Below are 113,894 nucleotides of genomic sequence, written 5' to 3' on the forward strand. Positions count from 1 at the left end.
GACGATCTGGAGCGCGCGGCGCGCGACATCGCGCGCGAGCTCGGCGAGGTCTGGGGCGCGATCGACATCCAGCAGCAGTCGCCGCCGGGCATGCCGCAGGTCAACGTGACCCTGCGCCCGACCGACCTGCAATCCTGGGGCCTGGATGCGGTGGAGGTGCTGGAATTGATCCGCACCGCCTATCAGGGCGACGTCGTCGGACAGGCCTATGAAGGCAACGTGGTCTTCAACGTCATCGTCAAGCTCGACCCCGATGCGAGCGCCCGCCCGACCGAGATCGGCAACATGCCGATCCGCGCGCCGAGCGGCGCCTACATTCTCCTGAAGCAGGTCGCGGACATCTACGGCACCGCGGGGCGCTACGTCGTGCTTCATCGCAATGGGCAGCGCGTTCAGACCGTGACCGCCAATGTCGCCGAGCGCGATCTCGAATCCTTCGTGGCCGCGGCCAAACGGAAGATCGCCAAGGAGGTCAAACTGCCGCCGGGCGCGCATGTCGAGTTCACCGGCGCGGCCGAGGCGCAGGCCAAGTCGCGGCGCGACCTGCTGGTGAATTCGCTGCTGGCGGCGATCGGCATCGTGCTGCTGCTGTCCTTCGTCACCGGGCACTGGCGCAACCTGGTGCTGGTGCTGATCAACCTGCCGTTCGCCTTCGTCGGCGGCGTCATCGCCGTCGCATTGACCGGCGGCGTGCTGTCGCTGGGCTCGATGGTCGGCTTCGTGACGCTGTTCGGGATTGCGCTGCGCAACTCGATCCTGATGATCTCGCATTACGAGCATCTGGTCGTCGTCGAAGGCCGCGCCTGGAATCTGGAGACCGCGATCGCCGGCGCCGCCGACCGCCTGGTGCCGATCCTGATGACCTCGCTGGTGACCGGCCTCGGCCTGCTGCCGCTCGCGCTCGGCGCCGGCGAGCCGGGCCGCGAGATCGAGGGACCGATGGCCGTGGTCATCCTCGGCGGACTCCTGACCTCGATGGCGCTCAACCTGCTGGTGCTGCCGACGCTGGCGCTGCGCTTCGGCCGGTTTGCGCGCGGCGTGCACGCCCGCGGAGATGTCGCGGCGAGCTGATCTTGGGCGTTAGACGTCCGCGACGTTCGCCGCACGTGGCTGCTCGACGCTTCACCGTGCGGGCCGGATCAAGGAGATTAACTTCCGACCCGTGTTGACGAGCTTGTCCACTGGCTGACTGCAGATCTTAGCGACCGAGTTACGTGCGTCCGCATTCAGCCCATTACGGACGTGGAGGGCTGCTGGTATTCACGATCGAACCGGGCTGGATCACTCTGTCCGGGTTACCTCCGGTCGCGACCGTCAGCGCGGACATCGAAGGTCGGCAGCCATGGGCCAGAAGCTGACATCCGGGTTGCAATCCCGTTCTGGGTCGCAATACCTTCTGTTATCGGTTAGGCGGCTAGGGTGCGGGCCGGCAATAGCTAGGCAAGGGAATTCCGTGGGTACGTTCTATACAGACGAACAAATCCTCGAAGCTATCACGGCCTTAGAGAGTTACTCTCCCGGTGTCTGGGAGATAATGAAGAAAATGGCCGCAATCGCGGAGCCTGACCTCGAAATTTACGAGAAAGAGCAAACGGCCATCGTACGTGCCCTTACCGTTGTCTTGCCCAAAATGCCATTTGTTGGTCAAGCCGAGAAGCCGCACGAAGCCGAGAACCTTTTACTCATAGACGTGCGCAAGGCCATTCGGGAGGCAGTCGACACCAACAAGGTTGCTCCATAAATCACAAGCGTCCGGCGTCCGCTTCGGGTCAAAGACTGAAATTCTCATGCCGAGTAGATCTCTTCTGCACAACCTCGAATAACCGACGTGGCAAAGCCCTGACGGCCTTTCTCTGCCGGGCCATGGGCTGTCCTCCGAAATGGGGTGGCGCTATGGCCGGTGTACCCCAGATAACAGGCGACTTGCCGCAGCGCCGTAAGTCGGCAGCCATGGGCCAGTGGCGGACCATTGCTCAAGGATCGTAAGATCGCCCACCGGCTCGGACACAATGCTTTTCTAACGAGATGCCAGGACCCGAGGGGACACGGAGAGGACTGGAAAGCGCGGCAGGAATTTCGATCTCGCAACGGTCCGCCCCGTTGCGATAAACAAGTACTCCCCGCGAAATACGCAAAGTAATGTTCCAGCCGGACGACGACGCGTCTGACCATCGATCCAGAGCCGCAATGCTGTCAGGCATCGCAATCCCCTGCAGCGCCTTTATCTCCTCAACAAGCCTAGCGGCTTGCCACGTCGTACGCCGGATCGAACCTGCAAAAATTCCGAAAAGGAAGTCGCTTGTATTAGGCATTGTTAGATTGTGGATCACCTGTTGAAGCTGGATTGTGCGGTTTCGGACCCTACGACGAACGTTCGGAGGCCACGGCGAAAAAAGCAGATGGCCTGGAAGCTCGTAGCGCATGTTACCGGAGTGTGTGCGCCGCCAAGGCGATGGGCAATCCTGCCCGGCGTCAGACGATCGAACGAATAGCACTCCCTTCGTTTTGCGGATGATGGGCCAGAAATTTTTCGCAGACGACCGACGAATTGCATCGTGCAACTGGGCTATCGCAAGAGTAACTGGCGCAGCCTGAGCCAACGCCTCGATGGCAGAAACCATAAGATGACCGTTCTGGAGAGCGTACTCCTCGGCCAGCCGGCGGTTCAAGCTGCGGAGATGCTGTCGATACGTCCACATCTGCGCATCATATGGTTCCTCCGTCTGATGAGACATAGATCACCCAACTGCTAAGTCACGCTTTCCGCCTACCTTCTGTGCTGCCAACCAGTATTGTCATTTTGTTAAAAAGAGCTAGACGGCCGGAGGCCGCAGGACCTTGTCGGCAGGTCCGCTTTGGGTCACTTGCTGCCGTCCCGAACGAGCTAGCGTCACGGCCGGTGTACCTCGGATAGTTGCCGACTTGATGCAGCGCCGCAAGTCGGCAGCCTCTGGGGCTATTCAGGGTACGGTCCGGCGGCCCTGTCACGTCCGCAATTCGCCCTTCTCGGACCTTCCGGACGCCGCCAAAGACGTCGGCCTGCTGGGCTTGAGCGGATATGCTTCTCGAGACTCGTGCGGGCCCGGAGCCAGGCGCGCGCGACCGACAAGGAGACCTCTGATGCGATGCGCCCAAAATCTGATTTTACTCACCGCCTCAAGCACATCACCCTTGTCCAGTCCTCCCACGGAAAATATTCTACTTTCGTTTTTCAGAAAAACATGATTGACTCTGCGCATCCCGTCCCGCCATGAGGGGCGCTTCGCGATCGTCACGAGACGTGGGTGCGGGATGCGGTGGGTGCATTGGATCGCAGCGCGAGCAATCGTGCGGACGAACGAGCCCAATGCGCCGGCGAAATCGTAGGGTCCTGGCCTCCCGGTGCTGAGGCCAAGCGGACGGTGACGATGATCCGTTCGTGACGGGGGCAAGACAGCCGGTCCCCGGGGAGAGGACGTATAAGCCGCCCAACCATCGCGCGGGGAATGCCGGGATGTCTCGGCTGAACCTGTGGTACCTGCCGCCTGCATTTTTTTCGCAGGCGGGCCATGGGGGCGGCCAGCTCCCGGCATTCCCTGCGCCCTCTTCGTCGATGAGGGCGAAACGACCCGCACAACTCGGACGCACGGAGCGCCGCGAGGCCGAATGACTGCGTTCTAAGAAGCACTCATCGCAGATGCCGGCGCCCGCAGCGTCGAGGCGGTGGAGAGACGATGAACGTCCCGCATGACAGCGCACACAAACGCCACGACTGTCGACCATTGGCCCGGTGGACGTCGGCGCCGAGTTGCCTCAGGCGTTCAGCCGGTCGATGTGCACCTTGCCGGCCTTCATCACCAGCGGAATGTGATCGCCCTGGCCGAGCAGGCACGAGACGTCGCGCAGCGGATTGCCCTCGACCACGAGCAGGTCGGCAAAGGCGCCCGGCAAGATCCGGCCGAGCTTGCCTTCCATGCCGAGCACCTCGGCGCCGATCACGGTCGCGCTGGCAATGACCTCGCGCGGACCAAGGATCTCGGCGCGGATCCGGAATTCATCGCTCTGCAGGCGCTGGGACGGTCCCAGGAGATCGCTGCCGAAGCCCATCTTGACGCCGGCGTCGCGGTAGATGCCGAGCGAGCGCAGGCCGGCATCGCGCACATCGGCGATCTTGGCGACGCTCTCCGGCGGCAGGCCGTATTGCGCGCCTTCGTTGGCGAGCGCCTCATAGGTGACGAGCGTCGGAATGACGTAGACGCCCTTCTCGGCCATCAGCCGCGCGGTCGGCAGATCGACGAGATTGCCGTGCTCGATGGTCCTCACACCGCAATGGATGGCGCGGGCGATGGCTTCCGCCGTGTAGGCGTGCGCCAGGACGTAGGTCTGCCGCGCCCGCGCCTCGGCGACGATGGCGCGGATCTCGTCCTCGGAATAGCCGAACGCGCCGACCGGATCGGTCGGCGAGGCGACGCCGCCCGAGGCCATGATCTTGATCTGGTCGGCGCCCATCTGCAGCTCCTCGCGCACCGCCTTGCGCACGGCATCGACGCCATCGGCCACCCGGGCCAGCGCACCGACGCGCACGCAGCACGGACAGGGTGCGTTGTCGGAGAGGAAATCGGTGCGCGCCCGCATGTCGCCATGGCCGCCGGTCTGGCTGAGCGCCCGGCCGGAGACGAACAGCCGCGGGCCCTCGGTGAGTCCGGTGTCGACGGCCTGCTTCAGCGGATAGCCGGCGCCGCCGGCGTCACGCACCGTGGTAAAGCCCCGCCGCAGCATGCCCTTCAACAGCAGCGCCGAGCGCAGGGTCACCAGCACATTCGGCATCTGCACTTGCTGTGCGAGATTGAGCTCGACCGCGATCGCATGGACGTGCAGGTCGATCAGCCCCGGCATCAGCGTCTTGCCTTGGAGATCGATGGTCTGGTCGACGCTGGTCTGCAGCGGCTTGTCAGACACCTCCTTGATCAGGTTGTCCTCGACCAGCACGTGATGGCCTTCGCGCAGCTCCGGCTGCAGCGGGTCGAGCAGAGCGGCATTCTTGAACAGGATGGTCGGCATCAAGGTGTCCTCGATCGGAGCGAAGCGTGCGTCAGCGGGCGGAGCGGGCCGGCGATGACGGTGTTCTCCCCTATCCTGTCCTGGGGCCTCGAGCCAGCCCGGGATGGAATACCTGTCGTCTCAGCCGATCGACATCAGGCTGGCATTGCCGCCGGCGGCCGCGGTGTTGGTGGAGAGACTGACCTCGGTAACGAGCCGGTCGAGATCGTAGCAGCCGTCGCTGGCGCGCGGCGTAACGAGCGGGATGATCGGCCCGGGGCGCGTGGCGAGGTCGCGGCCGAGCGCGATCAATTCATCCGCCTCGCCGTCGGCAAGCACGGCCTGCAGATCGCCGAGAGCCCGCCAGCTCTCGACGATCCGCAGGCGGCCGCGCAGCCGGCTGGTGAGCGGTCCCAACACGGCACAAGCAGGGTTGGCGCGTTCGACGAACGCGTCGTTTCCGGTCATCAGAATGACGCCGATCTGGACCAGCAACGCCTGCTCGCTTCTCGCCAGTGCAGCGACGACGCCGCGCGCGGTGATGCGATAGATGTTCTGTTCGCCGACGGGTCCTGGCAACTCGATCTCGAGGCCGGCCAGCACCTGGGGCCCATGCGCCTCGCACGCCAGCGCCGCCTCGGCGTGTCCGCTGGCGCGCAACCCGTCGAGGTAAGAGCGCAAGACCGCGTCAGACTGCGACGCCATGAGCCGCTGGCGCGGCGGCATCGCGAACAGCCGGCGCAGATACAGCGGACCGCCGGCCTTCGGCCCGGTCCCCGACAGGCCGGAGCCGCCGAATGGCTGCACGCCGACCACCGCACCGATCACGTTGCGGTTGACGTAAATGTTGCCCGCCGCGCTGTGGCTCGACGCACGCGCGATCGTCTCCGTGATCCGCGAATGGATGCCGAAGGTCAGGCCATAGCCGGTGAGGTTGATCGCGTCGACGAGGTCAGCGAGCTGCTCGCGGCGGTAGCGCAGCACGTGGAGGACCGGGCCGAACACCTCGCGCTCGACATCGAAGATGCTGCCGATTTCGATGATGGTCGGCGCGACGAACGTGCCATGCGCCGCCTGCGGCGGCAGCGGCAGCCGCTCCACGGCATGGCCGCGCGCCTGCATCGTGGCGACATGCGCATCGAGCGTCTCGCGGGCCTCGCCGCTGATCACCGGGCCGACATCGACCGACAACGACGCGGGATTGCCGAGTTCAAGCTCGCGCAGCGCGCCACGCAGCATCGACAGGATGCGATCGGCGACGTCGTCCTGCAGGCACAGGATGCGCAGCGCCGAACAGCGCTGGCCTGCGGAGTCGAAGGCGGAAGCGATGACATCGCCGACAACCTGCTCGACGAGCGCCGAAGAATCCACGATCAGCGCGTTTTGGCCGCCGGTCTCGGCGATCAGCGGCACGGGCTGTCCATGCACCGTGAGGCGTTCGGCGAGCTGCTTCTGGATCAGCCGCGCGACGGCGGTCGATCCCGTGAACATCACGGCCTGGATGCGGCGGTCCACGACCAGCGCCGCGCCGACGCTGCCGTCACCGGGCAGCAGTTGCAGGACGTCGGCCGGCACGCCGGCCTCGTGGATGATACGAACGGCTTCGGCGGCAATGAGCGGCGTTTCCTCGGCAGGCTTCGCCAGCACCGGATTGCCCGCCGCGAGCGCGGCTGCGATCTGGCCGGTGAAGATCGCGAGCGGAAAATTCCAGGGGCTGATGCAGACCATCGGCCCGAGCGGGTCGGGAATGCCGCCCTCTGTGAGACCCTCGATCTCACTTGCATAGTAGCGCAGGAAATCGACGGCTTCGCGCACCTCGCCGACGGCGTTGGCAAAGGTCTTGCCCGCTTCGCGGACGATCAACCCGATCAGGACGAGGCTGCGCGCCTCCAGCGCGTCCGCCGCGGCGCGCAGGCATGTTGCGCGCACGCCTGCGCTGGTCGCGGCCCAGACCGTCCCGGCATTCACGGCCCGCGACAGCGCGACCTCGATCTCTGTCGCCGTCGCATCCCTGACCGCGCCGACGACGTCACGACGATCGGCCGGATTGCGAATGAGGCGCGCGCATGCGCACTCCGTCGCGCCCGACGGCGCGGCCTTCCAATCGAGGCTCGCGCTCGTGACCAGGCCGTCGCCGAGACGCGCCAGCGCGCTCTCGTCGGAGAGATCGAAGCCGGCCGAGTTCACGCGGCCCGGGCCGAACAGGTCGGGCGGACGCCTGATCTTGTCGTGGGGGGCGCCCGGACGTTCCGAATTGCGAACGACAGCGACCGGATCTGCGATCAGATCGTCGACGGACACGGCGGGATCGGCGATGCGGTTGACGAAGGAGGTGTTGGCGCCGTTCTCGAGCAGCCGGCGCACCAGATAGGCCAGCAGCGTCTCATGCGAGCCGACGGGGGCGTAGATGCGGCACGGGCGGCCGAGCCGTGCCGGCCCGACGACCTCCTCATAGAGCGGCTCGCCCATGCCGTGCAGGCACTGGAATTCGTACTGGCCGCGCTCGTAGTTGGGGCCGGCCATCTCGACGATCGATGCCAGGGTTCGCGCATTATGCGTCGCAAACTGTGGGAACACGGCGTCCGGCGCGCGCAACAGCTTGCGGGCGCAGGCGAGGTACGACACGTCGGTATGGCTCTTGCGGGTGAAGACCGGGAAGTCCTCCAGGCCATCGACCTGGGCGCGCTTGATCTCGCTGTCCCAATAGGCGCCCTTGACGAGACGCACCATCAGCCGGCGCTGCGAGCGCCGCGCGAGGTCGATGAGCCAATCGACGACGAAGGCGCAGCGCTTCTGATAGGCCTGAATGACGAAGCCGATGCCATTCCAGCCGGCGAGGTCCGGATCGCGGCAGAGCGCCTCGAGCAGATCGAGGGACAGGTCGAGACGGTCGGCTTCCTCGGCGTCGATGTTGAGGCCGATGTCGTATCGCCGCGCGAGCAGCACCAGCCGCTTCAGCCGCGGCAGCAACTCGTCCATGACGCGGCCGCGCTTGATGCTGACATAGCGCGGATGCAGCGCCGAGAGCTTGATCGAGATGCCCGGCCCTTCGTAGATGCCGGCACCGGCCGCATGCCGCCCGATCGCATGGATCGCCGTCTCGTAGGCCGCGAAGTAGCGCGCGGCGTCGTCCGCCGTCGTCGCCGCCTCCCCGAGCATGTCGTAGGAGTAGCGGAAGCCCAGCGCTTCCCACGGCCGGCTGTTGGACAACGCCGCGTCGATGGTCTGCCCGGCAACGAACTGCTCGCCCGTCAGGCGCATGGCGAGCGTCACGCCCTTGCGGATGATCGGCTCGCCGCCGCGAGCGATGAGCCGCGTGACAGCCGAGGCCAGGCTATCCTCGCTTGCCGCGGCCGTCAGCCTGCCGGTGACGATCAGGCCCCAGGTTGCCGCGTTCACCAGCAACGACGGGCTGTGCCCGATATGGGCGCGCCAATCGCCGGTCGCGATCTTGTCCCGGATCAGCGCATCGCGCGTCGCCGTGTCCGGGATCCGCAGCAACGCCTCGGCCAGGCACATCAGCGCGACGCCCTCCTGGCTCGACAGCGAATATTCGTGGATCAGTCCCTCGACGCCGCCGGATTGCGCCTTGCCGCGCAGGCGCAGGACGAGATCCCGCGCCAGCTCGGCCGCTCGCGCCGACGATTCCTCCGGAAGCGCGGCGAGATCGAGCAGCGGCGCGATGCACTCCGGCTCGGCGCGACGATAGGCCGAGGTGATTGCGGCGCGCATCCCGCTCTGGTGCTGGACCCGGGTAACGAACGCGGCGAACGGTCGTGGCGGCGACTGCGACATGACCCGTCTCCTCTGAAGCGATCCCCGTCACTCGCCATGCCTACGCGGCGTTGGCGCACGTCGCGAGCGACGGATAGCGCTACCGCCCGATCAACTGATCGGCGTAGTAGCCGATGGTCTTGCGGTAGATCACCGCCCTGTTCCACTCGCGCATCGCCTCGAAATTGGCCGAGCCCTCGTCATAGGGCGCGCCCATCTTGAAGCCGTTGCTGTGCAGCAGGTTCGCGGTCGAGGCCAGCACGTCGGCGGTGGAGTGGCGCAGATCGACGCGGCCGTCGCCATCGAAATCGACGCCGTATTTGATGTAGGACGACGGCAGGAACTGGGTCTGCCCGATCTCGCCGGCGAACGCGCCGACGAGGTCGCGCAGAGTGAGATCGCCGCGCTGGACGATCTTCAGCGCCGCCAGCAACTCGCCCTGGAACAATTCGGTGCGGCGGCAGTCATGCGCCAAGGTCGCAAGCGTGCGGATCACCGGCAGCTTGCCCATGTCGCCCTTGCCGAAATCGGTCTCGAGTCCCCAGATCGCGACCAGGATCTGGCGCGGCACGCCATATTGCTGCTCGATGCGCGACAGCAGCGCGGCGTGCCGCTGCAGCATGGCGCGCCCGCCATTGATGCGGCCGGCGCCGACGCGGGTCGAGACGTACTGCTCGAAGCTCTTGTTGAAGGTGTAGCGCTGGCGGCGGTCGAAGGCGAGCACGGCCGGATCGAGCGTCACGCCCGACAGCGCCTGGCTGATCGTGCCGCCCGAGACGCCGGCGCTCTGCGCCTCCGCCGAGACGCCCGCGATGAAGGTATTGAAGTCGCCGCCGCAGCGCGCCGCCTGCGCGGTGCTTGCCGCTGAGAGGGCCGAGAACGAGGCCGCGAGCAGCACGGCAAGACGACGCAAGAGCATGCGGGATCCTTCGTCAGTTCAGAGCTTCGTGATTCCAAGTGCAGCGCGATCATGGCACGGGCGAAATGCTCGCGTCAAAACTGCGGCGGCGTGCCGCAAAGCGCCGATCACGGAGCCGGTACGCTCCCTCTCCCGCCTGCGGGGGAGGGTTGGGGCGGGGCAGCCGCAACGGCGGTGCACGCGGAGAGAATTCCCCCACCCGCATTGCATCTTCCGATGCGATGCGACCTCCCCCACAAGCGGGGGAGGCGCACACCGCGCACGCGGCACGATGCGTGATCACCCCTGCCTGCAGCTTCCATCACCCCCGCTTGATCCTCGTCAACACCGCGCCATCATGACTCCCTAGGCTCCACGGCCGAAATGGAGACGACGCCATGATCGGGATTACGCTGTCTGCCGACCAGATCCGCTCGGCGCCACCGGAGGTGCGGCGCTGGATCGAGCATCAGGTGCTGTCGGGCCTCGGGCTCGGCCCGGAGGCGCCGCCGACGCCTGCCCTCCCCGCCCAGAGCACGCATCTCGTCGCCTGCAGCGTCGAGGATGCGGCGAAGGTCCTGGCGCAGATCCAGAGCGCGCTGCCGGCGGTGAACGTGTTCTTCGAGTTCGGCCGGCCGGGCATTGCGATGGGCCAGCCGCCGATCATGATGTTCCGCCTGATCGACATCCTGCATCACACGCGGCTGCAGAACATCGGCCAGGTGATGGCGTCGCTGGAGATGATCAACAAGGCGCTGATCGAGGTGAGGCACGATCCCTCGGTGCGCTTCTGCGGCTTCGACAATGAGGGCCACTGCCTGATCGCCCCGGAGACGCAACGTGCCATCGCCAGCGTCTGGCAGAGCGTGATCGCCAGGCAGCATGGCGAGGCGGCGTGAGGGCTGCGGTGGGCCGAGGTTTACGCGACAGAGGCGGCCGTCGTTTTGAGTCCGTGGTGTTGAGCATGGCGCTTTCGCCTTGTTCCGTCATTCCGGGGCGCTCGCGTAGCAGCAAATCAGCAAAGCTGATTGGCCGCGGAGAGAGCGAGCCCGGAATCTGGAGCTGAGGAACGCATCTGCATACCAAGCTCGAGATTCCGGGTTCGCTCGCTGGCGCGAGCGTCCCGGATTGACGGCGTGAGGTGAGATCACGGCTCGTATCCCGTCGAGGTCAGCAGGCAACCACGGCAAGCAGCCCCCTCTCCGCACCTCACGTTCGATCCAGCCTGTCCCGAAACGACGCGCCCTCGCCGCCACACAGCCATGTCCGTCCCGGGCGGCTCGGGCCTTGAGCCTGCCGCCGTCGATGCTACGATATCATTGTCGTTCACGATCCCTCGGGAGATCGCCGATGCAGCACAATCAACGCCAGCGCCGATTGCTCCAGATCCCTCTGTTCCGCCTGCTCGCGATCAACCTCGCGCTCGGCCTCGGCATGGCCGTGGTGCTGGTCGGCGGATTGCTGCTGCTCGATCCCTGGGGCCTGCGTCACCTGATCTTCGCCGACCACTCGCCCGGCGTCGCCATCGGCCTCTTGCTCGGCTCGTTCTTCGTCACCTTCGGCTCAACCGCGATGGGCACCGCGATCATGGCGCTCGGCCGCAGTGATGATGAGGACGGTCCGAGCGGCGGCACGCGGGTGCATGCCCAGGTCAAGGTGCGGCGGCGTTAGAGTCGAACTGTTGCTGCACAGACGGTGCGCTCCCTCGCCTCGCTTGCGGGGAGAGGTGAAAAGCTGAGCTCGGCGCGAGATCCTCTCAATCGTCGCCTCACCAATGCCCCCTGCGCTTGTTCCAGGCGAACAGCACATCCGCAAACCGGTCGTAGCCGAAGCGCGTCAGCGGGCGCACCAGGCGGTTGCCGAACAGCGTGGCGAGCCAGCCCTCGCCGGGCGTCAGCGCCCACAGCAAGAGCGCAACGTCGGCACCGGTGATCAGCTGCCCCTCCTCGTCGGTGGCGTGCAGGCGGCGGCGGACGTCGTCGACGTCGACACCGAACTCAGCCAGCGCCTGCGGCTCCTCGTTGATGTCCTTGAACACGACCCGCCCCGACTTCACCAGCGCCAGGAGCTTGTTGCGCTGCCAGTCTATGCCGGCGTCGCAGACCGGGCAGCGCGTGTTGTACCAGATGGTGAGTTGGGGCATCGACATGGGCTGCATTCGCGGCGGGGTGAGACGTCCACGATGAACGCACTTTCATCCGGCAAAATCGAGGAGTTTCGGGACCCTGCCGGCCGGTCCGTGATCGCTCTGGCTGCCCCGCCGATTCCGCGAAAACCATATGACAAAAAAGTCAAATTCGGGCAGCGGATAAGCATTTTCTTGCATTGACCGGACAGGCCCCGCCGCCGTAAAGCGCCATCCATGGCGAAAAAACCCGGCTCCAATCCCAAAGGCGAATTCGCCTTCTTCAACGTGACCTACGAGGACGGCTCGCAGCGCTCCAACCGCCGCGTCCCGGCCGACCTGCTCGGCGGCCTCGACGGCGACGAGCCCGCGCGCGGCTTCATCATGGAGCAGGACCGCGACATCGCCGAAAAATCCGGCCGCCCGCCGCTTCAGATCAAGTCGCTGGAGCGCGTCGGGGCGAAGAAGAAGTAGATCAGCCGCGCTGCCGTAGGGTGGGCAAAGCACGCAGCGCGTGCCCACCATCAGGTGCCTGCCGCGACACTCGGTGGGCACGGCGCGCCACACTGTCCCCGGCCTAACCACCGTACCAGCGCCTTTGCCCACCCTACGGCAGTGCGCTATGCCGCTTGCTTCTGGCGCTCCGGCAACAGAGCGCTTTCGCCAGCGTCCATCTCCCTCGGCCGGTTGATCAGGCTGACCAGCGTGTAGCTGATGATCAGCAGCAGAAACCACGAGCCGAGCTTGGCCGGCGACACCATGGTCCAGCCATGCGCCTGCTGCGGATAGAGCCAGACCCGCGTGAAGGTGCCGATGTTCTCCGACAGCCAGATGAACAGCGACACCAGGAAAAGCCCGAGCAGCAGCGGCATCGCGCGGTGCACGCGCCAGACCTTGAAGTGAACCGTCGCGGGCGCGAACAAAAGCGTAGCCCAACCGAACAGCACAAATCTCAGATCGAGCCCATAGTGGTCAATGAAGAAGTTCAAGTAGATGGCCGCGCTCAGGCCGATCAGCCCGCGCCGCGACGGATGGCCGGTGAAGCGAAAATCAAAGAGACGCCAGACGCGGCAGAGATAGCTGCCGATGCAGGAATACATGAAGCCGGAGAACAGCGGCACACCGCCGAGCCGGATGAGGCTTGGCTCGGGATAGATCCAGGAGCCGGTCGCGGTCTTGAACAACTCCATCACTGTCCCGACGAGGTGATAGATCAGGATGATCTTCGCCTCCTCCCAGGTCTCGAGCCTTGTGGCGAGCAATGCGGCCTGAACACCGAGCATGCAGAGAAAGAGGAAATCATAGCGCGCGAGCGGCGCGGTCGCCGGATAGAACTGCCACGTCAGCAGCATCAGCGCCACCGCGATGCCGCCGAACAAGCAGGCCCAGCCCTGCTTCACGCCGAAGCGGAGGAATTCGTAGAGGAAGGTGGTCGAGGGCGTTTCAGCTGCGCGCGCGGCGAGACGTGCTTCAGCGGCGATGAAGGGACGCAGCGGCACCCAGATGGCGGCGGCGCTGGCGCGCGCTGCGGCCGATGAAAACTCGTCGTCATGCATGGGAATCGGCTTCCGGTGAGACGCCAATTCCTAGCAGTCGATCGCCCAACGCCGTGTGCGCAAAGTTCGGCCAATTGCGGCAAGGATCCGGACATTTGCGGACAACACGTCGTGTCGGCCCAACCGTGACACCTCGACGCCGCCCTTCGTCATTGCGAGCGAAGCGAAGCAATCCAGAGTCGTGCGCGCAGCCCTGGATTGCTTCGCTTCGCTCGCAATGACCGACAACTAAAGTATGCAACACGAACTACGCGGGCACCGCGTCCAGCGACAATTGGATGCGCATGCTCATTCCCCTTGAGACTGCAAAAAGAGCATCAGCTCTTCGTAGCCGCCCTCTACACTCTCGTCGCCGCGGAAGCGGCTGAATTCGAGATGGCCATCTTCGAACACATCGATCTCGAGCCGCTCGCCTACCAACGTCACCGACAGGCGGATCGTATCGGGGCGCGTTCGTTCAATGAAGAAGTGAAGGCCGAGTTTGTCGAGCAGGCGCATGGTCGCGAACATCGGAAGCTCTTCTTTCGTGCGCTGGAACCATGAGCAGAACAAACAAAAAGACGGGCCTTTCGGCCCGCCGTTGATGTCTCGATGGATTGCCGGGTCAAGCCCGGCAATGACGACAAAGATCGAACGTCAATTAGTTATCCAAGAAGCTCCGCAGTTTCCGCGACCGGCTCGGATGCTTCAACTTCCGCAGCGCCTTCGCTTCGATCTGACGGATACGTTCGCGCGTCACCGAGAACTGCTGACCGACTTCTTCCAGCGTGTGGTCGGTGTTCATGCCGATGCCGAAGCGCATGCGGAGGACGCGTTCCTCGCGCGGGGTGAGCGAGGCCAGCACGCGGGTGGTGGTTTCGCGCAGGTTGGACTGGATGGCGGCGTCGATCGGCAGGATCGCGTTCTTGTCCTCGATGAAGTCGCCGAGATGAGAGTCCTCCTCGTCACCCACGGGGGTTTCGAGCGAGAGCGGCTCCTTGGCGATCTTCAGGACCTTGCGCACCTTCTCGAGCGGCATGCCGAGCTTCTCGGCGAGCTCCTCCGGGGTCGGCTCGCGGCCGATCTCGTTCAGCATCTGGCGCGAGGTGCGGACGATCTTGTTGATCGTCTCGATCATGTGCACGGGGATGCGGATGGTGCGGGCCTGGTCGGCGATCGAGCGCGTGATCGCCTGCCGGATCCACCAGGTGGCGTAGGTCGAGAACTTGTAGCCGCGGCGATACTCGAACTTGTCGACCGCCTTCATCAGGCCGATGTTGCCTTCCTGGATCAGGTCGAGGAACTGCAGGCCGCGGTTGGTGTACTTCTTGGCGATCGAGATCACCAGACGGAGGTTGGCTTCCACCATCTCCTTCTTGGCCTGACGGGCCTCGCGCTCGCCCTTCTGCACCGAGTGCACGATCTTGCGGAACTCGCCGATCTCGAGACCGGTGAGCGCGGCCATCGCCTGCACCTCCTGGCGCAGATCCTTGATGCGGTCCTTCTCGTAGTGGACGAAGTTCTTCCAGCCCTTGGCGGAGAGCTTGGAGACGCGGTTGAGCCAGCGCGGATCGAGCTCCGAGCCCTGGTAGTTGCGCAGGAAGTCCTCGCGCGCCACGCCGTGGGAGTCGGCCAAGCGCATCAGCCGGCTCTCGAACGAGACCAGCTTCTTGTTGATGTCGTAGAGCTGCTCGACCAGCGAGTCGATGCGGGCCTGGTTTAGGCGCAGCGACTTCACCTCGACGATGATCTCGTCCTTGAGCTTCTTGTACTTGCGCTCCTGCGACGGCGACAGCGACTCGCTCTGCAGCTGGTTGGCGATGTCCTGCTCCTGCAGGCGGCGCAGCTTCTTGTACTCGGATGCGATCTTGTCGAACGTCTCGACGACCTTCGGCTTCAGCTCGGCCTCGATGGCGGCGAGCGACATCTGGTTCTCGAACTCGTCGTCGTCCATGTCGGCTTCGGCCGCCGCCTCGCCGGGATCCTTCTCCTCGGCGGGCGCGCCGTTCGGCGCGGCACGGAACGGGGTCGGCTGCTGCGGGGCGGCCGGCGGCGCGACCGCGGCCTGGACGTCGCCGCCCTCGGCCGAAGCGCCCTCGCCATTCACGGGCGCGGCGATCTGCGGATTCATGCCGCCCTTGGCTTCAGGGCCGGCATAGGTGGCTTCGAGATCGATGATGTCGCGAAGGAAGATCTTGCCTTCGTTGAGTTCGTCGCGCCAGATGATGATGGCCTGGAACGTCAGCGGGCTTTCGCAGAGGCCCGCGATCATCGCCTCGCGGCCGGCCTCGATGCGCTTGGCGATGGCGATTTCGCCCTCGCGCGACAGCAGCTCGACGGTGCCCATCTCGCGCAGATACATGCGCACAGGATCGTCGGTGCGCTCGCCGGGCTCCGACTTCTTGACCTCGGTGACGGCCTTCTGGGTGATCTCGACGAGCTCGTTGTCGGTCTCGTCCTCGCCGTCGTCCTTCTCGTCGGAGTCGTCGGCCTCCTCGGCCTCGGTCACGTTGATGCCCATGTCGGAGAGCATCGACATGATGTCTTCGATCTGTTCCGGCGAGGTGGTGTCGGAAGGCAGGACCTCGTTGAGCTGATCAAAGGTCACGAAGCCGCGCTTCTTGGCCTGCTTGATCATCTTCTTGACGGCGGCGTCCGACAGGTCGAGCAACGGCGAAGGCGCATCGGCGGCGTCCTTCTCGGGAGCGTCGGCCGCCTTGTCGTCCTTTTCCTTGTCCTTCACCTGCAGCGTCTTTGCCTTCGTGGCCATTCATTGCTCCCGAAACGCGCCCGCTCCGCCCATGGCATCTTCGCCCTTGGCATCGCGGCGCCCGCCTGCTCTACTCAAACTGTTCTCGACGCGGAAAGGGCGGCGCACTTTTAACGTCGCCACCCCCTGAAGTCTGTCGCTGGTGTCGTCCCGTTTTCGGACCGGCGCGCGTTTCTTGCAAAAGCGATACCGGTTTTGCAATCGAATCCGGCGCCCGACATGCAGGCGCGGTGTCCGACAGCGAAACCAACCCATCTGCTGCAGAAAATGCCCCGGACCTCTTAAACTTCGATTAACCCTGTTTTTGCAGCCAAACCATGGATTTGGCGAGTCTTTTCGCGCGGACCTGATACCGCGCGGGCGGACCGGGCCGAAATGTGCTCAACTGGCGACTGGGCGCCGGGCGTCCAGTCTACACGTTGCGGTTGGTCCGTCCGGACAGTTCCCCGAAGCCTTCGATCAGCGCTTCGGTACCGTCCATCTCGGCCATCCTGGCCTTCACGTCCCTCAACCATCCCATGTTCGGCTCGCTCGGCTCCTCGCCCAGCGCCAGCTCGGCATCCTTCAATTCCCTAAGTAAGGAGTGCCATTGCCGATGCAAGGCAACGAGCTGATGCCAGGTCGCAAGAACGTCATCGCGCGCCGCCCCCGACTTGGTCGCCCACACCGCCGCGGTCGTGATCGCCCGCTCAACCCGTTGAAGAAGCTCAGAAAAGCCAGACTTCTCCAGATCGGCCCGCATCTTCTCGGCCTGCTCGTCCGGGTCCGGCGAATGGTGGTGGTCGTGGGCGAAGGCGGCGATGACGGCAGCGCGGAGCTTGTGCGCCTCGGGATGGGCCAGCTCCAGCGCGGCGACCTCCTCCAGGTGATCGTGCAGGAGCCAAGGGTGGTTGATCAGGCACTGCAGGATCAGGGCCTCCCGGCGCGAGATCGCCGAGCGCTGGCCGCGCATGATCGGGCTCATGGCGAGCTGCGGGCTGGCCGCCTGGTAGGGGCCGCGGGCCATCGCCGGGCCTGTGGATGGCGGTCCGCCGCGGCGGCCGCCCCCTGTGGATAACCGCCCCGATTGTCCGGAACCGGGACTGCGGGGGCTAAACCGCCGTCCTGATTCGGCACCGTAGCCGCGGCCAAAGCCCCGGCCGCCGTCTGGGGCGAACGCCCGGTACAGCCGATCGCTGAGGTCCTGCTTGTAGTAGCGCCGTACCACCTCGTCGGCGATGCCGCCGGTGAGCTGGCCGATCCGCGCCTCCAGCGCGGCGCGGCGCTCCGGCGTGTTGAAGCTGCCGCCCTCGACCTCGCGCGACCAGATCACCTCGGCCAGCGGCTTTGCGACTTTGAGCACCTCCTCGACCGCGCCGCGGCCGCCGGAGCGGACGAGGTCGTCGGGATCCTGTCCTTCCGGCAGCAGCGCGAAGCGGAGGCTCTTGCCGGGCTTGAGATGCGGCAAAGCAAGGTCCGCGGCCCGATAGGCCGCCTTCTGGCCGGCGCGGTCGCCGTCGAAGCACAGGATCGGCTCGTCGACCATCTTCCAGATCAACGAAAGCTGGCTCTCGGTGAGCGCGGTGCCGAGCGGCGCCACGGCGCCGGCAAAGCCGGCCGCCACCAGCGCGATGACGTCGACATAGCCCTCGACCACGATCATCGGCGCGCCATTATGCGCGGCCTGGCGGGCGCTGGGGAGATTGTAGAGGTTGTCGCCCTTGTGGAAGAGCGGCGTCTCCGGCGAGTTGAGATATTTCGCCGGCACGTCCTTCTGCAGCGCGCGGCCGCCGAAGGCGATGACGCGGCCGCGGAGGTCGGTGATCGGGAACACCACGCGGTCGCGGAAGCGGTCGTAGGGCACCGGAATGTCGTCGCCACCGACCAGCAATCCCGCCTCGACCATGTCGGCCACCGGCACGCCCTGGGCGCCGAGATATTCCTTCAAGCCGAACCGATCCGGCGGCGCGTAGCCAAGCCGGAATTGGAGCTGCGTCTGCGGCAGGATCGCGCGATCGGCAAGATAGCCGCGGGCGCGCGCGCCATGACGGGACGCCAGCGTGTCAGAAAAGAACTTCGTCGCCAGCTCCATCACGTCATACAGCGTCTTGCGCTGGCGCTCCTGGCGCGCCGCGTCGGGCGTCACCGCCGGCAGCGCCAGGCCGGCGATTCCCGCCAGCCGCTCGACGGCTTCGGGGAAGCTGCAGCCCTCGGTCTCCATCACGAAGTCGAAGATGTTGCCGTGCTTGCCGGAGGAGAAGTCGTGATAAAAACCCTTCTGGTCGTTGACGTAGAAGGACGGCGTCTTCTCCTGCTGGAACGGCGACAGCCCCTTCCACTCGCGCCCCGCCTTCTTGAGCTTGACGCGCTTGCCGACGACGTCCGAGACCGGAAGCCGGGCGCGCAGCTCATCGAGAAATTCCGGCGTGAAGCGGGCCATGAGCGGGGCGGAGGTCCTGTGGTGATGGCCTAGGCATATAGGCAGCCGTGTACGAAATGTGAACTTCCTCCGGCTTGTCCGGGCTATTCACAGGCCAGCTCGATCCTCCGGTCATTCCGGGGCGCCCGCAGGGCGAGCCCGGAATGACCGCGTGGAGAGACCGGGTCACGGCGCCAGGAAGCGCCCCGAAGGGATGCGGCCGGCCTCGTCCACCGGCCAGTTGTAGACATAGGTCCAGGCTTGGCTGACGCTGCCGTCGGCCAGCGTCACGGCGAGGCACCGGCGCAGATATTCGGTCGGCGCGGTGAAGCCTTCGCCGCAGGCCTCGTACATGTCGAACTCGCGCAGCATCGGCTCGGGCTGGCGCAGCCGGAACAGCTCGCCATGGACGAGATCGGCGGCATTGTCCGACAGCACCAGGCCGGGATAGTGCTGGATGCGGTAGAGCCGGGCGCGGCAGCTGGCCTCGGCGACGAAATCGGCATTGGCCGACAGCAGCCGCGCCATCGGATGGTCGAAGCCGCGCATCAGGGTGCCGTAGACGAAGAGAAGATCAGTCATGGCCCGTCTATAGCGGCGATCGCCGATGATGCGAAGCGCCCGGCCGCGCCCTGCTCCGCTCAGGCAGCCATGATCTCGTCGCTGACGACGTGAAATTTGGTCAGCGTCATCAGGCCAAACGAGGTCGACAGCGCGACGTCGGCGGCGTCCCGTCCGGTCGCCATCAGGATGCGGCCGATGCGCGGAACGTTGTGGCGGGCATCGAACGTGTACCACCGGCCCGAGAGATAGACCTCGAACCAGCCCGAGAAATCCATCGGGACGGGGTCCGGCGGCACGCCGATGTCGCCGAGATAACCGGTGCAATAGCGCGCCGGAATGCCCATGCAGCGGCAGAAGGTCAGCGCGAGGTGGGCGAAGTCGCGGCAGACGCCGGCGCGCTGCTGATAGACGTCGTGCGCCGACTTCATGGCGTGGGCGTGCTCATAGCCGAAGGTGACGTGGCTGTGCACGAAGTCGCAGATCGCCTGCACGCGCGCCCATCCCGCCGGCGCACGGCCGAACAACGACCACGCGACCTCGGCCAGCTTGTCGGTCTCGCAATAGCGGCTCGGCATCAGATACAGCAGAAGCTCATCGGGCAATTGTTCGATCGGCAGTTGCTGCGCGCCGGGATCGATTGCGTCCGGCCGCCCACTGTCGCGGACGATGGCGCTGCCATGGAAGGTGACCCCGCCGGCCGGCGCCACCAGGCGTCCACAGAGATTGCCGAAGCTGTCGTTGTAGAACTTGATCGGCACCTTCGGCTCTGTCGTGATCGTCTCGGTGCCGACGATGTCCGGAAAGCGCGACGGATGGATCGACAGCATGATCACCATCGGCGTCGCCGCCGGGGCCGCATAGGCGATCTCGAATCCAACCTTGATCAGCATGAAGCCTCCCTGCCTCGTTCGGGCGGCACGATGCGCCAGCCTCATCCAGCCCGGACCGTAGGCCCATTGCGAACTTCTGTCTTGTGAATGATCGCCAGAATCAGCAACGTTTGGGCGACCATCATGATGTCCGCCGGCCAAATCCTCATCTGTCTGCCCAATCCGAGATCGGTCTGCCGCTTCATGAAGCAACGAGAGGCAGCATGACCGTGTCCGGCACGAGCAACACTCATCTACTCCTTCAGCCAGACGAAGTTCCGCCTGTGCTCGAGCGCAACGCCGGTGGCGCGTCGGCCTTGTTCTTCACGTGCGATCACTACGGCCGCCTGCTGCCGCGCGCACTCGGCGATCTCGGCCTGCCCGAAAGCGAGCTCGAGCGGCACATCGCCTGGGACATCGGCATTGCCGAGGTCGCGGAGCAAGTATCGCGGGCACTCGATGCGCATCTGGTGGCGCAGCGCTATTCGCGTCTGGTGATCGACTGCAACAGGTCACCGAAGGCGCCGAACTCGATTCCGATGATCAGCGAGCGCACCACGATCCCCGGCAATGAGGGCCTGACGCATGAGGACGCCGAGCTGCGGCGGCGCGTCGTCTTCGATCCCTATCACGACCGGATCACTGACGCGCTCGATGCGCGCAAGGCCGCCGGCCGGCCGACCATCCTCGTCTCGCTGCACAGCTTCACGCCAGTCTATGCCGGCATCGCGCGGCCCTGGCACATCGGCACGCTGTACCAGCACGACCGCGTGCTGCCGCCGCTGCTGTTGAAGGCGCTGCGGGCCGAGCCCGATCTCGTGGTGGGCGACAACCAGCCCTATGCGGTCGGCGACGGCACCGACTACACCATCCCCGTGCATGGCGAGGCGCGCGGGCTGATCAATTCCGGCATCGAGATTCGTCAGAACGAAATCGCCGAGCCCGAGGGCCAGCAGCGCTGTGCCGAGCGGCTGATCCGCATTCTCGGCGAGATAGAGGTCGAGCTGCGCAGCAAGGGTCTCGCGTAGCTCGCTACTCCGTGATGTCAGAGGCGTCGTGATGCGCGAGCAGGCCGGCAAGCCGCCACAGCGCTGTCCGCAGATCGTCATGGCTCGGCAGGCCGAGCGCGAGCCGCACCGCGTTCGGTGAATGGCCGTGTGCCACCGCAAACGCGCTCGCAGGCGTGATCGCGATGCCGGCGCGCGCGGCCGCGGCGGTCAAGGCTTCGGCGCGCCAGCCCTCCGGCAGATGCAGCCAGACATGGTAGGAGCGCGGATCGGCCTCGATGTGATGGCCGGCGAGGCACTCGGCGACGATCGCCTGCCGCACCAGCGCATCGGCGCGCTTGCGCCTGGTGATCTCGGCCGCCGTGCCGTCGGCGAGCAGCCCCATGCCGGCGGCCAGCGCCAGCGACGTCACCGACCAGGCCCCGGTGCGCACCGTGGCGGCGAATTTTTCGCGCATGCTTCCCGGCACGTAGAGAAAACCGACCGCAATCCCCGGCGCGAGCCGCTTGGCAAGGCTGTCGACCACGACGACGCGCTCCTCGGCCTGCGTCGCCAGCGAGACCTGATCGCTGAGGAAGCCGTAGACCAGATCCTCGATGATCATCAGCTCGTGCTTGCGCACCAGACGCACGATCTCCTCGCGCCTCGCCTCGCTCATCGTCAGGCCGAGCGGATTCTGCATCACCGGCTGGATGTAGATCGCGTTGAGCGCACTGCTGCGATGCGCCTTGGTCAGCGCGTCCGGGCGGACGCCCTCGCCGTCCATCGCGAGCGGCACCAGGGTCACGCCGAGCCGCGCCGCGATGCCCTTGATCATCGGATAGGTCACGGCCTCGACGCCGAGCCGGCCACCGACCGGCACCAGCGCCGAGATCGCCGCAGCCAGCGACTGCCGACCGCTGCCGGCGAAGACAAAGTTCTCCGCGCGCGGGCGCCAGCGCTCGCTCGCGAAGAAGGCCGCGGCGGTGCGCCCGGCCTCGGCCAGCCGGCGCTGCGTGATCGGCGCCAGCACCGGCGCGAGCTTCTCCGGCCGCTGCCAGACCGCCATCGATTTCGCGATCATGGCCGCCTGGTCGGGCAGTGTCGGAAAATTGAACTCGAGATCGATGCGGCCGTCGAACGGCTCCAGCCGCAGCGAGGGCGGCACCGGCACCGCCTCTCCTGCGACGAAAGTGCCGCGCCCGACCTCGCCCACGACCAGGCCCCTGCGCAACAATTCGGCATAGACACGGGCTGCCGTGGAGGCGGCAATTCCTCGCTCGTAGGCAAACTGGCGCTGCGGCGGCAGCCGGTCGCCGGCCTTCAGCCTGCCGTTGGCGATGTCCTCGGCGATGTCGTCCACCAGGACCGTATACGAAGCATTCATGCTATATTGCACCGAGAGCAATGTTTCGATTGCACCGAGATATGTACTGCGCGATTGCTCTTCGAACAACGCAATTGAAGAGCAATAGGTGACTCATGGCATATTCCCTGGCGCAGCGTTGGGCAACTCCGCAAGTTGCCCACGGAAAGAGCAATTTGCTCGGGGTGCCGCAACTCTGGCTGCAGCGCCTGTTCTGGCGGTCCGAGCTGGCGATGCTCGATCGCGAACAGATGCGTGATTGCGGCCTTGATCCGGCGATCGTCCAGGAAGAGGCCAACAAGCCGTTCTGGCGCGACTGACAACGAGACCTGGGAGGACACAGCCATGCCGATGCTTCCGTTCCATCAAGTCGACGTGTTCTCCAAGGTCGCCTTCAAGGGCAACCCGCTTGCCGTGATCGCCGAGGCCGACGGCCTCGACGATGCGGCGATGCGGGCGATCGCCAACTGGACCAATCTGTCCGAGACGACCTTCCTGTCACGCGCTCAGAATCCGGGCGCCGATTATCGCGTGCGCATCTTCAGCCCGCAGCGCGAGCTGCCTTTTGCGGGCCATCCGACGCTCGGCTCGTGCCACGTATGGCTCGCGCTCGGCGGCCGGCCGAAGGGCGAGCATGTGGTGCAGGAATGCGGCGCGGGTCTCGTGCGCATCAAGCGTGACGGAGACCGGCTCGCCTTCGCAGCCCCGCCGCTCAGGCGCTCCGGCGCCGTCGATGCCGAGCTGACGAGCAGGATCACAGCAGCGCTCGGCATCCAATCGAGCACGGTGCGCGCCGTGCAGTGGGTCGACAACGGCCCGGGCTGGATCGGCGTGCTGATCGACTCGCGCCGCGCGCTGCTCGACATCCGCTTCAATCCGGCGGCGCTGCCGCAACAGCCGATCGGCGTGGTTGCGCCATGGGATCGGGCGCAGGATGGTCCGGAGGCCGACTACGAGGTCCGCGGCTTCATGTGGGGTGGCGGCGAGGACCCGGTGACGGGCAGCCTCAATGCAAGTCTGGCGCAATGGCTGATCGGAGCCGGAATTGCTCCGAAGCAATATGTCGCCTCCCAGGGCACGGTTCTCGGCCGCGCCGGCCGCGTCCATGTTGCGCAGGACGGCGAGACGATCTGGATCGGCGGTGACGTCGCGCCGGTGGTGAAGGGAACGATCAGCCTGTAGCGCGACCGCCGCAGAACCTCGAGTCGGTCGCAGACCGGTCCGGTGTCAGTGCGGCCTCATTGCTCTCCCGGCGATGCGAAGCATCGTCCGGAGACGCGCCACGCGCGGCGCTCCTCACCAGGAGGTTTTAGACTGCGCGGCGAATTTGCCTTCGTCCTGAGGAGCTCGCCGAGGGCCGGCGTCTCGAAGGATGATGGAAGGAAGGCTGGGGCTGCGGAGGCGAGCTCGTCAGCGCGCCCGCGTCAGCGCCAGCCACACGCCGCCGCCGATCATGAAGCCGCCGGAGATGCGCGACACCAGCCGCGTCCGCCTGGCCGAGAACAGTTTTCGCGCACGGCCCGCGAGCAGCGCATAGATCGCGTCGGTGAGACCCGCAATCAACATGAAGGTGACGCCGAGCAAACCGACCTGCGGCACGTGATCCCGGCTCATGTCCATGAACTGCGGCAGGAACGCGCCGAAGAACACCATCACCTTCGGGTTCGAGAGCAGCACCAGCAGCCCCTGCAGGAAAAAGCCGCCGCGCGGCGGCGGTGGCGGCGCCTCGCCCGCAGAGATCCCCTCGATCGGCGAGCGGATGAGCTGAATGCCGAGCCACACCAGATAGGCCGCACCGATCAGCCGCACCCATTCGAACCAATAGCCCATCGTGGCCATCAGCGACGTCAGGCCGACGGCGACGATGCCGATCGCGATCGCCAGCCCGGTCTGCACGCCGGCGATATTGATGAGCGCGGCGCGGGTCCCGTGGCGCAGACCGTTGGCGATCAGCAGCGTCACGACGGGACCCGGCAGCAGCGCGAGCCCGATACAGGCGGCGACGAAGGCGAGATAGACTTGCAGGGACATGAGGCGCCTCGATGCGAGTGAGGCGCTCACTAATGCACGACATGTCTGCAGAGGGAAGCCCGCTTTTCCTCGCGCGATCCACACCGCAGCGCTCTTGACACGCAACCATTTGGTTGCCTATTCTTTCTCACATGGATGATGTCTTCAAGGCGCTTGCGGACGGCTCACGACGCGCCCTGCTCGACAGGCTCCACGCGCGGAACGGGCAAACCCTGACCGAACTCTGCGACGGCCTCGCGATGACGCGACAGGCCGTGACCAAGCACCTTGCCATTCTGGAAGCGGCCAATCTGGTCGCGACGATCCGGCATGGCCGCGAGAAGCTGCACTATCTCAATCCGGTGCCGATCCATCACATCGGGGAGCGCTGGATCAAGAAATTCGAGCGCGGCAAGCTCGCCGCGCTCAGCGAGTTGAAGCGGCAATTGGAGGAGCGCGATGAGTAAGCCCGAATTCGTCTACGTCACGTATATCGCGACGACGCCCGAGAAATTGTGGGAAGCGCTGACATCAAACGAATTCGCGAAGCGCTACTGGTTCGGCACCGAACTGCATTCCGACTGGCGCGTCGGCTCGCCGTTCGCGCTGGTGACCGACGGGATGACGACGGATGTCGGCCAGATTCTGGAGTTCGATCCGCCACGCCGGCTCTCCTACACTTTCCAGCACGTCCTGAAAGACGAGTTTCGCAACGAGCAGCCGACCAAGGTCGTGTTCGCGATCGAACAGCACGGCAACTCCGTCAAGCTGACCCTGACACATGAAGGCTTCGAAGGGGCGGGGAGATTGCTCGATGCGGTTTCCAACGGCTGGCCCGCGATCCTGTCCGGCCTAAAAAGTCTGCTGGAGACCGGAACGGCGCTGGCGATCCCGATGTCAGCGCTCGGCAAAGGAGGCTGAGCGATGGATCTTGCAAAGTTCAGGCCCGCCACCGTCTACACGATCTACATCGCCGCCAGCCCTGAGAAAGTGTGGCAGGCGCTGACCTCCGCCGAGTTCAGCCGGCAATATTTCTTCGGCTTCGCCGTTGAAGCCGAACTGAGGGCGGGCGGCGCCTTCATCGTGCGCGCGCCGGACGGCTCCGAACACATCAGCGGCCAGGTGATCGTCTGCGAGCCGCCGCACCGGCTGATCGTCACGTGGGACGTCAACTGGCCCGGCCTCGTCGAGGCACTGGGCCGCACGCTCGTGACCTATGAGATCGAACCGGCCGGCGACGCCATCCGTCTCACGATGACTGAAGCTCACGAGCGGCCGCTCTCCGACGACATCCTGTCCGGCGGACGCCAGGGCTGGCCGGCCATCCTGTCGAGCCTCAAGAGCGTGCTCGAGACCGGCAAGCCGCTCGCGGTGAAGATGACACCGCCGACGCGCATGCTGGCGGCCCTGAAGGCGATGGGGATTGCAGTGCCTTAAACGACAAGGCCTGCTACGACACCGCGGCGATCTGTGGGATGCTGGCGAGGACGGCGCCGACCTGGACCGCATTGCCCAGCATGCCACCCCAATGCAGCCAGCGCAGCCGACGCACGGCCGTCGCATCGCCGGAATCCCTGTCGCGGATGCGCGCGTCCATCTGCCGCAGAAACCAGCGGCGCGAGACCAGCGCGAACGCCGCGATCAGGCCAATGCCCAGCCCCAGAACGGGGCGGCCGTCGGCCAGCACGGCGAGCGCGCCGATGCCGCCAGCGATCGAAAGCGCCACGAAGTAGGAGTCGAACATGCCGCGCAGGAGCCGGGTGACCGGCACGATGTCGAGCCGCACCAGCAGGAACGCCGGCGCGGCCAGCAGCAGATAGAACATCGGCAGCAATAGGACGATCGCGGCAAACAAGGCGACGTTATCCGGCATCATCCTTCTCCGACATTGGGACCGGCCGACCATTGGCGAGCCGCGGTTCGAACCAAACCCGTGCGATCGTCGCGGCAGTCCTGGCCTTACGCCGGAGCTACGATCCGGCGGTACAGATGCCAGCTCGCATGGCCCAGCACCGGCACAGTGACCAGCAGCCCCAGGAAGTACGGCAATGCCGAGATGATCAGTAGCACGGTGATGACGGCGGCCCAGCCGATCATCGGGCCGGGACTGGTCACGACCGCGCGCACGCTGGTGATCATCGCCGTCACGAAATCGACGTCGCGCTCCAGCAGCAGCGGAAACGATACGACCGTGAGCGAGAACAGTACCAGCGACAGGGCGGCGCCGTCGAGATTGCCGATCGCCAGAAAGAGCAGACCCTCGTTGGTCGTCAGCACCACGGTCATGAACTCCTTGATGCTGGAGAACGAGGCATTGAGCCCAAGCAGCAGCGCGATCAGGAGGCGCACCTGGTACATCCAGATAATGAAGAAAAATAGCGTCACGAACGCCATCCAGGCAATCTCGCCGCGTGACGTGATCGTGCGCCAGATCGCGCCATAGGTGATCGGCTGGCCGAGCTCGCGGCGGCGACTGACCTCGTAGAGACCGATCGCGACGAACGGGCCGATCAGCGCAAAGCCCGCGGCCAGCGGATAGGCCAGGTAGACCATGCCGAACGCGGTGACGCACAGCACGATGCTGATGCCGCCGAGCACGTAGATCAGCCCGAAAGCAAGGCCGAACATGGGCTGAGCCTGAAAATCACGGAGGCCTTGCGTCAAGGCTTCGGCGATATCGGCCGTCGTGATGCGGCGCACCACGGGATCGGATCGTCCCGAGACGGATGCGGTCATCGGCGTACCCTCCTGACTGTTCTTGTTGGCGATGATGCTAACAGCGGTAGGGCGAGGATTTCAATTTCAACTTGTAGGCAGCGGACAGGGTCTAAGCCGTGGCGTCCCGTGAGGCGAGATGCGAAGCCGCGCGGCGCCGCAGGTCCTCTCCCCCGTCCTTACCGGGCGAGAGCTGGGGTCAGGCGCGGCCACATCCGATGCATGTTGTTGAACCCGTGCTCGTCACCAAGCGGGGGAAGCCTCGCAAGCCGCGCCATCGGGCTCGCACGGCAGCAAGCTCGCCCTACCCCCGCGCCCGCAACTCGCGCCTCAGCACCTTGCCGGTCGCCGTCATCGGCAGGGTGTCGGTGAATTCAACGTGGCGCGGGTATTCATGCGCAGCGAGCTTGACCTTGACGAAGTCCTGGATGTCTCGCGACAGAGTGTCATTTGCAACGAAGCCGGGCCGCAGCACGATCCACGCCTTGATGGCCTCGGTGCGCACCGGGTCGGGAATGCCGACGACGGCCGCCAGCGCGACTGCCGGGTGCTTGAGCAGCGTGTCCTCGATCTCGGCCGGGCCGATGCGATAGCCGGCCGAGGTGATGACATCGTCCTCGCGGCTCGCATACCAGAAATAGCCGTCGTCATCCTGGGTGCCGAGATCGCCGGTCAGCAGCACGTCACGAGCGAACTTCTTCTGCGTCGCCTCCGGATTGCGCCAATATTCGATCATGGTACAGGGATTGGGCTGGCGCACGCCGATGATGCCCCTCTCTCCGCGCGGCAGCTCCTCGCCCTTGTCGTTGACGATCAGTACCTCGAAGCCCGGCGTCGCCTTGCCCATCGAGCCCGGCCGGATCGGAAACAGCCTCGCATTGTTGCCGACGACGAGATTGCATTCGGTCTGGCCGTAGATCTCGTGCGCGTCGATGCCGAAGGTCGCGCGCACCCAGTCGAGCAGCTCGGCGCCGAGCGACTCGCCGCCGGTGAGGATGCTGCGCAGCTTGACGCCCTCGTGCTTGACATTGGCTTGGCGCATCAACTTCAGCGCGGTCGGGGGCAGGAACACGTTGCGGACGGCGTAGTCCGCCATCAGTTGCATTGCGGCCTGCGGCTCGAATTTCCTGGCGCGATAACCGATCACCGGGATCGCGTGATACCATGCGGGAAACAGCGCGTCGAACAGGCCGCCGATCCACGCCCAATCCGCCGGCGTCCACATGACGTCGCCGGGCTTCGGCAGGAAGCCGTGCACCATCTCGACATTGGGCAGGTGGCCGAGCAGTACGCGATGGGCGTGCAGCGCGCCCTTGGGATTTCCGGTCGTACCCGAGGTGTAGATGATGATGGCAGGGTCGTCGCTCGACGTGGCGACGGTCGGGAATTGATCCGAGGCGCGCTCCAGCGTCGGCCAGAAGGCTCGGGCGCCGAGGCCGTCGCCGTCAGTGACATAGATCGTCTTGAGTTCCGGCAGGTGGTCGCGAATGCGCGCAAGCTTCGCAAGGCCCGTGGCGTCGGTGACGACGACCTTGGCGCCGGAATTCTGCAGCCGGAATTGCAGCGCGTCCTCGCCGAACAGCGTGAACAGCGGCACCGAGACGAGACCGGCGCGGAACGCCGCCAGATGGACGATCGGCAGCTCCAGCGACTGCGACAGGAACACCGCGACGCGGTCGCCCTGCGCGAGACCATCGGCCTTCAATACGTTGGCGAAGCGACAGGAGTAATCGCGCAGCTCATCGAATGAGACGCGCCGGGCGGCGCCGTCCTCCTCGACGACGACCAGCGCGAGGCGGGCGGAGCCGTCGGCGTGGCGATCGCAGGTCGCGACCGCGATGTTGAACTGCGCCGGGATGTCCCAGCGGAAGTCGCGAGTGAGCTGGTCGTAGTCGGACGTTTCCTTGAGCATTGTTCTCTCCGTCATGGCCGGGCGAAGACCCGCCTGCGGGGCCGAAGCCCCTTCGGCGCGGCGACGGCCCGACCATCCACGTCTTTACTCTTGATGATAGTCTTAAAGACGTGGATGCCCGGGACAAGCCCGGGCATGACGATTTGGGGATGGCTCGGCGCTTCGCGCGGCCTAGCCCGACAGCGCCGCCTTCACCAGTGCGCTCGCCTTGGCAAAATCCATCTGTCCCGTGTACTTCGCCTTCAGCACGCCGATCACCTTGCCCATGTCCTTCATGCCGGCGGCGCCGGTCTCAGCAACGGCGGAGGAGATGGCCGACTTCACCTCATCGTCGCTCATCTGCTTCGGCAGATAGGCCGAGATGACCGCGATCTCCTCGCGCTCGCCGGCGGCGAGCTCGGCGCGGCCGCCCTTTTCATACAGCTCGACCGACTCCTGACGCTGCTTGATCATCTTCTGCAGCACCGCGAGCACGTCGGCGTCGGTCAAGGGCGGCTTGCCTTCGCCGCGCGCCGCGATGTCGGCATTCTTCAAGGTCGAGTTCACCATGCGAAGGGTGGACAGCTTGCGCTCGTCCTTGGCCTTCATCGCCTCCTTGACCGCATTGTTGATGTCGTCACGCAGCATGATCTCGCCCTCTCAAAATCCATTGGCGCTGGTCTAGGCGGTTCGCCCACCCGAAACAACACGGTTCCGCATCCGTTCCGGTCGGATGCCTCGAAACTCCAGTCAAATTGACCGATATCGCGTGTGAATCGGCCGCTTCCCGCTTTGACGCCGCGCGCCAGGGGCACTATGTAGAGGCCTCATGACACACATCGATACTGACGCCGCCTGGCCGGACCATAAACCGACCGCGCTCCTCGTGCTCGCCGACGGCACGGTGCTGGAAGGCTACGGCCTCGGCGCCGAAGGCCACGCCGCGGGCGAGGTCTGCTTCAACACCGCAATGACCGGCTACGAGGAGATCCTCACCGATCCGTCCTATGCCGGCCAGCTCATCACCTTCACTTTCCCGCATATCGGCAATGTCGGCACCAACGACGAGGATATCGAGACGGTGAACATGGCGGCGACGCCGGGCGCGCGCGGGGTGATCCTGCGCACCGCGATCACCGACCCCTCAAATTATCGCGCGACGCGCCATCTCGACCAGTGGCTGCGCGCGCGCGGGATCATCGGGCTGTCCGGCATCGACACAAGGGCGCTGACCGCGCTGATCCGCTCCAAGGGCATGCCGAACGCCGTGATCGCGCATGCCAGGGACGGCAATTTCGACCTCGACGCCCTGAAGAAGGAAGCGCGCGAGTGGCCGGGCCTGGAGGGCATGGACCTGGTGCCGATGGTGACCTCCGCCCAGCGCTTCACCTGGGACGAGACCCCCTGGGTGTGGAACGTGGGTTTCGGCCAACAGACCAATCCGGAATTCAACGTCGTCGCGATCGACTACGGCATCAAGCGCAACATCCTGCGCCTGCTCGCCGGCGTCGGCTGCAAGGTGACCGTGGTGCCGGCGACGACGCCCGCCGAGGACATCCTCGCGATGAAGCCGGACGGCGTGTTCCTGTCGAACGGACCGGGTGATCCCGCGGCGACCGGCAAATATGCCGTGCCGGTCATTCAGCAAGTGATTTCGTCGGGCACGCCGACCTTCGGCATCTGCCTCGGCCATCAGATGCTCGGGCTTGCGGTCGGCGCCAAGACCAAGAAGATGCATCAGGGCCATCACGGCGCCAATCATCCGGTCAAGGACGAGACCACCGGCAAGGTCGAGATCACCTCGATGAACCATGGCTTCGCGGTCGACCAGGACACGCTGCCATCGGGCGCGACGCAGACCCACATCTCGCTGTTCGACGGCTCGAACTGCGGCATCCAGCTCGAAGGCAAGCCGGTGTTCTCGGTGCAGTACCACCCGGAAGCGTCGCCCGGCCCGCGCGACTCGCACTATCTGTTTCAGCGCTTCGCCGAGCTGATGCGCGAGAAGAAGCGCAGCGCGGCCTGAGGTCGGCAGCCGGACACGATTCGAAATGCCCGGGCTGGTCCCGGGCATTTTTCTGTCCGCAATCTTGTGATCGCCGGCATCTGTTTTGCCCTCGATCTTTTCGCACCACATTCATATGATGATCATCATACATTGGAGATCGACGATATGAGCGAGACGGACTCGCGCGCTGAATTCGGCGTGGTGCCCCTGGCGGCGCTGGCTTCGATGCCCGGGCTCGATTTCGTGCGCGGCATCTTTGCCGGGACTTTGCCGCAGCCGCCGATCATGCAGACGGTCGCGCCGTTCGACTGCAGCGCCGAGCCCGGCCAGGTCGTCATGCACAGCGTGCCGGCCTTGCGGCATTATAATCCGATCGGTTCGGTGCATGGCGGCTACGCCGCGATCCTGCTGGATTCCGCGATGGGGCTCGCCGTCCACACGATGTGCCCGCAGGGCAGCGGTTACACCACGCTGGAATTCAAGGTCTCCTTCATCAAGGCAATGACCGAGACCACCGGCATCGTGAGAACGGAGGGCAGGACGCTGTCGTTCGGACGCCGCGCCGCGACCGCCGAGGCACGCATCGCCGATTCGCAAGGGCGACTGCTGGCGCACGCCACCACGACTTGCCTGGTGTTCGAACTGCCCAAGGCTTGAGCCTGGAACGGCGGCCGCGCAGGCCGGTTGATAGGGCGAGGCCCCATCCTTTGTTCCGAGGTCGCCATGCCTGCCGCCCCCTCGCCCCGCGTCAAGTCGATCGAACCGCTCAGCATCGTGTTCGCGGATGACGGCCTGGTGCCCAATAATCCGATGCCGTTCCTGGTCTACAAGGCCGTCATCGATCTGGACGGCGCCGATCCGGCGGCCGACATCGAGCGCGTGTTCGCCGCCAGTGGCTGGGGCAGCATGTGGCGCAACGGCGTCTACGACTATCTGCACTATCATGCGACGGTGCACGAGGCGCTGGGGGTTGCCAGCGGAACCGCGCGTGTCCGCTTCGGCGGCGATCGCGGTCGGGAGCTGGAGCTCAGGCCCGGTGACGTCGCCATCCTGCCGGCCGGCACCGGACATCAATGCATCGCTGCCAGCAGCGATTTCTGCATCGTCGGCGCCTATCCGCCCGGACCGAAGATGCAGATCACGCGGCCGACGCCGGAGAACCACGCCCGCGCATCGAAAACCATTCCGGAGGTGCCGATGCCCGCGACCGATCCTGTGCTCGGCGCGGGTGGCCTACTCACGCGCCTGTGGCAGCAGGCGCGCTGATCAGGCGCAATACAGCCGATACAGCGTCTGCAGGATCTCGCGGACCTCGCGGCTCGCCAGCCGATAGTAGATGGTCTGGCCATCGCGCCGGGTGGCGACGAGATCGAGCGCGCGCATCTTGGCGAGATGCTGCGACAGCGCCGCCTGTCGCAACCCGACCTGCTCGGCGAGATCGCCGACTGCGCGCTCGCCGTCGATGAGGTTGCAGAGCACCATGAGGCGCTTCGAATTCGCCATGGCAGCGAGCAGGCCGGCCGCCTCCTCCGCCTTGTCGTCGAGCGCCGCCACCATGGTCTCGCGGGTTTTGCGCCTGGCCTGTGTTGTCATCATTGTTACTTCTTCAAGTTCGTATATATGCAATAATGCACATGATAGCCGATTGCAACATGCGCCCAACGAGGGAATCAAGGGACGATATGATCACGGAGTATACGGCGGTTACGGCGCTCGCAGGCGGCGCCCTCATCGGCGCTGCAGCCGTCATGCTGATGGGCCTGACCGGCCGCATCGCCGGCGTCAGCGGCATTGCCGCGCGGCTGTTGCCGCCCTGGGACGGCGCGCTCGCTGGCCGGCTCGCCTTCATAGGAGGGCTGGTCGCGGCCGCCCTTGCAGTCCGCATCGTGAGCGGGAGCCTGCCGCCGCTGAAGCTGGAGGTCGGTCCGATAGATATGGTTGCAGCCGGACTGCTGGTCGGCTTCGGGGCGGTCTGGGGCAACGGCTGCACCTCGGGTCATGGCGTCTGCGGCATCGCCAGCCTGTCGCCGCGCTCGATCGTCGCCACGCTGATATTCATGGCCACCGCGGTCGCGACCACCTTCCTCGTTCGCCACGTGCTGTGAGACGCCATGATCATCTTCATCCAGTTCATCGTCGGCCTCGTCTTCGGTCTCGGGTTGCTGCTCTCGGGCATGTCCAATCCGGAGAAGGTGCTCAACTTCCTCGATTTCGCGGCGATCCGCTCCGGCGGCTGGGATCCGAGCTTGATCCTCGTGATGGCTGGAGCGGTCGGGGTCACCTTCGCCGGCTTTCGATTGGTTTTCCGGCGCCGGCGTCCCGTCCTCGGTGACCAATTCCACCTGCCATCCTCGCAGACGCTGGATTGGCGGATCGCAACCGGCCCTGCCGTCTTTGGCATCGGCTGGGGCCTCGCCGGCATCTGCCCGGGCCCGGCCTTCGTGGCGCTCGGCTACGGCTCGCCTGCCATCGTCCTGTTTGTCACGGCCATGATGATCGGAATGGCCGCAGCCCGCATGCTCGCGAGCCGCCGGCCCTCGCTCGCCGCGGTCGCTTCAGAATGAGGGAGGCTTGAATGTCCGGCATTCCACATCCGGTCGACCTGTCGGTGAAACCCGAGGTCACACCGTTCTTCGATCCCGCCACCAACACCGTCAGCTACGTGGTCAAGGACCCAGGCTCGCGGGCCTGCGCCGTGATCGATTCGGTCATGGACATCGACTATGCCTCGGGTCGCATCGCGCCCCATTCCGCCGACAAGATCATTCGCCTGATCGAGGATCGCGGCTGGCAACTGGACTGGCTGATCGAGACCCATGTCCATGCCGACCATCTGTCGGCGGCGCCCTACATCCAGTCAAGGCTGGGCGGCAGGATCGGCATCGGCGCCAATATCAGGATGGTGCAGGAGACGTTCGGCAAGATCTTCAACGAAGGCACCGAGTTTCAGCGCGACGGCAGCCAGTTCGACCGCCTGTTCCATGATGGCGATACCTACCGGATCGGCGCAATGACTGCCTTCGCCATGCATACGCCGGGGCACACGCCGGCCTGCATGACTCATGTAATCGGAGACGCCGCCTTCGTCGGCGATACGCTATTCATGCCGGACGGCGGCTCGGCACGCGCCGACTTTCCTGGCGGCGACGCCCGCACCCTGTATCGCTCGATCCGCCGGGTGCTGGAGCTGCCTGACGCGACGCGGCTGTTCATGTGCCACGACTACGGTCCAAACGGCCGCGACATCCGCTGGGAAACGACGGTGGCCGAGCAGCGCGCGCACAACATCCACGTCCGCGACGGCATCACCGAGGATCAGTTCGTCGCCGCCCGCGAGGCGCGCGACCGCACCTTGGACATGCCCAAGCTGATCATCCCGTCGTTGCAGGTGAACATGAAGGCGGGACGGCTGCCGACGCCCGATCAGGACGGCCGGCGCTTCCTGAAAGTGCCGCTCAACACGCTCTAAGACCCCCCTCCGCCCCGCCGAGCACGCGGCAGACGTCGCGGCTCGGCTTTCCCATTTGGCCGCGTCCACGCACCCCGGCGCGGCATGCCACGCCGGAGCATCACAGGATGACGTTGTCCGCTGCCGAGCTTGCGCTCGGCTCGCTGTCCGGCTCTTTCGTCGGATTCACGCTCGGCCTGATCGGCGGGGGCGGATCGGTGCTGGCCGTGCCGCTCATGGTGTATCTGGTGGGCGTCGGCAATCCCCACGTGGCGATCGGCACGAGCGCGGTCGCCGTGGCGATCAACGCGGCGGCCAATCTCGCCAATCATGCCCGCTCCGGCAACGTCAAATGGCGTTGCGCGCTGGTGTTTGCTGCAACGGGCGTGGTCGGCGCCTTCGCGGGCTCGACGCTCGGCAAGATGGTTGACGGCCAGAAGCTGCTGCTGCTGTTCGCCCTGGTCATGATCGTGATCGGCCTCTTGATGCTGCGCAAGCGCGGCACGGACAGCCAGCTGGACGTCAAGCTTTCACGCGACAATCTGTTGCCGCTAGTGGCATTCGGCTTCGGCACGGGAATGCTGTCCGGCTTCTTCGGCATCGGCGGCGGTTTCCTGATCGTTCCGGCTCTGATGTTTGCGACAGGCATGCCGATCCTCTACGCGATCGGCTCCTCGCTCGTCTCCGTCACGGCGTTCGGACTGACGACCGCAGCAAACTACGCGCTGTCGGGACTGGTCGACTGGGCGCTGGCGGCGACCTTTCTCGTCGCCGGCATCGCCGGTGGCCTGGTCGGTGCGAAGCTGGCCGCTCGCCTGTCCAGTACGCGCGGCACCCTGAACAAGGTGTTTGCCACCGTGGTGTTCGTGGTGGCGGCTTACATGATCTATCGGAGTTGGTCGGCACTCGGCCACTCCGGATAGTGCGGCGTGGATATGAGCCGGAGCCAGCATCGAGGCCGAACGGGCGCCCCACGTCCTCGCAGCGCGCCCGGAGCTCAACTCAACGCGGGCCCGCTTATGCCGCGTTGCTGCCTTCCTGGCGGCTCGCTTCGAACAAGAACCAGGTGCGGCGTTCGGTCTCGTCGATGAAGGTCTCCAGCAATCCCGCGGTGGCCGGATCGTCATTGTCGTCGCACAGCCCGTGCGCCTTCCGCATCGCAGCCGCGACGTGCTTGTTGTCCTCCATCAACTCCCGCAGCATCTCGCGCGGCGGCACATACTCCTCGTTGTTGTCCTTGATGGTCTGCAGCTTGCTGATCTGGCTGATCGATTTCAGCGTGGTGCCGCCGAGCTTCCGCACCCGCTCGGCCAGTTGGTCCGTGGTGGCAAAGATCGCGTCCGACTGCTCGTCCAGCATCTCATGGTAGTCATGGAAATGCCGTCCGCTGACGTGCCAGTGGAAGTTCTTGGTCTTCAGATAGAGCGCAAAGGCGTCGGCAAGCAGCGTGTTCAAAGCTGTCGAGATCTTGTTTACGGCGTCCGGCGACAGATCGGTCGGGGTATCGAGCTCGGGGGCGGTCTTGTCGGTCTTTGCTTTACTCACGGCCTAACCTTCCTGTTAGAAGCAGCGATGGACACGGGTGATCGGACCCGTTAACGCTCGCTGACCCCTCCAGTTCCGATCAAGGAACTGTGTTTGCCGGAACACGCCATGGACGACTGGATCGACTATTACGATTCCACGCACACGATCTATGCGAGCAAGCTGCATCGCGACCTGCACTTCCAGGGGATTGCGCGTGACATCGTCGGGTATATTCCCTCGCCCGACGCGGTCGTTCTCGACTATTCCTGCGGAGAGGCCTTATCAGCCGCCAAGGTCGCCGACGCATGCGTGACGCTGATCCTGGCCGAGCCGGCGCCGGGCGTGCGCGGCCGGTTGATCGCGCGTTTCGCGCCCAACACCAAGATCCGCGTGCGGTCGCTGGACGAGCTGCGCAACATGCAGGAAGGCTCGATCGACCTCGTCGTCATGAACTCCGTGGCGCAGTACATGAGCGAGGCGGAATTCGACGCGGCCCTGGCCGTGATCAGGCGGCTGCTGAAGCCGTCGGGAAAGTTCATCCTCGGCGACGTCCTGCGTCCGGACGTTGGCATGGGCCGTGACGTGCTCGCGCTGCTGATGTTCGCCGCACGGGACGGCTTCCTCAAGGATGCCCTGGTCGGGCTGGTCGCCACGGCGCTGTCGGATTACCGGCAACTGCGCACCAAGGTCGGCCTGCAGCACTACAGCGAGGCCGAGATCCTGGCGAGACTGAAGAAGGCCGACCTCAGCGCCGTCCGGGCGCCCAAGAATATCGGCCACAATCCCTGGCGGATGACCTTCGTGGCTCGGCCGATGACGGGAACCGGGTGACCGCGTGGGCCGACCAGCCCGCCGCAACTGCCAACATCAAGCAACTGGATTAGGGTTAACTGAAACACGGGGCTGGCTCACGCGGCCGTGAGAGGTAAGATCACCCTCGGCCCGGTGGCGGAAGCTACGACGCGAAGAGCGGTGCAACGCTCTTGAACCTGGTTCAAGTCCAGGCCGGGCCTCCAGCCTTCGCTGCTGCGCAGCTTCGGCTCGGCGAGCCAGCGACGGCAGGGCGCCCCTCCGCCCCTCTCCGCCAAATTGGCCGTTGATTTCGGCCCAAAACCCTTTTCGCTCAGAGGAAACTGGTCTAAAGACCGCTCGCGCGCGAGCACTGGTCGCGCCTGGGCCTTACGGGGACGCGCGATACGCGCGCCCTTTTTTTGTGCCCAATTCCTGCCCGTTCCTTGCCCGTGAGCTTGAATGCCGAAACGAACCGACATCTCGACCATCCTGATCATTGGCGCCGGTCCGATCGTGATCGGCCAGGCCTGCGAATTCGACTATTCCGGTACGCAGGCGGTGAAGGCGCTGAAGGAGGAGGGCTATCGCGTCGTCCTCGTCAACTCCAATCCGGCCACGATCATGACCGATCCGGAGCTGGCCGATGCGACCTATATCGAGCCGATCACGCCCGAGATCGTCGCCAAGATCATCGAGAAGGAACGCCACGTCATCCCCGGCGGCTTCGCACTGCTGCCGACCATGGGCGGGCAGACCGCGCTGAACTGCGCGCTGTCGTTGCGCCGGCAGGGGACACTGGAGAAGTTCGACGTCGAGATGATCGGCGCCACGGCTGACGCGATCGACAAGGCCGAGGACCGCCAGCTATTCCGCAACGCGATGGAGAAGATCGGGCTGCAGACGCCGAAGTCGCGGCTCGCCAACGCCTCCGCGCTGAAGAAGCAGTACCGCGACAAATATCTCGCCGAGCGCGAGAAGCTGTCCGGCGCCGAGCGCGACGAGCTCGACCGGCAATGGACGCTTGGCGAGAACGAGCGCCGCAAGCGCTACCAGGAGCATGCGCTCGGCCAGGCGCTGATGGCGCTGTCCGAGATCGGCCTGCCCGCGATCATCCGTCCCTCCTTCACGATGGGCGGCACCGGTGGCGGCATCGCCTACAACAAGGAAGAATATCTCGACATCATCGAGCGCGGTCTCGACGCCTCCCCCACCAACGAAGTACTGATCGAGGAATCGGTGCTCGGGTGGAAGGAGTACGAGATGGAGGTGGTCCGCGACAAGAAGGACAACTGCATCATCATCTGCTCGATCGAGAACCTCGATCCGATGGGCGTGCACACCGGCGACTCGATCACCGTCGCGCCGGCGCTGACGCTGACCGACAAGGAATACCAGATCATGCGCGACGCCTCGCTGGCGGTGCTGCGCGAGATCGGCGTCGAGACCGGCGGCTCCAACGTGCAGTTCGGCGTCAACCCGGCCGACGGCCGCATGGTCGTGATCGAGATGAATCCGCGCGTGTCGCGCTCCTCGGCGCTGGCCTCCAAGGCGACCGGCTTCCCGATCGCCAAGGTCGCGGCCAAGCTCGCGGTCGGCTACACGCTGGACGAGATCGCCAACGACATCACCGGCGGCGCGACCCCGGCCTCGTTCGAGCCAACCATCGACTACGTCGTCACCAAGATCCCGCGCTTCGCATTCGAGAAATTCCCGGGCGCCTCGACCACGCTGACGACCTCGATGAAGTCCGTCGGCGAGGTCATGGCGATCGGCCGCACGTTCCAGGAAAGCCTGCAGAAGGCGCTGCGCGGGCTCGAGACCGGCCTCACCGGCCTCGACGAGATCGAGATCGAAGGTCTCGGGCGCGGCGACGACAAGAACGCGATCCGGGCTGCGCTCGGCACGCCCACGCCGAACCGTCTCCTGCAGGTCGCGCAGGCGATGCGGCTGGGCTGGTCGAACGAGGACATCTTCAACTCCTGCAAGATCGACCCGTGGTTCCTGGCGCAGATGCGCGGCATCGTCGAGATGGAGGACAAGGTCCGCCGGCACGGCCTGCCGCCGAACGCGAGCGGCATGCGCACGCTGAAGGCGATGGGCTTCTCGGATGCACGGCTCGCGGTGCTGACCAACACCACCGAAGCCGACGTCGCGGCCAAGCGGCAGGCGCTGGGCGTCCGTCCGGCGTTCAAGCGCATCGATACCTGCGCGGCGGAGTTCGCTTCGCCCACCGCCTACATGTATTCGAGCTACGAAACGCTGTTCGCAGGCCAACTCGCCGACGAGAGCGCGCCGTCCGACAAGAAGAAGGTGATCATTCTCGGCGGCGGTCCAAACCGGATCGGCCAGGGCATCGAGTTCGACTATTGCTGCTGCCACGCCTGTTTCGCGCTGTCCGACGCCGGCTTTGAGACCATCATGGTCAATTGCAATCCGGAGACGGTCTCGACCGACTACGACACCGCCGACAGGCTCTATTTCGAGCCGCTGACCTCCGAGGACGTGCTGGAGATCATCGCGACCGAGCGCAAGAACGGCACCGTGCATGGCGTCATCGTGCAGTTCGGCGGCCAGACGCCACTGAAGCTGGCGCGTGCGCTGGAGGCGGCCGACGTGCCGATCCTCGGCACCTCGCCGGAGGCCATCGACCTCGCCGAGGACCGCGACCGCTTCAAGCGCGTCCTCGACAAGCTGCATCTGAAGCAACCGAAGAACGGCATCGCCTATTCGGTCGAGCAGGCCCGCCTGGTGGCGGCCGATCTCGGGCTGCCGCTGGTGGTGCGCCCGTCCTACGTGCTCGGCGGCCGCGCGATGCAGATCATCCGCGAGGACAACCAGCTCAGCGACTACCTGCTCGGCACCCTGCCCGAGCTGGTGCCGGCCGACGTCAAGGCGCGCTACCCGAACGACAAGACCGGCCAGATCAACACGGTGCTGGGCAAGAACCCGCTGCTGTTCGATCGCTATCTGTCGGACGCGACCGAGATCGACGTGGACTGCCTTTCCGACGGCAAGGACACCTTCATCGTCGGCATCATGGAGCACATCGAGGAGGCCGGCATCCACTCCGGCGATTCGGCCTGCTCGCTGCCGCCGCATTCGCTCGACGAGGCGACCATCGCCGAGCTGGAGCGGCAGACCCGCGAGCTGGCGCTCGGGCTCGACGTCGTCGGCCTGATGAACGTGCAATATGCGATCAAGGACGGCACGATCTACGTGCTCGAGGTCAATCCGCGTGCCTCGCGCACGGTGCCCTTCGTCGCCAAGGTGGTCGGCACGCCAGTCGCCAAGATCGCCGCCCGAATCATGGCCGGCGAGAAGCTCGCCGATTTCGGCCTGAAGAAGCGCGCGCTCAGGCATGTCGGCGTCAAGGAATCGGTCTTCCCGTTCGCCCGTTTCCCGGGCGTCGACACCGTGCTCGGCCCGGAGATGCGCTCGACCGGCGAGGTGATGGGCATCGACCGCTCGTTCGCCGTGGCGTTCGCCAAGAGCCAGCTCGGCGGCGGCACACGCGTGCCGCGCAAAGGCACGGTGTTCGTGTCAGTACGTGAAAGCGACAAGGCGCGCATCACCGAGGTGGTGCGGATGCTGCACGAGCTCGGCTTCAAGGTGGTGGCGACATCCGGGACCCAGCGCTTCCTGACCGACCAGGGCGTGCCGACCGAGAAGATCAACAAGGTGCTGGAGGGACGGCCGCACATCGTGGACGCCATCACCAACGGTGACATCCAGCTGGTCTTCAACACCACCGAAGGCCCGCAGGCGCTGGCCGACAGCCGTTCGCTGCGGCGCGCTGCCCTCTTGCATAAAGTGCCGTATTACACCACTCTTTCGGGTGCCGTGGCGGCCGCGCAAGGCATCCGTGCCTATCTCGGGGGAGACCTTGAGGTCCGCACCCTGCAGAGTTACTTTTCCGAAAACTAATCGCAGCGCGCGGGCGAACGCCCGCTAAGCGGTTGGCAACAATCGGCAATAGAAGCTTTCAGGAACCCGCCGCCCCGTTCGATGTTGTACCGGCCTTTGACGGGACGGTCTTGCCGGGCCTTCAGGCTTTGCTTTGAGCCGCAAAGGCCTATTCTGAAGCTGCTGATCGTGTGCGCCCCCGCCCGCACGACTGAAGGACGAGAAGAGATGGTGGAAAAGGTTCCCATGACTTCGATGGGCTACGCCGCGTTGGAGAACGAGCTCAAGCAGCGCCAATCGGTGGACCGTCCGCGCATCATCGAACATATCGCGGAAGCGCGTTCGCATGGCGACCTGTCCGAGAACGCGGAATATCACGCCGCCAAGGAAGAGCAGTCTCACAACGAGGGCCGCATCGCCGAGCTCGAGGACAAGCTCGCGCGCGCCGACATCATCGATGTGACCAAGCTCTCCGGCGACACGATCAAGTTCGGCGCGACGGTGACCCTGATCGACGAGGACACCGAGAAGAAGGCGGTCTGGCAGATCGTCGGCGAGGTCGAGGCGGATGCCAAGAAGGGCAAGATCTCGATCACCTCGCCGCTGGCGCGCGCGCTGATCGGCAAGAAGATGGGCACCACCGTCGAGGTCATGGCGCCCGGCGGCGCCAAATCCTACGAGATCGCCAAGGTCGAGTGGCGCTGAGGACCCGAGGCATCGGAGCGGTGCCTGTGACCGTTCGGACGAAACCAAGGGCTGCGCGAAGGCGCGGCCCTTCGTCGTTTGGCCGGCCGCACTGCGGCACAATGGCGTTCGGCAGCACACGGTCAATTCATCGGGCTGCAGGCCACACGCCGGTGACGGGCTTTCGGGAATGAGCTAGTGCAGAACCGACGAGCCGTGCCGGGAGAATGGGTCCGGTCCGTCGCATCATGATGGCTTTGATTGGGGGATGATCGACATGGAGCAGATGTTCTCGAAATGGCAACCGGCTGTGCTCAGCCTGTTTCGCTTCGTCACGGGCCTGTTGTTGTTTCAATATGGCGTGGCGAAGATCTTCAAGTTTCCGGCCGTGGACATGTTTGCCAAAGTTGAGCTGCTATCGCTGTACGGTGCGGCCGGCTCGCTCGAACTGGTGCTCGGCGGATTGCTGATCCTTGGGCTGTTCACGCGCCCGGTCGCCTTTATCCTGTCCGGCGAGATGGCCTTCGCCTATTTCATTGGCCACTTCCCGAGAGGTTTCTTCCCGGTCGTCAACAACGGCTCGCTGGCGATCGCGCTCTGCTTTGCCTGCCTCTATCTGACGACCTCGGGCGGGGGTTCGATCAGTCTGGACGCGCTGCTGCGCAAAAAGAACTGAACTCTCTCGCGTCCTGTTCGCTTCGCGACCTCGAGCTTCCGGGTTCAGCCTTGGCGAGGCTGGCCCGGAAGGACAGCCGGGCCTAGCTGCGCCCCTTGACCTCGAGCGGCACCGCCGCCTCGTATTTCGAGTTGTGCAGCACCAGGGACGTTCGCACGTTGCGCACGTGAGGTGCCGCCGTCAGGTGGGTCACGAACTCCTGAAACGTCGCCATGTCCGGCGCCACGCATTTCAGGATGAAGTCCACCTCGCCGGACAGCATCCAACATTCCCGCACCAGCGGCTCGGACCGCACGAACTCTTCGAACGCCTTCAGGTCGGCGTCCGCCTGGCTCGACAGGTGGACCGAGGCGAACACGGTCACGTCGAAGCCGAGCTTGCGCGGGTCGAGCAGGCCCCGGTAGCCGGTGATGTAGCCTTCCTCCTCCAGGGTCCGCACCCGGCGCAAGCAAGGCGGCGGCGAGATGCCGACCCGCTTGGCGAGCTCGACATTGGTGATCCTGCCGTCGGCCTGAATTTCACTCAGGATTTTGAGATCGATCTCATCAAGATTCTTGGACACGGGGATTGTGGGCTCTGGCGGAACAGGAGGGGGGCGCAGGGCGCCGGGGAGACGATGGGCAACTCTCTTAGCGCAAGCCGGTCAATTTGCGCAATTTTATTACTTTAGATTTCCCCTGTTGACCGGGTCGTGAAGGGAAAATTCGCCGAGATGCGTTGCAATTCTTGCATAGCTTGCCAGATCGCTTAGACTTGGATTTGACATTTTCGATGGGGCTTCGGAGCGTTTCTTCCGCGCATTCCGCTCGCTGCGTCGTCAATCCTCCCTTTTCCAGCGAGTCTTCGGCCACATGCAAGCTCCGATCCATGCCAAAGTCGTCATCATCGGTTCCGGCCCTGCCGGCTATACGGCGGCGATCTACGCGGCACGAGCTATGCTGGAGCCGGTACTGATCCAGGGCATCCAGCCCGGCGGCCAACTCACCATCACCACCGACGTGGAAAACTATCCGGGATTTGCCGACGTCATCCAGGGTCCCTGGCTGATGGAGCAGATGGAGAAGCAGGCGACGCATGTCGGGGCCCAGATCAAGACCGACCTCGTGACCAAGCTGGAGCTGGGACAGCGTCCGTTCCGCCTGACCTGCGACTCCGGTGACGTCTACCTCGCCGAGACCGTCATCCTGGCGACCGGCGCCCAGGCGCGCTGGCTCGGGCTGCCATCGGAGGAGACCTTCAAGGGCTTCGGTGTCTCGGCCTGCGCGACCTGTGACGGCTTCTTCTATCGCGGCAAGGAAGTCATCGTCGTCGGCGGCGGCAACACCGCGGTCGAGGAAGCGCTGTTCCTGACCAATTTCGCCTCGACCGTCACCGTCGTGCACCGGCGCGACCATTTCCGCGCCGAGCGCATCCTGCAGGAGCGGCTGTTCAAGCATCCCAAGATCAAGGTCGTGTGGGACAGCGCCCTCGATGAGATCTGCGGCGCCAGCTCGCCATCCAAGGTCACGCATGTCCGGCTCAAGAACGTCAAGACCGGCGCGCTCACCGAGCTGCCTGCCGACGGCGTCTTCGTCGCGATCGGCCACGCGCCGGCAACCGAGCTGGTCGCGGGGCAACTGAAACTGAAACCGTCCGGTTATGTCGAGGTGATGCCGGGCTCGACCGCGACCTCCGTTCCCGGCGTGTTTGCAGCCGGCGACGTTGCCGATGAAACCTATCGGCAGGCGATCACCGCAGCCGGCATGGGCTGCATGGCCGCCCTGGAGGCCGAACGCTTCCTCGCCCACGCCGCGAGCGAACGCGCCGCGGCGGAATGAATTGACGATGCCACGATCACGGGATGGATTTACGGATATGGATTGGGACAAGCTGAAGGTGTTTCACGCAGCGGCGGAAGCAGGCAGCTTCACGCATGCCGGGGAGCAGCTCGGGCTGTCGCAATCGGCGGTGTCGCGCCAGGTCAGCGCGCTCGAGCAGGAGCTCGCAGTCTCGCTGTTCCACCGCCACGCCCGCGGGCTGATCCTGACGGAGCAAGGCGACCTCCTGTTCCGAACCGCGCATGACGTCTTCATGCAGCTGCAGGCGGCGCGCGCCAAGCTGACCGACAGCCGCGAGCGCCCGAGCGGCGACCTGAAGATCACGACCACGCCGGGCGTCGGCATCAACTGGCTGATCCCGCGACTCGGCGAATTCACCGCGCTCTATCCGGAGATCCGGATCTCGCTGATCGTCACCGACGAGGAGCTCGATCTGTCGATGCGCGAGGCCGACGTGGCGATCCGCACCCGCAAGCCGACCCAGCCCGATCTGATCCAGCGCAAGCTGTTCGCGATCAGCTTCCACGCCTATTGCTCGCCGGAATATGTCAAGCGCTTCGGCACACCGCGCACACTCGACGAGCTCGATGATCATCGCATCATCATGCTGGCCGACGGCCAAGTCGCCCCGCATCTCCAGAACCGCAGCTGGCTGGTCGATGCCGGCCGCAACGGGTCCGGTCCGCGCGAGGCCTATTTCAGGGTCAACAACATCCTCGGCCTGGTCCGCGCCTGCCAGCAAGGCCTCGGCATCGCCGCGCTGCCGGACTACCTCGTCGAGGAAAACAGCCGTCTCGTGCAATTGTTCGGAGAGTCGGATTCGATCCAGCTCGACACCTACTTCGTGTATCCGGAGGAATTGAAAACGGTCGCACGCGTTCAAGTGTTCCGTGACTTCGTCGTGAGCAAAGCGCAGCGCTGGCCGGCGTGAGATTGTGCATGTCTGACATGCGGCTTGCATGGTTGCTGCGACGCCATTGAGCCCATACTGAAGTTGTGCTGAGCGTTGGCGTTGCGCATTGTCCCCCTCCTCCAGTGGCGCGAGCGTTCAGAAATCCCTCTTGGAAGGTGATTGTGTCGGCCTCGTTGGCCAGTACCTCCAGCCGGGCTCATTTGGGCCCGGCTATTTTTTTGCCGAATGTTTCCGTGTCGTGCCCGATGCGGCGTTGACAGCATCGCCTGCACCGCGCATCTAGATCGCATGTCCACGTCTTCGCACGCCAAGCTGTCGTCGAAAAAAGCTCCCCTCCCGGGGACATGTGGACGCGCGCGCTAGAATCTCTCGAATTCACCGCCGCATCACCAGCCCCGCCGCGAGGACGGGGCTTTTTTTGCGTGTCCCGTCTCCGGCTCCTGCCACCCAAGGAGATGGACCATGACCAACATTACGACCCGACTGCAGGGCCTCTGGCTGCCCCTGATCACGCCGTTCCGCGATGGCGCGCTCGACGAGCCATCCTTACGCAATCTGGTTCGGCACTACGCCGCCAAGCCGATCGATGGACTGGTGCTCGGTGCCACGTCAGGCGAAGGACTGGCGCTGTCTTGGGACGAGCGCGCCCGCCTGATCAGCGTGGTCCGGGACGAGCTCAACGCCACCGGCCGGTCGCTGCCGATCTGTCTCGGTGTCGGCGGCGTGGCGACGGCCGAGGTGAGCGAATCGCTCGACCGAACCGCGGAATGGCCGATCGACTTCTATCTGATCTCGAGTCCGCCTTACGTGCGCCCGTCGCAGCGCGGCCTGCTGGCGCATTTCACCGCATTGGCTGACCGCACCACCCATCCGATCGTGCTCTACAACATTCCCTATCGCTCGGCGGTCGGCCTCGACAACGAGACGCTGCTGCGGCTCGCGCAACATCCGGCCGTCGCAGGCGTCAAGGATTGCTGCGCCAATCGCATGCAGACGCGCGACTTGATCGCACGCCGACCGCCCGGATTTCGCATCCTCACCGGCGAGGACGCCCAGAGCTTCGATGCGCTGCAGGCCGGTGCCGACGGCGCCATCCTGCTCTCGGCGCATCTGGAGACCGAGACGTTTGCCGCAATCCTGCAGCACGTGAAGGCCGGCCGTCACGACGCGGCAGCAGCGTGCTGGGCGCAGGTCGAGGATCTCACGCGGCTGCTGTTCACCGAGCCGAGCCCGGCCCCGGCCAAGTACTGGCTGGCGCGGACCGGCATCATCGCGAGCCCCGACGTGCGACTACCGATGGTGGAGATCGGTGCCAGCCTTGCCGTACGCCTCGACCAGGAGATCGAGCGCCGCACGACGACAAGGACGCAGAGCTGCGTCGCCTGAGCGCTCCCGAAACAATCGTCGGACCGAGAGACGAAGCCACAGCGCGGAGACCACGGAGGCCGACACCTCCGTGGTTAATCCGAGCTAACAAACGCGATCAAAAGCGGCGCAGTCCGCAACCTCGTGTTTAAAGATGTTCCGCTATGGATGTTGAAAACGTCAAAGAGCGCGGGGGCGTCGTGGCTTTGCAGGATCATCCATACCCTGAGCATCAGGGATTCAGCGTCGAAGACATTCTCTGGGCGGTCGGGATCTGGTCCGTGATCCTGACCCTGACGCCGGCTATCGCCTTCTATTTCCTGATGGTCGCCTGACCTCGCCGCACCCTCTCGCGCGGCGCGAAATCGGCACTCACGCGAGATCGTGTGACCCGACGCAAAAAACGCGCGGAAGACCGCGCGTCGATGCCTCATCTGATGCCGCGATCAGGCCGCCTGCTTGTGCATGGCGCCGTTAGCCGACACGGTCCCGCGAATCGCCCGCACCGAGCGCTCGATCGCAGCCCAAAGGCGCGCGATCTCGGCTGCGGCACGCCCTTCCGCATAATATTCACGCACGCCTTCGCCCTGGCCCAGCGCCATCAGCAGATCGGCGCGGTTGGTGATCTGGCCGCCCCACACCGGCGCCTTGAACTTCGCCAGCGCCTCCCGGGCGATCGTAACGATCGGGCTTTCGGCATCGTCGCGGCGCGCCGGTGCGCCATTGAGAACGACCGCGTAGGGCTTGCGCGCGGCGCGGCAGGTCTGGATCGTCTCCTGCACCGCGTTGACGTCGAACACGCCGGGGCGGGCCGGGATGATCACCATGGTCGCGTTCTTGATCGCATCCTCGACGACGGCCGAGATGGTCGGCGGCGTATCGATCAGCACCCACTCGACGCCGTCACGGCGGGCGGCGGACACGATCGCGCTCACCGAGTTCACGGCCGTCTTGATCGGCGGCTCGTTGGTGCCGCGCAGCTTGTGCCAAAGCGTCAGCGACCCCTGAGGGTCCGCATCGATGAGCAGACTAGACTTGCTCGACTTGATCTGCGCAGCGAGATGGGCGGCCAGGGTGCTCTTGCCTGAGCCGCCCTTACGCGATGCGAAAACAATGACGTTCATACCTTGGCCTCCAGATTGACCCCGGCAGCGAAAATGAATCAGCGGACTGATTCGCGGAAGAAAAATTTAGCGATTAATAAGACGTAACTCCTGATTGCCGAAACGGATTGGTTTTTGAGTCACACCAAAGCAGGCAAAACAGCAGATCCGGCCGCGATGTTCGACAACATCCGGTCATGCCCCATCGCATTTACATGTCGAGGCTGCGCATCGAGGTGCGCATCCAAGGACCTCGGTCATTCCGAGTGCCGCCAAATGCGGCCATCGGCATCGCTCAAGTCGCGTCCGGTCGCGTCGACTTCTTCGCTTTGCCGGCGCGCGCAGTGACCGGCTTGGTGACAGGACGAATGCTCATCGGCCGTTCCGCGCGGCCAGATGACGCTGCCTGGCGCTGCGGTGGCCCGAATTGGGCGCGGCATGGCGGCGACAGCTCGGCCTTGCGGCGGACCATGCAGGCGGTGACACGATCGACGTCGGGAATGTCGGAACTACAAAGCCGGAACGCATCGCCCGTGCACGCCTGCTCCTGCTCGGGGGTATAGGCCCGTGCGGTTACGGGGACTAACAGCGCGGCTACTACGATCAGTACGGCAGAGATGCATGGATCGAGATCAATCCCTCTCATCGTCCCCTCCCCCTCGTTGCCGCAAAGTGTGATTGAAGGAGACAGGATTCGCAAGCAACAGCGCCACGCCGTGCTTCTGATCCGGCGCAGCAAACCGCAAGCGAGGGCACGCCCCGGCGATATATCCGTCGAAATACGGAGACCGGGCTCAGGCTTCCGCACAGCTCTGCGCACACGCCCAGTCTACAGCCATACGCGAGAGGTCGCGACAGGGCTACAAGTCACGGCGCACGATCAATGGGGCGCGGAGCACGTATAGAGGTGAGCCAGCGAACGGCACAGCGATGGTCCTGGCCATGGTACAGTTGGGTGGGCTCGAACCACCGACCTCCTGTTCCACAGACAGGCGCTCTAACCAACTGAGCTACAACTGCATCCGCCATGGACTGCCCGCCAGGGGGCGTCCGAACGGGCCGGAAACTAGGTGCAACGGGCCAATTTGGCAAGGCCGAGAACGAATAAAGTCCCCGGCCATGCCCGCGTTTTTTGACGCTGTTTCGGCCCGAGTGAGCCCCCGTTCAAGCGGGAGCCCAGAAAGCATCGAACCCGGCCGCAACGCGTCCGGGTCCTGGATCTTCCGCTGGCCTCACCGGCGCACGGCCGTACCGCGCACCTGGCTCGAATCAGGCCGGCCTCAGGCCGCCGTCTTGAACAGCTTGCTGGCGCTTTCCTTGATCGGCTCGACCGTCTCGGCCGCAACCTTCTGGCCGAGCTCGCCGAGCTCCTTGGCCTGGGACGTGAAGGTCTCGAACTGCCTGCGCGCGAAACCGGTCCACAGCTCCATCGCCTCCGACGGCGACTTCACGCCGAACAGCTCCTGGGCGAAGTCGAGCGAAGCCGTCGTATTGGCCTTCGTAAATTCCATGACCTTGGACGAGTAGACGCCGGCGCCCTTGCTGGCGTTGGCGAAGAAGGCCTCGATGGCCGAATTGTGCGTTTCCGCAGCGTCCTTGAACTTGGCGTAGTTCTCACGGGCCTGCGACACGCCTTTTTCGGCGAGCGCGCGCACCTGCTCGGGAACCTCAAACGGGATGATGGACGCGGAGAACGGATCGGTGGCATTGGTCATGGCATGTATCCTTCGAAACATTGAGACTGGACCGTCCCGGCAATCGGGAAGTCACTTCGGATCACGCAGAGGAACCGCCCCTGGGAGGTAACAACCTCGCGTAGAGCTATATCGTGTCGTTTTTGTGCAACGCAATGGAAATTCCATTATCAGGAACTCTTTGTCGCGCCCGCTTCCAGAATTTACGGGAGCGGAGAACATCCCCTCAGGCCTTGGGCTTGGTGGTGTCGATCGCAGCCTTGCCGATGGCCTGGCCCATTTCGCTTGCCTGTTCGGTGAGCGACCGCATCTGGCCCTGAACAAATTCGCTGTGAAGCCGCAGCACCTCGGGCAGGTCCTTGGCGTGCACCAGCGATTGGGCGTAGTCGAGCGATGATTGAACGTTCCTTTCGGCATAGGACAAGACCTTGGCGCCGATGTCCTTGGCCCCGGCCCGCACCGTCGCGCTGCGCTGTTCGAGCGAGCCTGCCGTCGCCTCCGCTCCAGCCAGGAGCTGCTCGAACGTCTGACGTGCCTGGTCGATGCCTGCCTCCGCCATCGCTCGCATGTCTTTCGGAATCTCGAATCGTCGCCCGTCTTCGGTCATGGTTCCCTGGCGTCCCGATTGGCTTCGCCCGCAGCGCCTCGTCTCGAAGCGGCCGTCCCCGCTGCCTACGCAACTCGTGGTCCCCAACGGGGGGATTGCAACGAGCCATGCCCGGGTTCGCCGCAATTCCGTGCGCTGCGGCTCACGAGGAACACATTAAGGTTATCCAAGCTTTAGCAGGACAGGAGTACGGCCCCGCCGTGGACCTTGGCCCTCAAAACGCGCGATAGTAACGAATTCTTAACGCCACCAGTTCCGGCCGCCGATCAACGTCCAACATCACAAGAGCCGTTCGCCGTCGTCGCCCATGACCTACGCCGATCTCGAATTGCAGGCCCTCAGCGACCCCCGGCTGGCTGTCCACGCCGCCGGCAGTCTGCCGGCTTGGCTATGGTCGGCCGATGGCAGCCGTGTGCTGTGGGCAAATGCGGCCGGTGCACGCGCCCTCGGCGCGGCGAGCGCAACGGCGCTGATCGCGAAGGCGCTCGGCCCCGCCGACGCGCATCGCCGCCAGGTCGCTCAATTGGGACGGCGTCTGCCCGAGAACGGCAACTTGCGACTCGAACGCCTCCGTGGCTTCGGCGCGCCGCTCGGCACGCTCGCGACCTGCGGCTGCACCAGGATCGATCTGCCGGATGGCACGCGCGCGGTGCTGATCACCAGCACCGACGGGGGCGGACGCAGCGTCCCGCTGGCGGAACGCCTGAAGCGGCTCGTGGAAGCCAGCGGACATGCGCTGATCGCATTCACCCAGGATGGCCAGTTCGCCGGCATCAGTGCAGCCGGACGGCGCCTGTTTGGCACGCGCGACCTGAGCGAGCCGGATGTCGCCGAGATCCGCAGAGCGGCGCTTATCGACGGCATGGCCGAGGTGACGTTCGGCACCGAGCGCGCAGCGCTCTACCGCATCGGCAGCGGCAACCAGGTCGGGCTGGTGGCCGTCCCGATGCCGGCCCTAGCCGACGGGATGGAGGCGCCAGGCTCGGCGCAGACATCAGAGCCAACCGCAGATGCCGCCCCCGCATCACCAGCCCCCGCGCACGTTGCCGCTGGGCCCGTGGTCGTGATTTCGCCTCCTCTTCCGGTGGATGCAATGACTGAACGCCGAACCGAATACGAATCCCCCGCGCTGTCGAACGAAGCGCCGGCCGAGTTCCTGCTGATCGACGATCAGGCCAAGGCCGACCTGTTCGAGGCGCCGGTGCCGGTGCCGCAAACGACGGATGAGACGCATCCTGCCGAGTCCGTCGCGGCGGACCCTTCGGTCGGCCGCCGCCACCCACTCCGATTTTCCTGGCAGATGGATGCCGAGGGACGATTCTCGATCGGCTCAGACGAATTCACCCGCCTGATCGGGCGGCACAGCGCCGCCAAGCTCGGCCGTCCCTGGCATGAGCTCACTGCATCGCTAGGCCTCGATCCAGACGGGCGGGTCGGTGCGGCGATCGAAACGAAAGAGACCTGGAGCGGGCTCGTCGTCAGTTGGCCCGCGGACGGCGAGCGGCTTGCGGTCGAATTGTCGGGACTGCCTGTCCTGACGGAGGACAGGACCCATGCCGGCTATCGCGGCTTCGGCGTCTGTCGCGACCTCGACGCTCTCGACCGGCTGGCCGCACTGCGTCGCCCCGCATTGGCCGATGCAGACGCGGCCGATGCTCCGGACGCCGACGAAACCGAGCCTGCCCAATCCGACCATGTGCAGGCCGCAGATGTGCCGCCGCAGCAGGACAACGTCACGGCGTCATCGCGTGAGGCTTCCATTGCGGCGGACGTACACCACATCGACGGCATCGGGCTCGAAACGACCGGGAATGTGGTCCCATTCCGCGCTCCGGGCGAGTCCAAGCATCCGGTGCTCACGCCGGTGGAGAACAGTGCGTTTCATGAACTCGCGCGTCAGCTGTCGGCCCGGCTCGAAGGCGAGATCCGCAACTCAGCCGCGGACGTCGCGAGTACGGCGTTCGAGCCGGGATCGCGCGTGAGCGATCCGTTGGTCCCGCCGCAGCAGCAGACCCCGTCGGGGACGGAGACGGCGACCGATCATGGCGCGGGGCTGCAGACCGAATGGCTCATCCCCGAGGAGCCGCCGGCCCAGGGCGACAGCCAGCGCGACCGCATCCTGCTCGACCTGCTGCCAACGGGCATGCTGATCTACCGGCTCGATCGCCTGCTCTATGGCAATCCGGCCTTCTTCAGGCAGATGGGCTACGCCGACCTTGCGGCCCTGGAGCAGGCGGGCGGGCTCGATGCACTCTATGTCGAGCCGGGCGTGTCGTCAGCGTCGAACAAATCCGAGGCCGGCACCCCCGTGACGATCTCGGCAGCCGACGGGTCCTCCAGCGAGGAGGTGAAGGCGGAAGCCCGCCTGTTCACGATCACCTGGGACGGCGATACCGCCCATGCCCTGATCTTCGCTCCGGTGCCCGGAACCGCGGCCGCGGTTCCGACGGCGACCGACGCTGCGCCGATGCCAGTGCCGGCCTCGGCTGCACCAGCCCCCCTGGTCGTGGCCCCGCCTCCGGCCGCCGGCCACGCCGAAGCCGAAGACCTTGCGGCGATCCTCGACGTCACAGCCGAGGGCATCCTGATGTTCGACGCCGGCGGCAACATCCACGCCTGCAACCGCAGCGCCGAGGCGCTGTTCGGTCACGACGGCGCGGCGCTGGTGCGCCGTAACCTGATCGAGCTGTTCGCGCCGGAAAGCGCCCGCCTCGTGCTCGATTACCTCGACAGCGTGCAGCAGGCCGGCGCGTCGAGCGGGTTCGATCAGGGCCGCGAGGTGCTCGGGAAGATCGCTCAGGGCGGCCTCATTCCGTTGTCGATGGCAATTGGCCGGACCAGGCCCGACGGCCCGAACTTCTTTGCCGTGTTCCGCGATCTGTCGCAGCTCCACCGCGGCGAAAGCGAGTTGCTGCAGGCTCGTCGCGTGGCCGATCGGGCCGCCAACGCCAAGGCCGACATGCTGGCCCGGATCAGCCACGAAGTACGCGCGCCGCTGAACGCGATCATCGGCTTTGCCGAGGTGATGATCGGCGAACGGTTCGGCACGATCGGCAACACCCGCTACGCCGAATACATGAAGGACATCCGCACCTCGGGCGAGCGCGTCGTCTCCCTGATCGACGATCTGCTGGAGCTGTCGCGCATCGAGACCGGCAAGCTCGAGCTCGCTTTCACCAGCCAGAATCTCAACGAACTGGTGGAGAGCTGCGTCGCAGCGATGCAGCCGCAGGCCAACCGCGCCCGCATCATCATCCGCACCTCGCTGTCGCAACTGCTGCCGCCGGTCATCGCCGACGCCAGGGCGCTGCGCCAGATCGCGATGAACGTGATCTCGGCCTCGATCTCGCTGGCCAATCCCGGCGGCCAGGTCATCGTCTCGACCGCGCAGACCGATTTCGGCGAGGTCGCGCTGCGCGTCCGCGACACCGGTCATGGCCTGAACGATCAGGAGGTGGCTGCGGCGCTCGAACCGTTCCGTGCGCCCTCGGCTTCCGAGCAAGGCTCCGATGGCGCCGGTCTCAGCCTGTCGCTCACCAAGGCGCTTGTCGAAGCCAACCGGGCGCAGTTCCATATCAAGGCCGCGCCGAAATCCGGCACGCTGATCGAGGTGGTGTTCTCGCGCGCCATGGCGCGCAATCAGAGCACCGGCTGAACCGATCCTGCCCGGCGTACGGCCAGCGCACGCCGCTTGAGACCGAGCAGCAGCGGACCGAACGCCAGAACGAAGCCGGCGAATGCGACCACCCAGGCAAGCGCCGCGACGTGTAGCAGCACCTCGGTATGCGCCGGCGCCAACACGGCGCAGACCCGCGTGACCGCTGCGACGATGATCGCCAGATAGATCACCTGGGTCGCGGGCGCGGCCGTCAGCGCCTGGCCGGTGTGGCCGAGCGTGGCCCGCGTCATCACTGCAAGCGTCGTGATGCCGGCGGCCCCGACCATCCAGGCGTGCAGCCCGGCGCTTGGCAGAATCCATCCGAGGCTGGCGGCCGCCGTGAGCAGGAAGCCGAGCGGAACGAACACGTAGCCGACATGCAGGATGACCAGCAGCCGTTCGCGCAAGGTGCGATCGCCGGCCCAGCGCGCGAGCCTCACCACATGCAACAATCCGGCCGCCGTGAGCGCAAGCGCGGTCGGCGCGCTCTCAGGAACCAGAATCCAGCCGAGCAGGCTTAGCGCACTGAACAGCACGACGGCGATGTCGAAGCGGCCGAACGGCGCCGGCAGCCGGCCGGGATTGTGCTTGACCAGCCAGTTGCGGGTGAAGCTCGGCGTGATGCGGCCGCCGATCAGTGCGAGCAGCAGCACGATCACGGCAACACCGACGCGAATGGCGTAGTCGGCCGAGCCGCGCAGATGAGCCTCGACATGGAACGCGATGTTGCCGGCGCACAGCACCGCGACGATTGCGACCACCGGCAAATTCCGCCAATTGCGCCCGGCGACGATCTCGCGCGCCGCGGCCAGAACGACAAGCATGAGGAAGCTCGCATCGATCAGCAGCGCGGCCCACCAGGGGCCCAGCGCGGACATCGTGACGGCCAGTCGTCCGGCCGTCCACACGATCACGAGGGTGAGCAGCGGCAGGCCCCGGATCGGCAGACGTCCGGTCCAGTTCGGGATCGCCGTGAACAGGAAGCCAGTGACGACGGCCGGCAAATAGCCGTAGAGCATTTCGTGCACATGCCAGTCGCGGGGAGCGAAGCCGGAGCTCAGCTTCAGCTCGCCGTAGAAAGCCGGGACCCAGATCAGGATCGCCAGCGCGGCCTGGAGCGCGCCCAGCAGAAAGAACGGCCTGAACCCGTTGGCGAGAACGGTCCAGCCCTGATAGTTGCGTGGAATGGCCATGTGCATGCTCGCTCGATGAAGGACGGGAACCGCACCGATCGCGGCGTTGTGCTTAACATGTAGTTGCGCGTCGCCCACTATGACTTGCGCCAGCACAAACTTCCGACAGATCGCAAAAACGTGCTATTGAGCGCCGCAAAATTAGGCCGAATCCGGCCCCGGAGAACACCATGGCTTCCATCGACCGTTCGCTGGTCGCGCATCTGCCGCTGTTTGCGGGGCTGTCCGCGGAGGATCTCACGGACGTGCTGCGGGAAGCCCGCTCCCTTCGCGTCCCCCGCAACGGCGCAGTGTTCGAGCAGGGCGCCGATGCGACCTCGTTCTTCCTGCTGCTCCACGGTCATGTCCGCGCCAGCAAGACGACGCCGACCGGCGACCAGATCGTGGTGCGCTATGTCGTGCCAGGGGACACTTTCGGCGTCGCCCCCGCCATCGGTCTCCAACATTATCCGGCGACAGCGACCGCCGTCGACGACAGCATCGTGCTGGCCTGGCCGTCCGCCTCATGGCCGCGGCTGGTCGCGAAGTTCCCGTCGCTGGCGGCGAACACGCTGCAGACGGTCGGCCAGCGGCTGCAGGAAACCCATGCGCGCGTGATCGAAATGTCGACGCAGCAGGTGGAGCAGCGCATCGCGCATGCCCTACTCCGGCTCGCCAACCAGGCCGGCCGCAAGCTCGATCACGGCGTTCAGATCGACTTCCCGATCAGCCGGCAGGATATCGCCCAGATGACCGGAACGACCCTGCATACGGTAAGCCGCATCCTCTCGGGCTGGGAGCAGCTCGGCCTCGTCGAAAGCGGACGTCAGAAGATCGTGCTGCGCGAGCCGCACAAGATCGTCCTCCTGGCGCAGCAGAACGCCGGTGACGCGGCCGCGTCGCGGACCTGATCACGCGCAGGCACACAGGGCCGCGAGGAACGCGTCGGGATCGACGCCATGCTCGTGGCAGGCATCCGCGACGTTGTGAAAACAGGCGATCGGGCAACCGACGCAACGCATCTGGAAAGCAAGAAAGACGCGGATGGTCTCCGGCCTTCGCCGCATGACGTCGTCGACCAGTTCATCGAAGGAGATTGGCATGCGCGCCTCCATTCCAGCGCGAATGGTAGCGGGCATGCCCTTGGCGGTCTTTGTCGCGGCACAAGCACCGCGGCAGCTGGCCGGTCAGACCGCCCGGCTGTGCAGCTGCTTCGACGCGTCGAGATGCGCATCGAACGCCGCAGCGACGCTGCGCACCAGGAACCGGGAATGCTCGGTCACCGCGAGCGCACCGCCGTTGAGCTCGACCACACCGTCGGAGATCAGCGATTGCAGCCGCGGCGCCGATCTCAGCATGTCGTCGGTGTCCGTGCCATGGCGGGTGCAGATGACGTCGAGGTCCACGCCGTAGTCGCACATGATGCGCTCGATGATGTCGGCCCGTAGGCGGTCGTCATCCGTCAGTCCATAGCCTTTCACGGTCGCGAGGCTGCCGGACGCGATCTTCTGCTCATAGGCCCGGACCTGCGGCGCGTTCTGGACATAACCTTGCGGCAGTTGCCCGATCGCCGAGGCGCCGAACCCGAGCAGCAGATCGTTGGCATCGGTCGTGTAGCCCTGGAAATTGCGATGCAGCCGGCCTTCGCGGAACGCGATGGTCATCGGGTCGCTGGGCAAGGCGAAATGATCGAGCCCGATCTGGACGTAGCCTGCGTTCTTCAGCGCATCAGCGATCGCACAGGCCTGATCGTAGCGTTCCAGACTGTCCGGCAGCGCCGAGTCCTGAATCTTGCGTTGGTGCGTCTTGAACGATGGCACATGAGCGTAGCCGAACACGGAGAGCCGGTCGGGGCGAAGGTCGATGGCACGCCGGACGGTGTCGAGACAGGACGCCACGCTCTGATACGGCAGCCCGTAGATCAGGTCGAAATTGATGCCGGCAACGCCAGCCTGGCGCAATCCATTCGTGGCCGCCGCGGTCTGCTCGAAGCTCTGTACCCGGTTGATGGCCTGCTGCACCCGCGGATCGAAGCTCTGCACGCCCAGGCTGGCGCGATTGACCCCGCTCACCCCCAGCGCGGCGATCATCTCCGGCGTCAGCGTGCGGGGATCTATCTCGATGGCGATTTCCGCCGATGGCAGCACGAAAAATGAATGGCGCAGCGATCCGACGAGATCCACAAAGGACTCCGGCGCCATGATGGTGGGCGTGCCGCCGCCGAAATGAATGTGCCCGACCTGCAGCCGCCGGCCAATCTGGCGCGCCACCATGTCGATCTCGCATCGCAGTGCCGATTCGTAGACCGCAATCGGCTCATCGCGCTTGGCGACCATGGTGTTGCAGCCGCAATACCAGCACATCGAGCGGCAGAAGGGCACATGCAGGTAAAGTGATGCCGTCGCGCTCGCCGGTATCGCGCGCAGCCATTCTGCGTAGGTGGACGGGCCGACCGCGGCGGAGAAATGAGGCGCCGTGGGATAGCTGGTGTAGCGCGGAAGGCGCTCCTGTCCGTAGCATGCCGCAAGATCTGGTCTCATGTCCTGCCTGTCACCTGAGCGTGTCGACCTGGGGTTCGGAGGTCCTTGACATAAGGCAAGAGGGGCGGCCTTGAGCTTTCTCAAGGCGCGGCCGGCAGATGCCCCGTTGGATAACCAGTAAAACGCCGGTTATCGCCTCGGACTTTGCGCTTCCTCAAAGTGGCCGGCTCATTTCACATCATCATTGATTCATTGACGATTCGAGGAAAACCGCAATGGAAGCTCTGCAACTTCTGATCCGTTCATTTGCTCTCCTCGCCGGCATCCGCGGCCATATCCCCCAGTCCGACGGATTCGAATCGTTCCGCGACGAGTCGGGGCCGACAGGCCTGCTCGGCAATATCGCCATGTTCATGACCACGATGTTTTGCCTCGCGGCGGCAGTGGCCTTCGCCGCGTTGCTGGCGCTGCGCTGGCTGAGCTGACGAGTTTGGTAACCCATCGTCGATCGGTGCAATGCCTTGAACCTTGGCCTTGAACCTCGCATCCTGGTGCTCGTGACTGTCCTGCGGTCTCGGCAAACGGATGGATCATTTCTCGGCGCGTAGTTGCGCGGGGACAGTCCAGCCCCCTTTGCTCCGCGCCCCCGTCCGGACTCCCCAAGAACTACTCGCCGATGCAACTCATTCGCGCGATGCGCTGGCGCAGCCGCGCCAATTTCGCTCCGAACCCGCCATCGCATTCCGCAAATGCGAAGTTGCTTGTTGCAGCACAAACAAGCCGGGTTCCAACGAGAGCATGATGATTGCGGCACTACAACAGATCCAATGAAGGAGCGATCCATGTTGACCCGCCGCACCGCCATGTTCAGTGCAGCCATCGCCGCGATGATGCTTGCGGCTCCCGCGATGGCCGAGGACCTCAAGCTGCCGCGCCAGAAGGTCGATCTGGTGGCTCCGCCGTTCGTGCATGCGCACGAGCAGGCGACGAAGCAGGGGCCCAAGATCATGGAGTTCAAGCTCGTGGTCCAGGAGAAGAAGATGGTGATCGACGAGAAGGGCACCACCTTCCAGGCCATGACGTTCAACGGCTCGATGCCGGGCCCGCTGATGGTGGTCCATGAGGGTGACTATGTCGAGGTGACCCTGGTCAATCCCGCGACCAACAGCATGCCGCATAACATCGATTTCCACTCCGCGACCGGAGCGCTGGGTGGCGGCGCGCTGACCCTGGTCAATCCCGGCGAGCAGGTCGTGCTGCGCTGGAAGGCGACGCGGACCGGCGTGTTCGTCTATCATTGCGCCCCAGGCGGACCGATGATCCCCTGGCATGTCGTCTCGGGCATGAACGGCGCCGTGATGGTGCTGCCGCGCGACGGTCTCAATGACGGCCGCGGACACGCGTTGCGCTACGATCGCGTCTACTACATCGGCGAGCAGGACCTCTACGTCCCGCGCGACGACAAGGGCAACTTCAAATCCTATGACTCGCCCGGCGAGGCATATAGCGACACCGAGGAGGTCATGCGCAAGCTCACGCCGACCCATGTGGTGTTCAACGGCAAGGCCGGCGCGCTCACCGGAAAGAATGCGCTCACGGCCAATGTCGGCGAGAACGTGCTGATCGTGCACTCGCAGGCGAACCGCGACAGTCGTCCGCATCTGATCGGCGGCCACGGTGATTATGTCTGGGAGACCGGCAAGTTCTCCAACGCGCCGGAGACCGGGCTCGAGACCTGGTTCATCCGCGGCGGCTCCGCCGGTGCCGCGCTCTACAAATTCCTGCAGCCCGGCATCTACGCCTACGTCACCCACAACCTGATCGAGGCGGCCAATCTCGGCGCAACGGCCCATTTCAAGGTCGAAGGCAAGTGGAATGACGACCTGATGATGCAGGTGAAGGCCCCGGCCGACATTCCGACCGGCACGACGAACTGATCGGCCCAGGGGGCCGGCATGTCCGGCCCCCCACTCTTCTCAGTGTGCTGCCATGCTGCTCGCTTTCAAGATCAAGCTCACCCTTGCCTGCGTCGCCGGATTGGCTGGCCCGACCACAATGGCCCCGATCCTTGCAGGGCTGCCAGACCGCGCCGCCGGTCTCGACGGCCCCGCCCTCACCGAGATCGCACCTGGGACGATCAGCTACCGCGACTCCGGCGACCATCTCCGCAACGGCCGCCAAGCCGAAGCTCCCATCACGACGGTCCGCTTTGATCATCCGCTGACCATGATGACGAACCACGTCAGTGCCGCCGACTACCACGCCTGCGTCGAAGCCCATGCATGTCGCGCGCTCGATCGCGACGTCCCCATCGCCATCGATCGTCCGGCGGTGCAGGTAAGCTGGCACGACGCCGTTGCCTACGCCGAGTGGCTCTCGCACAAGACCGGCGATAGCTATCGGCTGCCGACCGATACCGAGTGGGCCTATGCGGCCGGGAGCCGATTCAAGGACGATGGCATCTCGATCGACGACGCCGATCCCTCGCGGCGCTGGATCGCCCGCTACGAACGGGAAGCCGCCCTGCAAGACGATCCCAAGACGCGCGGCTTCGGCGGCTTCGGCATCAACGAGCACGGCATTGCCGACCTCGCGGGCAATGTCTGGGAATGGACCTCGACCTGCTTCACACGCAAGCTGCAGGATAGTGCCGGTCGCGTCATCAAGACCGTCAGCAATTGCGGCGTCCGTCTGGCCGAAGGCGCGCATCGAGCCTACGTGACCGACTTCATCCGCGATGCGCGCGCCGGCGGCTGCGCCTCCGGCACGCCACCTGCCAATCTCGGTTTCCGGCTTGTCCGCGATCAACCCTCATGGAGCCGCAGCATGACGCGACGCCTCGGCCGGCTACTCGGCGCCATCCGCGCCTGACATGCTCGGCCTCCATAAGTCCGCTCGAAAAGTGCACTCGAAGCACGCTTGCCTGCAACCTACGCCGGCGCCGGATCGACGGTGCCCTGACACTGGCACAAATGACAGTCACGCAAAACAACTTTCGGTTGCGAAATCTGAGTTGCAAACGTTAGACAATTGCCGTTGAGCGACGCGATGAGCGGACCAGGAGGCGAGTGTGATTTCTCGACATCCGCCGGTCTTCTTCACGTCCGACCTGCATGGTTACGGGATCGGCAACACCAGCTGGTTCGACGACGATTCGCCGAGCGCACTGGCTGGACGCTGCCTCATCGACGCGCTCGAATATCTGCGGACGTCGCCCAAATTCGCCGCCAAGGACTGGCACGTGGTGAATGCGGGCGCGGCGCGTCTCGTGCACCAATGTCTCACGGACGGCGCGCTGGCGCGCAGCGATATTCTCGATCGCGTGGCTCCCGCCATCGAACGGGTTTGCGCACGGATCGTCGCGAGCCGCCAATATCGCATTCCGTTCTATGGCGACGACTTCTGGGACTGGGCCAGTGTGGTCGACGGTTTGTGCGAGGTACAGCAGGTTTCGGTGACCGCGGCCCAGGTCGCAAGACGCGAGCTCGACCAGTTTCGTAGGACCGTCCACATCCGCATGCCGAGCGGTCTCTCGGTCGGCGACCTCGAGCACGAATGGTTCGGACCGGCGATCGCAACACGCGCCTATCGTCTGCTGGATTCCCGCGCATCGGGAATAGATCCCGACCTGCGCAACGAGTTGCAGGCGCAATCGCTCGAACGCATCGAGCGCGGCAGGTATCGCGGACGGCAGGTGACGCCGTGGCAATTGAGCTGGCACTACGGTCAGGTCGTCGGCGAATTCCAGCGCGCCGCAAGCGAGCAGGCGGCCGAGCTGGCTGATTTTGCCTGGCTCGCCGTTCCCCTCGAACTCAGCAAGCGCGCCCAAGTTCTCGCGCGCATCCTGCAAGGCGCCTGCGCGGTGAAGGACCGCAGGACCGTCCTGCAGGCCTTCGAAGAGCTCTATCGCTGCGAGACACCCGGCCGGCCGCTCGGCCAGGGCGTGATCGGCGCCGACATCGAGGCCTCCCTGGACGTGCTCGAAGCGCTGTGGCAGCAGCTCGACGGTCGTGAGAAGGCCAGCATCAACGCGATGCTCGACGCGCTGCGATTTCTCCATGCCAAAGCCAACACGATCGGTTTCGTGGTCGAAACGCCGGAGGATATCGAAGCCCTGGTCCAGGCGATGGGCCCGGGCACGCTGATCGAACAGCGCAACGCGGCGCGCGCCATCATCAGGCATTCCTGCTTCCATGCAGTCGTGTGCCTCGGGCGATCGATCGCCGAGGTGGCGAGCGCGGCCGCAGTGGCGATCGAAGAGCATGGGGCGCAGTGGCTGATCATGCCGGGACGGGCCGACGCCCTGGGAGCGAATCTCCCGCAAGTGGCCCGCGGCCCGCGATTCGTCGGCGCCGGCCCCGGCGATCTCGTCATCGCCACCTCGGTCGCGCCATTCCGGATTCAGATCAAGCTGCGCGACGCGCTCAGCATGGCCGAGCCGCCCTCGGTCGATGACAGCGGAATGATCATTCCGGCCGATCCCGAGCTTTGCCGCCTCGCGCACGAGGCCGCAAATGGCATGCTGGACGACATCGACGTGTTCTTCGAAGGAATGACAGTGACGTGCGATGGCGACGGCACCGACGCCGAAATCTCGGCGGCGTTTCCAGGCGCGCTTGCGACGGATGACACGGCCTATGCGATGGGACTGATCTGCCTCGGCCGCAGTGTGCCGTGCCTGATCATTCAGGGGTTGGCGGAGACGACGCCGCCCGCTGCTGCGAGCCGGGCGCGGCATGCGGCATGCCGGCTCGCCGTCAAGGTCGCGGAGATGCTCTGCCGGCGCTGGTAGTCGCGCCCTCAGGCATTCTTGAGCGCGACCCGGAACTCGGCTTCGGTCTTGGCCTTGACCTCGTCGAGCGTCACGCCATCGGCGAGCTCGATCAGGGCCATGCCGTCATTGCCATGCTTGTCGATCGTGAACACCGCCAGATCGGTCACCACCATGTCCACGACGCGCTCGCCGGTCAGCGGCAGCGTGCACTGCTTGAGCAGCTTCGGACCGTCCTTGGCGCTATGCTCCATGACCACGACGACGCGCTTGACGCCGGCGACGAGATCCATCGCGCCGCCCATGCCCTTGACCATCTTGCCAGGGATCATCCAGTTGGCGAGGTCACCGTTCTGGGCGACTTGCATGGCGCCGAGGATCGACAGGTCGATGTGGCCGCCGCGGACCATGGCGAAGGAATCGGCTGACGAGAAATAGCTGGTGATCGGCAGCTCGGTGACGGTCTGCTTGCCGGCATTGATGAGGTCGGGATCCTCCTCGCCCTCATAGGGGAACGGACCCATGCCGAGCATGCCGTTCTCGCTCTGCAGCGCCACGTCGACGCCCGGCGGGATGTAGTTCGAGACGAGCGTCGGAATGCCGATGCCGAGATTGACGTAGTAGCCGTCCCGCAGCTCCTTGGCGGCGCGCGCCGCCATCTGCTCTCGCGTCCAGGCCATCAGACTTCCTCCCCGGCTGCAGCGGCGGCTTCACGTTTGCGCACGGTGCGCTGCTCGATGCGCTTCAGTTCGGTTCCGACCTGGATGATGCGTTTGACGAAGATGCCGGGCGTATGGATGTGGTCGGGATCGATCTGGCCGGCCGGCAGCAGGTGCTCGACCTCCGCGACCGTCACCTTGGCCGCAGTTGCCATCATCGGATTGAAGTTGCGCGCAGTCTTGCGGTAGACGAGGTTGCCGGCGGTGTCGCCCTTCCAGGCGTGCACGATCGCCAGATCGGCAAACAGGCCGCGCTCCATCAGATATTTCTCGCCGTCGAACTCCCGCACCTCCTTGCCCTCCGCGACCAGCGTGCCGACGCCGGTCTTGGTGAAGAAGGCCGGGATGCCGGCGCCGCCGGCGCGGATGCGCTCGGCCAGGGTGCCCTGCGGGCAGAATTCGAGCTCCAGCTCGCCGGCCAGATATTGCTGGGCAAACAGCTTATTCTCGCCGACATAGGACGAGATCATCTTCTTGATCTGCCGCGTCTCCAGCAGCCGGCTGAGGCCGATGCCGTCGACCCCGGCATTGTTGGAGATGACGGTGAGGTCCTTCACCCCGGACTCGCGAATGGCGTCGGACAGGGTTTCTGCGATGCCACAAAGACCAAACCCACCCGACATGATGGTCATGCCGTCCTTGAGGAGGCCAGCAAGGGCGGATTTGGCGTCCGGATAGACCTTGTTCATACGGGAATGACCTGCTGCAGAGCGGCGATCGCGCGGATATCGACCGGATTATTAGGCGAAATCTTCGCAATGCGTCAATGATGCCTTCCCAACGCGCACATCCTGCTTTAGCTGTCGCACCAGCCTGCGCCTCCGAGGCGATCCGGAGTCCGGGATATCAGGGCTCCGCCGCAATCCGGCCACACCGGCGGCATGGCCTTGAAAGCGTCAAGAAAGCGCATCAAGTTGTTGATGTTGGCAGGGGTTTTCGGCGCACCCTGCCCATCCCGAGTAACCAGCGATCCGACGATCCCAGGACATGTCCGTGACCATGGCCCAAGGAATGAGGCGCCTCGGCACACCGATCGCGGTGCTGCTGGGCATCGCGTTCGTGGGCCTGCTGGCGAGCTCCTGGCTGGTCAATCGCGAGGCATTGCGGCAGGCGGTGGAGAGCCAGATCCGCGCCGTGACCGGGCTCGAGCTCGTTGTCAAGGGACATATCGACGTCTCCTTGTTTCCGGGCAGCTATGTCTCGTTCCACGATGTCGGTCTGAAGGGCAGCGGTACCGAGGATCCGGCCCTGCGCGTCGACGTGCTGACCGCCAATCTGCAATTGCTGCCGCTGCTGTTGCAGCGGTTCGAAATCGCCGACGTCATGATGCTGCGGCCGCAGATCAACGTCACCCGCGAGGCCGATGGCAACAGCAACTGGACACCCTTCATCGAGACCATCGCGCGCACGATGCGCCCGGGGCCCGACAGCCAGATGTCGTTCTCCGAGATCCGCATCCAGGACGGCATCCTGGTCTACGAGGACACCGGCCATCATGCTTCCGAGCGGCTCGACGATATCGACCTGTCGCTCGCCTGGCCGTCGATCTCGCGCTCGTTCGCGGCGACCGGACAGTTCGATTGGCGCGGTCAGCGCATCGAGGGATCCATCAGCGTCAGCGACTTCCTGGCTGCGCTGTCGGGAGACCGGTCCGGCTTGAAGATGCGGCTCGCCAGCCCGCCGCTGAAGGTCGCCTTTGACGGCACGGTCGCGAATCGCACCAGCGCGCTGATGGAAGGTACGCTGACGGTGGACAGCCCGTCGCTCCGCGACGCGCTGCGCTGGACGGGGCAGACGCCGCTCGGCGGCGGCGGCTTCGGGCGCTTCGCCTTGCGTGCGCGCGCCAACGTGGTCGGCGCCTCGATCGCACTCACCAATGTCAATGTCGAGCTCGACGGCAACACCGCCGAGGGCGTCATGACCTACGCCAATAACGGCCGGCAGACGCTGCAGGCGACGCTGGCGGCCGACGCGCTCGACTTCACCCCCTACATTTCGACGATCCGGCTGCTGGCCAATGGGGCCCGCGACTGGAATCGGCAGCTCTTCGACCTCAAGGCCTTGTCCACCACCGACCTCGACATGCGGCTATCGGCCGCAAAGGTCACGGTCGGCTCCTCGAAAATCGGACGCACGGCGTTCGGCGCCAACCTGCGCAACGGCGTGCTCGCCCTCTCGGTCGGCGAGGCGCAGATGTATGGCGGCATCGTGCGCGGCTCGTTTGGGATCGCCCGTGCCGACACCGTGGCCGACGTGAAGGCCGAGCTGCAATTCAACGACGTCGATCTGCAGGCCTGCGCCAACGAGATGTTCGGCGTGTCGTCGCTGTCGGGACGCGGCAATCTCAATGTCTCGCTGACGGCTTCGGGCTCGAGCCCGTTTGGGCTCGCCCAGTCGCTCGATGGCAGCGCCAACCTGCAGGGCCGCGATGGCGCGATCTCCGGCTTCAACGTCGAGCAGCTCCTGAAGCGCCTCGAGCGCAGCCCGCTGTCGCGCGGCGGCAATTTCCGCTCCGGTTCGACGCCTTACGACTCGCTGACGATCGCGGTCAAATTCTCCGAGGGCATCGCGACCGCCGAGGACATCCGCGTCGAGAGCCCGACCGCGCGCATCACCATGACCGGTACGGCCTCGGTGCCGACACGGGAATACGATTTCAAGGGCGTCGCGAGCCTGCTGTCGTCAGGCAATGGCAGCAACGGCTTCGAGCTGCCTTTCGTCGTCCAGGGCCCCTGGGAAGATCCGCTGATCTTTCCCGATCCGGAAAGCCTGATCCGCCGCGCCCCGGCCGCCGCCCCTCTGCTCGATGCGGTCAAGGACCGCAAGACGAGGGATGCGGTGCGCTCGGTGCTGGAACGATTCACCGGCGGCGGATTGCGCCCGGCCCAGCCGGACAACGTGCCGCAGGCTGACGCTCCGACAGGCGACACTCCCACCAAGCAGAACTGACCAACGCGGCTTGCTTCGCGTGCCGATACACGGCCGCCGCCACGACCCATGTCTGATATATTACTTCTGGATCACGTCGGGTCCCTGGGCTAGTGTCCCGCCACAACCGATCAAGCAAGATCGGCGGATCAGGGAGAGACACGTGAAATCCAGGGGAATGGGTGCGCTTTCAATCGCAGTCGCAGCCGCCGGGCTTTTTTGCGCTGCAGCACCAGCCATCGCTCAGGACACCATCACGATCTGGTGGAGCAAGGGCTTCTACAAGTCCGAGGACGATGCGCTGCTCAACGTCGTCAAGAAGTTCGAGGCCAAGACCGGCATCAAGGTCGAGCTGTCGCAATACGCGATCCAGGACATGATTCCGAAGACGGTCGCCGCGCTCGATTCGGGCACCGTGCCCGACGTGGCCTACGCCGACACCTACGACGTTCAGGCCCAGGGCAAGTGGGCCTACGAAGGCAAGCTCGAGGATCTCACCGACATCCTGGAGCCGATGAAGTCGGCGTTCGCTCCGAACACGCTCGAGACCGCCTACCTCTACAACAACGTCACCAAGAAGAAGGCCTATTACGGCTTCCCGCTGAAGCAGCAGAGCATGCACGTCCAGATCTGGGGCGACCTGCTGAGCAAGGCCGGCTTCAAGCAGAGCGACATCCCCACCAAGTGGGAAGACTACTGGACGTTCTGGTGCGACAAGGTGCAGCCGGCGGTCCGCAAGGCCACCGGCCAGCGCATGTATGGCGTCGGTCAGCCGATGGGCGTGGAATCCACCGACTCGTTCCAGTCGTTCTACACCTTCATGGACGCCTACAACGTCAAGCTGGTCGACGACGACGGCAAGCTCCTGGTCGACGATCCCAAGGTGCGCGACGGCCTCGTCAAGGCGATGAAGGACTATACCGACACCTACATCAAGGGCTGCACGCCGCCGTCCTCGACGACCTGGAAGGATCCGGACAACAACGTCGCCTTCCACAACAAGACCATCGTGATGACGCACAACTTCACGATCTCGATCGCGGCGAAGTGGTTCGAGGACTCAACCAACCCCGCGCTGACGCCCGAGCAGCGCGCCGCGGGCAAGAAGGCCTATGAGGAGGACATCATCACCGCGTCCTTCCCCAACAAGCCCGATGGCACGCCGATCAAGTATCGCTCCGACGTAAAGACCGGCCTGATCTTCGCCAATGCTCCTCACAAGGCGCAGGCCAAGGAATTCATCAAGTTCCTGATGCAGGAGGAGAACCTCGGCCCCTACATCGAGGGCGCGCTGGGCCGCTGGTTCCCGGTGACGACCGCAGGCCAGAAGAGCCCGTTCTGGCAGGCCGACCGCCATCGCAAGGCCGTGTACACCCAGTTCACCGGCGGCACCACGCCGTTCGACTTCACCAAAAACTACAAGTTCACGATCCTCAACAATGAGAACGTCTGGGCCAAGGCGATGAACCGCGTGGTCAGCGAGAAGGTGCCGGTCGAAAAGGCCGTCGACGAGCTGATCGCGCGGCTGAAGGAGGTCGCCGGCTAGTCTCTCGCCTCGCGAGACACTAGCTTGAGATCCTGAAAACGACAACAAGTGCCGGCCGCAGTGTCTGCGGCCGGTTTGGCAATAGGCTTGGAACAGACGACTATGGCGATCACGCTCTCAGCTTCCGATTCCGCGCTCGCGGAAGCGCCGCGCCCGGTGCTGCTGACACCGTCACAGGTATGGGGCATCGTCATGCTTGCCCCCTATTTGCTCGTCTTCCTTGCCTTCGTCGTCTATCCCGTCGGCTACGGCCTGTGGCTCGCCCGCGAGCCGGCCAGCTACGTCGCGCTGTACAACGACCCCATCTTCGCGCGCGCCGCCGTCAACACGCTGATCTTCCTCCTGGTCGGCATCAATCTGAAGATGGTGATCGCGCTGTTCCTGTCCGGCTTCTTCGTGCAGCAGCGCGGCTGGATCAAATGGCTGTCGGTCATCTTCATCCTGCCCTGGGCGGTGCCTTCGATCCCGACCATCCTGTCGGTGCGCTTCATGCTCAATCCCGAATGGGGCGTGGTGAACCAGCTGATCTTCAAGTTCACCGGCGAAGATGGCCCGAACTGGCTGAACGACCCGACGGTCGCGCTGTCGATGGCGATCGGCATGCACATCTGGAAGTCGCTGCCGTTCTGGACCTTGATCCTGATGACCGGGCGGCTGGCGATCTCGCACGATTTGTTCGAGGCGGCCGAGGTCGACGGCGCCACCTGGTGGCAGAAGTTCCGCTACATCACCTGGCCGTCGATGCAGACGCTCTACATCACCTGCACGCTGCTCTCGATGATCTGGACGCTCGGAGACTTCAACAGCGTCTATCTCCTGACCGGCGGCGGTCCGGCCGATCTCACCCACGTGCTGGCGACGCTCGGCATCCGCTATCTCCGGCTCGATCAGCTCAGCCTCGCCATGGCCTCGATCGTCTGCGCGATGCCGCTGGTGCTGCCCCTGGTCTATTTCATGATGAAGCGGTTGTCGCGATGAAGCTCCCCACCCTCCGCGAAGTCGGCACCGAGGCCCGGCTGCTGCTGATCGGCATTCCCGTCTTCATCTGGACGATGATCCCGATCTACCACATGTTCCTGTTCGCGATCTCGCCGAAGGAGGACGCGTTCTCGGGCAAGCTGTGGCCGGACCATCCGACGCTGCACAATTTCTCGATCGTGTTCCACCAGCAGCATTACTTCCTGCGCGATTTCTGGGTCCAGTTCGGCAACTCGGTCGTGATCGCCATGGCCGTGGGCGCGCTGACACTGATCATTGCGACCTGTGCGGCCTATGCCATCTCGCGCCTGCGCGTGCCTGGCAGCCGGGTGGTGATGAACCTCGCGCTGTTCACCTATTTCATCCCCGCCGCGTTCCTCGCGGTACCGATGTATCGCACCATGGGCAAATACGGCCTGCTCAACAACGACTGGTCGCTGATCCTGGCGATGGTGACGATTGCCTCGCCCTACGCGATCTGGGTGCTGAAGCAGGCCTCCGACAAGCTGCCGGTCGAGCTGGACGAGGCTGCCGTCATGGACGGCGCCAGCCCGCTGCAGATCTTCCGCCTCGTCTATGTACCGCTGATGATGCCGTCGCTGGTCGCGATCGGAACGTATGCGGTGCTGCTGGCCTGGAACGAATACCTCTACGCGTTCCTGCTGCTTTCGAACGACAAGGATATCACGCTGCCCGTGGCGCTCGGCAACTTCCTGGCCGCCGACGATTCGCCGTGGGAGCTCCTGATGACCACCGGCTTCATCTACGCGTTGCCGCCGGCGGCGGTCTATTACGCCTTCAAGCGCTACATGGTGGGCGGCCTCACCGCCGGCGCCGTGAAGTCATGACGGAGCGATGAGGGTCGGATTTCGTCAGGGACGGTTCGAGGACGCTTCGCGGCCGAACTGGGATGGCGACGGGCCGCGCCCGATCGACTGGTTCGCTTGGTATCCAGCCGCCAACGGCGCCGTGGAAACGGCGCTCCCTATCGCACCATGGCCGCAGGGCTGGTTCAAAGCGGGACCAGCGGCTTTGAATGCGCCGCTCGCTGCAAGCGCGGGCGCCTGTCCTCTCGTCGTGTACTCTCACGGCACCGGCTGCAACGGCCTGCAGTTCGAATGGCTGGCGCGCGAGCTGGCAAGCCGCGGCTTTGTCGCGGTCGCCGTCAATCATCATGGCAACAGCAATGCCGAGCCGTACCGAGCAGAGGGCTTCCTCTGCTCATGGGAACGCCCACGCGACGTGTCCTTGCTGATCGACCACATCGTGGCTCATCCCGATTTCGAAGGCCGCATCAACCTCGACCGCATCTACGCCGTCGGCTATTCGCTCGGCGGCGTCACGGCCACCGCCCTGATCGGCGCCATCATGATCCGCTCACCGTTCGAGCCAGGCGCCAATCTCGGCCGCGGCCCCCGCGAGTTTCCCGATCTCGTCGATCATCTGCCGCGGCTGATGGAGAAGAGCCCAATCTTCCGCGACTCCTGGGCGCGCATGTCCGCATCCCATCGCGATCCCCGCATCAAGGCGGCGCTGCTACTGGCGCCGGGGCGCTCGGTGCAGGGCTTCTTCGAGGACAGCATCGCCGCGATCAACGTCCCGACGCGCATCATGGTCGGCGGCGCCGATGCGCTGCTGCTGGCCTCACGCTGGCTGCATGAGCGACTGAGCGGTAGCGCATTCGAGATCGTCGCCGACGACGCCGGGCACTACGTCTTCCTGCCGGAGAGTACCGAGCTCGGCAGACAGAGCGATCCGGCTTGCTGCGTCGACCCGCCATCGGTCGACCGCGGCACGATCCATCGCGCGGTCGTCACCGCCGCCTTGCGGCTGTTCTTGCGTTGATCAATGCTGTCTCAGCATTCTCCGTCATTATAGCGGAGCTGCGCTCTCGCCGCGATCACTCGACAGCTTCGAGACCAGCGACGCGATGATGATCACCACGGCAATCAGCCCGATCACCAGCGTGCAGATCGCATTGATCTCCGGTTTCACCCCGAGCCGAACCTCGGAATAGATCCGAATCGGCAGCGTCGCCGAACCGGGGCCGGTGGTAAAGCTCGCGATCACGAGATCGTCGAGCGACAGCGTGAAGGCCAACATCCAGCCCGCGACCACCGCCGGCGCGATCAGCGGCAGGGTCACCATGACGAAGGCACGGAACGGGTCGCAGCCGAGATCCATCGCGGCTTCCTCCAGGCTGCGGTCGAGCGAGACCAGCCGCGACTGCACGACCACCGCGACGAAGCACATCGTGAGGGTGGTGTGGGCGACCGTCACCGTCCAGAAGCCGCGCTCGGCGTCCAGCGCCACGAACAGCAGCAGCAGCGACAGGCCGGTGATCACCTCGGGCATCACCAGCGGCGCATACAACATGCCGGAGAACAGCATGCGGCCGCGAAATCCCTGGCCACGCGACAGCGCCACCGCGGCCAGCGTCCCCAGCACCGTCGCCGCCGTGGCCGAGGTGGCGCCGACGCGCAGGCTCATCCAGGCCGCATCGATCATGGCGCGATCGCTGAAGAACTCGTGATACCAGCGCAGCGACCAGCCGCCCCACACAGTGACCAGGCGCGAGGCGTTGAACGAGTAGATCACCAGGACCAGGATCGGGAGGTAAAGAAAGGCGAGCCCAAGCGTCAGCGACGCGACGTTGAAGCGCGACAGGCGGGAGGGATTAGGCACGATCTCCTCCTCCCTCAATCCCAGTGAAACCTTCTCCGTTCCCTCCCCCCTTGTGGGGGAGGGTCAGGGAGGGGGGCACCCAGCAAAGACCGCCAATGCGGACCCCCACCCCCAACCCCTCTCCGCAAGGGGGAGGGGGGCGAGAGAGCGTGCCTTGCTGTACGCCATCCATCACCTGCTCTCCTCCAACTGCCGGCGCTGCAGCCGGTCGTAGAGCAGAAGCGGCAGCAGCAGCACGACCAAGAGGACCACGGCGATGCTGGAGGCCACCGGCCAATCCTTGTTGGTGAAGAATTCGAGCCAGAGCGTCTGGCCGATCATCAGCGATTTCGACCCGGCGAGCAGATCGGGAATGACGAACTCGCCGACGATCGGGATGAAGCACAGCAACGCGCCCGCGCCGACGCCGGGCAGCGACAGCGGAAACGTCACCAGCCAGAAGATCTCGCGCGGCGAGGCGCCGAGATCGGCGGCGGCTTCTTCCAAGGCCGGCTCCAGCTTGGTCAGCGTCGCGAACAGCGGCAGGATCATGAACGGCAGATAGGAATAGACGATGCCGACATACATCGCGCTGTCGGTCGACAGCCACACCACCGGCGTGGACACCAGATGCAGCGCGAGCAGGATCTGGTTCAGGAGGCCGTCATGCTGCAGGATGTTGACCCAGGCGTAGATGCGGATCAGGAACGAGGTCCAGAACGGCACGATCACCAGCATCATCGCGATGCCCTGCCAGCGCCTGGGGAGCCGCGCCATGCCATAGGCGATGGGGTAGCCGATCAAGAGCAGGATCGCCGTCGACGTCGCCGCGACGACGACGCTGCGCAGATAGGATGAAAGATACAGATCGTCAGACAGCAGCAGACGGAAATTGTCGAGCGACAGCGCCGCAAAGGCGTCGCGGAGCGACGACAAACCATCAGCCAGCGAGAACACCGGCGTATAGGGGGGCTGCGCGATCGCAGTCTGCGACAGGCTGATCTTGGCGACGAAGGCGAACGGCACCAGGAAGAACAGCACCATCCAGATGTAAGGCGCGATCGCCGCAAAGCGGGCCGGGCGCGAGAAGATGCGGCGCGCGCTCATCGCTCCAGCACCAGGCAATCGTCGGGCGTGAACCAGGCGACCACGCGCTGGTTCAGGCCATAGCCGTCGGCATCGAGCCGGGCGGTGTTGGCCTGCGCAGCGTGAAGCACGGCGCCGCCGTCGAGCTTGATCTTGTAGACGGTCCTGCCACCGAGATAGCTCGCATCGGTGATGGCGCCCTCGACACAATTGATCGCAGCAGCATCGCCGGCCGGTCGACGGAGCGCGAGGCGGATCTTCTCCGGACGGATCGCGACCGCGACCTTGCTCTCGCTGATCGGAGCCATCGGCTGCGCCACGACCAGCTCACCCGCAGTGTGGGTCACGACCCTGAGCCGGAGCGGCTCCCGCGCGGTCACCTCGCCCTCGAACAGATTGATGTCGCCGACGAACTCCGCGACCCACCGCGACGCGGGCTCCTCATACAGACGTCGGGGGACCGCGACCTGCTCGAGCCTTCCCGCGTTCATCACCCCGATCCGGCTCGCCACCGTCATCGCCTCCTCCTGGTCGTGGGTGACGATGATGAAGGTCATGCCGAGCTTGCGCTGCAGCTCCATCAGCTCGACCTGCGTGCTCTCGCGCAGCTTCTTGTCGAGCGCAGCCATCGGCTCGTCGAGCAGCAGCACCTGCGGCCGGCGCGCCAGTGAGCGCGCCAGGGCGACGCGCTGCTTCTGCCCGCCCGAGAGCTGATCCGGCTTGCGCTTCTCCAGCCCTTCGAGCCGCACCAGCGCCACCATCTCGGCAACGCGCGTGGCGATCTCGGCGCGCGGCATGCCGGCGCGCTTCAGGCCGAAGGCGATGTTGTCGCGCACGTTCAGATGCGGGAACAGCGCGTAGTTCTGGAACATCATGTTGACGGGCCGCTGATGCGGCAGCACCTGCGCGATGTCCTCGCCCGAAAGCAGGATGCGCCCTTCATCCGGCGTCTCGAAGCCGGCCAGCATGCGCAGCAAGGTCGTCTTGCCGCAGCCGCTGGGGCCGAGCAGCGCGAAGAACTCGCCGGCGCGGATGTCGAGCGAGACGCCGTCGACGGCGCGGAAGCTGCCGAATGTCTTGACGAGGTTCTCGATCCGCAGGATCGGCGGCTGAGCATCGGGACGCGGTTCCGGCGCTGGTGATGCTGCCAGCTCTCCGGCAGGCGCTGGGTTTGCGATGTTGTCAGCCATGTCCCGATCAAATCACCCTGCCCGGCCACAACGGCCGACCGGTCGGCAAGCTAGCCGCCCACGGATTGCAGCTCAACCGCGCGGGCCGGACTATCCCCGCTCGCGTCAACGGCCTGCGGCGTGCCCCGGCCACAGGCCGCAGTGGTCATGAACGCAGCGAGCGCATCGCGTTCGGCAGCGGGAAGCGTCAGACCCAGCTTGGTCCGCCGCCACAGCACGTCGTCGGGAAACCGCGCCCATTCGCGCGCCATGAGGTAGCGGACCTCCGCCTCGGTCAGCTGCGGCCCGAACGCCTGCCCGAGATCGGCCCGGCACCTCGCCTCGCCAAGGATCTCCGCCAGCCGGGTGCCGTAGGCGCCGAGCAGCCGCCGGGCCTCGGCTTCGCTGAGAAAGCGCCAGCGCTCCCGTGCGTCATCGACGAGATCCTCGAACCGGTCCCAGGCGAAGTCGCCACCCGGAAGCGGCGCTCTCGCAGTCCAGCGTGGCGACATCGGATAAAAGCGCGCGAGGCGGGAGACCGCCTGCTCGGCCCGGTGCCGGGCTGTCGTGACGTCGCCGCCGCACATGGTCAGGAGCGGCGCCTTGGCGCGGCCAGCATCGAGGCTCACGACCGTTTCCAGCCGCCCGCTGTCGGCGGCGCGCAGCACCATCATGTTGGCGCCGGCCACGCTCCGGACCACGTCCGCAGGCTGGATGTCCGAGCGGAAATAGCGGTTCGCCGCCTTGCAGAGATAGGCCACGTCTGCCGCCGGCACCGCCACCACGGCTGGGTCACCCTTGAAGCCGTGGACCACCGTGCCGATCAGGGTGAAATCCTGCTCGTAGGGCTGGGCAAAGATCAGCCGTCCATCCGAATTCTGAAACACGTAGACCGCTTCGACATCGAACAGCCGCGGCACGATGATCTGGCTGACCTGCCGCGCGGTGACCCGCGGCGGCGGCTGACGCAGCACGGTCTCCGCCGTCGAGACGCTCCACGCGCCGGTGGCGTTGGCGAGCGCGCGCGAGGTGACGATGCGTCGATGGCCGCGGTCGATGATGGCGAGACGCCATATATGGTCGCGGTCGGCCCGCACGCAGCGGGCGCCGGTGCGGATCGACGCGCCGCGCTCGGCAGCGTCCATCGCGGTCAGGACCACCAGGCGGGAATCGTCGACCACGCAATCGGAATAGTCGAATGCCGTCCCGATCGGACGCTTCAGGGCATCTCCGATCGGATGATGCGTGACGTCGAGCGCCGACGCTGACGGCAGCCGGTTGCGCGCAGCGAGGCGGTCGTAGAGCCAGAGTCCTGCGCGCAGTTGCCATGGCGGCCGCTCATTGGCGTGAGCTGGAATAGCAAAGCGGATCGGTCGGACCAGATGCGGCGCGACCGTGAGCCAGACGTCGCGCTCGGCGAGCGCGCGGCGCACGCGCAGAAAGCTGCGGCGCTCCAGCGCTGCGAGATCCCCATGCACCAGCCGCGACGTGGCCGACGAGGCGCCGCCGCCGAGATCGCCCTGCTCGACAAGGAGCACGCGCAGACCGCGGCCAGCCGCATCACGCGCCAGGCTGACGCCGTTCAGACCTCCGCCGATGATCGCAAGATCGTAGTCCGCCATACGCAAGGTCTTCGAGCGTGCCAGGACGAACGATCGTAGACCGGCGGAGATGATTCTCGTAGCGGCTTAGCTGTCATGCGCGCGGATAAATTCGCGCTGTTGCGCAACGGCCTCTGACCACGAGTGCCCGGTCAGCCGGTCTTGCGAACGGACGCGTCGTCGTCGTCGTGAGCGCGACCGACGATGCCGTCGTATTTGCCGATCGGCAGGGGCTTGCCGAGCAGATAGCCCTGAACCGAGTCGCAGCCCTGCTCGGCGAGGAAGCCGAGCTGCTCGGGCGTCTCGACGCCTTCCGCCACGATCGACATGTTCATGCCGTGACCCAGACCGATGACCGCACGAATGATCGCCGCCGATTGCGGGTTGCGGCCGATATTCATGACGAAGGCGCGGTCGATCTTGATCTTGTCGAACGGGAAGGCCTGCAGGTAGCTCAGCGACGAGTAGCCGCTGCCGAAATCGTCCATCGAGACGCGAACGCCGAGCGCCTTCAGCCGGCGCAGCAGCGCGACACCACGATCGAAATCCTCGATCAGCACACCCTCGGTGATTTCGAGCTCGAGCCTGCCGGGCGCGAGCCCCGTCTCGAGCAGGATCGAATGGACCAGTGCGACAAGGTCGCCATGAACGAACTGGGCCGGGGACAGGTTGACCGCGACCTGCAGCGGCTTCGGCCACGACGCCGCCTCGCGGCAGGCCTCGCGCAGGATCCACTCGCCCATCTCGACGATGAGGCCGCTCTCTTCCGCGAGCGGAATGAAGTCGCTCGGCGGCACGAAGCCGCGGACCGGGTGCTGCCAGCGCGCCAGCGCCTCGAAGCCGATGATCTCGCTGGCGTCGACCGTGCGGCCGGAGGCGGCCTGCGGCTGGAAGTACAGCGACAGTTCGCCATGCTTGATCGCGACAGACAGCTCCTGATGCAGAACGCGGCGGTCGCGGATCTGCTGATCCATTTCAGGCTCGTAGAAGGTGATGCTGCCGCGCGATTTGGCCTTGGCGCGGAACAGAGCGGCACCCGCATTGGCGAGCAGCGACGCCGGATCCGAACCATTGTGCGGGAACACCGAGATGCCCGTCGTCAGCGCTGTGCGAATCGACTTGCCGTCGATCTGGAAGTCCACCGCGATCGCCGCCGCCAACTGCTCGGCCAGCGCCCTGCCCATCTCCGGTTGCTTGCCGTCGATGATCAGCCCGAACTCATCGCCGGAGAGACGCGCGACCACCCCGCCCCGGGCAACGGCATGGACGCGGCGGGCGACCTCGATCAACAGCTTGTCGCCGATGGCGTGGCCGAAGACGTCGTTGACGTCCTTCAGGCCCTTGAGATCGACGTTCAGGACCGCGAACTCCTCATCCGTGTCCGCGCAGGCCTCGATCATCTGGCTCAAGGCCTGCAGGAACGCGGCGCGGTTAGGCAGATCGGTCAGGCCGTCGTGATAGGCCATGTGCGCCATCCGCGATTCGGTCTGGCGCCGGTCGGTGACGTCCTCATAGGTCTTGATCAGATATTGCGGCTCGCCGGTCTCGCCCAGCACGGTTGCCCGTCGGGTCAGGAACAGCCGCAGACCGTCTTTGGTCGAGATCGGATGTTCCTCGGTCAGAAGGCTGCGCTTCTTGATAGCGGCTTCGTCGCGCGCCATGATCAGTCTGGCCTCGCGCGGATTGAAAATGTCGGCGGCGGTCAGGCCCGTGGCATCCTCGCGCTTGCGGTTGAGGATGATCTCGGCGCTGCGGTTGGCGAGCAGATAGCGGCCGTCGCTGACGCTCTCGACGATGAGCGAGACCGGAATGTTGTCGACGACCAGCTCCAGGAACTTCTTGCTGTTCTCCAGCTCGCGGCTCAGCGATCGCCGCTCCGTGGCATCGTCGAACAGCGCGATGAGGAACTGCGGCTCGTTCTTGTCGTTGCGTGCAACGACCCGATGGGCTTCGAGGATGCGCTTGTCGTTGCCGCGTTGAACGACCAGCTCGCTGCAATAGGTGGTGCCGGGCGCCAGCATCGCTTCGCGGTCGGCAGCCGCGATGTCGGCCGCGGTCGCGTCGCCGAAGAGATCGCTCGGGCGCCGTCCGATGATCTGATCCCGCGGCATCCGAGAGAACTGCTCGAATGCTCGGTTGGCGAAGATGTAGCGGCCGTCGTCGATGTTCTTGGCGGCGACGCAGACGGGAACCTGATCGACCACCGATTCCAGGAACTGCTTGGTCGAGGCGAGCTCGCGCTCCAGCCGGCGCTGCACCGTGCAGTCTTCGTGGATGCCGATCGATCCGCCGGTCGGAAGACGGAATATCTGGGCTCGCACCACACGTCCGCCGGGCAGCTCGGTCAGGCACCCGTCCGGCTCCCGCGCCTGGCGCGCATAGTCTTCGACCGTCAGATTGAGCAGGCCGCGCTGCTGCCGCAACTCGACCAGATCCCGGCCGGTGCAACCGGGCGGAATGTCGGCCCGGCTCATGCCGTAGATTTCGAGGAAGCGATGGTTGTAGAAGACGACGCGGTTGGCGGCGTCCGTCAGCATCAATCCCTGGCTCAGATTGTTGAGCGCGGAGCTGATGAAAACATTACGCCGCAGTTGTGCCCGCTTGGCGCGCCGCAAGGCCGAATGGATCCAGATCACGACCGAGGCGAGGAAGGCGCAGACGACGACCCCGGCGATCAACACTTCCCAGAGCACATCCGGCTCGATGGTGCCCAGGTAGCCGGAGGGCGAGAAATCGGACGACGCAGCCCAGGCGCGCGTCGGCGCAGCCGCCCACGCTGCCATGGCGGCCATCGAGGCCGCAACGACGCACGCAGAAAACGCGTTTCGGTCGCTCGCCTGCCAATTCTTGCCAGCCATCAATCACCCGCGGTATTCGGCGACAGTATCTGGCTTCACCTATTGGGATCGGGTAAACGGGTTCGGCAAACTTCGAAAAAGACGAAGCAAATTTGGTCAATGGCCTCCCTATGATGAACGGTTTGCTAAGGGCGTGCGCACTCCGGACCGAGGCTCCACCCACCAGGGGTTGCAGCAAGCCATGATTTCTCCGAATCGTCTCAGGACCGTGCATGGATAGAGTGGATTGCGTCGTCGTGGGCGCCGGCGTCGTCGGACTTGCCGTCGCACAACAGCTGGCCCGCGCCGGACGCGAGGTCATCGTTCTCGAGGCGGCCGAGGGCATCGGCACCGTCACTTCGTCTCGCAACAGCGAAGTGATCCACGCCGGCATCTACTACAAGGCCGGGAGCCTGATGGCCCGCTTCTGCGTGGCCGGCAAGCGCATGCTTTACCGCTATTGCGACGAGCATGGCGTGCCCTACCGCAATTGCGGCAAACTGATCGTTGCAACCAATCCGGCCGAGACCGAGAAGCTGCAGGGCATCCGCGCGCACGCCGAAGCCAACGGCGTCGAAGGAATGCGGCTGCTATCTGGATCCGAAGCGCTGGCGCTGGAGCCGGCCCTGGCCTGCGAGGCGGCCCTGCTGTCGCCGTCGACCGGCATCCTCGACAGCCATGCCTTCATGCTGTCGCTGCGCGGCGAGATCGAGGACGCCGGCGGCGCCTTCGCCTTCCACACGCCGCTGCTGCGGGCCAAGGCAGCCGGAGAATCGATCGAGGTCGACGCGGGCGGCGCGCAGCCGATGACGCTGAGCTGCCGGCTGTTGGTGAACGCTGCAGGCCTCGACGCGCCCCCGGTGGCCCGGCGGATCGACGGCATGCCGTCGCCGCTGGTGCCGACGACCTATCTCGCCAAGGGCAACTATTTCAGCTGCAGCGCCCGGGCACCGTTCAGCCGGCTCATCTACCCCGTGCCGGAACCGGGCGGGCTTGGCGTTCACCTTACGCTCGACATGGCAGGCCAGGCCAGATTCGGCCCCGACGTCGAGTGGATCGACCGCATCGACTACACGGTCGATCCGGCGCGCGCCGAGCGCTTCTACCCGGCGATCCGCAAATACTGGCCGTCGCTGCCGGATGGGGCGCTGATGCCGAGCTATTCCGGCATCAGGCCGAAGATCGTACCGCCGGCCGTGGCGTCGCAGGATTTCGTCATTCAGGGCCCGCGCGATCACGGCGTGCCCGGACTCATCAATCTGTTCGGAATCGAATCGCCTGGATTGACGTCATCGCTCGCGATCGCGGCTCACGTCGGCGATCTCGCCTCGAGCTGAAGACCCTCGATATCGCGATGAACAGCCTGTCGCGATAGACACGCTGGGAGACAACGCAGGCAGATGCGTTCGCGTCGTCGCGTATCGAAACTAAGTCGTGTATCGCAACTAATTCGATTGAAGTTGCGTCTGGGATGGACTCGTCGCCATCCCAGGCGCACGGTGTTGCGATCAGATGATACGGCGGATGATGGTCACATGTCAGTGAAGTGTTTCGCTGGTTACCTGTCTCAAGCGCTCGATCTCATCCTTCACCATCAGTTTGCGTCGCTTCAGTTCGGCAATTCGCAGGTCGTCCGTCGATGGATGCAGGAGAGCTTGATGCAATTCGTTTTCAAGAACTTTATGCTTACGCTCCAGTTCAACGAGATGCGCCTGAATAGCCATTCGAAACCTCCTCGGTAGGTGAACCTGAGATTCGACCAGGGCTAATGAGTGTACACTAGTCGCTTGACCTGTCGATGGGGCCAAAAGACCGCACATGCAAATTTGAGCGCCGTGTGTAACGAAGCGTGAGCTGATCCGGGCGAATCTAACGCCGGCGCCAACCTGAAATTCACGGGACAGCTGCACGGATCTTGAGGGGTGCGACTTGCTTATCAGCTTCGCAGGCGCAATATTTGCGCCCGCCTTCGCAAGGCTTTCCACTTCCTTCCGCTTTTTTGCTATCATAGATCATGGCTGACCAAGACGAGCGCGAACTGCAGGCCGAACTCGCGCGCCTGCAGCAGGAGCACCGCGACCTCGACGCGGCGATCGACGCTTTGCATCAATCGCCCGCCCCCGATTTGTTGCGGCTGCAACGACTGAAGAAGCGGAAGCTTCTGCTACGCGATCGGATCGCCTTCATCGAAGACCAGATCACGCCCGACATCATCGCCTGAGGCGAAGCGTCAGCACGGCTGACCGTATGCACCCAGGCAATACAGCGATGCAGGAGTGGCCGAAGTGCCTTGACAATAGGAACAAAAAGGGAACAATTAGACCATCCCTCGTAGTCCTCGGACAACAACAAGGATGGTTGTGATGCCCGCCTCCTTCTCCCCACAGGATCGCCTCTACGAACAGGCATGTGACCAAGCCATCGCGATGTGCGACGGCAATCTGCGCTCCACGATCAAGGCGCTGATCATGGCGAACGAGTATCTCGAGCTGGAGCTGCAGGAGCTGCGGGCCGCGATCTCCTGCGGCTGCATGCCCAACACCGCCTCGGACGCCGCGCAGAGCGATGCGGCCTGAGCCCGACGGCCTTTGAGGCTCTCCAGGCGATGACCCATGCACTCGCTCGGAGCTTCGGCGAGAGGTCAGGAGGAGCGTGCAATGCCCGATATCACCTACTACGTCGCGATGCCGTTCAGGCGGGACGAGGGTGGCATGCTGGTCGCGGGAACGGCTGAGGAATGCCAGAGCTCGTCGGCCGCGCTGCGTCGCGCGGAGGCCATGTCGCGCTTATCAGACAATATCGGCGCCATTGCCTTCAGCCGCAGCGGCGATCCATTGAAGGGGGAATTCAGCGACGCCCGGCTGCTGCACAAGTTCGGCGAGTTGCCTGACGATCTCGGCGAGCTGTGAGCGCCGTGTTCCGCCAGCTCGGTCATCGGCGCGGATGGCCGGCGAGCGTCACCGCTTGTCGCCCGGCCGGGTCGTTCGTTACGCGGGGCTCTCGTACCTTCGCTGGGCCTTGCGCATGTACATCGCGCGGTCGGCTTCCTCCAACGCACGTACTGGGTTGACGCGCTTGTCGAGAAGGGCAACCCCGGCCGACGCGCCGGCGCGCACGGTCTGATCGCCGAAGGTGAAGGTCAGGCTGTCGATGGCCTGCTCCAGCTCCGCCGCCTTGGCATGCGCCTCCGTCGCGCTGAGGTGCCAGAGCAGCACGCCGAACTCGTCGCCGCCGAGCCGACCGATCACGTCGGAGGATCGGACCCGCTCGCCGAGGACACGCGCAACCGCCTTCAGGACCTCGTCACCGGCCGCATGGCCGAAGGTGTCATTGATGGGTTTCAACCGATCGACGTCGAGCACGACCAGGGCACCGGTCGCATCGTAGCGCTTGATGAACGCGATGGAGCGATGGAGCTCGCGGGCGAAACCGCGACGATTGAAGATGTCGAGCAGGAAATCGCGCTCGGCGGAGGCCGTGAGCTCGGCGATCCGCGCCTGCGCTGCCCTCAGCTCGGCCTTCAGGCGTCGGATCGTCTGCCGCGTGCCCGCCGGTGCGGAACCAGGTTCAGGTGAGCGCGCGCCCCGAAGAACCCGATGACGGTACCGGGTTCTTCGCTTCCCGGCCCGCCACGCGGCCGCCATGCGCTTCTTTTTCATCGGACACCTGCCGCGCCGTCGTTTGGGCTTGCCGGGCTTAACCAAGACAGGATAGTCCATTCGGGCCTCCATGCCATGGCTTGCCGCTGTCGGGACCGATCCTATACTCCGGCCCATGCTGATGGATTCCCGAGAAGATTTGAGGTTATGACCGCCCCGATCGCCATTATCATGGGAAGCCAGTCGGACTGGGATACCATGCGCCATGCCGCCGACACACTCGGAGCGTTGGGCGTGAGCTACGACGCCCGTATCATCTCGGCGCACCGCACCCCGGACCGACTGTATGCCTTTGCCAAGGGCGCCAAGGCGGCCGGCTACAAGGTCGTCATCGCCGGTGCAGGCGGCGCCGCCCATCTGCCGGGCATGACGGCCTCGCTGACAGAGCTCCCCGTGTTCGGCGTTCCCGTCGAGTCGAAGGCGCTGTCGGGGGTCGATTCGCTGTATTCCATCGTCCAGATGCCGGCCGGAATTCCGGTGGGAACGCTCGCCATCGGCAAATCCGGCGCCATTAACGCAGCGCTGCTGGCGGCAAGCGTGCTCGCTCTCTCCGATCCCGCGCTCGCCGGCCGTCTGTCGGCCTGGCGCCAGGCGCAGACCAATGCGATCGCCGAACGTCCGGAGGGCACGGCGTGACCGACTCCAATCGGGTGAAGCTCAAGCCCGGCGACACCATCGGTATTCTCGGCGGCGGCCAGCTCGGCCGCATGCTGGCGCTTGCTGCGGCGCGGCTCGGGCTGCGCTGCCAGGTGTTCTCGCCGGACCCGGACTCCCCCGCCTTCGACGTGGTGCTGAACGCAACCTGCGCCGAATATGCCGACGTCGAGGCGCTCGAGCTGTTCGCCAATGACGTCGACGTCGTCACCTACGAGTTCGAAAACGTCCCCTCGGCCGCGGCCATGGTGCTGGCGGCGAGGCGCCCGGTGCTGCCGCGCCGCTCGGCGCTCGAGACGACCCAGGATCGCCTCACCGAGAAAGATTTCGTCACCTCGCTGGGCATCAGCACCGCGACCTATGCCGACGTGTCCTCGGTCGCCACCTTGCGCGAAGCCGCGTTCCGGATCGGCTTGCCGGCCGTGCTGAAGACGCGTCGGTTCGGCTATGACGGCAAGGGCCAGATCAAGATCCGCCCGGGTGACGATCTCGAGCGGATCTGGGCCGAACTCGGCACCAAGTCGGCGATCCTTGAGGCGTTCGTTCCGTTCGAGCGCGAGATATCGGTCGTGGCGGCCCGAGCGGCCGATGGACAGGTCGAGTGCTTCGACGTCACCGAGAACGAGCATCGCGATCACATCCTGAAGGTGTCGCGGGCGCCGGCGCGCATCCCGGATGCGCTCGCCGACGAGGCCAGGGACATTGCGAGCCGGATCGCCACCGCCCTCGATTACGTCGGGGTGCTGGCCGTGGAGATGTTCGTGGTATCGGATGGTCCTACTCCAGGCGTCCTGATCAACGAAATTGCCCCGCGGGTGCATAATTCCGGCCACTGGACCCTCGATGGCGCCTCGATTTCCCAGTTCGAACAGCACATCCGGGCGATCGCCGGTTGGCCGCTTGGCAAGCCGCTGCGCCACGGCCACGTCACGATGACGAACCTGATCGGGGACGAGATCGACAGCTACGAGCAGTGGCTCACGGTTCCCGGCGCGACCGTGCATCTCTACGGCAAGGGCGCCGCTCGTCCGGGCCGCAAAATGGGGCATGTGACCCAGGTCTCGCCACTGCCGCCGAGGCAGGGCTGAAATAAACCGCTCCGGCGAGGTTAAACTTGCGGTCAAGAGCCCGTCAGCGGGTGGACAGCGACGGTGTCCTCTGATACACGGGCGCGCTCAAGGTTAAGGGCGCGGGCATTTGCCAGCCCTGGCTTCACCAGATTTCAAACCGATAGACTGAGAAAGAGGATGCCGCGTGCAGGTTCTCGTTCGCGATAACAATGTCGATCAAGCCCTCAAGGCGCTCAAGAAGAAGATGCAGCGTGAGGGCATTTTCCGCGAGATGAAGCTTCGCGGCCATTACGAGAAGCCGTCCGAGAAGAAAGCCCGCGAGAAGGCCGAAGCCGTGCGCCGTGCGCGCAAGCTGGCCCGCAAGAAGTTGCAGCGTGAAGGCCTGCTGCCGATGAAGCCGAAGCCGGTGTTCGGCGCTGGCCCCGGCGGTGACCGTGGTGCTGGTCGTGGTCCGGGCGCAGGTGCCCGTCCCGGCGCGCCGCGCTGATCTGGCCACTTCAATCTGACGTCGTCTGAAGCGCGGGCCTTTGGCTCGCGTTTTTGTTTTGGGCGCTCCTTTTTGATTTTGCGCCTCTGGCCATCCGGCGACCGGATTGAATCCGGGTTGCTGCGCCCGCCCCTCGCATCGCTGCAGAGCTCGCCACTCCAAAGAAAAAGCGGCAGACCGGCCAGGCCCACCGCCTCGATCACGTCCGCGAACGATTCGACCGGCTATTTCGGCAGCACTGAGTGGAACACCGATTTCGCCGCCGACATCATGTCTTGCGCCACGCTGGACATCTGGTCCTTGATCGATGGATCAGTCTTGTCGGCGCGCAGGTCGAGCGGACGCAACTGCTGGACAGGGATCTCCGCCGGCGGGGTCGGGCGCCCGTCCGGCTGCAATGATCCCGTGTAGGTCGGGCTCGAGGCTGACGGCAAGGCAAAGCCCTGCTCGGCCGGTGGCGCAGAGACCGTCACGGGAGGCGGCAGCGGACGGACCGGCGACACCTGTGGCGCGACGGTCGCGATGCGCGGGGTCTCGCCAGCGCCCCGGGCTGCGTCGCTCGACGGCTTCTCGACAGCCGCCTTGCCGGCACCTTCGCTCGCGCGCAACCGCTCGATCGCCGCGCGGGCGAGATCAGCAGCATCCCGGCGATCGTCCTGCTGGGCCGCTGGGGCCTCGGCCGGAGTACCGCGCGCAATCAGCTTCTCCCGCGGCGACCCGGGATGGCGCGCGGCCTGCACATCCGTCGGGAGGCTCGCTGTTTCGGTCGGCTTCACTTCGACGGCCTTCTCCGCAGCCTTGTCGGCCAGCGACTTCTCCGAGACCCCCTTGGCCTTGATGCCAGGAGCGGGAATGCTGGAGACCTCCGTCGACGTTTCCGCCGGCTTGGCGTCGGACTTGGGATCGGCCTTCGCTTCCAGCTTGGCGGGGTCGATCCCCTTGCCCGTGGATTTCGAAGCGTCGCTCTTTGAGCCGGTGAGCTTGGCGTAGGCAGCCGACGCCACCGCCGCCACGGTCGATGGCGGCGAGTCGGGCTTGGTATTGATGTAGTGGTTGACGATGTAGGCCCCGATGATGGTGGCAACCACCGACGGGACGATCTCCATGGCGAACTTTGTGAGATATTTCAGCATGCTGACCACTCCCGCGCGGTATTTGCGGGAACTTTGAGGCACAATTAAGGGACCATCCCAGTACCTTCCGGAGCCCGCAACCTGCGATCCCTGCAGGCGCAACCGCCGAAAAGTCGTTCTCCTGAAGCCCTTTGAGACCGAAGCCGTGCAGCAATCCAAGATCGTATGGGCGCTGCCAACTGCTTCCGGATCGCCGGCTCAAGATACCACAATCAGCGGCATCCCGGTAAACAAATGGTTACGGCTTCAATTCAACCTCGAGGAAAACGATCTCGGAACCGGTCTCGTTCAGTACATCGTGTTCGACACCGGCTTTGCGGAAATAGGATTTGCCGACCGCGAGCTGCGCCTTCGAGCGCTCGCCGGACGGCGCCACGATCGTCATCTCGCCCGCGGTGACCGGCACGATGACATAATCCATCTCATGGATATGGCGCCCCGTCGCACTGCCGGGCAATAGCCGCCACTCCGTGACGCGGACTTCGGGCGTGTCGACCTGGACGTCGGACTGGGCGCTGAGCATCGGGGATCTCTTGAATCAGGGGACGAAGAGCAGGAACAGGAATATCGCGAACACCACCATGTGCACCAGCCCGAACAGGATGTTCGTCCGTCCCGTGCCGAAGGTCAGCATGCTCAGAACGAAGGTCAGGACCAGCAGCACTATTCCCTGCGGGTCCAGCCCGAGGACGAGCTGCTTGTCGAGCACATGGGCGGCGACCGCCACTGCCGGGATGGTCAGCCCTATGGTGGCGAGCGAGGAGCCAAGCGCGAGATTGATGCTCTTCTGAAGGTCGTTGGCGCGGGCGGCCGAGAGGGCGGCGATACTCTCCGGCAGCAGGATCAACAGCGCCACGAGCACGCCTGCGACCGCCTGCGGCGCACCCGTTGCGGCAACGCCGGCGTCGACCACCAGCGAGAACTTCTTGGCAAGCAGGACCACCGCGAGCAGTGCGACCAGCAGCAGCCCGACACTGAGCAACAGCTTCGCACGCGGCAGCCGGACATCGTCATCGGCGAACCCAGCCGAGCCGCCGACGAAATAATCCCGATGGCGGGTGGTCTGCGTATACAGGAACACCGCGTAGAGCAGGATCGTCACGACGCTGACGAAGGCGATCTGCACGGCAGAATACACCGGACCAGGCGACGTCAAGGTATAATTCGGCAGCACCAGCGTGATGGTCGCCATCGTGAACAGCACGCTGAGATACAGATTGGCGCCGGAGACCAGCACGTCCTGCTCGCGGTAGCGCAGGCCGCCGATGAAGATGCAGATGCCGACCAGGCCATTGCACACGATCATGACGACCGCGAACACGGTGTCGCGGGCCAGCGCGGGCGCAGCCTTGTCGCCGAGCATGATGGTGGCGATCAGCGCCACCTCGATCACCGTCACCGCCAGGGTCAGGAGCAGCGTGCCGAACGGCTCGCCGATCTCATGCGCGATCACCTCGGCATGGTGTACGGCCGCGAACACCGTGCCGAACAGGATCACCAGCAGCACCGCGGCGAAGACCACGCCGGCGGCCGAAGGCGTGAAGTCATAATGCGTCGCCGTGACGATCGCGACGAGTGCGACCGCCAGGCCGGGAAAGATCACCGATGATGCGGGCGTTGCGCCCTTCACGCTCATGATTCGCGTCCTTCGATCCGTTCTGTCCGACTATGCGCGACAGCGAGGCGATCGTCACGCGGTCCGGCCGTGACAGGGTCAACCAGGACGGTCTCTGAAAGTGCCGTCGATCAGGTCAATGCGGGCTGAGCAGCGGATGGATCGGAAGTACGGTCAGCAGCACGAACAGCGGAATGAGGACGGCACCTGCCCGCAGCATGTAGCCGAAGAAACTCGGCATCTTGATGCCGCGCTCATTGGCGATCGCTGCGACCATGAAGTTCGGCGCGTTTCCAATGTAGGTCAGCGCACCCATGTAGACGGCGCCCATCGAGATCGCCGCCAGCGTGCCCGAGAGTTCGCCCATCAGCACCTTGGGATCGCCGCCCGCCAATTCGAAGAACAAGAGATAGGTCGGGGCATTGTCGAGGAAGGCCGACATCAGCCCGGTGAACCAGAAATAGGCGACCTCTCTCGGCGCGCCGGCGGGTGTCGTCACGGCATCCAAGAGCCAGCCGAACGAGCCACTGCGACCCGCGTTCAGCATGGCGATGACCGGGACGATCGCGGTGAAGATCGCCGCGAACAGCTTGGCGACCTCTCGGATCGGCTCCCAGTTGAACCCGTTCGCCTCGCGGTGCTCGTCCGGCGTGAGCCAGAGCGACAGGCCGGCGATCGCCACGAGGATGGCATCGCGCACGAGGTTCTGAAGCTCGACATGCGTGCCGAAGACGTCGAAGGAGATGCCTGGCTTCCAGGTCGCCGAGAGCAGCGTATTGGCAACGATCGCGGCGATCAGAACGACATTGATGAGGCCGCGAATGCGCACCGGCTCCTTCGTTACGAACGCTTGCGACGCAAGCTTCTCCGCGCGGAAGCGCCACCAGTCGATAGCGGCAAAGACGATGAGCAGCAATCCGGCGACGATCGCGGTCTGCAGCCAGAGGTGTTGCGTCGTCCAGAAAAAATCGACGCCGCGCAGAAAGCCGACGAACAGCGGCGGATCGCCCAGAGGGCTGAGCGCGCCACCGACATTGGCAGCCAGGATGATGAAGAAGACCAGCACGTGCACGTTGTGCGGCCGCGTCAGATTGGCGCGGATCAGCGGACGTACCAGGATCATCGCGGCACCCGTCGTGCCGACCACGCTCGCGATGATCGTGCCGAGTGCCAGGATGGCCGTATTGGTCGCCGGCGTACCTCTGATGTCGCCGGTCACCAGGATGCCGCCGGCGACGGTGTAGAGCGCAAACAGCAGCACGATGAAGCTGAGATACTCCGCGAGCAGCGCGTGGATGAAGGACGCGAGCGAGGCCGCCAGTCCCGCCTGCCAGGTCAGCGCCGCCAGCGTCACCACGGCCCATGCCAAGGCGATCTTGCCGTAATGGTGATGCCAGAGGCGGGCAAACAGCAGCGGGCCGAGCGCGATCGATAGCAGCAATCCCGCAAACGGCAGCGCGAACGGCCAAGTCATCGCAGCGCCATCGAGGCCGGCGGCGGCATACGCGGGGATCGGCGGACCTGCGACGATCGCGACTACAAGCAGAGCCGGCCACCGACCGAGGACATTACGGGCTGTCGATGAAACTCTTGGCCGTACCTGTCGCACCATAGAAATCCAGATCATTATGTCCGCCGTCGGGAAACCGTACGAAGCGCTTGGGGTCATGCGCAAGCGCGAACAATCGTTCCCCGAAGCGGATCGGAATCCCCGGATCTTTGGCGCCATGCATGATCAGCAGCGGCACATGCACCTTGGCGATGCGCTGATCGGATTGGAAGCGGTCGCGCATCAGCAGGCTGACGGGAACCACTTTGAGCATGTCGGAGGCGACGTCGACCGTGGACGTATAGGGCGCCTCCAGGATCAGCCTGGCCATGGGACGCTCAGCGGCGATCGCGGCGGCCACGCCGCTGCCCAGTGAAAAGCCCCAAGCCACGATGCGCTCCGCCGCGTAGCGCTCGCGCGTGAAGGCATAGGCGGCTGCGGCATCCTGAAGCAGCCCCTGCTCACTGGGGTTGCCGCTCGAGCCTGCATAACCGCGATAGGACAGCGCGACGAGGCCGGTCCCGTCGGAGGTCAGCGCCTTGAAGCGCGAGACCACGCCGGCGAGGAAGTCGCCATTGCCTGGGAAATACAGCACGACCTTGCGGCCGGGCTGCGCCGGCACATGCCAGGCGATGACCTTCTCGCCGTCGGCCGAGGTCAGCACGTGCTCTTCAGCCTGCGGAAATCCGGCCGCGTCCGGCGCGGTGCGACCGACCGGCGGGATCGGAAACAGCATCGCGCGCTGGCGCATGAACAGCACAGCAAGCACGGTGGCGTAGATCGCCACCACGACGATCAGGAGCCATTTCAGGACCGCCATGGCTCCCAATAATGCCAGCTACATGCCCTTGACGATGTTCTCGGTCATCTTCTTGGCGTCGCCGAGCAGCATCATCGTGTTGTCGCGGTAGAACAGCGGATTGTCGATGCCGGCATAGCCCGAGGCAAGCGAGCGCTTGATGAACATCACGGTGCCGGCCTTCCAGACCTGCAGCACCGGCATGCCGTAGATCGGCGAGGACTTGTCCTCCTCAGCCGCCGGGTTGGTGACGTCGTTGGCGCCGATCACGAAGGCGACGTCGGCCTGGGCGAATTCCGAGTTGATGTCCTCGAGCTCGAACACCTCGTCGTAGGGGACGTTGGCTTCGGCGAGCAGCACGTTCATGTGGCCGGGCATGCGGCCCGCGACCGGATGAATGGCGTACTTCACCTCGACGCCTTCCTTCTTCAGCGTGTCGGCCATCTCGCGCAGCGCGTGCTGGGCCTGGGCCACCGCCATGCCGTAGCCGGGCACGATGATCACCTTCGAGGCGTTCTTCATGATGAAGGCCGCGTCGTCGGCCGAGCCGAGCTTGGCCGGCTTCTGCTCACCAGTACCACCGCCGGCCGCTGCGGTCTCGCCGCCGAAGCCGCCGAGGATGACCGAGATGAAGGAGCGGTTCATCGCATGGCACATGATGTAGGACAGGATCGCACCGGACGAGCCGACCAGCGCGCCGGTGATGATCAGCGCCGAATTGCCGAGCGTGAAGCCGATACCCGCCGCGGCCCAGCCCGAATAGGAGTTCAGCATCGAGATCACGACCGGCATGTCGGCGCCGCCGATCGGGATGATCATGAGCACGCCGAGCGCCAGCGCCAGCAGCGTCACCATCAGGAAGTCGAACCCGCCGCCCGTCATCACCAGACGGACCACGAAGAAGACGAGCGCAACGGCGAGCGCAATGTTGATCATGTGGCGCGCCGGCAGGATGATGGGCGCGCCGCTCATCCGTGCCGAGAGCTTCAGGAAGGCGATGACCGAGCCGGTGAAGGTCAGCGCGCCGATGGCGACGCCGAGCGACATTTCGACCAGGCTCTGCGGATGGATGTTGCCGGGCGTACCGATGTCGAAGGCTTCGGGCGCAAAGAACGCGCCGGCGGCGACCAGCACCGCGGCCATGCCGACCAGCGAGTGGAACGCCGCCACGAGCTCGGGCATCGACGTCATCGGCACCCGGCGCGCGATCACCGCACCGATGCCGCCGCCGATCGCAACGCCGAGGATCACGAGGATCCAGGCGATCGCATCTGCCGGTGGATGCCCGGCCAGCGTGGTCGCGACCGCAATCGCCATGCCGGCCATGCCGAAGAAGTTGCCTTGCCGGCTGGAGGCCGGACTCGACAGCCCGCGAAGAGACAGGATGAACAGCACACCTGCCACGAGATAAAGGAGTGCCGACAGATTGGCGTTCATTGCAGATGCCCCGTTGTGCCTGTCATCCCGCGTCGTGCGGCGTTGTTACTTGGACTTCTTCTTGTACATCGCCAGCATGCGCTGGGTGACGAGGAAGCCGCCGAAGATGTTCACGCAGGCGAAGATCAGCGCGATGAAGCCGAACGCCCGCGCCAGACCGCTGCCGCTCGACAGCATGGGAACGCCGACCGCCAGCAGCGCGCCGACCACGATCACCGAGGAGATCGCGTTGGTCACCGACATCAGCGGCGTGTGCAGGGCCGGCGTCACCGACCACACCACGAAATAGCCGACGAACACCGCCAGCACGAAGATCGACAGCCGGAAAACGAAGGGGTCGACGGCTTGGGCGACATGTTCCATGGCTCTGCTCCTTAGGCCTTCGGCTGGAAGTTCGGGTGGACGATGGCGCCATCCTTTGTCAAAGCCGTGGCCTTGACCAGCTCGTCGTCCCAGTTGACCGCGAGCGCCTTCTCCTTCTTGTCGATCATGGTCTCGATGAAGGAGAACAGGTTGCGGGCGTAGAGGCTGGAGGCGGAAGCTGCGACCCGGCCGGCGAGATTGGGGTAGCCGATGATCTTGACGCCGTCGATCTCGACGGTCTCGCCGAGCTTGACGCCCTCGACATTGCCGCCACGCTCGACCGCGAGGTCGACCAGCACCGAGCCCGGGCGCATCGACTTCACCATCTCCATGGTGACGAGGCGCGGCGCCGGACGGCCGGGAATCAGCGCCGTGGTGATGATGACGTCCTGCTTCTTGATGTGTTCCGCCGTCAGCGCCGCCTGCTTGGCCTGGTACTCCTTGGACATCTCCTTGGCGTAGCCGCCGGCCGTCTGGGCGTTCTTGAACTCCTCGTCCTCGACCGCCAGGAACTTGGCGCCGAGGCTCTCCACCTGCTCCTTGGTGGCCGGCCGCACGTCGGTCGCAGAGACCATGGCGCCGAGCCGGCGCGCGGTCGCGATCGCCTGCAGGCCGGCGACGCCGACGCCCATCACGAACACCTTGGTCGCCGGCACGGTGCCGGCCGCGGTCATCATCATCGGGAAGGCGCGGCCGAAGGCCTCGGCGCCCTCGATCACGGCGCGGTAGCCGGCAAGGTTGGCCTGGCTCGACAGCACGTCCATCACCTGGGCGCGGGTGATGCGCGGCATCAGCTCCATCGCGAAGGAGGCAATGCCGGCATCGGCCATGGCCTTGAGCGCCGCGTCATTGCCGTAAGGATCCATGATCGCGAACACCAAGGCGCCGCGCCGGTAGTTGGCGAGTTCGGACGCTTCCGGCCGCTTCACCTTGATGATGATGTCGGCATCCTTGAGCGCGTCCGCGCTCACGGTTGCGCCCGCCGCCGTGAATTCCGAGTCCGGCAGGCCGGATTTGATGCCGGCGCCGGGCTCGACCGCGATCTCGGCACCCAACGCCTTGAACTTCTTCACCGTGTCGGGAGAGGCGGCAACCCGCGGCTCCAACGGGTCGATTTCCTTGGCGACGGCAATCTTCATGAGGCCTCCGGCGCGAATGCGCGCGCGAGCTTTAAGAGGGCGGGACGTCCATGGGCTACAGCATGACGCCAAGTTAGCACTTGGCTTCGGCAGTCAGCTGAAGGCCCGCCGGCGGGGATGCCGGCGGGCCGAGAGCGACATTAAGCGAGGAAAATAGCCATCAAGATGACGATGAGAGCGACGCTGATCGTGCCGTACTTCACCAGCTTGATGAAGCCCTCGTAGGTGGCCTCATGCGCCACATAGTCGTTGCCGTCAGCCGTCGAGTAGGCGATCTCGCCATGGTTTGCCATCGGGGTCCCCCAGAGAAATATGCTTTGTTAAGGTCGCATACCCCAAAGCCGATGCAAGGGCAACGGCTGGCATGCAAGGCAGTTTTATCGCGTTTTCCGATCGCCCTATTGGCGAGGCCAATTGTCACGGATCCAGCGCGTCAGGCTGGCCTCGCTGACCTCGCCGGCAGCGAGGGCGAGGATCATGGCGGTGGCCTGAGCCGGCTCGGGCGCGAACGCGATTTCGTTTCTCCGCAGAAACGTCATCATCGCCATGAAGGCGATCCGCCTATTGCCGTCTACGAAAGCGTGGTTCTTGGCCAGTCCGAATGCATAGGCTGCGGCAAGCTCGGGAAGCGTCGCCTGCTCATAGCTCCATTTGTTAATGGGCCGCTCCAGGGCCGAGCGGAGCATGCCCTCGTCGCGCGGCCCGGGCGCGCCGCCGAAGCGGCGCAACTGTCGGGCGTGGATCGCGACGGCCTGCTCGTAGGTGATCCAAAGCGGCCCCTGCTGCTCGCTCATTTGGCGAGCGCGGCCAGGGTGTCGCGATACTCATCCATGATCTCGTCCGCGATCTCCATCGTCCGCTCGAAATCCGGATCATAGGGCAGCGCCTGGAAGCCGCCGCCGGGCAATTCGACGATGTGCAGTTGCTGACCGCGTTTGAGATCGAGCCGCTGCATCAGTTCGCGCGGCAACAGCAGGCCGTCGGAATTGCCGATCTTCTTGATTTCGATCTTCATAGCAGGCCTCTCCGAAAAAGAGGCGCGTTATACAAATGTATAACGCGCCTCTTCAATCCGTTCAACAAATGTTTTACGCCCCTACCCCATCGCCTCCAGCTCGTCGATCATGCCGGCGATGACCGAGAGACCGCCGTCCCAGAATTTGGGGTCCTTGGCGTCCAGGCCGAACGGCTTGAGCAGTTCGGAATAATGCTTGGTGCCGCCGGCCGCGAGCATCGCCAGATAGCGCTCGGCAAACCCCTCGGCGGCGTGCTCGTAGACCGCATAGAGCGAGTTCACGAGGCAGTCGCCGAACGCATAGGCGTAGACGTAGAACGGCGAATGGATGAAGTGCGGGATGTACATCCAGAAGTTTTCGTAGCCCGGCTTGATCTCGATCGCCTCGCCGAGACTCTCGGTCTGCACCGAGAGCCAGAGCTGCCCGAGCCGCTCGGCGGTCAGCTCGCCGTTCTTGCGCTCGGTATGCACCGCGCGCTCGAACGAATAGAACGCGATCTGCCGCACCACGGTGTTGATCATGTCCTCGACCTTGCCGGCGAGCAGCGCCTGACGCTGCCTGGCGTCCTTTGTCTCGGATAGCAGCCGCTTGAAGGTCAGCATCTCGCCGAACACGCTCGCGGTCTCCGCCAGCGTCAGCGGCGTCGGCGCCATCAGCGCGCCTTGCCTCGCCGCCAGCACCTGGTGCACGCCGTGGCCGAGCTCATGCGCGAGCGTCATGACGTCGCGCGGCTTGCCCTGATAGTTCATCAGCACATAGGGATGCGCCGAGGGCGTGGTCGGATGCGAGAACGCGCCCGGCGCCTTGCCGGGCCGCACCGGCGCATCGATCCAGCTCTGGTCGAAGAAGCGCTGGGCGATGTCCGCCATCTCGGGCGAGAAGCCGCGATACGCCGTCAACACCATGCTCTTCGCCTCCGGCCAGGCGATGGTGGCATTGGCGGCGAAGGGCAGCGGCGCATTGCGGTCCCAATGCGCCAGCTTCTTCTTTTTGAACCAGCGCGCCTTGAGCTGGTAGTAGCGATGTGACAGCTTCGGATAGGCTGCGCGTACCGACGCTACCAGCGCATCGACCACCTCGCGCTCGACGCGATTGTTCAAGTGGCGGGAGTCGGCGACATCCTGGAAGCCGCGCCAGCGGTCCGAGATGTCCTTGTCCTTGGCGAGCGTGTTGGTGATCAGTGCGAAGGTGCGCTCATTGGCCTTGAACGTCTTGGCCAGCGCTTCGGCTGCGGCCTTGCGCTTGGCGCCGTCGCGGTCCTGCAGGAAATTCAGCGTCGGCTCGATCGCGAGCTCCTTACCTCCGACCTGAAACCGCAGGCCAGCAATGGTCTGGTCGAACAACCTGTTCCAAGCCGAATAGCCGGTCTGCGATTTTTCGTGGAACAGCTGCTCGACGCGGTCCTCGAGCTGATACGGCTTGTCCTTGCGCAGGTCCTCGATCCACGGCCGGTAATGGCCGAGCGCGGGCGTCTCCATCGCGCGCTCGATCACGGCGTCGTCGATGCGGTTGAGCTCGAGCGGGAAGAACAGCAGATGCGTCGACGCCGCCGTCAGCCGCTCCGAGATGTCGCCGTAGAATTTCGAGATCGCGGGATCGACGCTGTCGCCGGCATGGGCGAGGCCCGCGAACGAGCCGAGCCGCCCGGCGAGATCGTCGATCGCCTCGTAGCGCCGCACGGCTTCTGCGAGCCATTCGCCGCCATCCTCGCGCGCGACATGCTCGGCGAGCTTGCCCTTGTAGTCGGTCTCAAACGCGACGCATTCGGAATCCATCTTCGCGAGATCGTGAGCGATCTCAGGGGCGTCGATGCCCATATAAAGGTCGCCGAGATTCCATTCGGGCAGCACGCCGATGCCGGCCTTTGCCGCGACGACCTTCTTTGCCGGTTTGGCCGATGATTTGGCCGTCGCACCGCGCGCAGCCTTGACCTCTACCGGCTTCGGCTTTGACGCGGGCTTCTTGGCCGGCTTGGCCTTGTTGGATTTGGTCTTGGCGGATTTGGTCTGGGGGGCGGATCTGGTCGGCTTGCGAAGGGCAGAAGAAGCGCGCGAGGTCATCGGATGGGTAACCTGTTGTTCGAACGTGTATCCCGATCAGCGAGGTTTAAGGTTGCGTTAATCGGCGTCGGCGAGAGTGCCCCGATTCGAGACAGATAGTCGTAGCGTGCAAGGAAAGCCATGGCTGCCAGCATTTTGATTGCCGATGATGATCCGGTCCAGCGCCGGCTGGTGGAGAACATGGTGCAGAAATGCGGCTACGAGGCGGTCGTCGTCGAGACCGGCGATGCCGTCGTCGAGAAGCTGACGAATCCTGATGCCGGCCCCATCGACGCCATCGTGCTCGATCTCGTGATGCCCGGCCTCGACGGCATGGGTGTCCTCTCCAAGATGCGCGAGATGGGGATCTCGATACCCGTGATCGTGCAGACCGCGCATGGCGGCATCGACAACGTCGTCTCCGCAATGCGCGCCGGCGCGCAGGACTTCGTCGTCAAGCCGGTCGGCATCGAGCGGCTCCAGGTCTCGTTGCGTAATGCGCTCAATACCTCGGCCTTGAAGGGCGAGTTGCAGCGCATCCGGCACAGCCGCGAAGGGCGCCTGACCTTCGCCGACATCATCACCCGCGCGGAGGCGATGGCGCCGATCCTGCGCATCGCCGAGAAGGCCGCGGCCTCGTCGATCCCGGTGCTGATCGAAGGCGAATCAGGCGTCGGCAAGGAGCTGTTCGCCCGCGCCATCCACGGCACCAGCGAGCGCAAGACGAAACCGTTCGTTGCCGTCAATTGCGGCGCGATCCCGGACAATCTGGTGGAATCGATCCTGTTCGGTCACGAGAAGGGCGCATTCACCGGCGCGACCGAGCGTCACATGGGCAAGTTCGTCGAAGCCCATGGCGGCACGCTGTTCCTCGATGAGGTCTCGGAGCTGCCGCTCACCGCCCAGGTCAAGCTGCTGCGCGCCCTGCAGGAGGGCGCCGTGGAAGCCGTCGGCGGCCGCAAGCCGGTCAAGGTCGACGTCCGCATCATCTCGGCGACCAATCGCAGGCTACTCGACCGCGTCAAGGAAGGCCACTTCCGCGAGGATCTGTTCTACCGGCTGCACGTGCTGCCGCTCACCGTTCCGCCGCTGCGCACCCGCCGCGAGGACATCCCGCATCTGTTGCGGCATTTCCTCGCGCGGTTCGCGGCCGAGGAGAACCGCGCCATTTCGGGCATCACCGGTGAGGCCGTCGCCTATCTGACCAAGCTCGACTGGCCCGGCAACATCCGCCAGTTGGAAAACGCGGTCTACCGCGCCGTCGTCATGGGCGAGAGTGACCAGCTCGGCGTGGCCGATTTTCCGCTGATTCCCACCCACGCACCGCCGGTGGAGCCTGCGCCGGCCCTCACCGTGGAGCGGCCTGTTCCGGCGCTGCCTGCGATGGTGCCGGGAAGTGAAGTCCCCATTGCCCCTCTGCCCTCGCACGGGTTCCTGCCGCTGCTCACCGCAAGCGGCGAGGTGCGGCCGCTCGAGGAGATGGAGCATGAGATCATCCGCTTCGCCATCGCCCATTACCGCGGCCAGATGTCGGAGGTGGCGCGCCGCCTCAAAATCGGACGCTCGACGCTCTACCGCAAGCTCGACGAAGCCAATGACGAGACCCCCACGACGGAAAGCCCGCCGCTCGGCTGAGCCGCTCGGATCCGCACCATGGTTGCGCTTGGCTGTCGTCCGAAAAAGGCCGCAAGTCTTGGCAACACTGGAACATCTGAACCGTTGCCTTGCGGTGACAGACAAAGGAAATAACGCGTGGCACAAACGCACGATCGGTTTGGCCGGGGTTTCCCAAGAGTCAGTTTGTCGTGAGTTGTCCCGTGTGGCGCTGGCCGCAGAAATGGGGCTTGAGTATCGTTTGGGCGTGAATCATTGCGTGCAGATGTGAACCATCCTCACAGGCGGTACCCGCGCCGAAGCTGGCGGATCGACCTTGTTACCCCTGTTCCAGCCGGGACAGATCATCCGAGGGATTGATGATGCGAGATTGTGTGACCACCCGTGGCGGATATGACCGCGTGCTCATGGCTGTCGCGGCGACCTTCCTCGCGGTGTCCTCGACCTCTGCTTTCGCCCAGAGCGGTCCGCCCCGCAACAGCGCGGCCGAGCTCGCCATCGATGCGGCGATCCCGTTCCCCGAGCCGGCCAACGTGCCGCCGCCGACCGCCAGTGACTTCAAACTCGACACCACCGCCACCGTGTCGCCCGACCAGGCCAAGTCGCCCGAGACGACGACCAAGCCGCTCGACTCTGCCGCGGCGCCTGCGGCCGATCCCGCCAAAACCGTCGCCACGCCGCCGGCAGCGGCCCCTGCGACCGCGACGGTCCCAGACCCGGTCAAGGCCGCCAGCACCGTTCCCGCCGCCGACCAGCCCGTTGCCGACCGTCTGCGCGACCTGATGGCGAGCAAGGCGACAAGGTATTTCGACCGCAAGGCCGAACGCGCCGCCGTCGAGAAATTCTACACCGGCCGCGACTACGCGCCGATCTGGACCCAGGGCGGCAATCTGACAGCCGCCGCGAAGGGCGTCATCGCCCGTCTCAGGGATGCAGCAGCCGATGGCCTCAATCCCGGCGACTATCCGGTGCCGGATTTCGCAGCCGCAGCCTCCGCACCGGACGCGCTGGCGGAGGCGGATCTCAGACTCACCGAGAGCATGATGGACTACGCGCGCCAGGCGCAGAGCGGCCGCATGCACTGGTCGCAGGTCTCAGCGGATATCCAATATCCCGAGCATCCGGTCGATCCGAACGAGGTGCTGGCCAACGTCGCCGGCGCAAAGGATGCCTCCGCGGCGCTGGAGAGCTACAACCCGCCGCACAAGCTCTACAAGCTGCTGAAGGCCAAGCTCGCCGAGCTGCGCGGCGTCAGCGACGGCGCGCCTGTTATCATCGACGACGGCCAGCCGCTGAAATACATTCCTGCCCGCGGCAAGAATGCGCCGGAGGCCGAGGCGCAGATGTCCGACCCGCGCGTGCCCAAGCTGCGCGCCAAGCTCGGCATCACCGAGAACGCCGACGACATCCGCTATGACGCCAAGGTCGCCGCCGCCGTCCGCAAGTTCCAGGAAAGCGTCGACCTCAAGCCGACCGGAGTGCTCGACGACCGCACCGTGAAGGCGCTCAACACGCCCAAGCGCGACAAGCAGATCGATACGGTCCTCGTCAACATGGAGCGCTGGCGCTGGCTGCCGCGCGACCTCGGAGCGCCCGCGATCGGCGACGCTTATGTGATCCTCAACATCCCCGACTACACGCTGAAGGTGATGCAGCACGGCGCGCAGGTGTGGACCACCCGCGTGGTGACCGGCAAGCCGGGGCAGCATGCGACGCCGTTGCTCAGCGAGACGATGAAGTTCATCACGGTCAATCCGACCTGGAACGTGCCGCCGTCGATCATCTACAACGAGTATCTGCCGGCGTTGCAGCAGGATCCGACCGTGCTCGACCGCATGGGCCTGCGGCTGGAGCGAGCGCGCGACGGCTCGATCCACATCTCGCAGCCGCCGGGCGAGGCCAACGCGCTCGGCCGCATCCGCTTCAACTTCCCGAACAAGTTCCTGGTCTATCAGCACGACACGCCGGACAAGAACCTGTTCGCCCGAGACGAGCGCGCCTTCAGCCATGGCTGCATGCGCGTGCAGTATCCGGATCAGTACGCGTCGGTCCTGCTCAACATCACCATGCCGAACGAGCGCTACACGCCCGAGCGCATCCGCAGCATGTACGGCCGCAGCGAGATCGACCTGAAATTCCCGACGCCGATCCCGGTCAACATCACCTACCAGACCGCCTTCGTCGACGAAGCCGGCAAGCTGCAATTCCGCAAGGACATCTATGGCCGCGACGCGACCATGATCTCGATCCTGAAGAACAACCGCGGCAAGGATCTCGAGAACGTCGTCGCCCACGCCCAACCGAGCTACGCGCGTCCGAAGGGGCCGCTGCCGAACTCGGTCAACATCAGCGACAACAGCTTCTCCTCCGGCCCGAACTTCTTCGAGCGCCTGTTCGGCGGCGGTGGCCTGCCGACGCCGCCGGCGCCGGTCGGCCGCCCTGCCCGGCGGGTCTTCACCCGCTGATCAGGCCGCCGATCACGGTCAAAATTTCCATTTTGAGATCAAAGGCCTCGCCGATCGGCGGGGCCTTTGCTTTAGGTTAACCACAATGATCAACCAAGATTCGATGGCTCTTTTTCGCCACACTCAAGAGTATATGTTAAGGGTAATTGGGGGGCGGGTCGGTCAGTATCCCTTAACCATCCCGCCTTAGGTAAGCGTTTCCTCTCTCTTCCGCCGGACGGGCCGCAAGAGGGTCATCGAGTAAACGCTCGTCGACGGGGTGGCTGCATCTTGCTGTCTGTTTTCGCGCGCCAATCTGTTTCGCTCACGAGGGCGGGTTGGAAGGCTGGATGCCAATGCGGGCTGGCGGCGCTGCTGCTGCTCATCGGCGCCGGCTCGGTGCATGACGCGGCGGCGCTGAATGAAACCCACACCCTCTCCTTCCACCACACCCATTCCGGCGAGGACCTGACGGTCACCTTCAAGCGCGAGGGCCGCTATGACGAAGACGCGCTGAAGAAGCTCAATCACTTCCTCCGCGACTGGCGTACCCAGGACGAGACGGTCATGGACCGCCGCCTGTTCGACATCCTCTGGGAGGTCTATCGCGACGTCGACGCCAAGCAGCCGATCCAGATCATCTCGTCGTACCGGTCGCCCGCCACCAACTCGATGCTGCGCCGTCGCTCGGCGCATTCCGGGGTGGCGCGGCACAGCCAGCACATGCTGGGCCACGCGATGGATTTCTACATTCCCAACGTGCCGCTGGAGCAGATCCGCTTCGCTGGCCTGCGCCTGCAGCGCGGCGGCGTCGGCTTCTACCCGACTTCCGGCTCGCCCTTCGTGCACCTCGACACCGGCAACATCCGGCACTGGCCGCGGATGACGGCTGACCAGCTCGCCCGCGTGTTCCCGGACGGCAAGACCGTTCACGTGCCGAGCAACGGCGTTCCTCTCAAGGGCTATGAGCTGGCCAAGGCCGAGATCGAGAAACGCGGCAATGGCGATGACGCGTCGTCCAGCCGCCCCAACCTGTTTGCACGGCTGTTCCGCGGTCGTCCGAGCGAGGATGACGAGGAGTCTGGCGAGAGCGAGGGCAAGGCCGACGCCAAGCCGGTCCAGACCGCGGCACTCGCCGCGAAGCCGGCTGACAAGAGCTCCGACAAGGACGGCCGGACCGTCGAGCGATCGGTGGACAGCAAAGCCGCCACCACGCGCGGCAAGATCGCCAATGCCCTGCAATTGGCCTCCGCGGATGCGCAATCTGCCGCTCAGCCCGCGGCGACCAAGCCCGAGACGAAGTCCGAAACGACAAGCGCCGTCGGCAGCAAATCCAGGGACGGCGCGCCGCAGAGCGTCGCCGACATCATCAATTCGCGCGGCTTCTGGGGTGACAATCCCGGCACGCCGAAGCAGGCCACCCCCGAGCAGGTTGCCGCGATCACGGCGCGCCGTGCGCTGTCATCGATCGATCAGCAGCAGACCGCAAGCCTGATGCAGGCCATGGCCTTCGCACCCCCGGCCTCCTCTCCGCTCGATCGCGCCAATGTCGCCTCCACGGCCCCCATCCCGGTGCGAAACTCCCGCCCGGCGACCCGCAGCGTCGCGCCGGTGCCTGAGGCCGCCCCCGCGGCCGCGAAGAACGGCCAAGGTCAGGACGGCGCCATCACGATGGCGACGCGAATCTCGGCGGCCAAGGCCCCCGATTCGACCTGGATGCGGGCCATCATGCTGACGCCGAGCGCATCGTCATCGATGTCCGTGACGAAAATGGGCGACGTGGACCTCACCGTGATGCGCAGCTATTTCGTCAAACCGCAGGTCGCGCTGGCGATGAGCTTCACCGCCGAGCCGACGCCGGGACTGAGCTACGATCAGTTCACAGGGCCGGCGATCATCAAGCTCGAAACCAAATCCTTCGCCATGCGCGCGGCAGCCTTGCGCTGACGCCGCGACAGCCGGTTCGTCGTTCTCCTCGGCATTGACGAGCTGGAGTGCAGCGTCGATGGCCGCATGCCGCCGGCGCGCCGAGGCGAACCGGGAGAAAGCGAATGCCCCGTCAGGGGCAGCCGAGGTCTGCTCCAGGTGAGCGAGGCCGGCTGCTCAGATCATTCCGAGCGCCTGCATATAGGTCTCGAGGATGCTTTCCTCTTCCTGGCGCTCGTTCGGGTCCTGCTTGCGCAGCCGGATGATCGTGCGCAGCGCCTTAACGTCGAAGCCATTGCCCTTGCTCTCGGCGTAGACGTCCTTGATGTCTTCGGAGATCGCCTTCTTCTCCTCCTCGAGACGCTCGATCCGCTCGATGATCGACTTGAGCTGGTCTACGGCAAAGCGGGTCGCGGGCGAGTCGTCGTCCTTCGCGGCGGCGGAGGTGGCCATCTGATACTCCTGAGCGGAACTCGTGTGTCCAAGGAAGGCGCCAAAGGGCGCTACATGTTCGCCGCGACCCTCAAATCTGGCGTGCCCCGCGTCAAGGCGACATCGTCCTCATCCACAGAGCGGCCCACATCTTGTTGGCCTGCGCAGCGTGAAGCCCACAGAAGCCGGCCGCGCCACTTGTGTTTCGTCGCCATCCTGCGCAGGACCCGATTCGCCTTCGAAGCCCCTGCCAAGTCTGGGCTCGCGCGCGAAAGGCAGTAAAGCGCGTCTCCTGCGCGCTCGTTTCGGAATCAGTGGCCCGGATGCGCCTTCTTGAAGGCTTCGCGCTGCTCGGCGCTGGCCTCGCGCTGGTACTTCGCCTTCCATTCCTCGTAAGGCATGCCATAGATCGCCTCGCGGCTCTCGTCCTTGGTCATCGGCGCCCCCTGGGCGTCGGCGGCGTCCTTCAGCCAGTTGGAGAGGCAGTTGCGGCAGAACCCCGCCAGATTCATCAGATCGATGTTCTGAACGTCGGTTCTGGTCCGCAGATGCTCGACGAGCCGGCGAAAGGCGGCGGCTTCGAGTTCGGTCCGGGTGGTGCTGTCCATCGTCATCTCTTTGTTCCCTGTTCCGCGCCATGACGGATGTCTGCTATATAATGAGGCTTCGTCGCAGATTTGGCCATATCGCAGCGCCGTCAGGAGGAGCGAGGCGCTGGATCGCAGCGGCTTCGCACGAGATCGTCATGGCGTTGACAGCCGCAGCCAAGCCCAGCGACATCGTTCAACGGTTGATATAGCGTCGCGCAATGATCCCCAAAATCTCCTCTCTCCTGCATCGCAATCCCTTCCGCCCTGGCTACGGACTGCTTTCGCTGCTTGGGCTGGCCGCGCTCTGTCTGTCGTCCACTCCGGCGGCCGCCGATTTCCGGCTCTGCAACAACACCTCCAGCCGGGTCGGGATCGCCCTCGGCTACAAGGACGCTGAAGGCTGGACCACGGAAGGCTGGTGGAACGTGTCGTCACGCAGCTGCGAGACCCTTCTCAAGGGCACGCTGGTGGCGCGCTATTATTACATCTACGCGCTCGACTATGACCGCGGCGGTGAATGGTCGGGACAGGCCTTCATGTGCTCGCGCGACAAGGAATTCACCATCAAGGGCACCGACAATTGCCTGGCTCGCGGCTTCGACCGCACCGGCTTCTTCGAGGTCGACACCGGCGACCAGCGCGCCTGGACGGTGCAGCTCACCGAGGCCAATGAGCAGCCGGCGCAGCAGCGCGTGCCCGGAATTCCCGGTACGTTGGGACCCGGAGGCAACGTTCCAGGTCTGCCCAATGGGCCGCAAGGTGCGCCGCCGGCAGCCGCACCGGCCCTGCCGCCAGGGCAAGCACCCAAGCCATGAGGCGGCTGCGACGCATCAAGATCCTCGCGACGCTCGGCCCCGCCTCCTCGGACAGCGCGATGATTCGCAAGCTGTTCGAGGCCGGGGCCGACATATTCAGGATCAACATGAGCCACACCCCGCACGACAAGCTGCGGGAGCTGGTGACGACGATCCGCAGCGTCGAAGCGAGCTACGGCCGCCCGATCGGCATTCTGGTCGATCTCCAGGGTCCGAAGCTCAGGCTCGGCACCTTCGCCGACGGTCCGGTTCAGCTCAACAACGGCCAGAGCTTCGTGCTCGATTCCGACAAGACACCGGGCGATGCGACGCGGGTCCATCTGCCGCATCCGGAAATCCTGGCCGCCCTGCAGCCGGGACATGCGCTGCTGCTGGATGACGGCAAGGTGCGGCTGATCGCCGAGGAGACCTCGCCAACCCGCGCCGTCACCCGGGTCGTGATCGGCGGCAAGATGTCCGACCGCAAGGGCGTGAGCCTGCCGGACACCGACCTGCCGGTCTCGGCGATGACGCCGAAGGACCGCGCCGACCTCGATGCAGCCTTGAACATCGGCATCGACTGGATCGCGCTGTCCTTCGTGCAGCGCGCCGACGACGTGCTGGAAGCCAAGAAGATCATCCGCGGCCGCGCCGCCGTGATGTCGAAGATCGAGAAGCCGCAGGCGATCGACCGGCTCAACGACATCGTCGACGTCTCCGATGCTTTGATGGTGGCGCGCGGCGACCTTGGCGTGGAGCTGCCGCTGGAGCGCGTGCCCGGCCTGCAGAAGCAGATGACGCGGCTGGCGCGCCGCGCCGGCAAGCCGGTGGTGGTCGCGACACAGATGCTGGAATCGATGATCCAGTCGCCGGTGCCGACGCGCGCCGAGGTCTCCGACGTCGCCACTGCGGTCTATGAAGGTGCCGACGCGATCATGCTGTCGGCCGAGTCGGCCGCCGGCAAATACCCGGTCGAGGCGGTCTCGACCATGAACCGCATTGGCGAGGAGGTCGAGCGCGACGTGGTCTATCGCTCGGTGATCGCGGCGCAGCGTCCCGAGCCGGAATCGACCGCGGGCGATGCGATCGCCGAAGCCGCACGGCGGATCGCCGAAAATCTCGATCTTCCTACGATCATCTGCTGGACCTCGTCCGGCTCCACCGCGATCCGCGTCGCGCGCGAACGGCCGAAGCCGCCGGTGGTCGCGATCACCCCGAACCTGGCAACCGGACGCCGCCTGTCGGTCGTGTGGGGCGTGCACTGCGTGGTGGCCGAGGACGCGCGCGACCAGGACGACATGGTCGAGCGCGCCGGCTCGATTGCCTTCCGCGACGGCTTCGTCCGCGCCGGACAGCGCGTCATCATCGTCGCCGGCGTGCCGCTCGGCACACCCGGCACCACGAACATGGTGCGCATCGCCTATGTCGGGCCGTCGAGCGACGCCCATATCTGAGACGACCTATTGGGTCCTATCGATCGCGCCCAGTCCGGCCGTGGACGGGGGCTTGGCCCGCGCGATCACCGGACAGGCCTCGATGGCAATGCCGGCAGCGCCGGGGATGCGCTCGCAGCCACGCGACGCATCAATCTGGAGATCATAGTCCGCAAGCACCTCGAGCCGCGGCGGGTTGTCGGCCGGGCTCTTGGAGAAATACAGCGCCCACACGCCTCCCGGCAGCGGATTGGCCAGGCCGTTGCGAACCCGGCGGTCCAGCACGCCGCCGGACACGATCGGCACCACGAGCTCGGACAACTGATAGACGCGCGAGCCCTGTGGCAGGAACGACGTGACGTAGCCGAGCGGCTTCTGCAGCAGCAGGAACGTCGCGGAACGCTGCAGGTCCGCCGCGAGCTGCGGCCGGTAGGGATCGGACCATGGCCGCCGCATCCAGTCGGTCGGCTGCGACGCCAGCGCGATGCCGAGCGCGGCCATCACCGTGACGGCCTGCGTCATCCGCCGCGGTGGTGACGCGACCGGCCCAGCGTCTGCACGCCAAGCATCGACCAGGCGGATGAGCAGCAGCACGATCAGCGGCGCCGACAACAGCTCGAGCGGCATCAGATAGCGCTGGATCGAGAAGGCCAGCATCCACAGGACGTAGCTGAGCCAGAAGAAGATCAGGAGGCGCCGGTCGCGCAGCGGCAGCACTTCACGCCGCCGCCACAGGCCGGTGACGATCAGCGCGATGAGCAGCACGGTCACGACGGCGAAACGCGGATCGCGGAACGGCCATTCCGACGAGGGATGCTTGCCGATCACCCAGTAGAACGGATAGGCGAGCGCATCGAGCAGTCCCTGCGGCATGAAGCGCGTATCGACGATCGAGGCCTGCGGCGCTTCGGGCGAGCGGAAGATCGTGTTGTAGAATGGAAACAGCGGGCTGCCGTAGTCGCGCGCCATCTTCAATGCCCACGGCCCCGCGGTCACGATCACGCCAGCCGAACTGCCCGCGCCGAATGCGACGATCGCGCGCCACGGCCGCGCCACCAGCAGCAGCGACACGCCCGCTCCGACCAGAAACGTCGCATTGGTGAGCTTCAGTCCCGTGGCCGCGCCGATCAGCAGGCCAGCGGCGACGAAACGTCGGCCGCGCTCATCGTCCTCCCCGAAGATCAGCGCGATGCCGGCGAGGATCGGAATGGTCGTGAGAATGTCGGCGAAGCTGGTGCCGACCTCGGACAGCGCCATCGGACTGAGGGCAGCGATGATGAGCGCGGCGCTGAGCGTGAACGCGTCAGCCGCGCGCCGGAGCAGCACGCGCGCAACCCAATAGACCAGCGCGAGATTGAGGCCGTGCAGCGCGCCCAGCGCGACGCCCCACCACGGCGCATCGAGCCCGTGGCGGACCGCGTAAGGCAGCAGGTAGATCAGCGGATTGAGGAAGCTCTGAAAGCCGCCAGGCGCGACGTCGATGTCGAAGCGGCCATGCAGCAGCGCGAAGCCGGCATAGTCGTGATAGTTCTGCCAGTCCCAGTTGATGTCCTCGCCGGCGAGATATGCATAGACAGCGCCGGCGGCGGCCGATCCGGCGATGACGAGGCGCGTCGCCAGAGGGTTGCGTGCAATCGACATCGTCTGAGGAGGCACCTGGAGTGGGGCAAGGCGGTGCTCTCGCGGCACGCCAGCCTCACCATCGCCGCGACGGGTGAATCCTTGCTTAAGCGCGGCCTTGCGTCCCAAGGGTAAGGCATGGGCGGCGCGGACTACGCGCCGACCAGGCTCCTGACCGGCAGCACGGCCTGCACGACGAGACCGCGCGCACGCGCATCCATGACGCCGACCGCGCGCAGCGCCAGCAGGGTGACCGCCTGAACGGTGTCGCGGAGCTTGGCAGGGTCGTCGGGATTCTCGGTCGCCAGCGGCCCTACCAGCGCCTCGTGCAGCGCGCCGAGCAGCGCGGTCGCGGCCAACTGGGTGTCCTGCGCCGGAAGATGGCCGGCACGGACGGCCGCGTCGATCCGCGAGGCGATCTCGCCGACGATCTCGCGGCGGCTCGCGATCCGTGACGCCGTCACGTCGACGTCGACCGGCTCGGCCAGGATGCCCCAGGCGAGCTTGCGCTGCGACAGGATGTGCACTGCGACCGTGGACACCGCGGCAGCCAGCGCCGAGGATGGACCTGGCGCGGCATCGGCGGCGCGCCGGACGGCGGCCAGCTCATCGCGCGAGACTTCCGCGATCAGCTCCGAGATCAGATCCGCCTTGGAGGGAAAGTAGCGATAGACGGTGCCGGCTGCGACATTGGCCCGGATCGCCACCGGGGCGATCTGGACGGCAGACATGCCGCCTTCCGCGGCGGTTTCGCGGGCGGCAGCCAGAATCGCGCTGCGGCGGGCCGCCAGCCGCTTCACGACCTGATGGGTTCGCCGATAGACCATGGCGTTTCTCGTCCCGGACGCGCTCGTCCAGGGCACCCGGCGAACGCTGGTTCAGTGTTTTTGGAGGATCGACCTCACAAATGGCTGGGAAGAACTGAACACTTGTTCACGAAGGAAGACAAGGGAAATCATGACCCTGCCCGGCCCCAACCAGTGTGTCAGGCGCTCGCGAGCGCCGCCGCGGCGGGCGCCGGCTGCCGACGCCACCACGAGCCGGCGCGCGCCAGCACCAGGCCGGCCAGGATCAGATTGGCCGCAAGCCCGAGCGGAATCCCGGACAGCATGAACGTGATCTGAAGCCCCGCGATGCCGCCGAGCGCGGGCAGCTCGTAGCGGCGAAAGCCCTCGGCGAGGCCGATCCGCACCAGCCATGCCACCGCGATGGCCTGAACCATCATGTCGTACATGAACAAATAGGGCGTCGTCAGCAGCAGCCCGACGGCCAGCGCCGCCGCCTTCAGCGCGTAGCGCACCGGGCTGCGCCACAGCGTCACCAGCACGACCGCAACGACTGCGGTCAGCACCCATTGGAAGGTCCAGCCAAGCGCTTCCGAGCCGCCGAAATAGCGCACGAGCGAAAACAGGCTCTGCAGCTTCCACCAGGTCGCCTTGCCCTCGGTCAGGAACGCCTGCGAAAACATCGGCAGCCAATGCAAGAAGGCCTGCCAGCTCTCCGGCCCGAAGGCGAGCCATGACAGCAGCGCCAGAACGATGGCGGTGACGCTCGCAGAGACGAAGGCTGTCCAGCGCTGGGTGGCGATCAGCACGATCGGGAAGAGCAGGCCATATTGCGGCTTGTAGGTCAGGAGCCCAAGACAGATCCCCGCCAGCACCGGCCGCACCGGCAGCAGATAGAGCGTGCCGCCGACAAGCGCCGCGGTGAGGCATCCGTTCTGCCCGACCAGCGCGTTCGAGAACAGGGCCGGAAAGCCGGCAGCGAGCAGCAGGCCGAAGCCGCGGCCGACGATCGCGCGCATCGCGAGCGCATAGGGAACAAAGCTGGCATAGACCCAGCCGACGAAGGCGAGCGTGTAGGGAAACTGCGCCAGGAACGCTGCGACGAACAGGAACGGCGGCGGATAGTGCCAGGCAAAGTAGCCCGGGAAATCCTGCCGCAGCAGGTCGAGCTCCACCTGGCGCTGCACGTCCCAGTCCCAGGCCAGCGCCGGATGTCCCTGCAGCGCCAGCTTGCCGGCCGCCCAGACATTAACGAAATCGGTGGGAATGCCGAGACCCGCCTGGTCCCAGATCCAGGTGCCCGACCACAGCCCGGCCGGGAAGAACGAGGCGTTGATGCAGGCGAGCGCGAAGCAGGCCGCGAACAGGCCGAGCGGAACGTCACGACGCTGCGATGGCATCGCGGCGGCATCAGGATTGTCAGCCATCTGGACCTCGCCCGCGCCTGCATGGGCGCCTCCCGATCGAGACATAGGCGGGGACGCTTGAAGAAGGCTTAAGCGTGGGCGACGGCGCGCGACCGCCGGCGCCGCACCGATTGTTTACGCGCGATCTGTATCGCAGGAGTCCGAATGCAACCAGCGGCGGCAGGCCGGGGAGATCCCATGTTCGTTTATCGCGCCCTCATCGCGCTGCTCGTCTGCACCATTTGGCCGGCCGCAAGCCGCGCCCAGGACAAGGGTCCGGTCCGCGTCTCCTCCGACGTCAGCTATGAGTATCTGGCCCGCTGGGACGTCGCCCGGCTGAACACCATCCTCACCGTCGATACGCCGGAATTCGCCGGCGTCCCGGTGACCTACACCCCGGCCCGCAACGCCGTGCGGCTCTATCGCGTCACCTATGCGTCCGTCGTCCCCGAGCGCGGCAACAAGCCGATCACGGCGAGCGGCCTGCTCGCGGTGCCCGAGACCGGCGAGACCAGCCTGCCGATGGTGTCCTATCAGCACGGCACGGTGTACGGAAAGCAGGAGGTGCCGTCGTTTCCGGAGCAGTCGCCCGAGACGCAGCTGATGATCGCGCAGTTCGCAGGACAAGGCTATCTGCTGATCGGCGCCGACTATTTCGGAATGGGCATCTCGACCGAGCCGGAAGGCTACATGGTGAAGGCCAGCCATCAGCAGGCCACCTACGACATGCTGCGGGCGAGCCGCGCCGTGCTCGACCAGATGAAGCTGACGAGCGCCAGGCTCGACATCGCCGGCTGGTCGCAAGGCGGCTTCGTGACCATGGCCTTTCTCGAGAAGCTCGAATGCGCCGGCGTGCAGGTCGCGGCAGCGGCGACGGCGAGCGCGCCGGTCGATGTGTTCGTCGCGCTGAACGGCTTCCTGAACTTCCCGCGCAAGAACGACGCCGCCTGGGTCAATTCGCTGTTCATCCTGTCGGCGTTCGCGTTCGAGAACTACTATGCGGTGCCGGGGCTGGCGCGCTCGGTGATCAGCGACAGCTATTACGACGTCGCCCGCAAGGCCTATGAGCGCGAGCCCTTCAACGTCGCCGACGTCCCGACCGATCTGCACGAGCTGCTCAAGCCCGACTATTTCGATGCGCAGTATTTCGCGGCGTCGGCCTACGGCCGCCTGGTCGCGCAGACGCAAGCCTATCGCTGGATCATCAAGACGCCGGTGCGCAACTATTACGGCGAGACCGACGAGGCGATCTCGACCGGTCTCGGCCAGCTGGCGATGACCTACCAGCAGGCGATCGGGGCCGGCAACAGCAAGGTCGAGGCGGTGTCGACGGGGCCGACCAGCCATCGCGGCACGTTCGCGACCGCCGTCCCGCAGTGGAAGGCCTGGTTCGACAAGCCGTGATGCGCGGCGCTGGAGGCGGTCCGCGGCGCGGCAACTCGTCAACGAAAGACCTGACAAACAGAACGCGCGCCCACCGCGCGCGAAACGGACTGCCGCCGGCCCGACTCCAAACAAACGAAAAGCCCGGCTGTAAGCCGGGCCTGTCGTCTCTCTCGATCTTCCGGATCAGATAGGCTGACCGTCGGAAGTCCGTTGCATATCACCCTGGCTCACGCCTGCGGCTGTGGCTCCAGGCCCGGATCGGGCCGCGGCCGCGGCTTGCCGGCCGGCGGCACGGCCGACGCGCGCGGCGTCGACGGCTCGACCGCCGATTCGCGGTTCGGCTTCTTGCCCTTCAGGAGGTCGTTGATCTCCTCGCCGGTCAGCGTCTCGTATTCGAGCAGCGCCTGGGCGATCGCTTCCCAGTCATCGCGCTTCTCGGTGATGATGCGGCGCGCCTCCTGCTCGCCGGCCTCGATCAGGCCGCGAATTTCGGAGTCGATCAGACGGGCGGTATCGTCGGAGATGTTGGTCGAGCGCGCCACCGAATGACCCAGGAAGACCTCCTGCTCATTGCTCTGGTAGCGCACGCGGCCGAGCTTGTCCGACATGCCCCATTCCATGACCATCGCGCGGGCGAGGTTGGTGGCCTGCTGGATGTCGCCGGTGGCGCCATTGGTCACCTTCTCCGCACCGAACTTCTGCACCTCGGCCTCGCGGCCGCCGAACATCATCGCGAGCTTCGAGACGCACCACTCACGCGTATGCGAGTGACGGTCGGCCTCGGGCAGCGACTGCACCATGCCGAGCGCGCGGCCGCGCGGAATGATGGTGGCCTTGTGGATCGGGTCGTGGCTCGGGACGTTGAGGCCGACGATCGCATGTCCCGCCTCGTGATAGGCGGTCAGCATCTTCTCTTCCTCGGTCATGACCATCGAGCGGCGCTCGGCGCCCATCAGCACCTTGTCCTTGGCCTCCTCGAACTCGGACTGCGTCACCATCCGCTTGTTGCGACGAGCGGCGGTCAGAGCAGCCTCGTTGACAAGGTTCATCAGGTCGGCGCCGGAGAAGCCGGGCGTGCCGCGGGCGATGGTCTTGAGGTTGACGTCCGGCGCCAGCGGCACCTTGCGGACATGAACCTTGAGGATCTGCTCGCGGCCGATGATGTCCGGGTTCGAGACCACGACCTGGCGGTCGAAGCGGCCGGGACGCATCAGGGCAGGATCGAGCACGTCGGGCCGGTTGGTGGCCGCGATCAGGATCACGCCCTCGTTGGCCTCGAAGCCGTCCATCTCGACCAGCAACTGATTGAGGGTCTGCTCGCGCTCGTCATTGCCGCCGCCGAGACCGGCGCCGCGATGGCGGCCGACGGCGTCGATTTCGTCGATGAAGATGATGCAGGGCGCGTTCTTCTTGGCCTGCTCGAACATGTCGCGGACGCGGCTGGCGCCGACGCCGACGAACATCTCGACGAAGTCAGAACCCGAAATGGTGAAGAACGGCACGTTGGCTTCGCCGGCCACCGCACGCGCGATCAGCGTCTTGCCGGTGCCGGGAGGGCCGACCAGCAGCACGCCGCGCGGAATGCGGCCGCCGAGCCGCTGGAATTTGCCGGGATCGCGCAGGAATTCGACGATCTCCTGCAGGTCCTGCTTGGCCTCGTCGACGCCGGCGACGTCCTCGAACGTCACCCGGCCGTGCGCCTCGGTCAGCATCTTGGCGCGCGACTTGCCGAAGCCCATCGCCTTGCCGGCGCCGCCCTGCATCTGCCGGGAGAGGAAGATCCAGACGCCGATCAGCGCGATGAAGGGCAGCCACGACACCAGCAGCGACACGAACCACGGCACGTTGTCGCCGGGCGGCTTGGCCTGGATGTTGACCTTGGCGTCGTACAGGCGCTTCACGAGGTTCGGATCGCTCGGCGCGTAGGTCTGGAACGACGAGCCGTTCTTGAAGGTGCCGTGAATCTCCGGCCCCTGGATCACGACGTCGCGCACATTGCCCTGATCGACCTCGGTCAACAACTGCGAGAAGTTGATGTCGGTCGAGGACGCGCGTTGCCCCGGGTTCTGGAAGAGTGTGAACAGCGCCAACAGCAACAGGACAATAATGACCCAAAGGGCGAAATTGCGCAGATTGGCGTTCATCGATTTTCCTTCGTGGTCGCGCGGATCGCGGCCGTTCGTCCTCGGACTCATCCCTGGGTAGCCACGAGGGAATCCCCCGGTCGACCGTCTCGTAATCTAGGTACCACTCGCGGCAATGCCAAGGGAACTAGAAAGGACTATTTATCGCATCCTAGCCCGATTCCCGCTCAAAAAAAGGCGCGGGAAACCGCTGCCAGGGCCGGTGGTTAAGGGTCCGCGAAAGCGACGAGCCGCTTCAAGTCGCGCCCGACCGCCGCGGCGGCGCGGGCGTGATGCGGATCGCGCCTCGCGTCATGCTTACCAGTGCACCAGCCAGGGTCTGTTTTAGCCTGCCCGGAGCAGACGTACCACCATCTGCGTTCCCCGCAAGAGTCCGGTCCAGTCGCGCCAGCAGCGCCTCGGCCTTGCCGAGTTCCACGGGACCTTCAGTGCCAATGCGATTGATGGCGCGCATCAGCAGCCTCAGTCTGATTTCTGCCGGGAGTGCGACAAAGGCGCGCGCCTCGAAGGTCTCGCCGTGATCCGCCTGTCCGGGCCCGGTGCCGGCCGCTCGCAATGCGAGATAGCGTTCGGCGCCATCCGCCATCAATTCGATCGCGGCATTGGCCCGTCCGAGCCGGTCGGCCAGCGTCGCCAGCGTCCGGGCATCGCCGCCCTCGGCGGCCAGAGCCGGCATCAGGGCGCGCAGCCGCGGCCGGGTGAAGGCGGGATCTTGATTGGTCGGATCATCTGCGAAGGGGATCCCGGCCGAGCGCAGCGTCGCCACCAGCCTGGCCTTGGTAACGTCGAGCAGAGGCCGCGCCAGCAACAGCCCTTCACGCTCGCTGAGCGGTGCCATCGCCGCGAGCCCCGCAATGCCGCTGCCACGCAAGAGCCGCATCAGCACGGTCTCGGCCTGGTCGTCACGGGTGTGGGCGGTGACGACGTGTCCGGCGCCCTCCTGCCGCGCCGCGCGCGCCAGCAGGCGGTATCTTGCCAAGCGCGCCGCTTCGGGAATCCCGGTGTCCGGCTTCTCATCGTTCCAGCGCAAGGTCCGATGTGGAATTGCGAGCCGCCGCGCGGTCTCCTTCACCATGCGGGCTTCACGGGCGGAGTCGCGCCGCAGAGCATGGTCGACCGTCACAGCCACAAGGCGCGGCCCCTGCGCAAGCCCCGCGCGCCACCGCGCCGCGAGCCACATCAGAGCCATCGAATCCGGACCGCCCGATACGGCGAGCACCAGCACGGGCGCCGCCGAAAGCGGTGCGAACAGGCGCTCCGCTTCGGCGGCGGAGATCGCAAGATCATCTTCGGAACCGGCCTTCGACATGGCGCCGCAGCCTACCCGCCCCGTCGGTCGTAAGCGAGAGGCCTACCCTCGCCCGGGGGCGTTCAGCACTTCACCCGCTTCTGCTCGCGATCGACCGTCGCCTTCACGCCCGCCGACGCGCGCGGATATTTGCGCGTCACTTCGCCGAACGCGGCGCAGGCCGCCTCCTTCTCCTTCAGCGCGGCCAGCGACTGGCCGAGCCGGAGCAGCGCATCCGCCGCCTTGCCCGACTTCTCGTATTTCGTCGTCACGGCGAGGAAGACCTCGGCGGCATCGCGATATTGCTGACGCTGGTAGAAGCTCTCGCCGAGCCAATATTGCGCGTCGCCGACCATCGGATCGTTCGGATATTTCTGGGTGAAGTTGCGCATCGTCTGCTCGGCCAGCGCGTAGTCGCGGCGCTGCATGTAGCCGATGCCGAGGTCGTATTCGTCGCGCGGCGTCTGCCGCGGCGGCGCGGTCTCCAGTCCGCCAGCGCCCGGAGCGGCGGCCGGAGCGGCGGCCGGCGGCGCACCCTGGGGATAGCGACCGCCCGTGTTGGCGAGAGTCGTGGGATCGCCGGCGGGACGGCCGGCGGCCTGGCCGCCACCCGGCTGGATCGGCAACTGGCCGCCGCCGAGCGCTTGCGGGGCGCCGGGAGCCGTCGGATTCTGGCTCGGATCGAACGCATCGCCGCGGCGGCCCCGGCCAGGGGCCGCGGGCTCCTGGACGATTTGCACCGGCGCGCCGGCCTGCGGCTGCGCATAGCCCGGCTGCTGCTGGGGAGAGGCCTGTTGCGGCTGGCCGTACTGCTGCTGGCCATAGGCCGGCTGTGGAGGCTGGCCGTAGGCGGGATTGGCCTGCGCCGGCGCGGCCGCGCTCGGCTGCGCCGCGGCGGCGCCGCCGGGCGCTGCGCTCTGCAGTTGCCGCAGCCGCTCCTCGAGCTGGCGATTGCGATATTGCAGCTCCTCGTTCTGACCGGTCAGTTGCCGGAGCTGGTTTTCGAGCCGCTGGATCCGGATCTCGGGATCATCGTCGGTCTGGGCGAGCGCCCGCGACGAAAATGCCTGGCACGAGAAAACGACGAGCGCTGCGAGGATCGCGGCGGCGCTCCGTGGAAGAAACATGAATGACATGCTGCCCTGACGACCGGATCGGCGAGACATTGAAAACAGGCCTGTGAGCGAGGCTGTAAAGCAGAAATGCGATAGAGACAAATGACGTTCAAGCGAAGACAAGACCAAGCCCGGACAAGACCCGCCGATCACATACAACGAAGCCGGCGTCGATGGGCGACGCCGGCTTCATCAGCAACGGATTCGTTCAGCTTTATGAACTGGCGTTCAGGACCGTCACCGCACGGCGGTTCTGCGACCAGCACGAGATATCGTTACAAACCGCCACCGGCCGCTCCTTGCCGTAGGAGATCGTTCGCATGCGGCCCTGGTCGATGCCGCGCGACACCAGGAAGTTGCGGACCGACTGCGCGCGCCTCGCGCCCAGTGCGATGTTGTACTCGCGGGTGCCGCGCTCGTCGGCATGGCCCTCGATCGTGAAGGAGTAGCGCGGATAGCTCTGCAGCCACTGCGCCTGCTTCTCCAAGGTCGCGATCGCCTGCGGCGTGAGATCGGTCTGATCGCTCTCGAAGAAGACGCGATCGCCGACATTCACGACGAAGTCCTGCTGGCTACCTGGAGTCGCAGCGCTGGCCATCGCCCCGTCGGCCCCGGTGAGATTCCTGTTGGCGCATGCGCCCATCGACAGCGCCACGGCGAGCACGGCGGCCAACTTCAATCCCTGGAGGATACGCATCTGATATTTCATTCCCGGAGCCTCCACGCTCACGTTCTTAGACTGCCATCCGGTCTACAGGGCGATGGTTAAGCGAACGTTCCGTCAACCTTGATGGGGTCTTGCCGAACCCCGTCAAATGCTAACGAAACCCGAAAAGCGACCGCGATGGTTAATGGGTTGTAAATGTGGCGCCAGGGTGAAGGCAAGCGGCG

At 65.3% G+C, this 113,894-nt stretch carries 106 protein-coding genes and 2 tRNA genes (1 of these 108 cut by a window edge); 51 read left to right on the forward strand and 57 right to left on the reverse strand.

Going from position 1 to position 113,894, the window contains the following annotated elements:
- Both QW868_RS03005 and QW868_RS03010 read left to right on the forward strand, forming a co-directional pair.
- Nucleotides 1–1,071, forward strand: partial view of an efflux RND transporter permease subunit gene (locus QW868_RS03005; protein ID WP_316229888.1) — the end only. It extends 2,082 nt beyond the left edge of the window; 1,071 of the gene's 3,153 nt are visible here — the last part of the coding sequence; its start codon lies beyond the left edge, outside the window; the stop codon is at nt 1,069–1,071.
- A gap of 382 nt (nt 1,072–1,453) precedes the next feature.
- On the forward strand, nt 1,454–1,741 hold the full coding sequence (locus QW868_RS03010) for a hypothetical protein (protein ID WP_315812916.1): 288 nt from the start codon (nt 1,454–1,456) through the stop codon (nt 1,739–1,741).
- Nucleotides 1,742–3,792: 2,051 nt separating this feature from the next.
- On the opposite strand, the gene QW868_RS03015 is transcribed toward QW868_RS03010, so the two are convergent.
- The 3 genes from QW868_RS03015 to QW868_RS03025 all read right to left on the reverse strand — a co-directional run bounded on the left by QW868_RS03015 (nt 3,793) and on the right by QW868_RS03025 (nt 9,712).
- Entirely contained in the window at nt 3,793–5,040 is a 1,248-nt protein-coding gene (locus tag QW868_RS03015; RefSeq protein WP_316229889.1) for an amidohydrolase family protein, read from the reverse strand.
- Nucleotides 5,041–5,160: 120 nt separating this feature from the next.
- Nucleotides 5,161–8,814 carry a trifunctional transcriptional regulator/proline dehydrogenase/L-glutamate gamma-semialdehyde dehydrogenase gene (putA, locus tag QW868_RS03020; protein WP_316229890.1) on the reverse strand — a complete coding sequence of 1,218 codons (3,654 nt, stop codon included), beginning with the start codon at nt 8,812–8,814 and terminating at the stop codon, nt 5,161–5,163.
- Between the two features lie 79 nt (nt 8,815–8,893).
- A complete protein-coding gene (locus tag QW868_RS03025; protein ID WP_315779244.1) occupies nt 8,894–9,712 on the reverse strand; it encodes a lytic murein transglycosylase in 819 nt (272 codons plus the stop codon).
- A gap of 377 nt (nt 9,713–10,089) precedes the next feature.
- On the opposite strand from QW868_RS03025, the gene QW868_RS03030 reads away from it, so the two are divergent.
- Nucleotides 10,090–10,590, forward strand: coding sequence for a hypothetical protein (locus QW868_RS03030; RefSeq protein ID WP_316229891.1), 501 nt, complete (start codon nt 10,090–10,092; stop codon nt 10,588–10,590).
- Nucleotides 10,591–11,041: 451 nt separating this feature from the next.
- Nucleotides 11,042–11,362 (forward strand): hypothetical protein, encoded by a 321-nt coding sequence (locus tag QW868_RS03035; protein ID WP_315736399.1) that lies wholly within the window; start codon nt 11,042–11,044, stop codon nt 11,360–11,362.
- 97 nt (nt 11,363–11,459) lie between these two features.
- On the opposite strand, the gene QW868_RS03040 is transcribed toward QW868_RS03035, so the two are convergent.
- Nucleotides 11,460–11,834: a thiol-disulfide oxidoreductase DCC family protein gene (locus tag QW868_RS03040; RefSeq protein WP_315758818.1), complete on the reverse strand. Its 375-nt coding sequence runs from the start codon at nt 11,832–11,834 to the stop codon at nt 11,460–11,462.
- 219 nt (nt 11,835–12,053) lie between these two features.
- On the opposite strand from QW868_RS03040, the gene QW868_RS03045 reads away from it, so the two are divergent.
- Nucleotides 12,054–12,290 carry a hypothetical protein gene (locus QW868_RS03045; RefSeq protein ID WP_315777706.1) on the forward strand — a complete coding sequence of 79 codons (237 nt, stop codon included), beginning with the start codon at nt 12,054–12,056 and terminating at the stop codon, nt 12,288–12,290.
- 146 nt (nt 12,291–12,436) lie between these two features.
- Here QW868_RS03045 and QW868_RS03050 read toward each other — a convergent pair whose 3' ends face one another.
- The 6 genes from QW868_RS03050 to QW868_RS03075 form a co-directional block, all read right to left on the reverse strand.
- Complete coding sequence (locus QW868_RS03050) at nt 12,437–13,372, reverse strand: DUF817 domain-containing protein (protein WP_316229892.1); 936 nt, start codon at nt 13,370–13,372, stop codon at nt 12,437–12,439.
- A gap of 288 nt (nt 13,373–13,660) precedes the next feature.
- Nucleotides 13,661–13,882, reverse strand: coding sequence for a hypothetical protein (locus tag QW868_RS03055; protein ID WP_316229893.1), 222 nt, complete (start codon nt 13,880–13,882; stop codon nt 13,661–13,663).
- 130 nt (nt 13,883–14,012) lie between these two features.
- Nucleotides 14,013–16,121 carry an RNA polymerase sigma factor RpoD gene (rpoD, locus tag QW868_RS03060; RefSeq protein ID WP_316229894.1) on the reverse strand — a complete coding sequence of 703 codons (2,109 nt, stop codon included), beginning with the start codon at nt 16,119–16,121 and terminating at the stop codon, nt 14,013–14,015.
- 412 nt (nt 16,122–16,533) lie between these two features.
- Nucleotides 16,534–18,540, reverse strand: coding sequence for a DNA primase (gene dnaG / locus QW868_RS03065; RefSeq protein ID WP_316229895.1), 2,007 nt, complete (start codon nt 18,538–18,540; stop codon nt 16,534–16,536).
- A gap of 165 nt (nt 18,541–18,705) precedes the next feature.
- On the reverse strand, nt 18,706–19,101 hold the full coding sequence (locus tag QW868_RS03070; RefSeq protein WP_316229896.1) for a gamma-glutamylcyclotransferase family protein: 396 nt from the start codon (nt 19,099–19,101) through the stop codon (nt 18,706–18,708).
- Between the two features lie 59 nt (nt 19,102–19,160).
- On the reverse strand, nt 19,161–19,973 hold the full coding sequence (locus tag QW868_RS03075; protein ID WP_315736393.1) for a transglutaminase family protein: 813 nt from the start codon (nt 19,971–19,973) through the stop codon (nt 19,161–19,163).
- A gap of 203 nt (nt 19,974–20,176) precedes the next feature.
- Here QW868_RS03075 and QW868_RS03080 point away from each other — a divergent pair, with 203 nt between their 5' ends.
- The gene (locus QW868_RS03080; RefSeq protein ID WP_316229897.1) at nt 20,177–20,980 is read left to right on the forward strand and encodes an N-formylglutamate amidohydrolase; all 804 of its coding nucleotides are present in this window, start codon (nt 20,177–20,179) and stop codon (nt 20,978–20,980) included.
- A gap of 4 nt (nt 20,981–20,984) precedes the next feature.
- On the opposite strand, the gene QW868_RS03085 is transcribed toward QW868_RS03080, so the two are convergent.
- Nucleotides 20,985–22,394: a PLP-dependent aminotransferase family protein gene (locus tag QW868_RS03085; protein WP_316229898.1), complete on the reverse strand. Its 1,410-nt coding sequence runs from the start codon at nt 22,392–22,394 to the stop codon at nt 20,985–20,987.
- Nucleotides 22,395–22,420: 26 nt separating this feature from the next.
- Between QW868_RS03085 and QW868_RS03090 the strand changes: the two genes are divergently transcribed.
- Nucleotides 22,421–22,624: a hypothetical protein gene (locus QW868_RS03090; protein WP_315758782.1), complete on the forward strand. Its 204-nt coding sequence runs from the start codon at nt 22,421–22,423 to the stop codon at nt 22,622–22,624.
- A 25-nt stretch (nt 22,625–22,649) separates the two neighbouring features.
- Nucleotides 22,650–23,486 carry a PhzF family phenazine biosynthesis protein gene (locus QW868_RS03095; RefSeq protein ID WP_316229899.1) on the forward strand — a complete coding sequence of 279 codons (837 nt, stop codon included), beginning with the start codon at nt 22,650–22,652 and terminating at the stop codon, nt 23,484–23,486.
- Nucleotides 23,487–23,714: 228 nt separating this feature from the next.
- On the opposite strand, the gene QW868_RS03100 is transcribed toward QW868_RS03095, so the two are convergent.
- Nucleotides 23,715–24,335, reverse strand: a complete 621-nt coding sequence (locus tag QW868_RS03100; protein WP_315736389.1) for a LysE family translocator — start codon at nt 24,333–24,335, stop codon at nt 23,715–23,717.
- Between the two features lie 131 nt (nt 24,336–24,466).
- Between QW868_RS03100 and QW868_RS03105 the strand changes: the two genes are divergently transcribed.
- Genes QW868_RS03105 through QW868_RS03115 form a run of 3 tightly spaced genes read left to right on the forward strand, consistent with a single transcriptional unit; the run spans nt 24,467 to nt 25,751 of the window.
- Entirely contained in the window at nt 24,467–24,781 is a 315-nt protein-coding gene (locus QW868_RS03105; RefSeq protein WP_315717502.1) for a helix-turn-helix domain-containing protein, read from the forward strand.
- Nucleotides 24,774–25,235 (forward strand): SRPBCC family protein, encoded by a 462-nt coding sequence (locus QW868_RS03110; protein ID WP_316229900.1) that lies wholly within the window; start codon nt 24,774–24,776, stop codon nt 25,233–25,235. Before QW868_RS03105 ends, QW868_RS03110 begins: the two co-directional genes overlap by 8 nt.
- Nucleotides 25,236–25,238: 3 nt before the next feature.
- Nucleotides 25,239–25,751: an SRPBCC family protein gene (locus tag QW868_RS03115; RefSeq protein WP_316229901.1), complete on the forward strand. Its 513-nt coding sequence runs from the start codon at nt 25,239–25,241 to the stop codon at nt 25,749–25,751.
- 13 nt (nt 25,752–25,764) lie between these two features.
- Here the strand turns inward: QW868_RS03115 and QW868_RS03120 are convergent, their stop codons facing one another.
- From QW868_RS03120 to QW868_RS03135, 4 genes are all read right to left on the reverse strand, one after another.
- A complete protein-coding gene (locus QW868_RS03120) occupies nt 25,765–26,187 on the reverse strand; it encodes a hypothetical protein (protein ID WP_316229902.1) in 423 nt (140 codons plus the stop codon).
- Nucleotides 26,188–26,273: 86 nt separating this feature from the next.
- Complete coding sequence (locus QW868_RS03125) at nt 26,274–27,050, reverse strand: DUF2189 domain-containing protein (RefSeq protein WP_315736385.1); 777 nt, start codon at nt 27,048–27,050, stop codon at nt 26,274–26,276.
- Nucleotides 27,051–27,333: 283 nt separating this feature from the next.
- On the reverse strand, nt 27,334–28,941 hold the full coding sequence (locus QW868_RS03130) for an acyl-CoA synthetase (protein ID WP_316229903.1): 1,608 nt from the start codon (nt 28,939–28,941) through the stop codon (nt 27,334–27,336).
- Between the two features lie 171 nt (nt 28,942–29,112).
- A complete protein-coding gene (locus QW868_RS03135; RefSeq protein ID WP_315736383.1) occupies nt 29,113–29,568 on the reverse strand; it encodes a GatB/YqeY domain-containing protein in 456 nt (151 codons plus the stop codon).
- Between the two features lie 181 nt (nt 29,569–29,749).
- On the opposite strand from QW868_RS03135, the gene carA reads away from it, so the two are divergent.
- The 3 genes from carA (at nt 29,750) to QW868_RS03150 (ending at nt 32,194) form a co-directional block, all read left to right on the forward strand.
- A complete protein-coding gene (gene carA / locus QW868_RS03140; RefSeq protein ID WP_315736382.1) occupies nt 29,750–30,946 on the forward strand; it encodes a glutamine-hydrolyzing carbamoyl-phosphate synthase small subunit in 1,197 nt (398 codons plus the stop codon).
- Nucleotides 30,947–31,093: 147 nt separating this feature from the next.
- Complete coding sequence (locus tag QW868_RS03145; RefSeq protein WP_316229904.1) at nt 31,094–31,585, forward strand: PaaI family thioesterase; 492 nt, start codon at nt 31,094–31,096, stop codon at nt 31,583–31,585.
- A gap of 66 nt (nt 31,586–31,651) precedes the next feature.
- Entirely contained in the window at nt 31,652–32,194 is a 543-nt protein-coding gene (locus QW868_RS03150; protein ID WP_316160666.1) for a cupin domain-containing protein, read from the forward strand.
- Here QW868_RS03150 and QW868_RS03155 read toward each other — a convergent pair whose 3' ends face one another.
- Nucleotides 32,195–32,521, reverse strand: a complete 327-nt coding sequence (locus QW868_RS03155; protein WP_315758820.1) for a metalloregulator ArsR/SmtB family transcription factor — start codon at nt 32,519–32,521, stop codon at nt 32,195–32,197.
- Nucleotides 32,522–32,562: 41 nt separating this feature from the next.
- Between QW868_RS03155 and QW868_RS03160 the strand changes: the two genes are divergently transcribed.
- The 4 genes from QW868_RS03160 to QW868_RS03175 all read left to right on the forward strand — a co-directional run bounded on the left by QW868_RS03160 (nt 32,563) and on the right by QW868_RS03175 (nt 35,299).
- A complete protein-coding gene (locus QW868_RS03160; protein ID WP_315777720.1) occupies nt 32,563–33,033 on the forward strand; it encodes a YeeE/YedE family protein in 471 nt (156 codons plus the stop codon).
- 6 nt (nt 33,034–33,039) lie between these two features.
- Nucleotides 33,040–33,492, forward strand: a complete 453-nt coding sequence (locus QW868_RS03165; RefSeq protein WP_316229905.1) for a DUF6691 family protein — start codon at nt 33,040–33,042, stop codon at nt 33,490–33,492.
- Between the two features lie 11 nt (nt 33,493–33,503).
- The gene (locus QW868_RS03170; protein WP_315772347.1) at nt 33,504–34,397 is read left to right on the forward strand and encodes an MBL fold metallo-hydrolase; all 894 of its coding nucleotides are present in this window, start codon (nt 33,504–33,506) and stop codon (nt 34,395–34,397) included.
- Between the two features lie 107 nt (nt 34,398–34,504).
- Entirely contained in the window at nt 34,505–35,299 is a 795-nt protein-coding gene (locus tag QW868_RS03175) for a sulfite exporter TauE/SafE family protein (RefSeq protein ID WP_315736376.1), read from the forward strand.
- 94 nt (nt 35,300–35,393) lie between these two features.
- Here the strand turns inward: QW868_RS03175 and QW868_RS03180 are convergent, their stop codons facing one another.
- Nucleotides 35,394–35,921 (reverse strand): DNA starvation/stationary phase protection protein, encoded by a 528-nt coding sequence (locus QW868_RS03180; RefSeq protein ID WP_315717516.1) that lies wholly within the window; start codon nt 35,919–35,921, stop codon nt 35,394–35,396.
- 108 nt (nt 35,922–36,029) lie between these two features.
- Here QW868_RS03180 and QW868_RS03185 point away from each other — a divergent pair, with 108 nt between their 5' ends.
- The 5 genes from QW868_RS03185 to QW868_RS03205 all read left to right on the forward strand — a co-directional run bounded on the left by QW868_RS03185 (nt 36,030) and on the right by QW868_RS03205 (nt 41,958).
- Complete coding sequence (locus QW868_RS03185) at nt 36,030–36,734, forward strand: class I SAM-dependent methyltransferase (protein ID WP_315795817.1); 705 nt, start codon at nt 36,030–36,032, stop codon at nt 36,732–36,734.
- 108 nt (nt 36,735–36,842) lie between these two features.
- Nucleotides 36,843–36,919: transfer RNA gene (locus QW868_RS03190), tRNA-OTHER, on the forward strand.
- 235 nt (nt 36,920–37,154) lie between these two features.
- Nucleotides 37,155–40,619 carry a carbamoyl-phosphate synthase large subunit gene (carB, locus tag QW868_RS03195; RefSeq protein ID WP_316181110.1) on the forward strand — a complete coding sequence of 1,155 codons (3,465 nt, stop codon included), beginning with the start codon at nt 37,155–37,157 and terminating at the stop codon, nt 40,617–40,619.
- Between the two features lie 207 nt (nt 40,620–40,826).
- Complete coding sequence (greA, locus tag QW868_RS03200) at nt 40,827–41,303, forward strand: transcription elongation factor GreA (RefSeq protein WP_315736372.1); 477 nt, start codon at nt 40,827–40,829, stop codon at nt 41,301–41,303.
- A gap of 256 nt (nt 41,304–41,559) precedes the next feature.
- Nucleotides 41,560–41,958 (forward strand): DoxX family protein, encoded by a 399-nt coding sequence (locus QW868_RS03205; protein ID WP_315777725.1) that lies wholly within the window; start codon nt 41,560–41,562, stop codon nt 41,956–41,958.
- A gap of 82 nt (nt 41,959–42,040) precedes the next feature.
- On the opposite strand, the gene QW868_RS03210 is transcribed toward QW868_RS03205, so the two are convergent.
- Nucleotides 42,041–42,520, reverse strand: a complete 480-nt coding sequence (locus QW868_RS03210; RefSeq protein ID WP_015664493.1) for an Lrp/AsnC family transcriptional regulator — start codon at nt 42,518–42,520, stop codon at nt 42,041–42,043.
- 289 nt (nt 42,521–42,809) lie between these two features.
- On the opposite strand from QW868_RS03210, the gene trxB reads away from it, so the two are divergent.
- The 4 genes from trxB (at nt 42,810) to QW868_RS03230 (ending at nt 46,388) form a co-directional block, all read left to right on the forward strand.
- Complete coding sequence (gene trxB, locus QW868_RS03215; RefSeq protein ID WP_315736370.1) at nt 42,810–43,775, forward strand: thioredoxin-disulfide reductase; 966 nt, start codon at nt 42,810–42,812, stop codon at nt 43,773–43,775.
- A 7-nt stretch (nt 43,776–43,782) separates the two neighbouring features.
- The gene (locus tag QW868_RS03220) at nt 43,783–44,706 is read left to right on the forward strand and encodes a LysR family transcriptional regulator (RefSeq protein ID WP_315717522.1); all 924 of its coding nucleotides are present in this window, start codon (nt 43,783–43,785) and stop codon (nt 44,704–44,706) included.
- A 444-nt stretch (nt 44,707–45,150) separates the two neighbouring features.
- Nucleotides 45,151–46,074 carry a 4-hydroxy-tetrahydrodipicolinate synthase gene (dapA, locus tag QW868_RS03225; RefSeq protein ID WP_316229906.1) on the forward strand — a complete coding sequence of 308 codons (924 nt, stop codon included), beginning with the start codon at nt 45,151–45,153 and terminating at the stop codon, nt 46,072–46,074.
- Nucleotides 46,075–46,217: 143 nt separating this feature from the next.
- Nucleotides 46,218–46,388, forward strand: a complete 171-nt coding sequence (locus QW868_RS03230; protein WP_315777727.1) for a hypothetical protein — start codon at nt 46,218–46,220, stop codon at nt 46,386–46,388.
- 111 nt (nt 46,389–46,499) lie between these two features.
- Here QW868_RS03230 and QW868_RS03235 read toward each other — a convergent pair whose 3' ends face one another.
- The 5 genes from QW868_RS03235 to QW868_RS03255 all read right to left on the reverse strand — a co-directional run bounded on the left by QW868_RS03235 (nt 46,500) and on the right by QW868_RS03255 (nt 49,457).
- On the reverse strand, nt 46,500–47,177 hold the full coding sequence (locus QW868_RS03235; RefSeq protein WP_315736367.1) for a ParA family protein: 678 nt from the start codon (nt 47,175–47,177) through the stop codon (nt 46,500–46,502).
- 274 nt (nt 47,178–47,451) lie between these two features.
- Complete coding sequence (locus QW868_RS03240; protein WP_316229907.1) at nt 47,452–47,802, reverse strand: hypothetical protein; 351 nt, start codon at nt 47,800–47,802, stop codon at nt 47,452–47,454.
- A gap of 297 nt (nt 47,803–48,099) precedes the next feature.
- A tRNA-His gene (locus QW868_RS03245) sits at nt 48,100–48,176 on the reverse strand.
- 260 nt (nt 48,177–48,436) lie between these two features.
- Nucleotides 48,437–48,871, reverse strand: coding sequence for a phasin (locus tag QW868_RS03250; RefSeq protein ID WP_315777729.1), 435 nt, complete (start codon nt 48,869–48,871; stop codon nt 48,437–48,439).
- Nucleotides 48,872–49,076: 205 nt separating this feature from the next.
- Nucleotides 49,077–49,457, reverse strand: a complete 381-nt coding sequence (locus tag QW868_RS03255) for a phasin (protein ID WP_316229908.1) — start codon at nt 49,455–49,457, stop codon at nt 49,077–49,079.
- Between the two features lie 307 nt (nt 49,458–49,764).
- Here QW868_RS03255 and QW868_RS03260 point away from each other — a divergent pair, with 307 nt between their 5' ends.
- A complete protein-coding gene (locus tag QW868_RS03260) occupies nt 49,765–53,112 on the forward strand; it encodes a PAS domain-containing sensor histidine kinase (RefSeq protein ID WP_316229909.1) in 3,348 nt (1,115 codons plus the stop codon).
- On the opposite strand, the gene QW868_RS03265 is transcribed toward QW868_RS03260, so the two are convergent.
- Nucleotides 53,097–54,308, reverse strand: a complete 1,212-nt coding sequence (locus QW868_RS03265) for an NnrS family protein (protein WP_315812901.1) — start codon at nt 54,306–54,308, stop codon at nt 53,097–53,099. The genes QW868_RS03260 and QW868_RS03265 overlap by 16 nt on opposite strands.
- Nucleotides 54,309–54,478: 170 nt before the next feature.
- On the opposite strand from QW868_RS03265, the gene QW868_RS03270 reads away from it, so the two are divergent.
- Entirely contained in the window at nt 54,479–55,198 is a 720-nt protein-coding gene (locus QW868_RS03270) for a Crp/Fnr family transcriptional regulator (protein WP_315756082.1), read from the forward strand.
- Here QW868_RS03270 and QW868_RS03275 read toward each other — a convergent pair whose 3' ends face one another.
- Entirely contained in the window at nt 55,199–55,402 is a 204-nt protein-coding gene (locus tag QW868_RS03275) for a DUF1858 domain-containing protein (RefSeq protein ID WP_409997646.1), read from the reverse strand. It abuts the gene before it with no gap.
- Nucleotides 55,403–55,474: 72 nt separating this feature from the next.
- Nucleotides 55,475–56,827, reverse strand: coding sequence for an oxygen-independent coproporphyrinogen III oxidase (gene hemN / locus QW868_RS03280; protein ID WP_316229910.1), 1,353 nt, complete (start codon nt 56,825–56,827; stop codon nt 55,475–55,477).
- Between the two features lie 215 nt (nt 56,828–57,042).
- Here hemN and QW868_RS03285 point away from each other — a divergent pair, with 215 nt between their 5' ends.
- The 4 genes from QW868_RS03285 (at nt 57,043) to QW868_RS03300 (ending at nt 61,559) form a co-directional block, all read left to right on the forward strand.
- Entirely contained in the window at nt 57,043–57,252 is a 210-nt protein-coding gene (locus tag QW868_RS03285) for a hypothetical protein (protein WP_316229911.1), read from the forward strand.
- 357 nt (nt 57,253–57,609) lie between these two features.
- A complete protein-coding gene (nirK, locus tag QW868_RS03290; protein WP_315736359.1) occupies nt 57,610–58,704 on the forward strand; it encodes a copper-containing nitrite reductase in 1,095 nt (364 codons plus the stop codon).
- A gap of 52 nt (nt 58,705–58,756) precedes the next feature.
- Nucleotides 58,757–59,638, forward strand: coding sequence for a formylglycine-generating enzyme family protein (locus tag QW868_RS03295; RefSeq protein ID WP_316229912.1), 882 nt, complete (start codon nt 58,757–58,759; stop codon nt 59,636–59,638).
- Nucleotides 59,639–59,837: 199 nt separating this feature from the next.
- Nucleotides 59,838–61,559, forward strand: coding sequence for a hypothetical protein (locus QW868_RS03300; RefSeq protein ID WP_316229913.1), 1,722 nt, complete (start codon nt 59,838–59,840; stop codon nt 61,557–61,559).
- Nucleotides 61,560–61,567: 8 nt separating this feature from the next.
- Here QW868_RS03300 and QW868_RS03305 read toward each other — a convergent pair whose 3' ends face one another.
- The gene (locus QW868_RS03305) at nt 61,568–62,218 is read right to left on the reverse strand and encodes a CoA transferase subunit B (RefSeq protein WP_315736356.1); all 651 of its coding nucleotides are present in this window, start codon (nt 62,216–62,218) and stop codon (nt 61,568–61,570) included.
- On the reverse strand, nt 62,218–62,946 hold the full coding sequence (locus tag QW868_RS03310) for a CoA transferase subunit A (protein WP_315736355.1): 729 nt from the start codon (nt 62,944–62,946) through the stop codon (nt 62,218–62,220). Before QW868_RS03310 ends, QW868_RS03305 begins: the two co-directional genes overlap by 1 nt.
- A gap of 310 nt (nt 62,947–63,256) precedes the next feature.
- Here QW868_RS03310 and QW868_RS03315 point away from each other — a divergent pair, with 310 nt between their 5' ends.
- The 5 genes from QW868_RS03315 to QW868_RS03335 all read left to right on the forward strand — a co-directional run bounded on the left by QW868_RS03315 (nt 63,257) and on the right by QW868_RS03335 (nt 69,554).
- Nucleotides 63,257–65,206, forward strand: a complete 1,950-nt coding sequence (locus QW868_RS03315; protein WP_316229952.1) for an AsmA family protein — start codon at nt 63,257–63,259, stop codon at nt 65,204–65,206.
- 142 nt (nt 65,207–65,348) lie between these two features.
- On the forward strand, nt 65,349–66,731 hold the full coding sequence (locus QW868_RS03320) for an ABC transporter substrate-binding protein (protein WP_315717541.1): 1,383 nt from the start codon (nt 65,349–65,351) through the stop codon (nt 66,729–66,731).
- A gap of 102 nt (nt 66,732–66,833) precedes the next feature.
- Entirely contained in the window at nt 66,834–67,709 is an 876-nt protein-coding gene (locus tag QW868_RS03325; protein WP_315736354.1) for a sugar ABC transporter permease, read from the forward strand.
- Entirely contained in the window at nt 67,706–68,557 is an 852-nt protein-coding gene (locus QW868_RS03330) for a carbohydrate ABC transporter permease (RefSeq protein WP_172109925.1), read from the forward strand. Before QW868_RS03325 ends, QW868_RS03330 begins: the two co-directional genes overlap by 4 nt.
- A gap of 7 nt (nt 68,558–68,564) precedes the next feature.
- Nucleotides 68,565–69,554 (forward strand): alpha/beta fold hydrolase, encoded by a 990-nt coding sequence (locus QW868_RS03335; protein ID WP_316229914.1) that lies wholly within the window; start codon nt 68,565–68,567, stop codon nt 69,552–69,554.
- 27 nt (nt 69,555–69,581) lie between these two features.
- On the opposite strand, the gene QW868_RS03340 is transcribed toward QW868_RS03335, so the two are convergent.
- From QW868_RS03340 to QW868_RS03360, 5 genes are all read right to left on the reverse strand, one after another.
- Complete coding sequence (locus QW868_RS03340) at nt 69,582–70,394, reverse strand: ABC transporter permease (RefSeq protein WP_316229915.1); 813 nt, start codon at nt 70,392–70,394, stop codon at nt 69,582–69,584.
- A gap of 171 nt (nt 70,395–70,565) precedes the next feature.
- Entirely contained in the window at nt 70,566–71,480 is a 915-nt protein-coding gene (locus QW868_RS03345; RefSeq protein WP_316229916.1) for an ABC transporter permease, read from the reverse strand.
- Complete coding sequence (locus tag QW868_RS03350) at nt 71,477–72,649, reverse strand: ABC transporter ATP-binding protein (protein ID WP_316229917.1); 1,173 nt, start codon at nt 72,647–72,649, stop codon at nt 71,477–71,479. Before QW868_RS03350 ends, QW868_RS03345 begins: the two co-directional genes overlap by 4 nt.
- Nucleotides 72,650–72,699: 50 nt before the next feature.
- The gene (locus tag QW868_RS03355) at nt 72,700–74,250 is read right to left on the reverse strand and encodes a glycerol-3-phosphate dehydrogenase (protein ID WP_315777742.1); all 1,551 of its coding nucleotides are present in this window, start codon (nt 74,248–74,250) and stop codon (nt 72,700–72,702) included.
- A 131-nt stretch (nt 74,251–74,381) separates the two neighbouring features.
- Nucleotides 74,382–77,087 carry an EAL domain-containing protein gene (locus QW868_RS03360; protein WP_316229918.1) on the reverse strand — a complete coding sequence of 902 codons (2,706 nt, stop codon included), beginning with the start codon at nt 77,085–77,087 and terminating at the stop codon, nt 74,382–74,384.
- Between the two features lie 212 nt (nt 77,088–77,299).
- Here QW868_RS03360 and QW868_RS03365 point away from each other — a divergent pair, with 212 nt between their 5' ends.
- Nucleotides 77,300–78,403: an NAD(P)/FAD-dependent oxidoreductase gene (locus QW868_RS03365; RefSeq protein WP_316229919.1), complete on the forward strand. Its 1,104-nt coding sequence runs from the start codon at nt 77,300–77,302 to the stop codon at nt 78,401–78,403.
- Between the two features lie 201 nt (nt 78,404–78,604).
- On the opposite strand, the gene QW868_RS03370 is transcribed toward QW868_RS03365, so the two are convergent.
- A complete protein-coding gene (locus tag QW868_RS03370; RefSeq protein ID WP_315736346.1) occupies nt 78,605–78,790 on the reverse strand; it encodes a YdcH family protein in 186 nt (61 codons plus the stop codon).
- Between the two features lie 290 nt (nt 78,791–79,080).
- On the opposite strand from QW868_RS03370, the gene QW868_RS03375 reads away from it, so the two are divergent.
- The 3 genes from QW868_RS03375 (at nt 79,081) to QW868_RS03385 (ending at nt 79,975) form a co-directional block, all read left to right on the forward strand.
- The gene (locus QW868_RS03375) at nt 79,081–79,287 is read left to right on the forward strand and encodes a YdcH family protein (RefSeq protein WP_009028242.1); all 207 of its coding nucleotides are present in this window, start codon (nt 79,081–79,083) and stop codon (nt 79,285–79,287) included.
- 142 nt (nt 79,288–79,429) lie between these two features.
- Nucleotides 79,430–79,642, forward strand: coding sequence for a hypothetical protein (locus tag QW868_RS03380; RefSeq protein ID WP_315736345.1), 213 nt, complete (start codon nt 79,430–79,432; stop codon nt 79,640–79,642).
- An 81-nt stretch (nt 79,643–79,723) separates the two neighbouring features.
- A complete protein-coding gene (locus QW868_RS03385) occupies nt 79,724–79,975 on the forward strand; it encodes a hypothetical protein (protein ID WP_315736344.1) in 252 nt (83 codons plus the stop codon).
- A gap of 78 nt (nt 79,976–80,053) precedes the next feature.
- Here the strand turns inward: QW868_RS03385 and QW868_RS03390 are convergent, their stop codons facing one another.
- Nucleotides 80,054–80,785, reverse strand: a complete 732-nt coding sequence (locus tag QW868_RS03390) for a GGDEF domain-containing protein (protein WP_316181085.1) — start codon at nt 80,783–80,785, stop codon at nt 80,054–80,056.
- An 87-nt stretch (nt 80,786–80,872) separates the two neighbouring features.
- Here QW868_RS03390 and purE point away from each other — a divergent pair, with 87 nt between their 5' ends.
- From purE to rpsU, 3 genes are all read left to right on the forward strand, one after another.
- Nucleotides 80,873–81,361 (forward strand): 5-(carboxyamino)imidazole ribonucleotide mutase, encoded by a 489-nt coding sequence (gene purE, locus QW868_RS03395; protein ID WP_315756071.1) that lies wholly within the window; start codon nt 80,873–80,875, stop codon nt 81,359–81,361.
- Entirely contained in the window at nt 81,358–82,467 is a 1,110-nt protein-coding gene (locus QW868_RS03400) for a 5-(carboxyamino)imidazole ribonucleotide synthase (RefSeq protein WP_316229920.1), read from the forward strand. The genes purE and QW868_RS03400 overlap by 4 nt, the downstream gene beginning before the upstream one ends.
- 166 nt (nt 82,468–82,633) lie before the next feature.
- A complete protein-coding gene (rpsU, locus tag QW868_RS03405) occupies nt 82,634–82,936 on the forward strand; it encodes a 30S ribosomal protein S21 (protein WP_011924350.1) in 303 nt (100 codons plus the stop codon).
- Nucleotides 82,937–83,160: 224 nt separating this feature from the next.
- On the opposite strand, the gene QW868_RS03410 is transcribed toward rpsU, so the two are convergent.
- From QW868_RS03410 to QW868_RS03465, 12 genes are all read right to left on the reverse strand, one after another.
- Nucleotides 83,161–84,069: a hypothetical protein gene (locus QW868_RS03410; protein WP_316229921.1), complete on the reverse strand. Its 909-nt coding sequence runs from the start codon at nt 84,067–84,069 to the stop codon at nt 83,161–83,163.
- A gap of 238 nt (nt 84,070–84,307) precedes the next feature.
- Complete coding sequence (locus QW868_RS03415) at nt 84,308–84,592, reverse strand: cupin domain-containing protein (protein WP_315777747.1); 285 nt, start codon at nt 84,590–84,592, stop codon at nt 84,308–84,310.
- A 15-nt stretch (nt 84,593–84,607) separates the two neighbouring features.
- Nucleotides 84,608–85,705 (reverse strand): ionic transporter y4hA, encoded by a 1,098-nt coding sequence (locus tag QW868_RS03420; protein WP_316229922.1) that lies wholly within the window; start codon nt 85,703–85,705, stop codon nt 84,608–84,610.
- A gap of 115 nt (nt 85,706–85,820) precedes the next feature.
- Nucleotides 85,821–87,158: a sodium:proton antiporter gene (locus QW868_RS03425; RefSeq protein ID WP_316229923.1), complete on the reverse strand. Its 1,338-nt coding sequence runs from the start codon at nt 87,156–87,158 to the stop codon at nt 85,821–85,823.
- Between the two features lie 94 nt (nt 87,159–87,252).
- Nucleotides 87,253–88,053 carry an alpha/beta hydrolase gene (locus QW868_RS03430; RefSeq protein ID WP_315779296.1) on the reverse strand — a complete coding sequence of 267 codons (801 nt, stop codon included), beginning with the start codon at nt 88,051–88,053 and terminating at the stop codon, nt 87,253–87,255.
- A gap of 18 nt (nt 88,054–88,071) precedes the next feature.
- A complete protein-coding gene (locus QW868_RS03435) occupies nt 88,072–89,469 on the reverse strand; it encodes an NAD(P)(+) transhydrogenase (Re/Si-specific) subunit beta (RefSeq protein WP_315812883.1) in 1,398 nt (465 codons plus the stop codon).
- Nucleotides 89,470–89,514: 45 nt separating this feature from the next.
- Nucleotides 89,515–89,832, reverse strand: coding sequence for a proton-translocating transhydrogenase family protein (locus QW868_RS03440; protein ID WP_316229924.1), 318 nt, complete (start codon nt 89,830–89,832; stop codon nt 89,515–89,517).
- Nucleotides 89,833–89,843: 11 nt separating this feature from the next.
- Nucleotides 89,844–90,971: a Re/Si-specific NAD(P)(+) transhydrogenase subunit alpha gene (locus QW868_RS03445; RefSeq protein ID WP_315812882.1), complete on the reverse strand. Its 1,128-nt coding sequence runs from the start codon at nt 90,969–90,971 to the stop codon at nt 89,844–89,846.
- 140 nt (nt 90,972–91,111) lie between these two features.
- Entirely contained in the window at nt 91,112–91,264 is a 153-nt protein-coding gene (locus QW868_RS03450) for an aa3-type cytochrome c oxidase subunit IV (protein ID WP_315736334.1), read from the reverse strand.
- Between the two features lie 105 nt (nt 91,265–91,369).
- Nucleotides 91,370–91,765 (reverse strand): type II toxin-antitoxin system death-on-curing family toxin, encoded by a 396-nt coding sequence (locus QW868_RS03455; protein ID WP_315736333.1) that lies wholly within the window; start codon nt 91,763–91,765, stop codon nt 91,370–91,372.
- A complete protein-coding gene (locus QW868_RS03460) occupies nt 91,762–91,986 on the reverse strand; it encodes a MazE family transcriptional regulator (protein WP_015664446.1) in 225 nt (74 codons plus the stop codon). The genes QW868_RS03455 and QW868_RS03460 overlap by 4 nt, the downstream gene beginning before the upstream one ends.
- An 81-nt stretch (nt 91,987–92,067) precedes the next feature.
- Nucleotides 92,068–94,047 carry a M3 family oligoendopeptidase gene (locus QW868_RS03465; RefSeq protein WP_316229925.1) on the reverse strand — a complete coding sequence of 660 codons (1,980 nt, stop codon included), beginning with the start codon at nt 94,045–94,047 and terminating at the stop codon, nt 92,068–92,070.
- 120 nt (nt 94,048–94,167) lie between these two features.
- Between QW868_RS03465 and QW868_RS03470 the strand changes: the two genes are divergently transcribed.
- The 3 genes from QW868_RS03470 to QW868_RS03480 all read left to right on the forward strand — a co-directional run bounded on the left by QW868_RS03470 (nt 94,168) and on the right by QW868_RS03480 (nt 100,031).
- Nucleotides 94,168–95,661 carry a sigma-54 dependent transcriptional regulator gene (locus QW868_RS03470; protein ID WP_316160711.1) on the forward strand — a complete coding sequence of 498 codons (1,494 nt, stop codon included), beginning with the start codon at nt 94,168–94,170 and terminating at the stop codon, nt 95,659–95,661.
- A 386-nt stretch (nt 95,662–96,047) separates the two neighbouring features.
- Nucleotides 96,048–98,105 carry a murein L,D-transpeptidase gene (locus tag QW868_RS03475; RefSeq protein ID WP_315812928.1) on the forward strand — a complete coding sequence of 686 codons (2,058 nt, stop codon included), beginning with the start codon at nt 96,048–96,050 and terminating at the stop codon, nt 98,103–98,105.
- A gap of 270 nt (nt 98,106–98,375) precedes the next feature.
- Entirely contained in the window at nt 98,376–100,031 is a 1,656-nt protein-coding gene (locus tag QW868_RS03480; RefSeq protein WP_316229926.1) for a DUF882 domain-containing protein, read from the forward strand.
- A gap of 156 nt (nt 100,032–100,187) precedes the next feature.
- Here QW868_RS03480 and QW868_RS03485 read toward each other — a convergent pair whose 3' ends face one another.
- Together QW868_RS03485 and QW868_RS03490 are read right to left on the reverse strand one after the other, a co-directional pair.
- Nucleotides 100,188–100,463 carry a DUF2312 domain-containing protein gene (locus tag QW868_RS03485; protein ID WP_008961835.1) on the reverse strand — a complete coding sequence of 92 codons (276 nt, stop codon included), beginning with the start codon at nt 100,461–100,463 and terminating at the stop codon, nt 100,188–100,190.
- A gap of 290 nt (nt 100,464–100,753) precedes the next feature.
- Entirely contained in the window at nt 100,754–101,050 is a 297-nt protein-coding gene (locus QW868_RS03490) for a DUF1244 domain-containing protein (protein ID WP_316229927.1), read from the reverse strand.
- A gap of 200 nt (nt 101,051–101,250) precedes the next feature.
- Here QW868_RS03490 and QW868_RS03495 point away from each other — a divergent pair, with 200 nt between their 5' ends.
- On the forward strand, nt 101,251–101,847 hold the full coding sequence (locus tag QW868_RS03495) for a DUF1036 domain-containing protein (protein WP_315736328.1): 597 nt from the start codon (nt 101,251–101,253) through the stop codon (nt 101,845–101,847).
- The gene (gene pyk / locus QW868_RS03500; RefSeq protein WP_315736327.1) at nt 101,844–103,280 is read left to right on the forward strand and encodes a pyruvate kinase; all 1,437 of its coding nucleotides are present in this window, start codon (nt 101,844–101,846) and stop codon (nt 103,278–103,280) included. Before QW868_RS03495 ends, pyk begins: the two co-directional genes overlap by 4 nt.
- A gap of 6 nt (nt 103,281–103,286) precedes the next feature.
- Here pyk and QW868_RS03505 read toward each other — a convergent pair whose 3' ends face one another.
- The 3 genes from QW868_RS03505 to QW868_RS03515 all read right to left on the reverse strand — a co-directional run bounded on the left by QW868_RS03505 (nt 103,287) and on the right by QW868_RS03515 (nt 107,091).
- Nucleotides 103,287–104,900 (reverse strand): glycosyltransferase family 87 protein, encoded by a 1,614-nt coding sequence (locus tag QW868_RS03505; protein WP_316229928.1) that lies wholly within the window; start codon nt 104,898–104,900, stop codon nt 103,287–103,289.
- Between the two features lie 131 nt (nt 104,901–105,031).
- On the reverse strand, nt 105,032–105,706 hold the full coding sequence (locus tag QW868_RS03510; protein WP_315717573.1) for a helix-turn-helix domain-containing protein: 675 nt from the start codon (nt 105,704–105,706) through the stop codon (nt 105,032–105,034).
- A 158-nt stretch (nt 105,707–105,864) separates the two neighbouring features.
- Nucleotides 105,865–107,091 carry a glycosyltransferase family 87 protein gene (locus tag QW868_RS03515; RefSeq protein WP_316181061.1) on the reverse strand — a complete coding sequence of 409 codons (1,227 nt, stop codon included), beginning with the start codon at nt 107,089–107,091 and terminating at the stop codon, nt 105,865–105,867.
- A gap of 177 nt (nt 107,092–107,268) precedes the next feature.
- Between QW868_RS03515 and QW868_RS03520 the strand changes: the two genes are divergently transcribed.
- A complete protein-coding gene (locus QW868_RS03520) occupies nt 107,269–108,474 on the forward strand; it encodes an alpha/beta hydrolase family protein (protein ID WP_316181060.1) in 1,206 nt (401 codons plus the stop codon).
- 209 nt (nt 108,475–108,683) lie between these two features.
- On the opposite strand, the gene ftsH is transcribed toward QW868_RS03520, so the two are convergent.
- From ftsH to pal, 4 genes are all read right to left on the reverse strand, one after another.
- On the reverse strand, nt 108,684–110,600 hold the full coding sequence (gene ftsH / locus QW868_RS03525; protein ID WP_315777758.1) for an ATP-dependent zinc metalloprotease FtsH: 1,917 nt from the start codon (nt 110,598–110,600) through the stop codon (nt 108,684–108,686).
- Nucleotides 110,601–110,835: 235 nt separating this feature from the next.
- A complete protein-coding gene (gene tilS / locus QW868_RS03530; RefSeq protein ID WP_316229929.1) occupies nt 110,836–111,909 on the reverse strand; it encodes a tRNA lysidine(34) synthetase TilS in 1,074 nt (357 codons plus the stop codon).
- Between the two features lie 62 nt (nt 111,910–111,971).
- Nucleotides 111,972–113,015 carry a tol-pal system protein YbgF gene (gene ybgF, locus QW868_RS03535; protein WP_316229930.1) on the reverse strand — a complete coding sequence of 348 codons (1,044 nt, stop codon included), beginning with the start codon at nt 113,013–113,015 and terminating at the stop codon, nt 111,972–111,974.
- A gap of 202 nt (nt 113,016–113,217) precedes the next feature.
- Nucleotides 113,218–113,712 (reverse strand): peptidoglycan-associated lipoprotein Pal, encoded by a 495-nt coding sequence (gene pal / locus QW868_RS03540; protein WP_316229931.1) that lies wholly within the window; start codon nt 113,710–113,712, stop codon nt 113,218–113,220.
- Nucleotides 113,713–113,894: the final 182 nt, after the last annotated feature.

Origin of the sequence: Bradyrhizobium sp. SZCCHNR1051 (assembly GCF_032489615.1) — a bacterium.
In the GTDB taxonomy this organism is placed as follows: domain Bacteria; phylum Pseudomonadota; class Alphaproteobacteria; order Rhizobiales; family Xanthobacteraceae; genus Bradyrhizobium.

Coding starts and splice junctions, on each gene's coding strand:
- QW868_RS03015 (WP_316229889.1), bottom strand. CDS start 5,040: ATGCCGACCATCCTGTTCAAGAATGCCGCTCTGCTCGACCCGCTGCAG.
- putA (WP_316229890.1), bottom strand. CDS start 8,814: ATGTCGCAGTCGCCGCCACGACCGTTCGCCGCGTTCGTTACCCGGGTC.
- QW868_RS03025 (WP_315779244.1), bottom strand. CDS start 9,712: ATGCTCTTGCGTCGTCTTGCCGTGCTGCTCGCGGCCTCGTTCTCGGCC.
- QW868_RS03030 (WP_316229891.1), top strand. CDS start 10,090: ATGATCGGGATTACGCTGTCTGCCGACCAGATCCGCTCGGCGCCACCG.
- QW868_RS03035 (WP_315736399.1), top strand. CDS start 11,042: ATGCAGCACAATCAACGCCAGCGCCGATTGCTCCAGATCCCTCTGTTC.
- QW868_RS03040 (WP_315758818.1), bottom strand. CDS start 11,834: ATGCCCCAACTCACCATCTGGTACAACACGCGCTGCCCGGTCTGCGAC.
- QW868_RS03045 (WP_315777706.1), top strand. CDS start 12,054: ATGGCGAAAAAACCCGGCTCCAATCCCAAAGGCGAATTCGCCTTCTTC.
- QW868_RS03050 (WP_316229892.1), bottom strand. CDS start 13,372: ATGCATGACGACGAGTTTTCATCGGCCGCAGCGCGCGCCAGCGCCGCC.
- QW868_RS03055 (WP_316229893.1), bottom strand. CDS start 13,882: ATGTTCGCGACCATGCGCCTGCTCGACAAACTCGGCCTTCACTTCTTC.
- rpoD (WP_316229894.1), bottom strand. CDS start 16,121: ATGGCCACGAAGGCAAAGACGCTGCAGGTGAAGGACAAGGAAAAGGAC.
- dnaG (WP_316229895.1), bottom strand. CDS start 18,540: ATGGCCCGCTTCACGCCGGAATTTCTCGATGAGCTGCGCGCCCGGCTT.
- QW868_RS03070 (WP_316229896.1), bottom strand. CDS start 19,101: ATGACTGATCTTCTCTTCGTCTACGGCACCCTGATGCGCGGCTTCGAC.
- QW868_RS03075 (WP_315736393.1), bottom strand. CDS start 19,973: ATGCTGATCAAGGTTGGATTCGAGATCGCCTATGCGGCCCCGGCGGCG.
- QW868_RS03080 (WP_316229897.1), top strand. CDS start 20,177: ATGACCGTGTCCGGCACGAGCAACACTCATCTACTCCTTCAGCCAGAC.
- QW868_RS03090 (WP_315758782.1), top strand. CDS start 22,421: ATGGCATATTCCCTGGCGCAGCGTTGGGCAACTCCGCAAGTTGCCCAC.
- QW868_RS03095 (WP_316229899.1), top strand. CDS start 22,650: ATGCCGATGCTTCCGTTCCATCAAGTCGACGTGTTCTCCAAGGTCGCC.
- QW868_RS03100 (WP_315736389.1), bottom strand. CDS start 24,335: ATGTCCCTGCAAGTCTATCTCGCCTTCGTCGCCGCCTGTATCGGGCTC.
- QW868_RS03105 (WP_315717502.1), top strand. CDS start 24,467: ATGGATGATGTCTTCAAGGCGCTTGCGGACGGCTCACGACGCGCCCTG.
- QW868_RS03110 (WP_316229900.1), top strand. CDS start 24,774: ATGAGTAAGCCCGAATTCGTCTACGTCACGTATATCGCGACGACGCCC.
- QW868_RS03115 (WP_316229901.1), top strand. CDS start 25,239: ATGGATCTTGCAAAGTTCAGGCCCGCCACCGTCTACACGATCTACATC.
- QW868_RS03120 (WP_316229902.1), bottom strand. CDS start 26,187: ATGCCGGATAACGTCGCCTTGTTTGCCGCGATCGTCCTATTGCTGCCG.
- QW868_RS03125 (WP_315736385.1), bottom strand. CDS start 27,050: ATGACCGCATCCGTCTCGGGACGATCCGATCCCGTGGTGCGCCGCATC.
- QW868_RS03130 (WP_316229903.1), bottom strand. CDS start 28,941: ATGCTCAAGGAAACGTCCGACTACGACCAGCTCACTCGCGACTTCCGC.
- QW868_RS03135 (WP_315736383.1), bottom strand. CDS start 29,568: ATGCTGCGTGACGACATCAACAATGCGGTCAAGGAGGCGATGAAGGCC.
- carA (WP_315736382.1), top strand. CDS start 29,750: ATGACACACATCGATACTGACGCCGCCTGGCCGGACCATAAACCGACC.
- QW868_RS03145 (WP_316229904.1), top strand. CDS start 31,094: ATGAGCGAGACGGACTCGCGCGCTGAATTCGGCGTGGTGCCCCTGGCG.
- QW868_RS03150 (WP_316160666.1), top strand. CDS start 31,652: ATGCCTGCCGCCCCCTCGCCCCGCGTCAAGTCGATCGAACCGCTCAGC.
- QW868_RS03155 (WP_315758820.1), bottom strand. CDS start 32,521: ATGACAACACAGGCCAGGCGCAAAACCCGCGAGACCATGGTGGCGGCG.
- QW868_RS03160 (WP_315777720.1), top strand. CDS start 32,563: ATGATAGCCGATTGCAACATGCGCCCAACGAGGGAATCAAGGGACGAT.
- QW868_RS03165 (WP_316229905.1), top strand. CDS start 33,040: ATGATCATCTTCATCCAGTTCATCGTCGGCCTCGTCTTCGGTCTCGGG.
- QW868_RS03170 (WP_315772347.1), top strand. CDS start 33,504: ATGTCCGGCATTCCACATCCGGTCGACCTGTCGGTGAAACCCGAGGTC.
- QW868_RS03175 (WP_315736376.1), top strand. CDS start 34,505: ATGACGTTGTCCGCTGCCGAGCTTGCGCTCGGCTCGCTGTCCGGCTCT.
- QW868_RS03185 (WP_315795817.1), top strand. CDS start 36,030: ATGGACGACTGGATCGACTATTACGATTCCACGCACACGATCTATGCG.
- carB (WP_316181110.1), top strand. CDS start 37,155: ATGCCGAAACGAACCGACATCTCGACCATCCTGATCATTGGCGCCGGT.
- greA (WP_315736372.1), top strand. CDS start 40,827: ATGGTGGAAAAGGTTCCCATGACTTCGATGGGCTACGCCGCGTTGGAG.
- QW868_RS03205 (WP_315777725.1), top strand. CDS start 41,560: ATGGAGCAGATGTTCTCGAAATGGCAACCGGCTGTGCTCAGCCTGTTT.
- trxB (WP_315736370.1), top strand. CDS start 42,810: ATGCAAGCTCCGATCCATGCCAAAGTCGTCATCATCGGTTCCGGCCCT.
- QW868_RS03220 (WP_315717522.1), top strand. CDS start 43,783: ATGCCACGATCACGGGATGGATTTACGGATATGGATTGGGACAAGCTG.
- dapA (WP_316229906.1), top strand. CDS start 45,151: ATGACCAACATTACGACCCGACTGCAGGGCCTCTGGCTGCCCCTGATC.
- QW868_RS03230 (WP_315777727.1), top strand. CDS start 46,218: ATGGATGTTGAAAACGTCAAAGAGCGCGGGGGCGTCGTGGCTTTGCAG.
- QW868_RS03235 (WP_315736367.1), bottom strand. CDS start 47,177: ATGAACGTCATTGTTTTCGCATCGCGTAAGGGCGGCTCAGGCAAGAGC.
- QW868_RS03240 (WP_316229907.1), bottom strand. CDS start 47,802: ATGAGAGGGATTGATCTCGATCCATGCATCTCTGCCGTACTGATCGTA.
- QW868_RS03250 (WP_315777729.1), bottom strand. CDS start 48,871: ATGACCAATGCCACCGATCCGTTCTCCGCGTCCATCATCCCGTTTGAG.
- QW868_RS03255 (WP_316229908.1), bottom strand. CDS start 49,457: ATGACCGAAGACGGGCGACGATTCGAGATTCCGAAAGACATGCGAGCG.
- QW868_RS03260 (WP_316229909.1), top strand. CDS start 49,765: ATGACCTACGCCGATCTCGAATTGCAGGCCCTCAGCGACCCCCGGCTG.
- QW868_RS03265 (WP_315812901.1), bottom strand. CDS start 54,308: ATGGCCATTCCACGCAACTATCAGGGCTGGACCGTTCTCGCCAACGGG.
- QW868_RS03270 (WP_315756082.1), top strand. CDS start 54,479: ATGGCTTCCATCGACCGTTCGCTGGTCGCGCATCTGCCGCTGTTTGCG.
- QW868_RS03275 (WP_409997646.1), bottom strand. CDS start 55,402: ATGGAGGCGCGCATGCCAATCTCCTTCGATGAACTGGTCGACGACGTC.
- hemN (WP_316229910.1), bottom strand. CDS start 56,827: ATGAGACCAGATCTTGCGGCATGCTACGGACAGGAGCGCCTTCCGCGC.
- QW868_RS03285 (WP_316229911.1), top strand. CDS start 57,043: ATGGAAGCTCTGCAACTTCTGATCCGTTCATTTGCTCTCCTCGCCGGC.
- nirK (WP_315736359.1), top strand. CDS start 57,610: ATGTTGACCCGCCGCACCGCCATGTTCAGTGCAGCCATCGCCGCGATG.
- QW868_RS03295 (WP_316229912.1), top strand. CDS start 58,757: ATGCTGCTCGCTTTCAAGATCAAGCTCACCCTTGCCTGCGTCGCCGGA.
- QW868_RS03305 (WP_315736356.1), bottom strand. CDS start 62,218: ATGGCCTGGACGCGAGAGCAGATGGCGGCGCGCGCCGCCAAGGAGCTG.
- QW868_RS03310 (WP_315736355.1), bottom strand. CDS start 62,946: ATGAACAAGGTCTATCCGGACGCCAAATCCGCCCTTGCTGGCCTCCTC.
- QW868_RS03315 (WP_316229952.1), top strand. CDS start 63,257: ATGGCCCAAGGAATGAGGCGCCTCGGCACACCGATCGCGGTGCTGCTG.
- QW868_RS03325 (WP_315736354.1), top strand. CDS start 66,834: ATGGCGATCACGCTCTCAGCTTCCGATTCCGCGCTCGCGGAAGCGCCG.
- QW868_RS03330 (WP_172109925.1), top strand. CDS start 67,706: ATGAAGCTCCCCACCCTCCGCGAAGTCGGCACCGAGGCCCGGCTGCTG.
- QW868_RS03335 (WP_316229914.1), top strand. CDS start 68,565: ATGAGGGTCGGATTTCGTCAGGGACGGTTCGAGGACGCTTCGCGGCCG.
- QW868_RS03345 (WP_316229916.1), bottom strand. CDS start 71,480: ATGAGCGCGCGCCGCATCTTCTCGCGCCCGGCCCGCTTTGCGGCGATC.
- QW868_RS03350 (WP_316229917.1), bottom strand. CDS start 72,649: ATGGCTGACAACATCGCAAACCCAGCGCCTGCCGGAGAGCTGGCAGCA.
- QW868_RS03355 (WP_315777742.1), bottom strand. CDS start 74,250: ATGGCGGACTACGATCTTGCGATCATCGGCGGAGGTCTGAACGGCGTC.
- QW868_RS03360 (WP_316229918.1), bottom strand. CDS start 77,087: ATGGCTGGCAAGAATTGGCAGGCGAGCGACCGAAACGCGTTTTCTGCG.
- QW868_RS03365 (WP_316229919.1), top strand. CDS start 77,300: ATGGATAGAGTGGATTGCGTCGTCGTGGGCGCCGGCGTCGTCGGACTT.
- QW868_RS03370 (WP_315736346.1), bottom strand. CDS start 78,790: ATGGCTATTCAGGCGCATCTCGTTGAACTGGAGCGTAAGCATAAAGTT.
- QW868_RS03375 (WP_009028242.1), top strand. CDS start 79,081: ATGGCTGACCAAGACGAGCGCGAACTGCAGGCCGAACTCGCGCGCCTG.
- QW868_RS03380 (WP_315736345.1), top strand. CDS start 79,430: ATGCCCGCCTCCTTCTCCCCACAGGATCGCCTCTACGAACAGGCATGT.
- QW868_RS03385 (WP_315736344.1), top strand. CDS start 79,724: ATGCCCGATATCACCTACTACGTCGCGATGCCGTTCAGGCGGGACGAG.
- QW868_RS03390 (WP_316181085.1), bottom strand. CDS start 80,785: ATGGACTATCCTGTCTTGGTTAAGCCCGGCAAGCCCAAACGACGGCGC.
- purE (WP_315756071.1), top strand. CDS start 80,873: ATGACCGCCCCGATCGCCATTATCATGGGAAGCCAGTCGGACTGGGAT.
- QW868_RS03410 (WP_316229921.1), bottom strand. CDS start 84,069: ATGCTGAAATATCTCACAAAGTTCGCCATGGAGATCGTCCCGTCGGTG.
- QW868_RS03415 (WP_315777747.1), bottom strand. CDS start 84,592: ATGCTCAGCGCCCAGTCCGACGTCCAGGTCGACACGCCCGAAGTCCGC.
- QW868_RS03420 (WP_316229922.1), bottom strand. CDS start 85,705: ATGAGCGTGAAGGGCGCAACGCCCGCATCATCGGTGATCTTTCCCGGC.
- QW868_RS03425 (WP_316229923.1), bottom strand. CDS start 87,158: ATGACTTGGCCGTTCGCGCTGCCGTTTGCGGGATTGCTGCTATCGATC.
- QW868_RS03430 (WP_315779296.1), bottom strand. CDS start 88,053: ATGGCGGTCCTGAAATGGCTCCTGATCGTCGTGGTGGCGATCTACGCC.
- QW868_RS03435 (WP_315812883.1), bottom strand. CDS start 89,469: ATGAACGCCAATCTGTCGGCACTCCTTTATCTCGTGGCAGGTGTGCTG.
- QW868_RS03440 (WP_316229924.1), bottom strand. CDS start 89,832: ATGGAACATGTCGCCCAAGCCGTCGACCCCTTCGTTTTCCGGCTGTCG.
- QW868_RS03445 (WP_315812882.1), bottom strand. CDS start 90,971: ATGAAGATTGCCGTCGCCAAGGAAATCGACCCGTTGGAGCCGCGGGTT.
- QW868_RS03450 (WP_315736334.1), bottom strand. CDS start 91,264: ATGGCAAACCATGGCGAGATCGCCTACTCGACGGCTGACGGCAACGAC.
- QW868_RS03455 (WP_315736333.1), bottom strand. CDS start 91,765: ATGAGCGAGCAGCAGGGGCCGCTTTGGATCACCTACGAGCAGGCCGTC.
- QW868_RS03460 (WP_015664446.1), bottom strand. CDS start 91,986: ATGAAGATCGAAATCAAGAAGATCGGCAATTCCGACGGCCTGCTGTTG.
- QW868_RS03465 (WP_316229925.1), bottom strand. CDS start 94,047: ATGACCTCGCGCGCTTCTTCTGCCCTTCGCAAGCCGACCAGATCCGCC.
- QW868_RS03470 (WP_316160711.1), top strand. CDS start 94,168: ATGGCTGCCAGCATTTTGATTGCCGATGATGATCCGGTCCAGCGCCGG.
- QW868_RS03475 (WP_315812928.1), top strand. CDS start 96,048: ATGGCTGTCGCGGCGACCTTCCTCGCGGTGTCCTCGACCTCTGCTTTC.
- QW868_RS03485 (WP_008961835.1), bottom strand. CDS start 100,463: ATGGCCACCTCCGCCGCCGCGAAGGACGACGACTCGCCCGCGACCCGC.
- QW868_RS03490 (WP_316229927.1), bottom strand. CDS start 101,050: ATGGACAGCACCACCCGGACCGAACTCGAAGCCGCCGCCTTTCGCCGG.
- QW868_RS03495 (WP_315736328.1), top strand. CDS start 101,251: ATGATCCCCAAAATCTCCTCTCTCCTGCATCGCAATCCCTTCCGCCCT.
- pyk (WP_315736327.1), top strand. CDS start 101,844: ATGAGGCGGCTGCGACGCATCAAGATCCTCGCGACGCTCGGCCCCGCC.
- QW868_RS03505 (WP_316229928.1), bottom strand. CDS start 104,900: ATGTCGATTGCACGCAACCCTCTGGCGACGCGCCTCGTCATCGCCGGA.
- QW868_RS03510 (WP_315717573.1), bottom strand. CDS start 105,706: ATGGTCTATCGGCGAACCCATCAGGTCGTGAAGCGGCTGGCGGCCCGC.
- QW868_RS03515 (WP_316181061.1), bottom strand. CDS start 107,091: ATGGCTGACAATCCTGATGCCGCCGCGATGCCATCGCAGCGTCGTGAC.
- QW868_RS03520 (WP_316181060.1), top strand. CDS start 107,269: ATGTTCGTTTATCGCGCCCTCATCGCGCTGCTCGTCTGCACCATTTGG.
- ftsH (WP_315777758.1), bottom strand. CDS start 110,600: ATGAACGCCAATCTGCGCAATTTCGCCCTTTGGGTCATTATTGTCCTG.
- tilS (WP_316229929.1), bottom strand. CDS start 111,909: ATGTCGAAGGCCGGTTCCGAAGATGATCTTGCGATCTCCGCCGCCGAA.
- ybgF (WP_316229930.1), bottom strand. CDS start 113,015: ATGTTTCTTCCACGGAGCGCCGCCGCGATCCTCGCAGCGCTCGTCGTT.
- pal (WP_316229931.1), bottom strand. CDS start 113,712: ATGAAATATCAGATGCGTATCCTCCAGGGATTGAAGTTGGCCGCCGTG.